This window comes from Leclercia sp. W6, from assembly GCF_003336345.1.
GTDB lineage: Bacteria > Pseudomonadota > Gammaproteobacteria > Enterobacterales > Enterobacteriaceae > Enterobacter.
In genome coordinates this window covers 4,005,656-4,118,276 of sequence record NZ_CP031104.1, presented here as the reverse complement: position 1 = coordinate 4,118,276, position 112,621 = coordinate 4,005,656, and the positions used below count along the sequence as shown (strand labels likewise).

General features: G+C 56.4%; 116 protein-coding genes (2 of these 116 cut by a window edge). 34 read left to right on the top strand and 82 right to left on the bottom strand.

Annotation, left to right across the window (positions count from 1 at the left end):
* The 18 genes from rplR to rpsJ all read right to left on the bottom strand — a co-directional run.
* Positions 1-48 carry the start of a 50S ribosomal protein L18 gene (gene rplR / locus DVA43_RS20155; RefSeq protein WP_039076817.1) on the bottom strand. 306 nt of this gene lie to the left of the window's left edge, so only the first 48 of its 354 coding nucleotides appear in the window; it begins with the start codon at positions 46-48; its stop codon lies beyond the left edge, outside the window.
* Between the two features lie 9 nt (positions 49-57).
* On the bottom strand, positions 58-591 hold the full coding sequence (rplF, locus tag DVA43_RS20150) for a 50S ribosomal protein L6 (protein ID WP_103177266.1): 534 nt from the start codon (positions 589-591) through the stop codon (positions 58-60).
* Positions 592-603: 12 nt separating this feature from the next.
* Positions 604-996 carry a 30S ribosomal protein S8 gene (gene rpsH, locus DVA43_RS20145; protein ID WP_003031127.1) on the bottom strand — a complete coding sequence of 131 codons (393 nt, stop codon included), beginning with the start codon at positions 994-996 and terminating at the stop codon, positions 604-606.
* Positions 997-1,029: 33 nt separating this feature from the next.
* Positions 1,030-1,335, bottom strand: a complete 306-nt coding sequence (rpsN, locus tag DVA43_RS20140; protein ID WP_042396030.1) for a 30S ribosomal protein S14 — start codon at positions 1,333-1,335, stop codon at positions 1,030-1,032.
* A 14-nt stretch (positions 1,336-1,349) separates the two neighbouring features.
* Positions 1,350-1,889 carry a 50S ribosomal protein L5 gene (gene rplE, locus DVA43_RS20135; protein WP_007702494.1) on the bottom strand — a complete coding sequence of 180 codons (540 nt, stop codon included), beginning with the start codon at positions 1,887-1,889 and terminating at the stop codon, positions 1,350-1,352.
* A 14-nt stretch (positions 1,890-1,903) separates the two neighbouring features.
* On the bottom strand, positions 1,904-2,218 hold the full coding sequence (gene rplX, locus DVA43_RS20130) for a 50S ribosomal protein L24 (RefSeq protein WP_000729185.1): 315 nt from the start codon (positions 2,216-2,218) through the stop codon (positions 1,904-1,906).
* Positions 2,219-2,228: 10 nt separating this feature from the next.
* Complete coding sequence (gene rplN / locus DVA43_RS20125) at positions 2,229-2,600, bottom strand: 50S ribosomal protein L14 (RefSeq protein WP_002919748.1); 372 nt, start codon at positions 2,598-2,600, stop codon at positions 2,229-2,231.
* Between the two features lie 165 nt (positions 2,601-2,765).
* Entirely contained in the window at positions 2,766-3,020 is a 255-nt protein-coding gene (gene rpsQ / locus DVA43_RS20120; RefSeq protein ID WP_008457160.1) for a 30S ribosomal protein S17, read from the bottom strand.
* Entirely contained in the window at positions 3,020-3,211 is a 192-nt protein-coding gene (gene rpmC, locus DVA43_RS20115) for a 50S ribosomal protein L29 (RefSeq protein ID WP_032614707.1), read from the bottom strand. Before rpmC ends, rpsQ begins: the two co-directional genes overlap by 1 nt.
* The gene (gene rplP, locus DVA43_RS20110) at positions 3,211-3,621 is read right to left on the bottom strand and encodes a 50S ribosomal protein L16 (protein WP_002919759.1); all 411 of its coding nucleotides are present in this window, start codon (positions 3,619-3,621) and stop codon (positions 3,211-3,213) included. The genes rpmC and rplP overlap by 1 nt, the downstream gene beginning before the upstream one ends.
* A 12-nt stretch (positions 3,622-3,633) precedes the next feature.
* Positions 3,634-4,335: a 30S ribosomal protein S3 gene (gene rpsC / locus DVA43_RS20105; protein WP_000529945.1), complete on the bottom strand. Its 702-nt coding sequence runs from the start codon at positions 4,333-4,335 to the stop codon at positions 3,634-3,636.
* Between the two features lie 17 nt (positions 4,336-4,352).
* A complete protein-coding gene (gene rplV / locus DVA43_RS20100; RefSeq protein WP_002919773.1) occupies positions 4,353-4,685 on the bottom strand; it encodes a 50S ribosomal protein L22 in 333 nt (110 codons plus the stop codon).
* A 14-nt stretch (positions 4,686-4,699) separates the two neighbouring features.
* Positions 4,700-4,978, bottom strand: coding sequence for a 30S ribosomal protein S19 (gene rpsS, locus DVA43_RS20095; protein WP_001138115.1), 279 nt, complete (start codon positions 4,976-4,978; stop codon positions 4,700-4,702).
* Between the two features lie 16 nt (positions 4,979-4,994).
* On the bottom strand, positions 4,995-5,816 hold the full coding sequence (rplB, locus tag DVA43_RS20090) for a 50S ribosomal protein L2 (RefSeq protein WP_000301859.1): 822 nt from the start codon (positions 5,814-5,816) through the stop codon (positions 4,995-4,997).
* Positions 5,817-5,833: 17 nt separating this feature from the next.
* Entirely contained in the window at positions 5,834-6,136 is a 303-nt protein-coding gene (rplW, locus tag DVA43_RS20085; RefSeq protein WP_000617546.1) for a 50S ribosomal protein L23, read from the bottom strand.
* Complete coding sequence (gene rplD, locus DVA43_RS20080) at positions 6,133-6,738, bottom strand: 50S ribosomal protein L4 (RefSeq protein WP_003031119.1); 606 nt, start codon at positions 6,736-6,738, stop codon at positions 6,133-6,135. Before rplD ends, rplW begins: the two co-directional genes overlap by 4 nt.
* A 10-nt stretch (positions 6,739-6,748) precedes the next feature.
* Positions 6,749-7,378 (bottom strand): 50S ribosomal protein L3, encoded by a 630-nt coding sequence (rplC, locus tag DVA43_RS20075; protein WP_006817279.1) that lies wholly within the window; start codon positions 7,376-7,378, stop codon positions 6,749-6,751.
* Positions 7,379-7,410: 32 nt separating this feature from the next.
* Complete coding sequence (gene rpsJ / locus DVA43_RS20070; RefSeq protein WP_001181005.1) at positions 7,411-7,722, bottom strand: 30S ribosomal protein S10; 312 nt, start codon at positions 7,720-7,722, stop codon at positions 7,411-7,413.
* A gap of 388 nt (positions 7,723-8,110) precedes the next feature.
* On the opposite strand from rpsJ, the gene DVA43_RS20065 reads away from it, so the two are divergent.
* A complete protein-coding gene (locus tag DVA43_RS20065; RefSeq protein WP_114317176.1) occupies positions 8,111-8,584 on the top strand; it encodes an A24 family peptidase in 474 nt (157 codons plus the stop codon).
* Here the strand turns inward: DVA43_RS20065 and bfr are convergent.
* The 11 genes from bfr to fkpA form a co-directional block, all read right to left on the bottom strand.
* On the bottom strand, positions 8,568-9,044 hold the full coding sequence (gene bfr, locus DVA43_RS20060) for a bacterioferritin (RefSeq protein ID WP_114316546.1): 477 nt from the start codon (positions 9,042-9,044) through the stop codon (positions 8,568-8,570). The genes DVA43_RS20065 and bfr overlap by 17 nt on opposite strands.
* A 71-nt stretch (positions 9,045-9,115) precedes the next feature.
* Entirely contained in the window at positions 9,116-9,310 is a 195-nt protein-coding gene (gene bfd / locus DVA43_RS20055) for a bacterioferritin-associated ferredoxin (RefSeq protein ID WP_059180778.1), read from the bottom strand.
* Between the two features lie 176 nt (positions 9,311-9,486).
* Positions 9,487-10,671 carry an elongation factor Tu gene (gene tuf, locus DVA43_RS20050; protein WP_114316183.1) on the bottom strand — a complete coding sequence of 395 codons (1,185 nt, stop codon included), beginning with the start codon at positions 10,669-10,671 and terminating at the stop codon, positions 9,487-9,489.
* Between the two features lie 67 nt (positions 10,672-10,738).
* A complete protein-coding gene (gene fusA / locus DVA43_RS20045; RefSeq protein WP_103824850.1) occupies positions 10,739-12,853 on the bottom strand; it encodes an elongation factor G in 2,115 nt (704 codons plus the stop codon).
* 96 nt (positions 12,854-12,949) lie between these two features.
* On the bottom strand, positions 12,950-13,420 hold the full coding sequence (rpsG, locus tag DVA43_RS20040; protein WP_004106370.1) for a 30S ribosomal protein S7: 471 nt from the start codon (positions 13,418-13,420) through the stop codon (positions 12,950-12,952).
* Between the two features lie 96 nt (positions 13,421-13,516).
* Positions 13,517-13,891, bottom strand: a complete 375-nt coding sequence (rpsL, locus tag DVA43_RS20035) for a 30S ribosomal protein S12 (protein WP_003023654.1) — start codon at positions 13,889-13,891, stop codon at positions 13,517-13,519.
* Positions 13,892-14,015: 124 nt separating this feature from the next.
* The gene (gene tusB, locus DVA43_RS20030; RefSeq protein ID WP_103177270.1) at positions 14,016-14,303 is read right to left on the bottom strand and encodes a sulfurtransferase complex subunit TusB; all 288 of its coding nucleotides are present in this window, start codon (positions 14,301-14,303) and stop codon (positions 14,016-14,018) included.
* 7 nt (positions 14,304-14,310) lie between these two features.
* Positions 14,311-14,670, bottom strand: a complete 360-nt coding sequence (gene tusC / locus DVA43_RS20025) for a sulfurtransferase complex subunit TusC (protein WP_103177271.1) — start codon at positions 14,668-14,670, stop codon at positions 14,311-14,313.
* Positions 14,670-15,056, bottom strand: coding sequence for a sulfurtransferase complex subunit TusD (tusD, locus tag DVA43_RS20020; RefSeq protein ID WP_103177272.1), 387 nt, complete (start codon positions 15,054-15,056; stop codon positions 14,670-14,672). Before tusD ends, tusC begins: the two co-directional genes overlap by 1 nt.
* On the bottom strand, positions 15,056-15,778 hold the full coding sequence (locus DVA43_RS20015) for a transcriptional regulator (protein ID WP_103824847.1): 723 nt from the start codon (positions 15,776-15,778) through the stop codon (positions 15,056-15,058). Before DVA43_RS20015 ends, tusD begins: the two co-directional genes overlap by 1 nt.
* Before the next feature lie 164 nt (positions 15,779-15,942).
* Positions 15,943-16,761 (bottom strand): FKBP-type peptidyl-prolyl cis-trans isomerase, encoded by an 819-nt coding sequence (gene fkpA, locus DVA43_RS20010; protein ID WP_103824846.1) that lies wholly within the window; start codon positions 16,759-16,761, stop codon positions 15,943-15,945.
* 236 nt (positions 16,762-16,997) lie between these two features.
* Here fkpA and DVA43_RS20005 point away from each other — a divergent pair, with 236 nt between their 5' ends.
* Positions 16,998-17,216: a protein SlyX gene (locus DVA43_RS20005; RefSeq protein ID WP_103177275.1), complete on the top strand. Its 219-nt coding sequence runs from the start codon at positions 16,998-17,000 to the stop codon at positions 17,214-17,216.
* Between the two features lie 52 nt (positions 17,217-17,268).
* On the opposite strand, the gene slyD is transcribed toward DVA43_RS20005, so the two are convergent.
* The 4 genes from slyD to kefG form a co-directional block, all read right to left on the bottom strand.
* Positions 17,269-17,856, bottom strand: coding sequence for a peptidylprolyl isomerase (gene slyD / locus DVA43_RS20000; RefSeq protein WP_103177276.1), 588 nt, complete (start codon positions 17,854-17,856; stop codon positions 17,269-17,271).
* Between the two features lie 94 nt (positions 17,857-17,950).
* The gene (locus DVA43_RS19995; RefSeq protein WP_103177277.1) at positions 17,951-18,151 is read right to left on the bottom strand and encodes a YheV family putative zinc ribbon protein; all 201 of its coding nucleotides are present in this window, start codon (positions 18,149-18,151) and stop codon (positions 17,951-17,953) included.
* 11 nt (positions 18,152-18,162) lie between these two features.
* Positions 18,163-19,968 (bottom strand): glutathione-regulated potassium-efflux system protein KefB, encoded by a 1,806-nt coding sequence (kefB, locus tag DVA43_RS19990; protein ID WP_114316545.1) that lies wholly within the window; start codon positions 19,966-19,968, stop codon positions 18,163-18,165.
* On the bottom strand, positions 19,968-20,522 hold the full coding sequence (kefG, locus tag DVA43_RS19985; RefSeq protein ID WP_103824844.1) for a glutathione-regulated potassium-efflux system ancillary protein KefG: 555 nt from the start codon (positions 20,520-20,522) through the stop codon (positions 19,968-19,970). The genes kefB and kefG overlap by 1 nt, the downstream gene beginning before the upstream one ends.
* A 121-nt stretch (positions 20,523-20,643) precedes the next feature.
* Here kefG and DVA43_RS19980 point away from each other — a divergent pair, with 121 nt between their 5' ends.
* On the top strand, positions 20,644-22,548 hold the full coding sequence (locus tag DVA43_RS19980) for an ABC transporter ATP-binding protein (protein ID WP_103824843.1): 1,905 nt from the start codon (positions 20,644-20,646) through the stop codon (positions 22,546-22,548).
* Positions 22,549-22,561: 13 nt separating this feature from the next.
* Positions 22,562-23,500: a LysR family transcriptional regulator gene (locus DVA43_RS19975; protein WP_114316544.1), complete on the top strand. Its 939-nt coding sequence runs from the start codon at positions 22,562-22,564 to the stop codon at positions 23,498-23,500.
* Here DVA43_RS19975 and mdcH read toward each other — a convergent pair.
* From mdcH to mdcA, 8 genes are all read right to left on the bottom strand, one after another.
* Positions 23,490-24,389, bottom strand: coding sequence for a malonate decarboxylase subunit epsilon (mdcH, locus tag DVA43_RS19970; protein WP_114316543.1), 900 nt, complete (start codon positions 24,387-24,389; stop codon positions 23,490-23,492). The genes DVA43_RS19975 and mdcH overlap by 11 nt on opposite strands.
* Positions 24,386-25,006 (bottom strand): malonate decarboxylase holo-ACP synthase, encoded by a 621-nt coding sequence (locus tag DVA43_RS19965; RefSeq protein ID WP_114316542.1) that lies wholly within the window; start codon positions 25,004-25,006, stop codon positions 24,386-24,388. The genes mdcH and DVA43_RS19965 overlap by 4 nt, the downstream gene beginning before the upstream one ends.
* A 2-nt stretch (positions 25,007-25,008) precedes the next feature.
* Positions 25,009-25,968, bottom strand: a complete 960-nt coding sequence (locus tag DVA43_RS19960) for an AEC family transporter (RefSeq protein WP_114316541.1) — start codon at positions 25,966-25,968, stop codon at positions 25,009-25,011.
* A gap of 128 nt (positions 25,969-26,096) precedes the next feature.
* Positions 26,097-26,897 (bottom strand): biotin-independent malonate decarboxylase subunit gamma, encoded by an 801-nt coding sequence (gene mdcE / locus DVA43_RS19955; protein WP_114317175.1) that lies wholly within the window; start codon positions 26,895-26,897, stop codon positions 26,097-26,099.
* Positions 26,897-27,730 (bottom strand): biotin-independent malonate decarboxylase subunit beta, encoded by an 834-nt coding sequence (locus tag DVA43_RS19950; protein WP_114316540.1) that lies wholly within the window; start codon positions 27,728-27,730, stop codon positions 26,897-26,899. The genes mdcE and DVA43_RS19950 overlap by 1 nt, the downstream gene beginning before the upstream one ends.
* The gene (gene mdcC / locus DVA43_RS19945; RefSeq protein WP_103824837.1) at positions 27,723-28,022 is read right to left on the bottom strand and encodes a malonate decarboxylase acyl carrier protein; all 300 of its coding nucleotides are present in this window, start codon (positions 28,020-28,022) and stop codon (positions 27,723-27,725) included. Before mdcC ends, DVA43_RS19950 begins: the two co-directional genes overlap by 8 nt.
* 9 nt (positions 28,023-28,031) lie before the next feature.
* A complete protein-coding gene (locus DVA43_RS19940) occupies positions 28,032-28,889 on the bottom strand; it encodes a triphosphoribosyl-dephospho-CoA synthase (RefSeq protein WP_114316539.1) in 858 nt (285 codons plus the stop codon).
* Positions 28,889-30,544 (bottom strand): malonate decarboxylase subunit alpha, encoded by a 1,656-nt coding sequence (mdcA, locus tag DVA43_RS19935; RefSeq protein ID WP_114316538.1) that lies wholly within the window; start codon positions 30,542-30,544, stop codon positions 28,889-28,891. The genes DVA43_RS19940 and mdcA overlap by 1 nt, the downstream gene beginning before the upstream one ends.
* Positions 30,545-30,831: 287 nt before the next feature.
* Here mdcA and DVA43_RS19930 point away from each other — a divergent pair, with 287 nt between their 5' ends.
* From DVA43_RS19930 to DVA43_RS19920, 3 genes are read left to right on the top strand one after another with little or no spacing between them, the layout of a single operon-like run.
* Entirely contained in the window at positions 30,832-31,848 is a 1,017-nt protein-coding gene (locus DVA43_RS19930) for a hydrolase (protein ID WP_103824834.1), read from the top strand.
* Between the two features lie 2 nt (positions 31,849-31,850).
* A complete protein-coding gene (locus tag DVA43_RS19925) occupies positions 31,851-32,069 on the top strand; it encodes a YheU family protein (RefSeq protein ID WP_103824833.1) in 219 nt (72 codons plus the stop codon).
* A gap of 30 nt (positions 32,070-32,099) precedes the next feature.
* Entirely contained in the window at positions 32,100-32,969 is an 870-nt protein-coding gene (locus tag DVA43_RS19920; protein ID WP_103824832.1) for a phosphoribulokinase, read from the top strand.
* Positions 32,970-33,059: 90 nt separating this feature from the next.
* Here the strand turns inward: DVA43_RS19920 and DVA43_RS19915 are convergent, their stop codons facing one another.
* The gene (locus DVA43_RS19915; protein ID WP_103824831.1) at positions 33,060-33,464 is read right to left on the bottom strand and encodes an OsmC family protein; all 405 of its coding nucleotides are present in this window, start codon (positions 33,462-33,464) and stop codon (positions 33,060-33,062) included.
* A 309-nt stretch (positions 33,465-33,773) separates the two neighbouring features.
* On the opposite strand from DVA43_RS19915, the gene crp reads away from it, so the two are divergent.
* Positions 33,774-34,406, top strand: a complete 633-nt coding sequence (gene crp / locus DVA43_RS19910) for a cAMP-activated global transcriptional regulator CRP (protein ID WP_000242758.1) — start codon at positions 33,774-33,776, stop codon at positions 34,404-34,406.
* Between the two features lie 57 nt (positions 34,407-34,463).
* On the top strand, positions 34,464-36,551 hold the full coding sequence (locus DVA43_RS19905) for a YccS/YhfK family putative transporter (protein WP_114316537.1): 2,088 nt from the start codon (positions 34,464-34,466) through the stop codon (positions 36,549-36,551).
* 79 nt (positions 36,552-36,630) lie between these two features.
* Here DVA43_RS19905 and DVA43_RS19900 read toward each other — a convergent pair whose 3' ends face one another.
* From DVA43_RS19900 to ppiA, 5 genes are all read right to left on the bottom strand, one after another.
* Positions 36,631-37,851, bottom strand: a complete 1,221-nt coding sequence (locus DVA43_RS19900; protein WP_114316536.1) for an aspartate aminotransferase family protein — start codon at positions 37,849-37,851, stop codon at positions 36,631-36,633.
* Between the two features lie 87 nt (positions 37,852-37,938).
* On the bottom strand, positions 37,939-38,502 hold the full coding sequence (pabA, locus tag DVA43_RS19895) for an aminodeoxychorismate synthase component 2 (RefSeq protein WP_114316535.1): 564 nt from the start codon (positions 38,500-38,502) through the stop codon (positions 37,939-37,941).
* A 30-nt stretch (positions 38,503-38,532) separates the two neighbouring features.
* On the bottom strand, positions 38,533-39,135 hold the full coding sequence (locus DVA43_RS19890; protein ID WP_114316534.1) for a putative adenosine monophosphate-protein transferase Fic: 603 nt from the start codon (positions 39,133-39,135) through the stop codon (positions 38,533-38,535).
* On the bottom strand, positions 39,125-39,292 hold the full coding sequence (locus DVA43_RS19885; RefSeq protein WP_103177289.1) for a YhfG family protein: 168 nt from the start codon (positions 39,290-39,292) through the stop codon (positions 39,125-39,127). Before DVA43_RS19885 ends, DVA43_RS19890 begins: the two co-directional genes overlap by 11 nt.
* A gap of 108 nt (positions 39,293-39,400) precedes the next feature.
* Entirely contained in the window at positions 39,401-39,973 is a 573-nt protein-coding gene (gene ppiA, locus DVA43_RS19880) for a peptidylprolyl isomerase A (protein ID WP_103824826.1), read from the bottom strand.
* Between the two features lie 278 nt (positions 39,974-40,251).
* Here ppiA and tsgA point away from each other — a divergent pair, with 278 nt between their 5' ends.
* Positions 40,252-41,436, top strand: a complete 1,185-nt coding sequence (tsgA, locus tag DVA43_RS19875) for an MFS transporter TsgA (RefSeq protein ID WP_114316533.1) — start codon at positions 40,252-40,254, stop codon at positions 41,434-41,436.
* A gap of 3 nt (positions 41,437-41,439) precedes the next feature.
* Here tsgA and DVA43_RS19870 read toward each other — a convergent pair whose 3' ends face one another.
* A complete protein-coding gene (locus DVA43_RS19870) occupies positions 41,440-42,756 on the bottom strand; it encodes a cytosine deaminase (protein WP_114316532.1) in 1,317 nt (438 codons plus the stop codon).
* A 240-nt stretch (positions 42,757-42,996) separates the two neighbouring features.
* Here DVA43_RS19870 and nirB point away from each other — a divergent pair, with 240 nt between their 5' ends.
* The 5 genes from nirB to DVA43_RS19845 all read left to right on the top strand — a co-directional run bounded on the left by nirB (position 42,997) and on the right by DVA43_RS19845 (position 48,522).
* On the top strand, positions 42,997-45,540 hold the full coding sequence (nirB, locus tag DVA43_RS19865; RefSeq protein ID WP_114316531.1) for a nitrite reductase large subunit NirB: 2,544 nt from the start codon (positions 42,997-42,999) through the stop codon (positions 45,538-45,540).
* Positions 45,537-45,863, top strand: a complete 327-nt coding sequence (gene nirD, locus DVA43_RS19860) for a nitrite reductase small subunit NirD (protein WP_114316530.1) — start codon at positions 45,537-45,539, stop codon at positions 45,861-45,863. The genes nirB and nirD overlap by 4 nt, the downstream gene beginning before the upstream one ends.
* Before the next feature lie 159 nt (positions 45,864-46,022).
* On the top strand, positions 46,023-46,832 hold the full coding sequence (gene nirC, locus DVA43_RS19855) for a nitrite transporter NirC (RefSeq protein WP_114317174.1): 810 nt from the start codon (positions 46,023-46,025) through the stop codon (positions 46,830-46,832).
* Between the two features lie 11 nt (positions 46,833-46,843).
* Complete coding sequence (gene cysG, locus DVA43_RS19850) at positions 46,844-48,217, top strand: siroheme synthase CysG (protein WP_114316529.1); 1,374 nt, start codon at positions 46,844-46,846, stop codon at positions 48,215-48,217.
* Positions 48,218-48,351: 134 nt separating this feature from the next.
* The gene (locus tag DVA43_RS19845; RefSeq protein WP_032614785.1) at positions 48,352-48,522 is read left to right on the top strand and encodes a YhfL family protein; all 171 of its coding nucleotides are present in this window, start codon (positions 48,352-48,354) and stop codon (positions 48,520-48,522) included.
* A 92-nt stretch (positions 48,523-48,614) separates the two neighbouring features.
* Here the strand turns inward: DVA43_RS19845 and trpS are convergent, their stop codons facing one another.
* The 12 genes from trpS to DVA43_RS19780 form a co-directional block, all read right to left on the bottom strand.
* Positions 48,615-49,619 carry a tryptophan--tRNA ligase gene (gene trpS / locus DVA43_RS19840; protein WP_114316528.1) on the bottom strand — a complete coding sequence of 335 codons (1,005 nt, stop codon included), beginning with the start codon at positions 49,617-49,619 and terminating at the stop codon, positions 48,615-48,617.
* Positions 49,612-50,373, bottom strand: a complete 762-nt coding sequence (gph, locus tag DVA43_RS19835) for a phosphoglycolate phosphatase (RefSeq protein WP_114316527.1) — start codon at positions 50,371-50,373, stop codon at positions 49,612-49,614. Before gph ends, trpS begins: the two co-directional genes overlap by 8 nt.
* A complete protein-coding gene (gene rpe / locus DVA43_RS19830) occupies positions 50,366-51,043 on the bottom strand; it encodes a ribulose-phosphate 3-epimerase (RefSeq protein WP_114316526.1) in 678 nt (225 codons plus the stop codon). The genes gph and rpe overlap by 8 nt, the downstream gene beginning before the upstream one ends.
* A gap of 41 nt (positions 51,044-51,084) precedes the next feature.
* Complete coding sequence (dam, locus tag DVA43_RS19825; protein ID WP_114316525.1) at positions 51,085-51,897, bottom strand: adenine-specific DNA-methyltransferase; 813 nt, start codon at positions 51,895-51,897, stop codon at positions 51,085-51,087.
* 67 nt (positions 51,898-51,964) lie between these two features.
* Positions 51,965-53,233 carry a cell division protein DamX gene (damX, locus tag DVA43_RS19820; protein ID WP_114316524.1) on the bottom strand — a complete coding sequence of 423 codons (1,269 nt, stop codon included), beginning with the start codon at positions 53,231-53,233 and terminating at the stop codon, positions 51,965-51,967.
* Positions 53,234-53,325: 92 nt separating this feature from the next.
* Complete coding sequence (gene aroB, locus DVA43_RS19815) at positions 53,326-54,414, bottom strand: 3-dehydroquinate synthase (RefSeq protein ID WP_103177302.1); 1,089 nt, start codon at positions 54,412-54,414, stop codon at positions 53,326-53,328.
* A 58-nt stretch (positions 54,415-54,472) separates the two neighbouring features.
* Complete coding sequence (gene aroK / locus DVA43_RS19810; protein ID WP_003861630.1) at positions 54,473-54,994, bottom strand: shikimate kinase AroK; 522 nt, start codon at positions 54,992-54,994, stop codon at positions 54,473-54,475.
* A gap of 296 nt (positions 54,995-55,290) precedes the next feature.
* On the bottom strand, positions 55,291-56,526 hold the full coding sequence (gene hofQ, locus DVA43_RS19800; protein WP_114316523.1) for a DNA uptake porin HofQ: 1,236 nt from the start codon (positions 56,524-56,526) through the stop codon (positions 55,291-55,293).
* Positions 56,441-56,836: a HofP DNA utilization family protein gene (locus DVA43_RS19795; RefSeq protein ID WP_114316522.1), complete on the bottom strand. Its 396-nt coding sequence runs from the start codon at positions 56,834-56,836 to the stop codon at positions 56,441-56,443. Before DVA43_RS19795 ends, hofQ begins: the two co-directional genes overlap by 86 nt.
* Positions 56,826-57,287 carry a HofO gene (locus DVA43_RS19790; protein ID WP_114316521.1) on the bottom strand — a complete coding sequence of 154 codons (462 nt, stop codon included), beginning with the start codon at positions 57,285-57,287 and terminating at the stop codon, positions 56,826-56,828. The genes DVA43_RS19795 and DVA43_RS19790 overlap by 11 nt, the downstream gene beginning before the upstream one ends.
* Positions 57,271-57,810 carry a PilN domain-containing protein gene (locus DVA43_RS19785; protein WP_114316520.1) on the bottom strand — a complete coding sequence of 180 codons (540 nt, stop codon included), beginning with the start codon at positions 57,808-57,810 and terminating at the stop codon, positions 57,271-57,273. Before DVA43_RS19785 ends, DVA43_RS19790 begins: the two co-directional genes overlap by 17 nt.
* Positions 57,807-58,595: a DNA utilization protein HofM gene (locus DVA43_RS19780; RefSeq protein ID WP_114316519.1), complete on the bottom strand. Its 789-nt coding sequence runs from the start codon at positions 58,593-58,595 to the stop codon at positions 57,807-57,809. Before DVA43_RS19780 ends, DVA43_RS19785 begins: the two co-directional genes overlap by 4 nt.
* Before the next feature lie 120 nt (positions 58,596-58,715).
* Here DVA43_RS19780 and mrcA point away from each other — a divergent pair, with 120 nt between their 5' ends.
* On the top strand, positions 58,716-61,268 hold the full coding sequence (mrcA, locus tag DVA43_RS19775) for a peptidoglycan glycosyltransferase/peptidoglycan DD-transpeptidase MrcA (RefSeq protein WP_103824811.1): 2,553 nt from the start codon (positions 58,716-58,718) through the stop codon (positions 61,266-61,268).
* A 39-nt stretch (positions 61,269-61,307) separates the two neighbouring features.
* Here the strand turns inward: mrcA and nudE are convergent, their stop codons facing one another.
* Positions 61,308-61,868 (bottom strand): ADP compounds hydrolase NudE, encoded by a 561-nt coding sequence (gene nudE, locus DVA43_RS19770; protein WP_039031517.1) that lies wholly within the window; start codon positions 61,866-61,868, stop codon positions 61,308-61,310.
* 322 nt (positions 61,869-62,190) lie between these two features.
* Between nudE and DVA43_RS19760 the strand changes: the two genes are divergently transcribed.
* From DVA43_RS19760 to pckA, 5 genes are all read left to right on the top strand, one after another.
* A complete protein-coding gene (locus DVA43_RS19760; RefSeq protein ID WP_114316518.1) occupies positions 62,191-64,326 on the top strand; it encodes an intracellular growth attenuator family protein in 2,136 nt (711 codons plus the stop codon).
* Positions 64,327-64,389: 63 nt separating this feature from the next.
* Positions 64,390-65,073, top strand: a complete 684-nt coding sequence (gene yrfG / locus DVA43_RS19755) for a GMP/IMP nucleotidase (protein ID WP_114316517.1) — start codon at positions 64,390-64,392, stop codon at positions 65,071-65,073.
* Positions 65,070-65,471: a ribosome-associated heat shock protein Hsp15 gene (hslR, locus tag DVA43_RS19750; RefSeq protein ID WP_103824808.1), complete on the top strand. Its 402-nt coding sequence runs from the start codon at positions 65,070-65,072 to the stop codon at positions 65,469-65,471. The genes yrfG and hslR overlap by 4 nt, the downstream gene beginning before the upstream one ends.
* 23 nt (positions 65,472-65,494) lie before the next feature.
* Positions 65,495-66,373: an Hsp33 family molecular chaperone HslO gene (hslO, locus tag DVA43_RS19745; protein WP_103824807.1), complete on the top strand. Its 879-nt coding sequence runs from the start codon at positions 65,495-65,497 to the stop codon at positions 66,371-66,373.
* 375 nt (positions 66,374-66,748) lie between these two features.
* Positions 66,749-68,368 carry a phosphoenolpyruvate carboxykinase (ATP) gene (gene pckA, locus DVA43_RS19740; RefSeq protein WP_114316516.1) on the top strand — a complete coding sequence of 540 codons (1,620 nt, stop codon included), beginning with the start codon at positions 66,749-66,751 and terminating at the stop codon, positions 68,366-68,368.
* Between the two features lie 88 nt (positions 68,369-68,456).
* Here pckA and envZ read toward each other — a convergent pair whose 3' ends face one another.
* Complete coding sequence (envZ, locus tag DVA43_RS19730; protein ID WP_103824805.1) at positions 68,457-69,803, bottom strand: two-component system sensor histidine kinase EnvZ; 1,347 nt, start codon at positions 69,801-69,803, stop codon at positions 68,457-68,459.
* Positions 69,800-70,519, bottom strand: coding sequence for a two-component system response regulator OmpR (ompR, locus tag DVA43_RS19725; protein ID WP_001157751.1), 720 nt, complete (start codon positions 70,517-70,519; stop codon positions 69,800-69,802). The genes envZ and ompR overlap by 4 nt, the downstream gene beginning before the upstream one ends.
* 226 nt (positions 70,520-70,745) lie before the next feature.
* Here ompR and greB point away from each other — a divergent pair, with 226 nt between their 5' ends.
* The 5 genes from greB to feoC all read left to right on the top strand — a co-directional run bounded on the left by greB (position 70,746) and on the right by feoC (position 76,709).
* On the top strand, positions 70,746-71,219 hold the full coding sequence (greB, locus tag DVA43_RS19720) for a transcription elongation factor GreB (protein WP_103177315.1): 474 nt from the start codon (positions 70,746-70,748) through the stop codon (positions 71,217-71,219).
* Positions 71,220-71,305: 86 nt separating this feature from the next.
* Entirely contained in the window at positions 71,306-73,627 is a 2,322-nt protein-coding gene (locus DVA43_RS19715) for a Tex family protein (protein ID WP_114316515.1), read from the top strand.
* Between the two features lie 260 nt (positions 73,628-73,887).
* A complete protein-coding gene (gene feoA, locus DVA43_RS19710) occupies positions 73,888-74,115 on the top strand; it encodes a ferrous iron transporter A (protein ID WP_114316514.1) in 228 nt (75 codons plus the stop codon).
* A 30-nt stretch (positions 74,116-74,145) separates the two neighbouring features.
* Complete coding sequence (gene feoB, locus DVA43_RS19705) at positions 74,146-76,464, top strand: Fe(2+) transporter permease subunit FeoB (protein WP_114316513.1); 2,319 nt, start codon at positions 74,146-74,148, stop codon at positions 76,462-76,464.
* Positions 76,465-76,472: 8 nt separating this feature from the next.
* Positions 76,473-76,709 carry a [Fe-S]-dependent transcriptional repressor FeoC gene (gene feoC, locus DVA43_RS19700; protein WP_103177319.1) on the top strand — a complete coding sequence of 79 codons (237 nt, stop codon included), beginning with the start codon at positions 76,473-76,475 and terminating at the stop codon, positions 76,707-76,709.
* A 40-nt stretch (positions 76,710-76,749) separates the two neighbouring features.
* Here the strand turns inward: feoC and DVA43_RS19695 are convergent, their stop codons facing one another.
* Both DVA43_RS19695 and bioH read right to left on the bottom strand, forming a co-directional pair.
* Positions 76,750-77,019: a YdgH/BhsA/McbA-like domain containing protein gene (locus tag DVA43_RS19695; protein ID WP_103177320.1), complete on the bottom strand. Its 270-nt coding sequence runs from the start codon at positions 77,017-77,019 to the stop codon at positions 76,750-76,752.
* 114 nt (positions 77,020-77,133) lie between these two features.
* Positions 77,134-77,907: a pimeloyl-ACP methyl ester esterase BioH gene (gene bioH, locus DVA43_RS19690; protein ID WP_114316512.1), complete on the bottom strand. Its 774-nt coding sequence runs from the start codon at positions 77,905-77,907 to the stop codon at positions 77,134-77,136.
* A 36-nt stretch (positions 77,908-77,943) separates the two neighbouring features.
* Between bioH and gntX the strand changes: the two genes are divergently transcribed.
* The 3 genes from gntX (at position 77,944) to gntT (ending at position 80,883) form a co-directional block, all read left to right on the top strand.
* Entirely contained in the window at positions 77,944-78,627 is a 684-nt protein-coding gene (gene gntX, locus DVA43_RS19685; RefSeq protein ID WP_114316511.1) for a DNA utilization protein GntX, read from the top strand.
* A gap of 58 nt (positions 78,628-78,685) precedes the next feature.
* Positions 78,686-79,261 carry a Fe-S biogenesis protein NfuA gene (nfuA, locus tag DVA43_RS19680; RefSeq protein ID WP_103824797.1) on the top strand — a complete coding sequence of 192 codons (576 nt, stop codon included), beginning with the start codon at positions 78,686-78,688 and terminating at the stop codon, positions 79,259-79,261.
* Positions 79,262-79,566: 305 nt separating this feature from the next.
* Entirely contained in the window at positions 79,567-80,883 is a 1,317-nt protein-coding gene (gntT, locus tag DVA43_RS19675) for a gluconate transporter (RefSeq protein WP_114316510.1), read from the top strand.
* 127 nt (positions 80,884-81,010) lie between these two features.
* Here the strand turns inward: gntT and malQ are convergent, their stop codons facing one another.
* Both malQ and malP read right to left on the bottom strand, forming a co-directional pair.
* Positions 81,011-83,095: a 4-alpha-glucanotransferase gene (gene malQ, locus DVA43_RS19670; RefSeq protein WP_114316509.1), complete on the bottom strand. Its 2,085-nt coding sequence runs from the start codon at positions 83,093-83,095 to the stop codon at positions 81,011-81,013.
* 9 nt (positions 83,096-83,104) lie between these two features.
* Positions 83,105-85,498 (bottom strand): maltodextrin phosphorylase, encoded by a 2,394-nt coding sequence (malP, locus tag DVA43_RS19665; protein ID WP_114316508.1) that lies wholly within the window; start codon positions 85,496-85,498, stop codon positions 83,105-83,107.
* A 585-nt stretch (positions 85,499-86,083) separates the two neighbouring features.
* Here malP and malT point away from each other — a divergent pair.
* Entirely contained in the window at positions 86,084-88,789 is a 2,706-nt protein-coding gene (malT, locus tag DVA43_RS19660) for an HTH-type transcriptional regulator MalT (protein ID WP_114316507.1), read from the top strand.
* 130 nt (positions 88,790-88,919) lie between these two features.
* Here the strand turns inward: malT and DVA43_RS19655 are convergent, their stop codons facing one another.
* The 3 genes from DVA43_RS19655 to glpE are packed head-to-tail and all read right to left on the bottom strand — an operon-like array spanning position 88,920 to position 90,901.
* Positions 88,920-89,678: a DeoR/GlpR family transcriptional regulator gene (locus DVA43_RS19655; protein ID WP_103177328.1), complete on the bottom strand. Its 759-nt coding sequence runs from the start codon at positions 89,676-89,678 to the stop codon at positions 88,920-88,922.
* 18 nt (positions 89,679-89,696) lie between these two features.
* Entirely contained in the window at positions 89,697-90,527 is an 831-nt protein-coding gene (gene glpG, locus DVA43_RS19650; protein ID WP_103824791.1) for a rhomboid family intramembrane serine protease GlpG, read from the bottom strand.
* A 44-nt stretch (positions 90,528-90,571) separates the two neighbouring features.
* Positions 90,572-90,901: a thiosulfate sulfurtransferase GlpE gene (gene glpE, locus DVA43_RS19645; protein ID WP_103177330.1), complete on the bottom strand. Its 330-nt coding sequence runs from the start codon at positions 90,899-90,901 to the stop codon at positions 90,572-90,574.
* Positions 90,902-91,107: 206 nt separating this feature from the next.
* Here glpE and glpD point away from each other — a divergent pair, with 206 nt between their 5' ends.
* Positions 91,108-92,616, top strand: a complete 1,509-nt coding sequence (glpD, locus tag DVA43_RS19640; RefSeq protein WP_114316506.1) for a glycerol-3-phosphate dehydrogenase — start codon at positions 91,108-91,110, stop codon at positions 92,614-92,616.
* 140 nt (positions 92,617-92,756) lie between these two features.
* On the opposite strand, the gene glgP is transcribed toward glpD, so the two are convergent.
* The 6 genes from glgP to asd form a co-directional block, all read right to left on the bottom strand.
* Positions 92,757-95,204, bottom strand: a complete 2,448-nt coding sequence (gene glgP, locus DVA43_RS19635) for a glycogen phosphorylase (protein ID WP_114316505.1) — start codon at positions 95,202-95,204, stop codon at positions 92,757-92,759.
* 19 nt (positions 95,205-95,223) lie between these two features.
* On the bottom strand, positions 95,224-96,657 hold the full coding sequence (glgA, locus tag DVA43_RS19630) for a glycogen synthase GlgA (protein WP_103177333.1): 1,434 nt from the start codon (positions 96,655-96,657) through the stop codon (positions 95,224-95,226).
* On the bottom strand, positions 96,657-97,952 hold the full coding sequence (gene glgC, locus DVA43_RS19625; RefSeq protein WP_103177334.1) for a glucose-1-phosphate adenylyltransferase: 1,296 nt from the start codon (positions 97,950-97,952) through the stop codon (positions 96,657-96,659). The genes glgA and glgC overlap by 1 nt, the downstream gene beginning before the upstream one ends.
* Positions 97,953-97,970: 18 nt before the next feature.
* Entirely contained in the window at positions 97,971-99,944 is a 1,974-nt protein-coding gene (glgX, locus tag DVA43_RS19620; RefSeq protein WP_114316504.1) for a glycogen debranching protein GlgX, read from the bottom strand.
* The gene (glgB, locus tag DVA43_RS19615; RefSeq protein ID WP_103824787.1) at positions 99,941-102,127 is read right to left on the bottom strand and encodes a 1,4-alpha-glucan branching enzyme; all 2,187 of its coding nucleotides are present in this window, start codon (positions 102,125-102,127) and stop codon (positions 99,941-99,943) included. The genes glgX and glgB overlap by 4 nt, the downstream gene beginning before the upstream one ends.
* Positions 102,128-102,377: 250 nt before the next feature.
* Positions 102,378-103,481 carry an aspartate-semialdehyde dehydrogenase gene (asd, locus tag DVA43_RS19610; protein WP_114316503.1) on the bottom strand — a complete coding sequence of 368 codons (1,104 nt, stop codon included), beginning with the start codon at positions 103,479-103,481 and terminating at the stop codon, positions 102,378-102,380.
* A gap of 177 nt (positions 103,482-103,658) precedes the next feature.
* Between asd and yhgN the strand changes: the two genes are divergently transcribed.
* Positions 103,659-104,252, top strand: coding sequence for an NAAT family transporter YhgN (gene yhgN / locus DVA43_RS19605; RefSeq protein ID WP_103177338.1), 594 nt, complete (start codon positions 103,659-103,661; stop codon positions 104,250-104,252).
* A 1,501-nt stretch (positions 104,253-105,753) separates the two neighbouring features.
* Here the strand turns inward: yhgN and gntU are convergent.
* From gntU to DVA43_RS19570, 5 genes are all read right to left on the bottom strand, one after another.
* Positions 105,754-107,094: a gluconate transporter gene (gntU, locus tag DVA43_RS19590; protein ID WP_114316502.1), complete on the bottom strand. Its 1,341-nt coding sequence runs from the start codon at positions 107,092-107,094 to the stop codon at positions 105,754-105,756.
* A 3-nt stretch (positions 107,095-107,097) separates the two neighbouring features.
* Positions 107,098-107,625, bottom strand: coding sequence for a gluconokinase (gene gntK / locus DVA43_RS19585; RefSeq protein WP_103824781.1), 528 nt, complete (start codon positions 107,623-107,625; stop codon positions 107,098-107,100).
* 126 nt (positions 107,626-107,751) lie between these two features.
* Positions 107,752-108,747 carry a gluconate operon transcriptional repressor GntR gene (gene gntR / locus DVA43_RS19580; RefSeq protein ID WP_103177342.1) on the bottom strand — a complete coding sequence of 332 codons (996 nt, stop codon included), beginning with the start codon at positions 108,745-108,747 and terminating at the stop codon, positions 107,752-107,754.
* 90 nt (positions 108,748-108,837) lie between these two features.
* Positions 108,838-109,533 (bottom strand): pirin family protein, encoded by a 696-nt coding sequence (locus DVA43_RS19575; RefSeq protein WP_103824780.1) that lies wholly within the window; start codon positions 109,531-109,533, stop codon positions 108,838-108,840.
* 123 nt (positions 109,534-109,656) lie between these two features.
* Positions 109,657-110,694, bottom strand: a complete 1,038-nt coding sequence (locus DVA43_RS19570) for an oxidoreductase (RefSeq protein WP_114316501.1) — start codon at positions 110,692-110,694, stop codon at positions 109,657-109,659.
* Between the two features lie 225 nt (positions 110,695-110,919).
* Between DVA43_RS19570 and DVA43_RS19565 the strand changes: the two genes are divergently transcribed.
* Positions 110,920-111,567, top strand: a complete 648-nt coding sequence (locus DVA43_RS19565; RefSeq protein ID WP_114316500.1) for a polymer-forming cytoskeletal protein — start codon at positions 110,920-110,922, stop codon at positions 111,565-111,567.
* 217 nt (positions 111,568-111,784) lie between these two features.
* Complete coding sequence (yhhY, locus tag DVA43_RS19560; protein WP_114316499.1) at positions 111,785-112,273, top strand: N-acetyltransferase; 489 nt, start codon at positions 111,785-111,787, stop codon at positions 112,271-112,273.
* An 82-nt stretch (positions 112,274-112,355) separates the two neighbouring features.
* Here yhhY and ggt read toward each other — a convergent pair whose 3' ends face one another.
* On the bottom strand, positions 112,356-112,621 hold the 3' end of the coding sequence (gene ggt / locus DVA43_RS19555; RefSeq protein WP_168194445.1) for a gamma-glutamyltransferase. The gene runs 1,480 nt beyond the window's last position; the window shows 266 of its 1,746 coding nt (coding positions 1,481-1,746); the start codon falls outside the window, past its right edge — the gene reads right to left on this strand; its stop codon occupies positions 112,356-112,358.

Here is a 112,621-nt window from a genome sequence, read left to right as displayed (position 1 = left end):
GCGGCGTGCGCGGGTCGCACGACGGATACGAGCAGATTTCTTATCCATAGTGTTACCTTACTTCTTCTTAGCCTCTTTGGTACGCACGACTTCGTCGGCGTAACGAACACCCTTGCCTTTGTAAGGCTCAGGACGACGGTAGGCGCGCAGATCTGCTGCAACCTGACCGATCAGCTGTTTATCAGCGCCTTTCAGCACGATTTCAGTCTGAGACGGACATTCTGCAGTAATACCTGCTGGCAGCGCGTGTTCAACAGGGTGAGAGAAGCCCAGAGCCAGGCTTACTGCGTTCCCTTTGATCGCTGCACGATAACCTACACCAACCAGCTGCAGCTTCTTAGTGAAGCCTTCGGTAACACCGATAACCATTGAGTTCAGCAGGGCACGCGCGGTACCAGCCTGAGCCCAGCCATCAACGTAACCAGTACGTGGGCCGAAAGTCAGAGCGTTATCTGCATGAGTAACTTCAACAGCATCGTTGAGAGTACGAGTCAGCTCGCCGTTTTTACCTTTGATCGTAATAACCTGACCGTTGATTTTTACATCAACGCCGGCAGGAACAACGACCGGTGCTTTAGCAACACGAGACATTTTTTCCTCCGATTAGGCTACGTAGCAGATAATTTCGCCACCAAGACCAGCCTGGCGCGCTGCACGATCAGTCATAACACCTTTAGAGGTAGAAACAACTGCGATACCCATGCCGGCCATAACTTTTGGCAGCTCATCTTTACGTTTGTAGATGCGCAGACCTGGGCGGCTGACACGCTGAATGCTTTCTACAACAGCCTTGCCCTGGAAATACTTAAGAGTAAGTTCCAGTTCAGGCTTGGTGTCGCCTTCAACTTTAAAATCTTCGATAAAACCTTCTTCCTTCAGCACGTTGGCGATTGCCACTTTCAGCTTGGAGGAAGGCATGGTGACCGCAGCTTTGTTCGCGGCCTGACCGTTACGGATACGGGTCAGCATATCCGCGATCGGATCTTGCATGCTCATCTGTCTTTACTCCCGTGATTCAATTGGTGACAATTACCAGCTAGCCTTTTTCAGACCCGGGATTTCACCGCGCATTGCGGCTTCACGGACCTTGATACGGCTCAACCCGAACTTCCGCAGGAAAGCGTGCGGACGACCAGTTTGACGGCAGCGGTTACGCTGACGAGACGGGCTGGAATCACGCGGCAGAGTCTGCAGCTTGAGAACTGCATTCCAACGATCTTCGTCGGAAGCGTTCACATCAGAAATGATCGCTTTCAGTTCAGCGCGTTTAGCGAAGAATTTATCAGCTAAAGCTACGCGCTTTACTTCGCGTGCTTTCATTGATTGCTTAGCCATTCAGTAACCCTACCTTACTTGCGGAACGGGAAGTCAAAGGCAGCCAGCAGAGCACGGCCTTCTTCGTCAGATTTCGCAGTAGTGGTAATGGTAATATCCAAACCACGCACGCGGTCGACTTTATCGTAGTCGATTTCTGGGAAGATGATCTGCTCACGGACACCCATGCTGTAGTTACCACGACCGTCGAAAGACTTAGCGGACAAGCCACGGAAGTCACGGATACGAGGTACAGCAATAGTGATCAGGCGCTCAAAGAACTCCCACATGCGTTCGCCACGCAGAGTTACTTTACAGCCGATCGGATAGCCCTGACGGATTTTGAAGCCTGCAACAGATTTGCGTGCTTTGGTGATCAACGGTTTTTGACCGGAGATAGCTGCCAGGTCAGCTGCTGCGTTATCCAGCAGTTTCTTGTCAGCGATCGCTTCACCAACACCCATGTTCAGGGTGATCTTCTCGACCCGAGGGACTTGCATGACAGAATTGTAGTTAAACTCAGTCATGAGCTTATTAACTACTTCGTCTTTGTAGTAATCATGCAGTTTCGCCATCGTACTACTCCAAATTACTTGATAGTTTCGCTGTTAGACTTGAAGAAACGGACTTTTTTGCCGTCTTCGAATCTAAAGCCTACACGGTCAGCCTTGCCGGTTGCCGCATTGAAGATTGCAACGTTAGAAACCTGAATAGCAGCTTCTTTTTCAACGATGCCACCTGGCTGGTTCAGGGCCGGAACCGGCTTCTGATGTTTCTTAACCAGGTTGATACCTTCAACAATGACCTTGCCGGAAGACAGTACATTTTTTACTTTACCGCGTTTACCTTTATCTTTACCGGTTAACACGATAACTTCGTCATCACGACGGATTTTCGCTGCCATGATTCGCTCCTTAGAGTACTTCTGGTGCCAGAGAGATAATTTTCATGAACTTCTCAGTACGAAGTTCACGAGTTACCGGCCCAAAGATACGCGTGCCGATAGGCTGCTCGCTGTTATTGTTTAAAATAACGCATGCATTACCATCGAAGCGAATGACAGAACCGTCAGGGCGACGAACACCCTTCTTGGTGCGCACCACTACCGCTTTCAGCACATCACCTTTCTTGACCTTACCACGTGGAATTGCTTCTTTGATGGTGATCTTGATGATGTCGCCTACGCCTGCGTAGCGACGGTGCGAGCCACCCAGAACCTTGATACACATTACGCGACGTGCACCGGAGTTGTCGGCGACGTTCAGCATAGTCTGTTCTTGGATCATTTTAGTGCTCCGCTAATGTCAACTACTACCTGAGACTCTAAAATCAGAGCCGTTAAAAAGCCCCATATCGAGGGCGCGGCATTATAACACCGCTTCTGCAATATGGGTAGAAAAAATAAACGGCTCATCGCTGAGCCGTTTATTCGTATCGAGAAGGCTACTCTATTACAGAACCGCTTTCTCTACAACGCGAACCAGCGTCCAGGACTTAGTCTTGGACAGTGGACGGCATTCGCGGATTTCTACCACGTCACCGATACCACATTCGTTGTTCTCGTCATGTACGTGCAGTTTGGTCGTACGCTTGATGAATTTACCGTAGATCGGGTGTTTCACAACGCGCTCGATAGCAACAACGATGGATTTCTCCATTTTGTCGCTAACAACACGACCTTGCAGAGTACGGATTTTATCGGTCATTACGCACCCGCCTTCTGAGTCAGTAAAGTCTTAACGCGTGCAACATCACGACGCACTTGCTTCAGCAGGTGAGTCTGTTGCAGCTGGCCACTTGCAGCCTGCATACGCAGGTTGAACTGCTCACGCAGCAGGTTCAGCAGCTCAGCGTTCAGCTCTTCTACGCTTTTTTCACGCAGCTCATTTGCTTTCATTACATCACCGTCTTAGTTACAAAGGTGGTTTTGATAGGCAGTTTCGCTGCTGCCAGGCCGAAGGCTTCACGGGCCAGCTCTTCCGGAACACCGTCCATTTCATACAGGACTTTGCCCGGTTGGATCAAGGCAACCCAGTACTCCACGTTACCTTTACCTTTACCCATACGAACTTCCAGCGGCTTCTCGGTAATTGGTTTGTCCGGGAATACACGGATCCAAATTTTACCTTGACGCTTAACTGCACGGGTCATAGCACGACGTGCTGCTTCGATCTGACGTGCAGTCAGACGACCACGGCCAACAGCTTTCAGACCGAAAGTGCCGAAGCTAACATCCGTACCCTGCGCCAGACCACGGTTGCGGCCTTTGTGCACTTTACGGAATTTTGTACGCTTTGGTTGTAACATCAGCGACGCTCCTTATTTACGGCCTTTACGCTGCTGCTTTTTAGGTTGAGCAGCCGGTTTTTCCGGTTGTTCAACAGCAGCCATACCACCCAGGATCTCACCTTTGAAGATCCATACCTTAACGCCGATTACACCGTAAGTGGTGTGCGCTTCAGAGGTGTTGTAGTCGATGTCAGCACGCAGAGTGTGCAGCGGTACGCGACCTTCGCGGTACCATTCGGTACGTGCGATTTCCGCGCCGCCCAGACGGCCGCTAACTTCAACTTTGATACCTTTAGCGCCCAGACGCATTGCGTTCTGTACAGCACGCTTCATAGCACGACGGAACATAACACGACGTTCCAGCTGAGAAGTGATGCTGTCAGCAACCAGTTTTGCGTCCAGTTCAGGCTTACGAACTTCAGCGATATTGATCTGTGCAGGAACGCCAGCGATATCCGCTACGACCTTGCGCAGTTTTTCTACGTCTTCGCCTTTCTTACCGATAACGATGCCAGGACGAGCAGTGTGAATGGTTACACGGATGCTCTTAGCCGGACGCTCGATTACGATACGAGATACGGACGCTTTAGCCAGTTCCTTAGTCAGGTACTGACGTACTTTAAAATCGCTGTCCAGGTTGTCAGCGAATTCTTTGGTGTTCGCAAACCAGGTTGAGTTCCATGGTTTTACAATACCCAGGCGAATACCATTAGGATGTACTTTCTGACCCATTGCTAGTCTCCAGAGTCTCAGCGATCGGACACAACCACAGTAATGTGGCTGGTGCGCTTCAGGATGCGATCTGCACGACCTTTCGCACGCGGCATAATGCGCTTCATGCTCGGGCCTTCGTCTACGAAAATTTTCGCAACTTTCAGATCGTCAATGTCAGCGCCATCGTTGTGTTCAGCGTTAGCAATGGCAGATTCCAGAACTTTCTTGACCAGTACAGCCGCTTTCTTATTGGTGTAGGTCAGAATATCCAGGGCCTGCGACACTTTCTTACCGCGAATCAGGTCAGCAACAAGGCGAACCTTCTGAGCAGAAGAACGAGCATGGCGATGTTGAGCTAAAGTTTCCATCTCTTCCTCCTACCTTATTTCTTCTTCGCTTTTTTATCAGCAGCGTGGCCGCGATAAGTACGAGTCGGTGCGAATTCACCCAGTTTGTGACCGACCATTTCATCGGAAACGAATACTGGAACGTGCTGACGACCATTATGGACAGCGATGGTCAAACCGATCATGTTAGGAAAGATCGTTGAACGACGGGACCAAGTGCGCAGGGGCTTCTTGTCTCCGCTTTCCACCGCTTTCTCTACCTTCTTCAGCAAGTGCAGGTCAATAAAAGGACCTTTCTTGAGAGAACGTGGCATGGCTTATCCTCTAATATTATTTGCTACGGCGACGTACGATAAATTTATCAGTACGCTTGTTGCTGCGGGTCTTCTTACCTTTGGTCTGAACGCCCCACGGAGTTACCGGGTGCTTACCAAAGTTACGACCTTCACCACCACCATGTGGGTGGTCGACTGGGTTCATCGCAGTACCGCGAACGGTAGGACGAACACCACGCCAGCGTGCAGCACCTGCTTTACCCAGAACGCGCAGCATATGCTCAGCATTGCCAACTTCGCCCAGGGTAGCGCGGCAGTCTGCTTCGACTTTACGCATTTCACCAGAACGCAGACGCAGGGTGACATAAGCACCATCACGCGCAACGATCTGAACGTAAGTACCAGCGGAACGTGCCAGCTGACCGCCTTTACCTGGTTTCATTTCTACGTTATGAACGGTAGAACCAACCGGGATATTGCGCATCGGCAGGGTGTTACCTGCTTTGATTGCAGCATCAACGCCAGACTGAATCTGGTCGCCAGCTTTCAGGCCTTTAGGGGCCAGGATGTAACGGCGTTCGCCATCTTTGTACAGAACCAGCGCGATGTTCGCGGAACGGTTCGGATCGTACTCAAGACGCTCAACAACTGCTGGGATACCGTCTTTGTTGCGTTTAAAGTCAACAATACGATAAGCCTGCTTGTGGCCACCACCGATGTGACGAGTGGTGATACGGCCATTGTTGTTACGACCACCGGATTTGCTGTTCTTTTCCAGCAACGGAGCAAAAGGCTTGCCCTTGTGCAGCTCAGGGTTAACCACTTTAACAACGTGGCGACGACCCGGAGATGTCGGTTTACATTTAACAACTGCCATTGTATTACTCCTCCGACTTACTCAGCGCCGCCAACGAAGTCCAGATTCTGGCCTTCTTTAAGGGTGACGTAAGCTTTTTTCCAGTCGCTACGACGACCGATACGCTGTCCGTGACGTTTAACTTTCCCTTTAACTACCAGGGTGTTAACGACTTCGACTTCGACTTCAAACAGTTTCTGCACAGCAGCTTTGATTTCTGCTTTGGTCGCGTCTTTAGCAACTTTGAGAACGATGGTGTTAGTTTTTTCCATCGCAGTAGACGCTTTTTCAGAAACGTGCGGTGCGCGCAGCACCTTCAGCAGACGTTCTTCACGAATCATGCCAGCATCTCCTCAACTTGCTTAACAGCATCAGCAGTCATTACGACTTTGTCGAAGGCGATCAGGCTAACCGGGTCGATACCAGTCGCATCGCGTACGTCAACCTTGTGCAGGTTACGTGCGGCCAGGAACAGGTTCTCGTCCAGCTCACCGGTGATGATCAGCACATCTTCCAGAGCCATGTCTTTCAGTTTCTGTGCCAGCAGCTTAGTTTTAGGCGCTTCTACAGAGAAAGATTCGACAACGATCAGACGATCCTGACGTACCAGCTCGGACAGGATGCTTTTCAGCGCGCCGCGGTACATCTTTTTATTAACTTTTTGACTGTGGTCCTGCGGGCGAGCAGCGAAGGTCACGCCACCGGAACGCCAGATCGGGCTCTTGATAGAACCTGAACGCGCACGGCCAGTACCTTTCTGGCGCCACGGCTTTTTGCCGGAACCAGTTACTTCAGCACGAGTCTTCTGAGCACGAGTACCCTGACGAGCACCAGCTGCATAAGCAACAACAACCTGGTGAACCAGCGCTTCGTTGAAATCACGACCGAAGGTAGTTTCGGAAACAGTCAGCGCGCTCTGCGCGTCTTTCAATACTAATTCCATTGCTATCCCCTTACGCCTTCACAGCTGGTTTAACGATCAGGTCGCTACCGGTTGCACCCGGGACCGCACCTTTAACCAGCAGCAGGTTGCGCTCAGCGTCAACACGTACTACGTCCAGGCTCTGAACGGTTACACGTTCGTTACCCAGCTGACCTGCCATTTTCTTGCCTTTGAACACTTTGCCCGGAGTCTGGTTCTGACCGATAGAACCCGGAACGCGGTGAGACAAGGAGTTACCGTGAGTAGCGTCCTGGGTACGGAAGTTCCAGCGCTTAACGGTACCAGCAAAACCTTTACCTTTAGAGGTACCGGTTACGTCAACTTTTTTAACTTCAGCAAACAGTTCAACGCTAATGTCCTGACCTACGGTGAACTCTTCGCCTTCAGCCAGGCGGAATTCCCACAGACCACGGCCAGCTTCTACGCCAGCTTTAGCGAAGTGACCCGCTTCTGGCTTGGTTACACGGTTAGCTTTTTTAGCACCAGTGGTAACCTGAATAGCGCGGTAGCCATCGTTAGCCAGATCTTTAACCTGAGTAACGCGGTTTGCTTCAACTTCGATTACGGTTACTGGGATAGAAACGCCATCTTCAGTGAAGATGCGGGTCATACCCACTTTTTTACCGACTAAACCAATCATTGTATCAACCTCTCAATCGCTCGATGACCTGATTAACCCAGGCTGATCTGCACGTCTACACCGGCAGCCAGATCCAGACGCATCAGAGCATCAACGGTTTTCTCAGTTGGCTCAACGATGTCAACCAGACGCTTGTGAGTGCGGATCTCGTACTGATCACGCGCGTCTTTGTTAACGTGCGGGGAGATCAGAACGGTAAAGCGCTCTTTGCGGGTCGGCAGCGGGATCGGACCACGGACTTGCGCACCAGTGCGCTTAGCAGTCTCGACGATTTCCGCGGTTGATTGATCGATCAGACGATGATCAAACGCTTTAAGGCGGATACGGATTCTTTGGTTCTGCATGAGACCAGAGCTCCAATTATTTTATAAACGAAAATGATCACTACTCAGACCCATTACGATTGATGGGAGAGTGTAACCGTTCTTACGTAGCTCCCCGATTGGGAGCATTGTTAGGCAACTGAAAAAGATTGCTGCCCGGGGTTCAGATTGAACCAGCTGTCAATTACGACAAGCCCGCGCATTATACGTAAATCTGGGCAGGACGCAAGCCCAGTTTAGAAAATAGACGGCAGAGCTCAATTTTGCGTGTCCCCTCGTAAATACGATGCAATCGTACATTCTCGTGATAACAGGCAGGAAGGCGTCTCGCAGCGTTTTAGTTTGCCGTTTGTTTCACCTTTGGGGGGCATGGAATATGGAGGCAAACATTCTATTGAGGTTTACGCCAATGCTTACTCTCCTCCCCTTCTTGCTTGCCTACCTGGGATTAACAGCACTGTTAGTTCGCGAGGATATCCGCTCACATCTGCTTCCGGACCGATATCTCTGCCCGCTACTATGGGTTGGTCTGCTTTATCACCTCTGTCTTCAACCCGAGCGGCTGCCTGCCGCCGTCGCAGGGGCGATAGCGGGGTACACAGGATTCGCGATTATTTATTGGGGTTACAGGCTGCTACGTAAGCGTGAAGGGCTGGGCTACGGTGACGTAAAGTATCTGGGTGCGCTGGGCGCATGGCATGGATGGTGCGTACTTCCTGTGCTGGCATTATCAGCAGCTTTGCTGGCTACGCTTTATCTTCTCATCCTGGCGATGTGTAAACCCGGGGAACAGATATTAAAAAACCCACTGCCATTTGGACCTTTCATGGCGGCAGCGGGTTTAATGATGAGTGGGCAAAGCCTGATCAGCTTTCCACTTTAATTTGCGACTGGAGGTAATTTTGCAGCCCAATTTTACTGATAAGATCCAGTTCTGTTTCCAGCCAGTCGATGTGCCCTTCTTCATCGGCCAGAATCTCAATCATCATATCGCGGCTGACGTAGTCATGAATGCTGTCTGCATAAGCGATAGCTTCACGTAGATCTTTCGCCCCTTCGAGCTCCAGCGTCAGATCCGAACGCAATATCTCTTCGACATCTTCGCCGATACCCAGCTTGCCGAGATCCTGCAGGTTGGGGATACCCTCGAGGAACAGAATACGCTCGATGTACTTATCAGCGTGCTTCATCTCATCGATGGACTCATGGTATTCAATATCGTTGAGGCGAGTCAGACCCCAGTTTTTGAACATTCTCGCATGGAGAAAGTATTGGTTGATTGCGACAAGCTCATTTCCCAATAATTTATTGAGATAACTTATGATTTTGATATCACCTTTCATTATAGTCCCTCCGCTTCCACTCATTGAAGCGTAGATGGGGCTACAGGGATGTCAAAAGAAAAGTATGAGCCTCAGGCAATCTCTTTGTATTCCGGGATCTGCATCAATTCGTCCTGCATAATCTCGCGGGCAGCGCGAACGCACTTACCGCATTGATTTCCAACCGGAACAAACTTACGCAGCTGCTGAAAAGATTGGGGATGAAACTGGCGAACGGCCTGACGAATTTTTTTATCACTCACACCGTTACATAAACAAACGTACATAACCACTCCCGTTCAAAATATGTGCAAAGTGTAAGTGAGAATAATTATGATTACAATAGCACAAGCATGAAGATGCGGGGCGGGAGCGAACAAAAAATACGAAAATTTGTGACAGCCATAAACGCTGAAAACAAAAAAGGACGCCGAAGCGTCCTTTTTAATTCAGGGATAATTAATTAGCCCAGAACTTTAGCAACAACACCCGCGCCAACGGTACGGCCGCCTTCGCGGATTGCGAAACGCAGACCATCGTCCATTGCGATTGGGTGGATCAGGGTAACAACCATTTTGATGTTGTCGCCTGGCATTACCATCTCAACGCCTTCTGGCAGTTCGATGGTACCGGTCACGTCAGTAGTACGGAAGTAGAACTGTGGACGGTAGCCTTTGAAGAACGGAGTATGACGGCCGCCTTCGTCTTTGGACAGGATGTACACTTCAGATTCGAACTTGGTGTGTGGCTTGATTGAGCCTGGCTTCGCCAGAACCTGACCACGTTCGATTTCTTCACGCTTGATACCACGCAGCAGAACACCAACGTTCTCACCAGCACGGCCTTCGTCCAGCAGTTTGCGGAACATTTCAACGCCAGTACAGGTAGACTTAGCAGTCTCTTTGATACCAACGATTTCAACTTCTTCACCAACTTTGATGATACCGCGCTCTACACGACCGGTAACAACGGTACCACGACCGGAGATGGAGAATACGTCTTCGATTGGCAGCAGGAACGGCTTGTCGATAGCACGCTCTGGTTCCGGGATGTAAGAATCCAGGTAGCCAGCCAGTTCGATGATTTTCTCTTCCCACTCAGCTTCGCCTTCCAGCGCTTTCAGAGCAGAACCACGAACGATTGGGGTATCGTCGCCTGGGAAGTCGTACTGGGACAGAAGTTCACGAACTTCCATTTCTACCAGTTCCAGCAGCTCTTCGTCATCAACCATGTCGCATTTGTTCAGGAACACGATGATGAAAGGAACGCCTACCTGACGACCCAGCAGGATGTGCTCACGGGTCTGAGGCATCGGGCCGTCAGTCGCAGCAACAACCAGGATCGCGCCGTCCATCTGCGCAGCACCGGTGATCATGTTTTTAACATAGTCGGCGTGGCCTGGGCAGTCTACGTGTGCGTAGTGGCGAGTCGGGGTGTCGTATTCAACGTGAGAAGTGTTGATGGTGATACCACGAGCTTTTTCTTCTGGTGCGTTATCGATCTGGTCGAATGCACGAGCAGAACCACCGTAGGTTTTAGCCAGAACGGTAGTGATTGCAGCGGTCAGGGTAGTTTTACCGTGGTCAACGTGGCCGATAGTACCAACGTTGACGTGCGGTTTTGTACGTTCAAATTTTTCTTTAGACACGGCTATATTCCTTACTATAGTGCCCCCTCACCGAGGGGGCACGGGACTTAGATTTTAACCCTACGGCTTATTTACCACGGGCTTCAATTACGGCCTGAGCAACGTTGTTCGGCGCATCATCATACTTCAGGAACTCCATGGAGTAAGAAGCACGACCTTTGGTCAGAGAACGCAGCTGAGTTGCATATCCGAACATTTCAGACAGCGGAACTTCAGCGTGGATCACAACGCCAGTAACGTTAGTTTCCTGACCACGCAGCATACCACGACGACGGCTCAAGTCACCGATGACGTCACCGGTGTTCTCTTCAGGCGTTTCTACTTCAACCTTCATGATTGGCTCAAGCAGAACTGGTTTCGCTTTCTTAAAGCCTTCTTTAAAGGCGATAGAAGCAGCCAGTTTAAACGCCAGTTCAGAGGAGTCAACGTCATGGTAAGAACCGAAGTGCAGACGAATACCCATGTCTACTACCGGGTAACCAGCCAGCGGACCAGACTTCAGCTGCTCCTGGATGCCTTTATCAACGGCAGGGATGTATTCGCCAGGAATTACACCACCTTTGATGTCGTTGATGAACTCGTAACCTTTCGGGTTAGAGCCCGGCTCCAGTGGGTACATGTCGATCACAACGTGACCGTACTGACCACGACCACCAGACTGCTTAGCGTGTTTACCTTCAACATCGGTAACTTTCTGGCGAATTGCTTCGCGGTAAGCAACCTGAGGTTTACCCACGTTAGCTTCAACGTTGAATTCACGCTTCATACGGTCAACGATGATGTCCAGGTGCAGTTCACCCATACCAGCGATGATGGTCTGGTTAGATTCTTCATCAGTCCATACGCGGAATGATGGGTCTTCTTTAGCCAGACGGCCCAGAGCCAGACCCATTTTTTCCTGGTCAGCTTTGGTTTTTGGTTCAACGGCGATAGAGATTACTGGCTCTGGGAACTCCATGCGCTCCAGAATGATTGGGTGATCTGGGTTACACAGGGTATCACCAGTAGTCACGTCTTTCAGACCGATAGCAGCAGCGATGTCACCCGCGCGAACTTCTTTGATCTCTTCACGTTTGTTCGCGTGCATCTGTACGATACGACCGAAACGCTCACGTGCAGCTTTCACGGAGTTCAGGATGGTGTCACCGGAGTTAACCACACCAGAGTACACGCGGAAGAACGTCAGGTTACCCACGAACGGGTCGGTAGCGATTTTGAACGCCAGAGCAGCAAACGGCTCGTCATCACTTGCGTGACGCTCAGCCGGCGTGTCTTTACCGTCGTCCAGGATACCGTTGATCGCAGGAACGTCTACCGGGGATGGCAGGTAGTCAACTACCGCATCCAGCATCGCCTGAACACCTTTGTTCTTGAACGCAGAACCACAGGTTACCAGGATGATTTCGTTGTTCAGAACACGCTGACGCAGAGCTTTTTTGATCTCTTCTTCAGACAGTTCTTCACCACCCAGGTATTTCTCCATCAGGTCTTCTGAAGCTTCTGCAGCGGACTCGATCAGGTTCTGGTGCCATTCGTCAGCCAGGTCCTGCATGTCAGCCGGAATATCTTCATAAGTGAAGGTTACGCCTGCGTCTTCTTCATTCCAGTTGATGGCTTTCATTTTCACCAGGTCAACAACACCGGTGAAACCTTCTTCAGCACCAATCGCCAGCTGCAGCGGAACAGGGTTCGCGCCCAGACGGGTTTTGATCTGACCAACAACTTTCAGGAAGTTCGCACCCATACGGTCCATTTTGTTAACGAACGCAATGCGTGGAACTTTATATTTGTTTGCCTGACGCCATACGGTTTCAGACTGTGGCTGAACACCACCAACTGCGCAGTAAACCATTACCGCACCATCAAGAACACGCATGGAACGTTCTACTTCGATGGTGAAGTCAACGTGGCCCGGGGTGTCGATGATGTTTACGCGGTGTGGTTCATACTGCTTAGCCATACCAGACCAGAATGCAGTAGTCGCTGCGGAGGTGATGGTAATACCACGCTCCTGCTCCTGCTCCATCCAGTCCATGGTTGCGGCGCCGTCATGAACTTCACCGATTTTATGGTTTACACCGGTGTAGAACAGAATACGTTCGGTGGTAGTGGTTTTACCGGCGTCGATGTGCGCACTGATACCGATGTTACGGTAGCGTGCGATGGGTGTTGTACGAGCCATTTGATTCCTCGTTTATCTTTTTAGGCGTTCAGTTAAGTAACCCAAAGCGGGCTGCTTCGCTGAAGCGCCCGCCTGGTGACTAATACTCCGAAGGGATTACCAACGGTAGTGTGCGAACGCCTTGTTGGCTTCTGCCATACGGTGAACGTCTTCACGTTTCTTAACTGCAGTACCTTTGTTGTCTGCAGCGTCAGAAAGTTCGTTCGCCAGACGCAGAGCCATGGATTTATCACCGCGTTTACGAGCAGCTTCAACGATCCAACGCATTGCCAGAGCATTACGACGGACCGGACGGACTTCAACTGGTACCTGATAAGTAGAACCACCAACGCGGCGAGACTTAACTTCTACAGTCGGGCGTACGTTGTCGAGAGCTACTTCGAAAGCTTCCAGTTCATTTTTACCAGAACGCTGAGCCAGGGTCTCCAGCGCGCTGTATACGATTGCTTCTGCAGTAGATTTTTTACCATCTACCATCAGGATATTTACAAATTTTGCCAGCAGTTCTGATCCGAATTTCGGATCTGGAAGAATTTTACGCTGACCAATGACGCGACGACGTGGCATGGGAATACTCCGTTGTTAATTCAGGATTGTCCAAAACTCTAAGAGTTTAGTGTGACATTAAGATAAATCAGTTTGGCCTTACTTAACGGAGAACCATTAAGCCTTAGGACGTTTCACGCCGTATTTGGAGCGAGATTGCTTACGGTCTTTAACGCCGGAGCAGTCAAGCGCACCACGAACGGTGTGGTAACGAACACCCGGAAGGTCTTTTACACGACCGCCACGGATCAGGATCACGGAGTGTTCCTGCAGGTTGTGACCTTCACCACCGATGTAGGAAGTCACTTCAAAACCGTTAGTCAAACGCACACGGCATACTTTACGCAGTGCGGAGTTTGGTTTTTTAGGAGTGGTAGTATATACACGAGTACATACGCCACGTTTCTGCGGGCAGGCTTCCAGCGCAGGCACGTTGCTTTTTGCAACTTTGCGTGCACGTGGTTTGCGTACCAGCTGGTTAACTGTTGCCATTAAATAGCTCCTGGTTTTAGCTTTTGCTTCGTAAACACGTAATAAAACGCCCTCATACAATATGAGGACGCGAAATTTTAGGGCTACGTCGAAAAGGTGTCAAGAATTATACAGCGATCTCAGATCACCAGTTCATTTGGCCGGTGTGCTGGATGGCCAGATTGACGAAATCAGTATAGCTAACCACGTCAATCTTGGTTGAAATTTGACCAATAAGGCCGCGAGCCTCGATATCATCTTTTAGCGCTGAGACAGAGATGGGGGCATTACAGAGAATATCAACAAAGCGGCTGCCTTCTACTGCCGCCAGAACGCCATCCTGGATCAGCAGCACAGTATCACCCTCACGCAGCATGCTTAACAGGCTTTCGATGTCGCAGTGCCAGGGGGAACGGCTCAGGGTATGGAGCATGCGCGCCTCAGAATGTCAGGATTGTGTCGTAGTGGGAAAGCTGTTCCCGCAGTAATGCCGGTGCAAGTACGGTCGCGTCCAGAATAAAGGGGGTATTCTCTTTCAGGCCGCGGGCCTGCAGTGAAGCTGCACAGACATAGAACGTCTCGATGTCATACAACGGCAGGACTTTAAAGGTCGAGATGTAATCCCGCGCCAGCACCGCCTGCGGCTGCTGACCGGCAAGCAGCTGGAATACGCCGTCTCCGATAAAGAATACCCCGATCTCTTCCGTCAGCGCAGAAGTGGCCAGTAACGCATCCAGCCCTTCCCTTCCGGCGGCGCTGCCATGTGGGGCAGAATGAAATACAAACGCAACGCGGTTCATCAGAATTGCACCATACGATCGCAGGTTAAGGCAGCCTGTGCCAGCGCCCCAAGACCGCTAAGGGAGAAGCCCTCGTTAAGATTCGCGGCAGGCAAGCCGAGACGTTGCGCTTCATTCGCATCGCTTACCCCCCGACGCAAAGCCGCCGCCACGCAGATATGCAAGGCAACGCCATGCTCTTGGTTCAGCGACTGCCAGGCCCGGACCAGATCGAACTCGTCTGATGCCGGAGAGGTCAGCTGGTTCGCGTTATACACCCCTTCCCGATAAAAAAAGACGCTGACCAGCTCATGGCCGGCCGCCAGCAGTGCACGGGCAAACTGCAACGCGCTGCTGGCCTGCTGTGTACCGTATGCCGGGCCTGTCACCATTAATGCAAAACGCATTACTTCTCTTGCCCCAGAAAATCGCCGCTTTTGAACTGACGGATGTAGAGATAGACCGTGTGCTTGGAGATATTAAGGCGATCGGCCACCTGGTTAATGGCGTCTTTAATATCAAAAATGCCTTTTTCGTAGAGGTTAAGCACGATCTGACGATTCTTGGCATTGTTGGAGACGTTGCGATCGGCATTAACTTCTTCAATGGTGAATTCCAGCGTCTGGGTCACGAGGTCTTCAACGGAAGAGGCAAAGTTTACGGAGGAGCCGACATCCGGTGTTTCTGGCGGAATGAAGGTGTTCATGATCTGGGAGAACGGCACATCAAGGTTCATGTTGATGCACAGCAAACCAATCACACGATGATCGCGGTTGCGGATCGCGATGGTGACGGACTTCATGAGAACACCGCTCTTCGCGCGGGTGAAATAACATTTGGAGACGCTGCTGTCCGCGCCGGTCATGTCGTGCAGCATACGCAGTGCAAGGTCAGTGATTGGCGAGCCGATTTTACGGCCAGTATGCTCACCATTGGCGATACGGATGGCAGAACATTTCAGATCTTGCAGGGAGTGCAAAACGATTTCGCAGTGGGACCCAATGAGCATCGCTAACCCGTCCACTACCGCTTCGTAGGATTTCAGAATATCGAAATCGGTCTGATCGAAAGGACGTTGATCCAGCAAATCAAGTTCGCTGGTTTCGTTGGTTAAAAGCGACCTGGTCATGAAAAAAACACTCCTTTTCAGGAGCCTGTCGGTAGGTTTTCAGGGCAGGCTCATTATTTACACGGGCAATTAAGTTAATACAGCGTAGGTAGCGCTTCCAGTGTTAATTATATCTACACCCCAATAAAAAAACCGCCGCTTCTGAGGCGGCGGTTTTAACCGGTTTACTTCTTGGTGGCTTCTGCCGGCGCTTCCGGCTTCGCGTCTGGCTTAGCATCCGCTTTCGGCGCTGGCTTGATGTCCAGCAGCTCTACGTCGAATACCAGCGTGGAGTTAGCCGGGATACCCGGGACGCCCGTTTTGCCATAAGCCAGCTCCGGTGGGATGACCAGCTTGATTTTACCGCCTTTCTTGATGTTCTTCAGGCCTTCAGTCCAGCCAGGGATAACACCATCCAGACGGAAGGAGAGTGGCTCACCGCGGGTGTAAGAGTTATCGAACTCTTTACCGTCGGTCAGCGTACCTTTGTAGTTCACAACGACGGTATCGCTGTCTTTCGGTGCCTCGCCAGTCCCTTCTTTCTCTACTTTGTAGACCAGGCCAGTAGGAGAGGTTTTTGCGCCTTTCTCTTTAGCGAAAGCCTCACGGTAGGTTTTGCCTTTCGTTTCGTTCTCAGCCGCGTCTTTCTCCATCTTCTCCTGCGCTGCGCCTTTCACGCGCGCTTCGAAAGCCTGCAGAGTTTGCTCGATTTCCTGGTCAGACAGTTTGCTCTTGTCTGCAAACGCATCCTGAACGCCTGCGATCAGCTGAGCCTGGTCCAGTTTGATGCCCAGTTTTTCTTGCTCTTTCAGAGAGTTTTCCATGTAACGGCCCAGAGATGCGCCCAGCGCGTAGGCTGATTTCTGGTCGTCATTTTTGAACGCTGCATTGCTGTCAGCAGTCGCAGCAGGTTTCGCAGCGGTATCAGCAGCGAAAGTCAGCGGCGCATGCAAAGCGACAGCCATTGTGGTCGCCAGCAGCGTTACTTTAAACAGTGATTTCATCCATTTCTCCAGGGCCGGGGACTCTCACCCCGTATTAAGCGTAAATGAGTAGCGTACTATAAAACGTTGAGGAACAAATCTACAGGTAGACACCCCTGATTAGCACCACATTTCAGACTATTTTTGTTTAAATTAGTTTCGCAGCAAGGGGATGTTTACTGCGCGCAAGGATAATCTCAGGTAAAATTCGCCGCCGCCAGCCCCGGACGGGTTTAACGAAACAAACGAGGTGAATCATGCAGAATAGAGAGATGGAAGCACGTCTGGCTGAGCTTGAAAGCCGCCTGGCTTTTCAGGAGATCACCATCGATGAGCTGAATCAGACCGTCACCGCCCACGAACTGGAGATGGCAAAGCTGCGGGATCTGATGCGTCTGTTAACTGAAAAAGTAAAAGCCTCCCAGGCATCGCACATCGCGTCGCAGTCGGAAGAGACGCCGCCGCCCCATTATTAAGACGTAAAAAAAGCGGGAATATCCCGCTTTTTTGTGCCTTAAGGCGTAACGCTTAGTGGCAACCGCAGCCGCCGTTACCGCCGCAACCGCCTTTACCGTGCTCGTGACCATGGTCGTGATCGTGGCCGTGACCACCGCAGCAGCCATCGTGACCGTGATCGTGGTCATGACCGTGCGCACCATGAACGTGGCCGTGAGCCAGCTCTTCTTCAGTGGCTTCGCGGATCGCAACCACTTCAACGTTGAACTTCAGGTTCTGGCCAGCCAGCATGTGGTTGCCGTCAACCACAACGTGGTCGTCTTCAACTTCCGTAATTTCTACTGGAACCGGACCCTGGTCAGTTTCAGCCAGGAAACGCATGCCAACCTGCAGCTCATCAACGCCCATGAAGACGTCTTTAGGAACACGCTGAACCAGGTTTTCATCGTACTGACCGTAAGCGTCGTTTGCGCCTACAGCAACGTCAAATTTGTCACCAACTTCATGACCGTCCAGCGCGTTTTCCAGGCCGGAGATCAGGGAACCGTGACCGTGCAGGTAGTCCAGCGGCGCACTCACCGGAGACTCATCAACCAACACACCGTCTTCTGTACGTACCTGATAGGCCAGGCTGACCACCAGGTCTTTTGCTACTTTCATGATATCTCCTGAGCGTGGGAAAATTGCTGGCGCAGATTGTAGCCGAATTCTGCACCCGTGTACCCTTTAGCTTAAAAAAACTCGGGACATATCGCTAGTCCGGATGAAAAATGCCGATCACTTGTTCTTCTTTGCGAACGTGATCGCGCACTTCTTTATCGGCTTCCCGCATCTGGTGACCGCACTTAACACACTCAACAATATCAATATTGTTCTCACGCCACATGGCCAGTGAATCCTGAGCCTGGCAGGCCGGGCATTTCGCGCCGGCGATAAAACGTTTACGTACCGCCATTCTTTACCTCGTTATTCATATTCATCCCAGCCGTCCGGCTGCCGACGCTCCTGCTGCATCTCACGCTGGAAGATCTCTTCCAGCTCGCGACGCGCCTCCCGTACGCGGGAAATCTGCACCGTATCGGTGTGAACCGGCATCAACTCGCGCAGCATGCGCATATCAAGACGACGGAAATGTAACTGTGCGCGCTGGGCCTGATGAGGATGCATACCCAGCGTCACTAATGCTTTACGCCCCAGCTCCAGCGCACTGGAGAAGGTCTCGCGGGTAAAATACTTTACCCCTGCCTGAAGCAGCTCATGTGCCTCAACACGCCCTCGCGCCCGGGCCAGGATGTGCAGATGGGGAAAATGCTGCTGGCAGATCTCCACCAGCTTCAGGGTGTCTTCCGGATCATTACAGGTGATAACAATCGACTCCGCCGCCTCTGCGCCTGCGGAGCGCAGTAGTTCGACCTGTGTGGCATCGCCGTAATAGACCTTATAACCGTACTTGCGCATCAGGTTTACCGCGCTGATGTCGCGCTCAAGCACCGTCACGCGCATTTTATTTGCCATCAGCAGACGCCCGATCACCTGCCCAAACCGCCCGAAGCCCACCACTATCACCTGCGGTTTATCGTCCTCCACAAAGGGCGCTTCATGCTCATCTTCCAGGGCATTCATCCGGCGAGACAGCTGCTTATCGATAAGTTTCATGAGCAGCGGCGTGGTCATCATCGACAGCGTCACGGTCACTAACAGCAGCGCCATCTGGTCATCCTGAAACAATCTCTGGGACGATGCTGTGGAGAAGAGCACAAAAGCGAATTCGCCCCCCTGGCTCAGCACCCCGGCAAGCTGCGCCTTTTCCGCCTGACGCAGGCCGTAAACCCGCGCCAGCCCATACAGCACCGCCATTTTAACCGTGACCAGCACGGCAACGCTCATCACCACCCACAGGATATGGGTGTAGAGCACGCCGAGATTGAGCGCCATGCCGACAGAGATAAAGAACAGCCCTAACAGCAGCCCCTTAAAGGGATCGATGGCAATTTCCAGTTCATGCCGGTACTCACTCTCCGCCAGCAGCACACCCGCGATAAACGTACCGAGCGCCATCGACAGACCCAGCGCATCCATAAACAGGGCCGATCCCAGCACCAGCAGCAGCGTCGCGGCGGTAAACACCTCGCGTACGCCGGAGGCGGCAATAAACCGGAACACCGGGCGGAGCAGATAGCGCCCTCCCACCAGCATGCCGGCAAAGGCCAGCACCTTCATGCCGATCTTCATCCAGTCGAAATGTTCCTCGCCCGATCCTGCCAGCAGTGGAACCAGGGCCAGCGCGGGGATCACCGCCAGATCCTGAAACAAAAGGATCGAGAAGCCCAGCTGTCCCGCTTCGTTGCGGTTCATGCCCTTATCGCGCATCAGCTGTAACGCCATTGCCGTAGAGGACATCGCCAGACCAATCCCGCCAACCACCGCAGCCTGCCATGAGAAGTGGGTGAGCATCAGGAGTCCGCCGAGGATCACCGCGCTGCACAACACCTGCGCGGCACCTACGCCAAAGATCGAGCGCCGTAGTTGCCAGAGCTTCGTCGGGTTGAGCTCAAGGCCGATAATAAACATCAGAAAGACGACGCCCAGCTCCGAGAAGTGCAGGATTTCGTCCACATCGCTGATGAATCCCAGCCCCCACGGGCCGATGGCGATGCCCGCCAGCAGATAGCCGAGCACCGCGCCAATCCCCAGACGCGAAGCCAACGGCACCGCCACCACGGCGGCGAACAGGAACAACACGCCTGCGAGTAAAAGATCTGAGCCTTCCATCAGTGACCTCCTGTCAGATTTGGCGCCGCCAGCCACTCACCGTACGCGCGGGCATGGCTGGTCAGCTCATCCTGATGCTGCCGACGAGCCCAGTAGATAATGATCGGACTCAGCCAGTGCATGCGGCACATGGCCGCCGTCAGCTCGAACGGGCGTAAGATCTCGTTCATCGAGTAGCGGTTAAGCCCATCGTGGCGATACGCGCTCTCCGGCTCGCCGGTGGTAATGACGCTCCGCCAGGACTTTCCCGCCAGCTGGTTTCCTCCCACGCCACTGGCAAATCCACGGCTCAGCACGCGGTCCAGCCACTCTTTCAGCAGTGCCGGGCAGCTGTAGGTGTAAAGCGGATGCTGGAACACGATGACGTCGTGCTGGCGCAGCAGCTCCTGCTCATAGGGAATATCGATAAAAAAATCGGGGTAGTGCGCGTAAAGATCGTGCACTGTCACATTACTTAGCTGTAATGCCGGTTGTAGCAAAACCCGGTTAGCGACCGAGTCCTGAGACTCCGGATGGGCATACAGCAGCAGCACTTTGGCTGTCTGGGACATCATTCCTCTCCCGGGTCGTCATCACTGTTGTTTTGGGCTACCATGGCACACCCACGCGGCGCGTGGCGGCACATTTAACCTGATTATAATGACAACTTAACATAGTCGGAACATACGGCGCTCTATGATTGTTTTCTCCTCATTACAAATTCGTCGCGGCGTACGTGTCCTGCTGGACAACGCTACAGCCACCATTAACCCGGGCCAGAAAGTCGGTCTGGTGGGCAAAAACGGCTGCGGTAAATCCACGTTACTGTCATTGCTGAAAAACGAAATCAGTGCCGACGGGGGTAATTTTACCTACCCCGGCAACTGGCAGCTGGCCTGGGTAAACCAGGAGACGCCAGCCCTGAGCGTACCGGCGATGGATTATGTTATCGACGGCGATCGGGAATACCGCAAGCTGGAAGCGGAGCTGCATGCCGCCAACGAACGCAACGACGGCCATGCGATTGCCACCGTGCACGGCAAACTCGACGCCATTGATGCCTGGACTATTCGCTCCCGCGCCGCCAGCCTGTTGCACGGCCTGGGGTTCAGTAACGAGCAACTGGAACGCCCGGTCAGCGACTTCTCCGGTGGCTGGCGCATGCGCCTTAACCTGGCCCAGGCGCTGATCTGCCGCTCTGACCTGCTGCTGCTCGATGAACCGACTAACCACCTCGACCTTGATGCCGTCATCTGGCTGGAGAAGTGGCTGAAGAGCTATCAGGGCACGCTGATCCTGATCTCCCACGATCGTGACTTCCTTGACCCGGTGGTGGACAAAATTATTCATATCGAACAGGAAACGATGTTCGAGTACACCGGCAACTATAGCTCGTTTGAGCGCCAGCGCGCGGTACGTCTCTCCCAGCAGCAGGCGATGTACGAAAGCCAGCAGCAGCGCGTGGCGCACCTGCAGAGCTTTGTCGATCGCTTCAAGGCGAAGGCCTCCAAAGCCAAACAGGCCCAGAGCCGCATTAAGATGCTGGAACGCATGGAGATGATCGCCCCGGCGCACGTCGACAACCCGTTCCACTTTAGCTTCCGTGCGCCGGAAAGCCTGCCCAACCCACTGCTGAAAATGGAAAAAGTCAGCGCGGGCTATGGCGAGCGCATCATCCTGGATTCCATCAAACTCAACCTGGTGCCGGGTTCCCGTATCGGTCTGCTCGGGCGTAATGGCGCCGGTAAATCGACGCTGATTAAGCTGCTGGCGGGCGAGCTTGCGCCGGTACGTGGCGATATTGGTCTGGCGAAGGGCATTAAGCTGGGCTATTTCGCCCAGCATCAGCTGGAGTTTTTACGCGCGGACGAATCGCCGCTGCAGCACCTGGCGCGTCTGGCCCCGCAGGAGATGGAGCAGAAGCTGCGGGATTATCTGGGCGGCTTCGGCTTCCAGGGCGATAAAGTGACCGAGAATACTGAGCGCTTCTCCGGCGGCGAAAAAGCGCGCCTGGTGCTGGCGTTGATCGTCTGGCAGCGCCCGAATCTGCTGCTGCTCGATGAACCGACTAACCATCTGGATCTCGACATGCGCCAGGCGCTGACCGAAGCGCTGATTGAGTTCGAAGGCGCGCTGGTTGTCGTTTCGCACGATCGTCACCTGATCCGCTCCACCACCGACGATCTCTACCTGGTGCACGACAGTAAAGTAGAGCCTTTCGACGGCGATCTGGAAGATTACCAGCAGTGGCTGACGGACGTGCAGAAGCAGGAAAACCAGCCGGAAGAGGCAGCGAAAGAGAACGCCAACAGCGCCCAGGCGCGTAAAGACCAGAAGCGCCGTGAAGCAGAGCTGCGCACCCAGACCCAGCCGCTGCGTAAAGAGATTACCCGTCTGGAAAAAGAGATGGAGAAGCTCAACGCCACGCTTGCCACCGTGGAAGAGAAGCTGGGTGACAGCGGCCTGTATGACCAGACGCGTAAAGCCGAGCTCACCGAGTGCCTGCAGGTGCAGGCCAAAACCAAATCCAGCCTTGAGGAGTGCGAAATGGCCTGGCTGGAGGCGCAGGAACAGCTCGAAGAGATGCTCCAGAGCGACTAACCCGGGAGGGGCGATGATACCTGACCTGACCAGCGAAATTACATTCCGCAAACTGAGCATCTTCATGACATTCATGGAGACGGGCAATATCGCCCGTGCCGCTGAGGTGCTGAACCTCAGCGGGGTCAGCGTCCATCGTGCCCTGCACACCCTGGAAGAGAACGTCCGCTGCCCGCTGTTTACGCATAAAGGCCGTAATCTGATCGCCCTGCCTGCCGCCTGGACGCTGCTTGAGTATTGTCAGGAGGTGATGCAGGTGATGGAGCGCGGGCTGGAAGAGGCGCGTAAAACGGCCGGCGTCGGCCAGGGCCGTCTGCGGGTGGGGACGCTCTACTCTCTGACGCTTGAGACCGTTCCGCAGCTCATTATGGGCATGAAATTGCGCCGTCCGGATCTGGAGATGGATCTCACCATGGGATCCAACGACACCCTGCTGCATCTGCTGGATGAAGGCGCGCTCGATGCCATTCTCATCTCCATCTCGGAGAGTGAGATTGACCGCAACAACCTCGAAGTGCTGCCCCTGTTCCACGATGACATCTTTCTGGCCGCCCCCGCTTCGGCGCAGCTCAATACCAACGCGCTGGCGGACTTACGCGACTACAAAGACCAGAAGTTCGTCGCCCTGGCAGAGGGCTTCGCCACCTATGCCGGTTTCCAGGAAGCGTTTCATATTGCTGGTTTTGAGCCGGAAATCGTCACCCGGGTCAATGATATTTTTTCAATGCTGAGTCTGGTGCAGGCGGGTGTCGGCTTTACGCTGATGCCGGGCAGGATGAAAAAAGTGTACGAAAACTCGGTGCAGCTGTTAAAGCTGGCCCAGCCGTATCAAATGCAGCAGTTAATCGCCATCGTCTTTGCCCGCAACCGCGAGCAGGATCCGAGCCTGCGGGCGCTGGCGGCGGAAGGCCGCATGTACGCCCGCCGCCTTGAGCAGAACGCTACGCCTTAAGACGCCGGGCGAGATGCACCGCGACATCCATGCCGCTCCTTTCCAGAGAGACCGACTCCCCTTCCCAGGCTGCCTGACGCGTCAGGCAGGTGAGCACGCCGCCGGGAGGCATCTCTATCGCCAGCCGCGCTTCGCGTTCGTTAGCGGCAATCACCGCCTCCTGCCAGCGCACCGTCCGGGCCATGTTCATCGCCAGATCGTCGGCAATTTTTTCCGGCTGCCAGAGTACGCGTCCGGTGCTGCCGCTAAGGTAGGCGCAGCGGGGACGAGAGAGCGTGACCCGGCTAAAGGCCTCGACCAGTTTTTGCGCCGGCTCGGCCAGCAGTTCGCAGTGCGACGGGACACTCACCGCCAGACGACGGGCTTTGTTGGCCCCTTTCGCCAGCGCGCGCGCCGCCACTTCTGCCATCCCCTCGTCGGTTCCCGCAATCACAATCTGCGTCTCCGCGTTCAGGTTGGCAACGTAGGTGCCGGTGCCTTCCATCAGGGTTTCTACCTGCGCAAGGGTTAACCCCATAATGGCCGTCAGGCCGTAGCCGTGTGGATAAGCCTGCTCCATCAGATCGCCACGCAGGGCCACCAGCGTCAGGGCATCAGCAAAATCGAGCGCCCCGGAGAGCACTGCCGCAGGATACGCGCCGATAGAGAGGCCGCTGACGATATCCGGCGCCACGCCGCGACGCGCCAGTTCACGCGCCCAGGCGACACCAGCGATCAGCAGCGAGAGCTGTACCGCGCGGGTATGCTCTAGCGCCGCCGGGGAGTCCAGCGCATCCACTTCACTGGCGCCCAGCACTTCACGCGCCTGCGCCAGCTCGGTTCCCGGCAGGTTTTGCAGCATACCGGGATGCTGCGTCCCCTGCCCCGGAAAGGTAAACAGGATCTTCATTGTTCCTCCCATGCCCAGGGGTTCGCCGTCAGGCGCGGCCCCCGGTCGGTTTTCAGCAACGTTTTTCCATCACGTAGCCATTCGTTGAGCGCAAAGCCGCCCAGCGGCGTCTCAACCTGGGTATCGGCCCGGCAGAGCGCCCCCTCAAGCTGTGACTGCCAGCTGAGTAAATCCGTGCGGGAAAGCGGCTGCGGGGCGCGGATCAGCAGATCGAGATCGCTTGCGGCGTGGATCACCGCAATACCGGTCGCCAGCGCATAGCCGGTGCTGCCGGTAATGCCCCACGTCCAGGGCCAGGAGATGCGGGAAAGCTGTACGGCCACCTGAACCGGCGGCTGGGTGATAAACGGCGAGCGCAGCAGACTTTCTTCTGCGCTCAGCTGTTCGGGGGAGACCACGCGGGCAATCTGGTGAGGGTTAACCCAGCCCGCCGCGCGCTGATCGCGCTTAAGGCCGCGTACCCCGACCGGAATACGCCCGCTACCCTCAACATCACGCCGCACTACCACCGGCAACCCGGTATGCCAGGCTGCATCCACCCAGGGCTCCTGGATATCCTCCAGCGCATCCCGTGTGGTAAGCCAGATTAAGTCGTGCGGGCGTAATGTTGTGGTCATGATTACATTCCTGAAGTCAGCGAGATAAACAGCGGCAGCGACAGGATACACAGGACAGAGCTTAACAGCAGCACCGCTTCTGCATCCGGCGACTGCACGCCAAAGCGGTTACCAAACACCACGCCGAAGAAACCGGCGGACAGGGCAATCATCAGGATAGCGGTGATAGCCACAGAACCGTGCAGACCGAAGAGTAAAACGATACCCCACGCAATGGCTGGTTGAATCAGCAGCTTGGCGATCGTCGCGCTAATGACCATCGTGTTGATCTGCAGCTTACGGGCCGACAGGATCACCCCGGTCAGGAACAGCGCCGTAGCGGTCGCGGAGAGCCCCAGCGGTTTAATCGCTGCCAGAACCAGTTCCGGCATTTTGATACCAATGGCAGAGAGAATGACCCCCAGCAGCGGGCCCATCACGATAGGTTTCTTAATGGAGCGCCACATCAGCACCGGCAGCATGGAGAGCGTTGAACCGGAGTTATTGCCTTCGGCGCGCGCTTTCTCACGCTCAAGGATCAACAGACAGAACGGCGTCATCAGTACGGAGCCGCAGGCAATGGAGACCGCTACCGAGAGTGAGGTCGCCGGGCTTTCACCCAACACGCTGCCCAGAATCGGCAGGCCCAGCGCCGCATAGTTCGGCAGCGCCACGGTCAGCGTCAGCACGGCGGCATCCTGCGGGGACTTTTTAAAGACTTTCGTGGCGAGGAAGTAGATGGCCGCATAGGTGATCCACATCGCCAGGGTCAGAACCAGGATCAGCGGCGACTGGGCAATGATACCTGTCCAGGAGGTTTGCACCGTGGCGCTGAACAGCGCGGCGGGCAGCGCAAAATCCATCACGAAGATATTAAGCAGAGAGACATTTTTGTTGTCCACCATTTTGGCTTTACCGGCCCAGAAGCCGAGCAGCATGATGACAAAAATGGGGGCAAGGGCATGAACAATCACATAAGTCATAAATCACCTGTAAAAAAGAAGTTTAAGCACTGACGCGATGGTTATTATTTTCAGGATGCAGGTTCCCACGCGGGCGCAACGGGTGCGCCCACGGGGCGTGCATCTGGCAGGTCTTTTATTTTTGGGTATTACCAGCTGGCTCGCATACGTTCGCGTACAAGAGCGGAGCTATGGCGATTGTCGGCACCCAGACGGCTTTTCAGCGTCGGATCCCGGCGAGCGTCATCAATGGCCTGTTGCAACGTGGTTTTCACCAGCGCCAGATCGATGGATGAAGGTGCGTCCGGATTGCTGATATCCAGCAGGTTCTCCAGCAGCCCCAGGGTAGCGTAGTTACTGACGTCATACGCCATCGGCGGAATGGTCGCCGCCAGTTTTTCAAGCGCCTCAACGGTACGCAGCGTGATGCGGGCGGCAGACTCTTTGCCCATCGCGTGGATCAGTACGCCCTTGTCGTTGAAGGCGATCAGCCGGTTGGCCTGATAGCCGTGGGCCAGAAACGCCCCGGACATCGCTTTCCCGACGATCAGACCAATCACCGGATGGCCCGCCAGACGTGCGTTAGCATAGGCTGCAGCAGCACCGGCCAGCGCCTGGTGAATACCAAAGCCCTCTTCACGGCGGCCATAGGCCTGGCTCGGCACATCAATCACCGCCACAATCGGGCGCTTAACCGCTTTGTCAGCATCGATAGCTATGGTTTCACTCACCACTTTGGCCAGGGTCCAGCCTTCCAGCAGACCGACCTCGCCTTTCGCCGCACGCGGGTAGTGGTTGTTTGCATCCGGCACTACCGCGACAAAGCGTACCGCTTCGCCATTCAGCTCGCCGTCCGCCGCCTGAACCGACGGGCAGAGCCCTTCCAGACGACGGGCGTTCGGCGCAAGGGTTTCCAGCCAGAGTTCACCACGGCTAATTGAAGTACTCATCATTTCACCTCCCGGGCAAAGAGCGCGTGAATCTGTTCAGTATCCGCCTGTTTGCGGGTGTCGAAGTGACTCAGGCGTTCGAGATACCAGTCATAATTGTCGGTGCGGTGTTTTGCCGGCACGCCTTTCGCAATCGCGTCGTTCATCGCCGCTTTCACCGCGTTCACGCCGTCGCCCACCAGGGCATCCACCAGCCCGCTTTGATAGCGGATTTCGCCCCCGGTCATGCTCCAGATAAACGGACGGTCGCGGGAGTCATACTCTTCAATGCTCGCTTCCTGCTCGATAACCTGCGGGCCGTTCAGGCCGAGACGCGCTTCGCGGGTCACAATCAGATAGCTGCACAGCGCTGCGGCAATGGACATCCCGCCGAAGCAACCAACGGTACCGGCGACAATGCCGATGACCGGGGTATAGCGACGCAGATCGACGATGGCCGCGTGGATATCGGCAATCGCCGCCAGGCCAAGATTAGCCTCCTGCAGACGTACGCCGCCGGTTTCGAGGCTCAGTACCGCCTGGGTGGGAATGCCGTTACGGTTATCTTCCGCCGCCAGCTCCAGCGCGGCCGCCATTTTGGCGCCGGAGACTTCGCCCATACTGCCGCCCTGGAACGCGCCTTCTATCGCCACGACCACGGCGGGTTTACCGTTGATGGTGCCTTTTGCCACCACCATGCCGTCATCGGCCTGCGGCACAATGCCCTGCGGCCCCAGCCACGGAGAGATAATCCCTTCAAACGGATCCAGCAGTTCGCGGTAGCTGCCCTCGTCGAGCAGCGCCTGCGCACGCTGGCGCGCTTTCAATTCAATAAAGCTGCTGTCATCACGCATGGCTCACCCCCTCAAAGACCTGTTCGATACGAATGCGCGCCACGCCCGGCGTTGCGCCAAAGTCGTGAATGGTTAGCTTGCCAGCCGGCAGGCTGCTGACGGTTTGCAGTCTGTTAAACAGCGCGTCCCAGCGGCCACGGCTGTTATCGACGGAGGTGGTGATCTCGACTGTTAATGTCTGGCCCTGGTCGGCGGTAAATAACACCTCCATATCCCCGGAGCCCACAACGCCTGCCAGCGCTTTGCCGTTCAGGGCACGGCTGGCGGGCAGTGTTAATGTGATTTTTTCCATAACATCCTCTTAATTCGCTAAATAAGGCGTCTCTATGCGGTCAAGGAACAGCGTGGCGGCCAGCAGGTCGGCCGCGCCGCCCGGTGAGGCATTGAGCAAGAGCATCTGTTTGTCTAATAACGCGAGCGCACGTTGCCCCTCAGGCTGTGCGGTGCCGCCGGCGGCTAATACCGCCCGGGCCCCGTGCTGCATGGCGTCTAACCCCTCCATTCCGGCGCGGGAAAGCACGCAGGTATCGGTTAATGAGGTCATGATCGCCATCAGCGCATCGAGCCGGGCATGGGCTTCGCTACTGCCGTTAAGACGGCTCAGGCGAAGCTGCGGCAACGCCCGCTGCATAATGTGCGGAAACGCCTGCTGCGCCTCTTCGCGCGCGCCCGGCACCCGATAACGGTGGGTGGCGCGCAGCCCTTTGCTGAACACTTTCGGCGCGGCGTCATCCGGCAATTTCGCCAGCTGCGCGGCGGTGTCGGCAACCGACTGCGCTGTTGCGCTGCCGCCATGCATCGCCACGGCGCTGACTAACAATCCCAGCGCCCAGATAGCGCCACGGTGGGTATTCACCCCGCCGGTGGCAGCCATCATCTGCTGCTCGCCTTCGCGCCCCAGCCGACCCACGGTCTGCCGTAGCGCGATATCGGCCGGACGCTGCCAGCTTTGCAGCGCCAGCGCCTGAAACGTAGGGGTCAGGCTGTGCGCCGAGCGCTCCATCAGCGCGAGCGAGAGATCGTGGTGCGCGCCGTTCCCCCGACTGTCCACCAGACCGGGTTTCGGGCTAAGTCGCGCTTCGTCAATCAGACACTGCGTGGCGGTTCGCGCCAGCCATTCGGCACCGCCTTCAACCTGGATCCGGGGCAGAAGTTTCATTACCAGCTCCGGAATTTCGCAGGTGGGTTGTAGAGACCGCCGGACCATTCAACCAGGTCAGAGACGCTGCCCGCCGCCAGCAGCGAGCGGGTGGCGTCGGTGCGGCGAATGCCCATATCTTCCGGGTAGAGCACTTTGCCGCTCTGGCGCAGCTCGGCGACGCGTTTAGCGTCCACACCCAGGCCGATATCGGTGATACCTGCGACCGCAGCGACCATGGCGCGACGCTCTTCCAGATCTTTCGCCCGGTAGAGGTAAGCAATCCCCTCTTCCGTCAGCACGTGGGTGACGTCATCGCCGTAGATCATGACCGGTGCCAGCGGCATACCGGAGGCTTTCGCCACATCAACCGCATCGAGTTTTTCGACGAAGGTCGGCTTCACGCCCGCCTGGAAGGTTTCGACCATCTGCACGACCAGTTTCTTACCGCGCTGCATCGGGTCGGGCTCGGTGATCATGTTCAGCCAGGCCGGGGTGGCATGACGACGACCGTGCGGGTCATGGCCCATGTTAGGCGCGCCGCCGAAGCCGGAAAGACGGCCGCGGGTCACGGTAGAGGAGTTGGCGTAACCATCCACCTGCAGGGTTGAGCCGATAAACATATCGACCGCGTACTGGCCTGCCAGCTGACAGAAGGCGCGGTTAGAGCGCATGGAGCCATCGGCACCGGTAAAGAAGATATCCGGACGGGCACGAATGTACTCTTCCATCCCCAGCTCACCGCCGAAGCAGTGCACGCTCTCCACCCAGCCGCTCTCAATCGCCGGGATCAGCGTCGGATGCGGGTTCAGGGTCCAGTGTTTACAGATTTTGCCTTTGAGTCCGAGCTGTTCGCCGTAGGTAGGCAGCAGCAGCTCAATCGCCGCGGTGTTGAAGCCAATCCCGTGGTTCAGGGACTGCACCTGGTGTTCCGCATAAATGCCCTTGATGGCCATCATCGCCATCAGGATATGTTCCTGTTTGATCAGGCGCGGGTCGCGGGTGAAGAGCGGTTCAATGAAGAACGGCTTGTCGGCGACGACCACGAAATCAATCCAGGAGCCGGGGATATCCACGCGCGGCAGGTCACACTCGTCGTCCACCAGTTCGTTCACCTGGGCGATGACGATGCCGTCGTGGAAGGCAGCAGCTTCTACCAGCGCCGGGGTGTCCTCGGTGCTGGCACCGGTATAGAGGTTACCTTTACGGTCCGCTTTAAACCCGGCAATCAGCGCCACGTTCGGCGACAGATCGACATAGAGGCGGGAGTAGAGTTCGATGTAGGTATGGATCGCACCGATCTCCAGCTGGCCATCCTCCAGCAGCTGCGAAATACGCAGGCTCTGGGTACCGGAGAAGGAGAAGTCGAGCTTGCGGGCGATGCCTTTTTCAAAGATATCCAGGTGTTCGCTGCGGCCCACGCTCGGCATAATCATATGCAGATCGTGAACGACCTGAGGGTTCACCTCGGCCAGCGAGCGGGAAAGGAAATCCGCCTGCTTCTGGTTATTGCCTTCCAGTACGACTTTGTCGCCTGGGGCGATCAGTTTTTCCAGCATAGCGACGAGGTCGCCTGTTGGCAGTACCTTGCCCTGCACCGGGACGGAAGCCAGGCGGCGCGCTTTTTCAGTGCGACGCGTATTCCAGTTCCGGGCTGGCGTTTGCCCTGATAACATTGTTAACCTCCTGATTCAGCACATCTTTAGATTTGCTTAACGTTGAGTTAAGTCTGCACCCTGGTGATAAAGGCATCAATTAAGCCTGGAACAGAATCGTTAGCCTGAGAGTAATAAAGAAGGCAATTAATTGTGATCGGGATCATTTGACGTTGTTAAACAACAGGCTACGGGCCAAAAAAGGGCGCTGTGAGGAGAGGCGTTCGCGCAATCGCGTGGCTTTTTATAAACAGGAGCCGATTCGGAAGGTATAGTGAACGATTGAGAAGAATTAACATCACACCGTTATGACGCAGACAATCCCATCTGAATTTAACTTTACGCCCGACGAGAGCGCGACCTTTGTCCCTATGCGGGGCCTGTCGAACCGCCATCTGCAAACCATGCTGCCGCGTCTCATCCGCCGTAAAGTGCTTTTTACTCCCGTCTGGCAGCGACTCGACCTGCCGGATGATGACTTTGTGGATCTGGCATGGAGTGAAGATCCCTCTAAGGCACAGCACAAACCCCGGCTGGTGGTCTTTCATGGTCTGGAGGGCAGCCTGCACAGCCCCTATGCTCACGGCCTGATTCAGGCGGCAAAAGCGCGCGGCTGGCTGGGCGTGGTGATGCATTTCAGAGGCTGTAGCGGCGAACCCAATCGCCAGAAACGCATCTATCACTCCGGCGAAACAGAAGATGGCACCTGGTTCCTGCGCTGGCTGGCGGAGACTCACGGCCCGGCCCCCACCGCTGCGGTGGGCTATTCGCTGGGGGGAAACATGCTCGCCTGCCTGCTGGCGAAAGAGGGGGACACGATCCCGCTGGATGCCGCCGTCATCGTCTCTGCCCCGTTTATGCTGGAACAGTGCAGCTATCATATGGATAAGGGCTTTTCGCGCGTGTATCAGCGCTACCTGCTTAACCTGCTGAAAGGCAACGCCTCACGTAAACTGAAGGCCTATCCGGGCTCGCTGCCGATAAACCTCGAGCAGCTCAAGCGCATGCGGCGCATTCGTGAATTTGACGATCTGATCACCGCGAAAATTCACGGTTTTGCCGATGCGATTGACTACTATCGTCAGTGCAGCGCCATGCCATTGCTGAATCAAATCACCCGGCCTACGCTGATCATTCATGCGAAAGACGATCCGTTTATGGATCATCATTCGATTCCGGCGCCGGAACATTTACCGGCAAACGTACAGTATCAGCTGACCGAACATGGCGGACACGTGGGCTTTATCAGCGGAACGCTGCGCCGACCACAGATGTGGCTGGAGACACGTATCCCGGACTGGCTGACCCCCTATCTGGAAAAATAAACATGATTATTCCCTGGCAAGATCTGGCTCCCGAAACGCTGGATAATCTGATTGAAAGTTTTGTGTTACGCGAAGGCACCGATTATGGTGAAGAGGAACGTTCGCTTGAGCAGAAGGTCGCTGACGTCAGGCGCCAGCTGCAAAGCGGTGAGGTGCTGGTCGTATGGTCCGAGCTGCACGAAACCGTCAACATCATGCCTCGCAATCAATTTCGCGGTTAACCGCGACATCTTTCCACTCAGGGAGTTGCTATGTCCGCCAGACATCCGGTTATCGCCGTCACAGGATCGAGTGGTGCGGGTACCACCACCACCAGCCTCGCCTTTCGTAAGATCTTCTCGCAACTGCATCTGCGTGCCGCGGAAGTGGAAGGCGACAGCTTTCACCGCTACACCCGCCCTGAGATGGATATGGCCATCCGCAAGGCCCGTGATTTAGGCAAACATATCAGCTACTTTGGCCCCGATGCTAACGACTTTGGCCTGCTGGAGCAGACCTTTGCAGAGTACGGTCGAAGCGGCACTGGCCAGTCGCGCAAATACCTGCATACCTATGACGAGGCGGTACCCTGGAACCAGGTTCCGGGCACTTTCACTCCCTGGCAGCCGCTGCCAGAACCCACGGATGTGCTGTTTTATGAAGGTCTGCACGGCGGGGTCGTTACGCCGCACCATGACGTGGCGCGCCATGTCGATCTGCTGGTGGGCGTCGTACCCATTGTAAACCTGGAGTGGATCCAGAAGCTGACGCGGGATACCAGCGAGCGCGGCCATTCCCGCGAGGCGGTGATGGATTCGGTGGTTCGCTCCATGGAGGATTACATCAACTTCCTGACGCCGCAGTTTTCCCGCACCCATATTAACTTCCAGCGCGTCCCGACCGTGGACACCTCTAACCCCTTTGCCGCTAAAGGCATCCCGTCGCTGGATGAGAGCTTTGTGGTGATCCATTTCCGCAATCTGGACAATATCGATTACCCCTGGCTGCTGGCGATGCTGCAGGGTTCGTTTATTTCACACATCAATACGCTGGTGGTGCCGGGCGGGAAGATGGGGCTGGCGATGGAGTTAATCATGACGCCGCTGGTGCAGCGGTTAATGGAAGGGAAGAAGATCGATTGAGGCGTGTTGCCCGGTGGCGCTACGCTTACCGGGCCTACAAGGTTCTGTAGGCCGGGCAAACGAAGTGCCGCCCGGCGTTTGATCCAGGACTTACGCCTCGATCACTTCATACGAATGGGTAATATTGACCGCTTTCTCCAGCATCAGCGCCACGGAGCAGTACTTCTCCGCAGAGAGATCCACCGCGCGGGATACCGCAGCATCTTTCAGCGCTTTGCCGGTCACCACGAAATGCAGGTTGATATGGGTGAAGAGACGCGGCGCTTCATCCCGACGCTCTGAGGTCAGTTTCACTTCGCAGTCGGTCACATCGTGACGCCCTTTTTGCAGAATCGATACCACGTCGATAGCGCTGCATCCTCCCGCCGCCATCAGAACCACTTCCATCGGGCTGGGTGCTTTATCACCGGAGTTGCCATCCATCAGAATCTGGTGCCCCGACGCGGACTCACCGAGAAACGTTAAACCTTCAACCCATTTCACACGTGCTTGCATTTTAACTCACTCCAGGATTGCATTTTTCTTGTCAGATTACGCGCCAGTAACAATTCTGGCAACGGAAGTCGACCTGCATCAAGCTGAAGCGAGACACCAGGAGACACGCGGCAAAAGCTATGCTAAAACAGTCGAGATGCTACAGTAATACATTGACGTTGCACATGTATGCAGAGGACATCACACATTACAGGCTGCTAATCAGTGTGACAGCCAGACCCCAGGCAGGGGAAAGAATACGATTGCAACCCCAGAGTACAGGTACAGAGCCAGACTCTGGAGCCAGCTTATAACAGAGGATAACAGCGCATGGTGCTTGGCAAACCGCAAACAGACCCGACTCTCGAATGGTTCTTGTCTCATTGCCACATTCATAAGTACCCATCGAAGAGCACGCTGATTCACCAGGGTGAAAAAGCGGAAACGTTGTATTACATCGTCAAAGGCTCAGTGGCAGTGCTGATCAAAGATGAAGAAGGCAAAGAGATGATCCTCTCTTACCTGAATCAGGGAGACTTTATCGGTGAACTGGGCCTGTTTGAAGAAGGTCAGGAGCGTAGCGCCTGGGTCCGTGCGAAAACCGCGTGTGAAGTGGCTGAGATCTCTTATAAAAAGTTCCGCCAGCTGATCCAGGTTAACCCGGATATCCTGATGCGCCTCTCTTCGCAGATGGCTCGCCGTCTGCAGGTTACTTCCGAGAAAGTGGGCAACCTCGCCTTCCTGGACGTAACGGGCCGTATCGCTCAGACGCTGCTGAACCTGGCGAAACAGCCAGACGCCATGACCCACCCGGACGGTATGCAAATTAAAATTACCCGTCAGGAAATTGGTCAGATCGTCGGTTGCTCCCGTGAGACAGTGGGCCGTATTTTGAAAATGCTGGAAGATCAGAATCTGATTTCCGCCCACGGTAAAACCATCGTGGTTTACGGAACACGTTAATTCCGCTCAGACGGCGTGGCATCGCACGATGACACGCCGTTTTTGTCTCTCTCACCCATGTGGCGCAGGCTCATTTACCACCCGGAAGTTAACTACGCACTGCGGCAAACCCTGGTGCTGTGTCTCCCTGTGGCTGTGGGTTTAGTTCTCGGTTACCTGCAATACGGCCTTCTGTTTTCTCTCGTTCCCGCCTGCTGCAACATTGCGGGTCTCGACACGCCCCATAAACGCTTTTTTAAACGCCTGATGATTGGCGGCTGCTTGTTTGCCGGCTGTAGTCTTGCCGTGCAATTGCTGCTGGCGCGCGATATTCCGCTGCCCCTCATTCTGACTGCCCTGGCGATGACGTTAGGGGTCACGGCGGAGATCAGCGCTCTGCACGCCCGCCTGCTGCCCGCCTCGCTGATTGCGGCCATCTTTACCCTCAGTCTGGCGGGAAATATGCCGATCTGGGCGCCGCTGCTGATCTACGCCCTGGGGACACTCTGGTACGGTCTGTTTAACTGGTTCTGGTTCTGGCTGTGGCGGGAGCAGCCGCTGCGTGAATCCCTGAGCGTGCTCTACCGCCAGCTGGCCGATTACTGCGAAGCGAAATACACCCTGCTGACCCAGCATACCGACCCGGAAAAATCACTGCCGCCGCTGCTGGCACGCCAGCAGAAGGTGGTGGACCTGATTAGTCAGTGCTACCAGCAGCTGCATATGCTGGCGGCAAACAGGAATCATGAATACAAACGTCTGCTGCGTACCTTCCAGGTGGGGCTGGATCTGCAGGAGCATATCTCCGTCAGCCTGCATCATCCGCAGGAGGTGCAAAAGCTGGTGGAGCGCAGTCACGCCGAAGCGGTGATCCGCTGGAACGCACAGACCGTCGCCGCCCGGCTACGGGTGTTGGCTGACGACATTCTCTATCATCGCTACCCCACCCGTTTCACTATGGACAAGCAGCTCGGCGCGCTGGAGAAAATCGCCCGCCAGCATCCGGATAACCCGGTGGGCCAGTTCTGCGCCTGGCACTTCAGCCGTATTGCCCGTGTGCTCCGCACTCAGCGCCCGCTCTACCCCCGCGACCTGATGGCAGACAAGCAGAAACGCCTGCCGCTGATCCCCGCCCTGAGAAGCTATCTGTCGCTGAAGTCTGCCGCCCTGCGCAATGCGGCCCGTATCAGCGTGATGCTGAGTATCGCCAGCCTGATGGGGATGGCGCTGCACCTGCCTAAGCCTTACTGGATCTTAATGACCGTGCTGCTGGTGACGCAAAACGGCTACAGCGCCACGCGGGTGCGCATCCTCCACCGGGCGGGCGGCACGATGGCGGGGCTGATTATTGCGGGGATCACCCTGCACTTACACGTCCCGGAAGGCTATACCCTGGCGGGGATGCTGCTGGTGACGCTGGTAAGCTACCTGATCATTCGCAAGAGCTACGGCTGGGCGACCGTGGGCTTTACGCTGACCGCGGTGTACAGCCTGCAACTGATTACGCTCAACGGTGAGCAGTTTATTATCGCCCGGTTGGCCGATACGCTGATTGGCTGCCTGATTGCCTTTGGCGGCATGGTCTGGCTGTGGCCGCAGTGGCAGAGCGGATTGCTGCGGCAGAACGCTCACGACGCGCTGGAGGCCGATCAGGAAGCCATCCGCCTGATCCTCAGCGACGATCCGCAACCCACGCCGCTGGCCTGGCAGCGCATGAAGGTCAATCAGGCGCACAATGCGCTGTTCAACTCCCTCAACCAGGCGATGCAGGAGCCAGGCTTCAATTCGGCATATCTGGCGGATATGAAACTCTGGGTGACGCACAGCCAGTTTATCGTGGAGCATATCAACGCAATGACGACCCTGGCGCGGGAGCATACGATGCTGACGCCAGACCTGGCGCAGCGTTATTTGCAGTCGTGTGAAATCGCCCTCCAGCGCTGTCAGCAGCGTCTGGAGTATGACGAGCCGGGTGAGAGTGGGGACAGCAATATTCTGGAAGCGCCAGAGACCCTGACGCAAGGCCCCATGAGCACGCTGGAACAACATCTGCAGCGCACCCTGGGGCATTTGAACACCATGCACACCATTTCGTCGGTGGCGTGGCGCCAGCGTCCGCATCATGGCATCTGGTTGATACGGCGACTGAAGCGGAGGCCGTACTAGCATTTGCCCGGCGGCGCTACGCTTGCACGGGCCTACGGACTTGTAGGCCGGGTAAGCGCAGCGCCACCCGGCATCTCACTTATCCCTGAATCACCCGCTTCACCGCCTGCGCAAAGCGGGTCATCCCCTCTTCGATATCCGCGCTTTCCACCAGCAGCGATGGCGCAAAGCGCATCACGTCCGGCCCGGCGTTGAGCACCATCGCCCCTTCACTGGCGGCGGCGTAGAGGAAATCGCGCGCCCGGCCTTTGTATTGCGGCTTCAGTTCGGCGCCAATCAACAGCCCCATGCCACGGATATCGCTGAAGACATCGTACTGCGCATCGATCTGCTGAAGATGCTTCACAAACTGCTCGCGCTTTGTATTGACGCCGCTCAGCACGTCCGGGGTATTGATGATATCGAACGCCGCCCCGGCAACCGCGCACGCCAGCGGGTTGCCGCCGTAGGTCGAGCCGTGAGAGCCCACGTGGAATGCCGAGGCGATATCCTGGGTGGTGAGAACCGCGCTCACCGGGAAGCCGCCGCCGAGCGCTTTAGCGCTGGTCAGGATGTCCGGCGTCACGCCATAGTGCATGTAGGCAAACAGATCCCCGGTACGGCCCATGCCGCTCTGCACTTCGTCAAAGACCAGCAGGGCCTGGTGCTGATCGCACAGATCGCGCAGCCCCTGCAGGAATTCTGGCGTTGCCGCCATCACGCCGCCTTCACCCTGGATCGGCTCAACTACCACCGCGCAGGTGTGATCGTCCATCACCGCTTTTACCGCATGCAGATCGTTAAACGGCACGTGGATGATGTCGGCCGGTTTCGGGCCAAAACCATCGGAATATTTTGGCTGACCGCCCACGGTTACGGTAAACAGCGAACGGCCATGAAACGCATTGTGGAAGGCGATAATTTTGGTTTTAAACGGGCTGTGGCGGGTGGAGGCGTAATAGCGGGCCAGCTTAAAAGCGGTTTCGTTGGCTTCGGTGCCGGAGTTCATAAACAGCACACGCTCGGCAAAGGTGGCGTCGATGATTTTGCGGCCCAGGCGCAGCGCCGGTTCGTTGGTGAAAACGTTGCTGGTGTGCCACAGGGTTTCGCCCTGAGTTTTGAGCGCCTCGACCAGCGCCGGGTGGCAGTGACCTAACGCCGTCACCGCAATGCCGCCCGCAAAATCAATGTACTCTTTGCCCTGTTGATCCCAGACGCGACTGCCTTTCCCCTTCACCGGGATAAACTCAGCCGGTGCATAAATTGGCAGTATCACTTCATCGAATGTTGCGCGCGTAATTGCAGATTGTTCAGTTGCCATGTAACCCCACCCTTTTTTAAGCAAAAAGCAGAAGTGAAAATATAATCACGAAATATGCTTAAAAAATCACTTCATGGCAACTAAAAATCAACGATTGAGGAAATTAGCCAGCAGCTGGTGGCCCTGTTCGCTGAGAATGCTTTCAGGGTGGAACTGCACCCCTTCCAAATCCCATTCACGGTGACGGATACCCATGATCTCCTGCGTTTCGCTCCAGGCGGTCACCTCAAAGCAGTCGGGTAAGGTGGGCGGATCGATGATAAGGGAGTGATAGCGGGTGACGGTAAGGGGGTTATTAAGACCGCAGAACACCCCGGCGCCGTTGTGCGTCACCGGGGAGGTTTTGCCGTGCATCACTTTCGCCGCCCGCACAATGGTGGCACCAAAGACCTGGGCGATGGCCTGATGCCCGAGGCAGACGCCCAGAATCGGCACTTTACCGGCATAGCGCTGGATCACCGCCAGCGAGATGCCGGACTCATCCGGGGTGCAGGGGCCGGGGGAGATAACGATTTTTTGCGGATTGAGCGCAGCGACATCCTCCAGAGAGAGTGCGTCGTTGCGCCGGACCACCACCTCCGCCCCCAGCTCGCAAAAATACTGGTAGAGGTTCCAGGTGAAGGAATCGTAGTTATCAATCAGCAGAATCATGGCGGCTCCTGAAAAAATGGCCGCCCTATTCTACTCAGTTTCCCCGGCTTCGCTTACCACTTTACTGAAGATTGCGTTCAACGCGCTCAGATCCCCCATCGCACCGCTCTGGTTGGCCTGCGCCCACTCTTCCGGGTCTATACCGCGCCAGTCAAGCTGATAGCCCGCATGGATCGCCAGCTGCTCAAAGAAGATGCGCTGAACAATACCGTTGCCGATGCGGAACGGATGCAGGACGTTGATCTCGCAATAGTAGTGGCTGAGGCGGTTAATGAAGTCCTCTCTTTCCAGCCCGACGAGATAGCCCTCCTCCTCCAGATCCTGCATCAGGGCGTTGCCCTCTTTTTCGATGTAGGCGAAGTGGCAGAAGCGGGTATCGCCCTGGTAAATATCCATCTCGCGAATATCACCCGCCCAGTCGAAGATATCCTGATAGATATGCTGATGAATGGCGCACAGATGCGGCAGGCCGCGCAGCAATGGCCCCAGCCCCAGGGTTGCCGCTCGCAGCGCGGTGAATTCATACGCCGCCTGCGCCAGACGCTCCGCCTGGCGGATGCCCAGCCGATTACGCATGACATTCAGGCCGGGATAGAGATAGGGATCGCGATCGTTGCCGTATTTATCGCTCATACTGCCTCCTGAGCTCCTCAAGACGCAGTTCTGCCTCGTCGGCATTGAGCGTGACTAATGGACTATCGACGCCTTCAAGACGGCGACTGGCCTGAAAATTCGCGTTTCGCTGTTGTTCCCAAAGACGGGATTTTTGCTTATCAGTGAGTTTTTTCACCTTTTTCCTCCCTGCTTGTGCCCGTGTTGCCACAAGTATAAGCAGCAAACTGCGGTTTCGCAGGGAGGTAAAGGTAACGCGGGCAAAACTAGCCCGCGCCATTACGCATTAAGGCAGGACTTTCGCAGAGAGGATAACTATCGGTTTTGACGGCACATTCTGGTAAGGACCGACGTCGTGCGTCTGTACCTGAGAAATTTTATCGGCCACATCCATGCCTTTCACAACTTTACCAAACACCGCATAGCCAAAATCACGCTGGCCATGGTCGAGGAAGGCGTTATCCGCCACGTTGAGGAAGAACTGACTGGTTGCGCTGTCTTTATCGGCGGTACGGGCCATGGAGATGGTGCCGCGGGTGTTACGCAGGCCGTTATCCGCTTCGTTCTTGATTGGCGGGTTTGGCTGCTTCTGCTGCATCTGCTCGTTGAAGCCGCCGCCCTGCACCATAAAGCCTGGGATCACACGGTGGAACGTGGTGCCGTTATAAAAGCCGCTGTTGACATAATCGAGGAAGTTTTTCACAGAAACGGGAGCTTTCTGGCTGTTCAGTTCCAGCTCAATGTTGCCGGCAGAGGTGGTCAACAGAACGTGCGGGTCTCCTTTCGCTGCCAGCGCAGCAGGAGAGAGGGCTGAAAGAGCGAGTACAGCCGCGACAGCCGCCAGGGTTGATTTGAGCATGAGAATTCCTTAACAAAGCGCAGTAAAGAAAGCGAATGGCTTGATTCTAAAGAGCAGTATGAACGTAGGCCAGCCCTTTACCTAATTTTACCTATTTGAAACAGATGTAACCGCCCGGCAAAGTCATGCCAGCGACCTTAACGTGATTAATATCACCCTTTTTTATGCAATGAATGATTAATTTGTCCTAAAATATTTAATTAGATCACATTCACGATTAAAATCTGGCCGCTCGCAGCGCCGTCAATGCGCTTTACACTTCTATTCACAGGCCAGTCATGACTAACAGCAATCGTATCAAGCTCACATGGATCAGCTTCTTCTCCTACGCCCTCACCGGTGCGTTGGTAATTGTCACCGGGATGGTGATGGGAAATATCGCAGACTATTTCAACCTGCCCGTTTCCAGCATGAGTAACACCTTCACCTTTCTTAACGCCGGGATCCTGATCTCCATTTTTCTCAATGCCTGGCTGATGGAAATCGTCCCGCTGAAAACGCAGCTGCGTTTTGGCTTTGTGTTGATGGTCCTTGCCGTGGCGGGTCTGATGCTCAGCCACAGCATCGCATTGTTCTCCGCCGCCATGTTTGTGCTGGGTCTGGTCAGCGGCATCACCATGTCCATCGGGACATTCCTCATCACCCACATGTATGAAGGCCGCCAGCGCGGCGCGCGACTGCTCTTCACCGACTCCTTCTTCAGCATGGCAGGGATGATCTTCCCGATTGTGGCCGCCGCGCTGCTGGCCCGCAGCATTGAGTGGTACTGGGTCTACGCCTGCATTGGTCTGGTCTATGTGGCGATCTTTATTCTGACCTTCGGCTGTGACTTCCCGGTTTTGGGCAAAAAAGCGCAGACCACCAGCGAGCCGGTGGTAAAAGAAAAATGGGGGATTGGCGTCCTGTTCCTCTCTGTCGCCGCCCTCTGCTACATCCTGGGCCAGTTGGGCTTTATCTCCTGGGTACCGGAGTATGCCAAAGGTCTGGGGATGAGCCTGAACGATGCCGGTAAGCTGGTGAGTGACTTCTGGATGTCGTACATGTTCGGCATGTGGGCGTTCAGCTTTATCCTGCGCTTCTTTGACCTGCAGCGGATCCTTACCGTGCTGGCGGGCGTCGCCACCGTGCTGATGTACCTCTTTATCAACGGCTCCCCGGAGCAGATGCCGTGGTTTATCCTGACGCTCGGCTTCTTCTCCAGCGCCATTTACACCTCGATCATCACTCTGGGCTCCCTGCAGACCAAAGTGGCCTCGCCGAAGCTGGTTAACTTCGTGCTGACCTGCGGCACCATCGGCACTATGCTGACCTTCGTGGTGACCGGCCCGATTGTAGCGCACAAGGGCCCGCTGGCAGCATTACACACCGCCAATGGTCTTTATGCCGTGGTATTTGTGATGTGCCTGGTGCTGGGCTTCGTCACCCGCCACCGCCAGCATAACGCGGCGGCAGCGACGCACTAATCCTTATGCCCCTTTGCGCTCAGTGAAGGGGCTGTTTTTGGTAAAGCATACCTCTTCCCCACCGCTGTCCATCTGCACCCAGGTCTGGGCTAACTGCGTGGCGGCAATGACCCTGCCCTGACGAATCGACCAGCGCACCGGCACCTGGCAACGCACCGCCTCAAAGCCACTTTCCGCGGGCAGAATCACCAGATTCGCCGGATTCCCCGTCTCAATACCGTAATCGCTCAGCCCAAACGTTCTGGCGCTGTTATGGGTGATCAGGTTAAGTCCGCTATCGATTTGCTGATACCCCATCATCTGACAGACATGCAGCCCCATATGCAGAACCTGCAACATATTGCCGGTGCCCAGCGGATACCACGGATCAAATACGTCGTCATGACCGAAGCAGACGTTGACGTCCGCCTCAAGCAGCTCCTTCACGCGGGTAATGCCGCGCCGCTTCGGATAATCATCAAAGCGCCCCTGGAGATGGATATTCACCAGCGGATTGGCCACAAAGTTAATCCCGGAGAGCTTCAGCAGGCGGAACAGCCGCGAAGTGTAAGCCCCGTTGTAAGAGTGCATGGCGGTGGTGTGGCTGGCAGTGACGCGCGGGCCGATCCCGGCCTCATACGCCAGCGTCGCCACCGTTTCGACAAACCGTGACTGTTCATCGTCGATCTCATCGCAGTGAATATCCAGCGGCCGGTCGTACTTCTTCGCCAGTTCAAAGGCGATATGCAGGGACTGCACGCCATACTCCCGGGTGAATTCGAAGTGCGGGATGGCGCCCACCACATCCGCCCCCAGCTTTAAGGCCTCTTCCAGCAGCGCCGCGCCATTCGGGTAAGAGAGAATCCCTTCCTGCGGGAAGGCCACAATCTGCAGCGTCACCCACGGGGCGACCTCCTGCTTCACCTCCAGCATCGCTTTCAGGGCGGTCAGCGTCGGGTCGGAGACATCCACATGGGTGCGCACAAACTGGATGCCGTTGGCGATCTGCCACTTCAGGGTTTTCCAGGCCCGGGCTTTAACATCCTCATGGCTGAGTAGCGCCTTACGCTCTGCCCAACGCTCTATGCCTTCAAACAGCGTCCCGGACTGGTTCCAGTTCGGCTCACCTGCGGTCTGGGTGGTATCCAGGTGGATATGCGGTTCGATAAAAGGCGGGATGGCTAACCCTCCGCGGGCATTCAACACTTCATAGCTCTCATCCTGCTTTTCGCCCGTCGGGGTGATTTCGCCAAAACGACCGTTCTCAATAGCCAGTTGCCAAAAGCCGTCACGGCCAGGTAAACGGACGTTCTGAATAAGCCAAAGCGGTGCTGTAGACATCATATTCTCCCTAAGATGGGGGCTGAAATTCAGGAGTAGCTGAAATTAAAAATTAGCCTCCTGATTTGTACACATAATCATCGATTATGAAAAGCCTGCGATTTCCACGACTTATAAAAAACCTGACAAATCAGTCATCTACCCACTAAGGAGTAGTTGAAGGCGTATTTGATTTGCATCAATAAGCGCCGTTGCTGAATCGTTAAGGTAGGCAGTAATAGAAAAGAAATCGAGGCAAAAATGAGCAAAGTCAGACTCGCTATTATCGGTAACGGCATGGTCGGTCACCGCTTTATTGAGGATCTTCTCGATAAAGCCGATGCCGCCCAGTTCGACATTACCGTGTTCTGTGAAGAACCCCGTAAGGCGTACGACCGCGTGCACCTCTCCTCCTATTTCTCTCACCACACCGCCGAGGAGCTCTCTCTGGTGCGCGAAGGTTTTTACGAGAAACATGGCGTGAAGGTGCTGGTGGGCGAGCGCGCTATCACCATCAACCGTCAGGAAAAAGTGATTCATTCCAGTGCGGGACGCACGGTTTTTTACGACAAGCTGATCATGGCGACTGGCTCCTATCCTTGGATCCCGCCGATCAAAGGCTCGGAAACCCAGGACTGCTTCGTCTATCGCACCATTGAAGATCTCAACGCTATCGAATCCTGCGCCCGTCGCAGTAAACGTGGCGCGGTGGTCGGCGGCGGCCTGCTCGGCCTCGAAGCCGCTGGCGCACTGAAGAACTTAGGCGTTGAAACTCACGTCATCGAATTTGCCCCGATGCTGATGGCAGAGCAGCTTGACCACATGGGTGGCGAGCAGCTCAAACGCAAAATTGAGAGCATGGGTGTGAAAGTTCACACCAGCAAAAATACCAAAGAGATCGTGCAGGAAGGTACCGAGGCGCGTAAAACCATGCGCTTCGCCGACGGTAGCGAGCTGGAAGTCGACTTTATTGTCTTCTCTACCGGTATTCGTCCGCGCGACAAGCTGGCCACCCAGTGCGGCCTGGCGGTTGCCCAGCGTGGCGGCATCATGATCAACTCTACCTGCCAGACCTCCGATCCGGATATCTACGCCATCGGCGAGTGCGCCAGCTGGGAAAACCACGTCTACGGTCTGGTCGCCCCTGGCTACAAAATGGCGCAGGTGGCCGTTGACCATATCCTCGGCAATGAAAACGCCTTCGAAGGCGCGGACATGAGCGCCAAGCTGAAACTGCTGGGCGTGGACGTAGGCGGTATCGGCGATGCGCATGGCCGTACGCCAAACTCCCGCAGCTACGTCTATCTCGACGAAAGCAAAGAGGTCTATAAACGTCTTATCGTCAGCGAAGATAACAAAACCTTGCTCGGCGCGGTGCTGGTGGGCGACACCAGCGATTTCGGCAACCTGCTGCAGCTGGTGCTGAACGCTATCGAACTGCCGGAGAACCCGGACGCGCTGATCCTGCCTGCTCATGCGGCCAGCGGCAAACCTTCTATCGGTGTCGATAAGCTGCCCGACAGCGCGCAGATTTGCTCCTGCTTCGATGTCACCAAAGGCATGCTGATTTCTGCCATCAACAAAGGCTGCCACACCGTGGCGGCGCTGAAAGCGGAAACCAAAGCCGGCACCGGCTGCGGCGGCTGTATCCCACTGGTGACCCAGGTGCTCAACGCCGAGCTGGCGAAACAGGGTATCGAAGTGAACAACAACCTGTGCGAGCACTTCGCTTACTCTCGCCAGGAGCTGTACCACCTGATCCGCGTGGAAGGCATTAAATCTTTCGACGAGCTGCTGCAAAAACATGGCCAGGGTTACGGCTGTGAAGTGTGTAAACCGACCGTCGGCTCTCTGCTGGCCTCCTGCTGGAATGAGTATGTGCTCAAACCACAGCACACGCCGCTGCAGGACACTAACGACAACTTCCTGGCGAACATCCAGAAAGACGGTACCTACTCGGTGATCCCACGCTCTGCCGGCGGCGAAATCACCCCGGAAGGGCTGGTGGCGGTGGGCCGCATCGCCCGCGAATTTAACCTCTACACCAAAATCACCGGCTCCCAGCGTATCGGCCTGTTTGGTGCGCAGAAAGATGACCTGCCGGAAATCTGGCGTCAGCTGATAGAAGCGGGCTTCGAAACCGGTCACGCCTATGCCAAAGCGCTGCGTATGGCGAAAACCTGCGTCGGCAGCACCTGGTGCCGTTACGGCGTGGGCGACAGCGTCGGCTTCGGCGTCGAGCTGGAAAACCGCTACAAAGGCATTCGCACCCCGCACAAAATGAAGTTCGGCGTCTCTGGCTGTACCCGTGAATGTGCCGAAGCGCAGGGTAAAGATGTGGGTATCATCGCCACTGAGAAAGGCTGGAACCTGTACGTCTGCGGTAACGGCGGGATGAAACCACGCCATGCAGATCTGCTGGCGGCGGATATCGACCGTGAAACGCTGATCAAATACCTCGACCGCTTCATGATGTTCTACATCCGTACCGCGGACAAACTGACCCGTACCGCGCCGTGGCTGGATAACCTGGAAGGCGGCATCGACTACCTGAAGTCCGTCATCATCGACGACAAGCTCGGCCTGAACGCGACGCTGGAAGAAGAGATGGCTCGCCTGCGCGACGCCGTGATTTGCGAATGGACTGAAACTGTCAACACCCCGTCGGCGCAGGTTCGCTTCAAACACTTTATCAACAGCAACCAGCGCGATCCGAGCGTGCAGGTCGTGCCTGAGCGCGAGCAACATCGCCCGGCAACGCCATATGAACGTATTCCGGTCACGCTGGTGGAGGAAAACGTATGAGCCAGTGGGTCAATATCTGCAATATCGACGAGATCCTGCCTGCCACCGGCGTGTGCGCGCTGTTAGGTCATGAGCAGGTTGCCATTTTCCGTCCGCGTTACGACGAACAGGTTTTTGCCATCAGCAATATCGACCCGTTCTTTGAGGCCAGCGTGCTTTCCCGTGGGATTATCGCTGAGCATCAGGGCGAGCTGTGGGTTGCCAGCCCGCTGAAAAAGCAGCGTTTCCGCCTGAGCGACGGCCACTGTATGGAAGACGAAACCCGCTCCGTGAAGCACTATGACGTTCGCGTGAAGGACGGCAAGGTGCAGCTGCGAGGCTGATTGAAACGGGGGCGCAACGCCCCCGCTATTTGTTTTGATTTTGATTTTGTAGGCCCGGCAAGCGCAGCGCCGCCGGGCAGTTGCCGGATGGCGGAGCAGGCTCCTTATCCGGCCTACAACGTATTTATTTTTTCTTTCATTACTATTCTGGATAATCAAATGTTTACAGACACCATTAATAAGTGTGCGGCTAACGCTGCCCGAATTGCACGCCTCAGTAAAAACAGTCCTCTCGGCTTCTGGATCAGCTCCGCCATGGCGGGCGCCTATGTCGGCCTGGGGATCATTTTAATTTTCACTCTTGGTAACCTCGTCGACCCATCTGTGCGTCCGCTGGTGATGGGCGCCACCTTCGGGATCGCGTTAACCCTGGTTATTATTGCTGGCTCTGAACTGTTCACCGGTCACACCATGTTCCTGACGCTCGGCGTAAAAGCCGGCACCATCACTCAGGGCCAGATGTGGGGCATTCTGCCGCAGACCTGGCTCGGTAACCTGGTGGGCTCGGTGTTTGTCGCGCTGCTGTATAGCTGGGGCGGTGGAAGCCTGCTGCCGGTCGATACCAGCCTCGTGCACACCGTCGCGCTGGCAAAAACTACCGCCCCGGCGATGGTGCTCTTCTTTAAAGGCGCGCTCTGTAACTGGCTGGTTTGCCTGGCTATCTGGATGGCAATCCGTACTGAAGGCGCCGCGAAGTTCATCGCAATCTGGTGGTGTCTGCTGGCCTTTATCGCCTCTGGCTACGAACACTCCATCGCCAACATGACGCTGTTTGCCCTCTCCTGGTTCGGTCACCACAGCGAAGCGTACACCCTGTCAGGTATTGGCCATAACCTGTTGTGGGTAACGCTTGGCAATACCCTTTCCGGGGTTGTATTTATGGGTTGGGGTTACTGGTATGCTACCCCTAAAGCGGAGCGTCCGACTCCTGCAACCATCGCAACCGTTCAGGCGAAAGCCAACCAGTAAGAGGTAATGTCGTGGATCACCTGCCAATATTCTGTCAATTACGAAATCGTAACTGCCTGCTTGTAGGTGGTGGCGATGTGGCTGAACGCAAAGCCCGCCTGCTGTTAGACGCAGGTGCCCGACTTACCGTCAATGCCCTCGACTTCGCCCCGCAATTCACCGTGTGGGCGCAGGAAGGGATGCTCACCCTCGTGGAGGGTGAGTTCAACGAAACGCTGCTCGATACCTGCTGGCTGACCATCGCCGCCACCGACGACGATGCGGTTAACCAGCGCGTCAGCGACGCCTGTGAAGTTCGCCGAATCTTCTGCAACGTGGTGGATGCGCCGAAAGAGGCGAGCTTTATCATGCCGTCGATTATCGACCGCTCGCCGCTGATGGTCGCCGTCTCCTCCGGCGGCACCTCGCCGGTGCTTGCGCGCCTGCTACGCGAAAAGCTGGAGGCCATTCTGCCGCAGCATTTAGGCCAGGTGGCCCACTATGCGGGGCAGCTGCGAAGCCGTGTGAAAAAGCAGTTTGCCACCGTGGGCGAACGCCGTCGTTTCTGGGAAAAATTCTTTGTGAACGACCGGCTGGCGCAGTCGCTGGCGAATCAGGATCACAAGGCCGTGGATGAAACCACCGAGCAACTGATCAATGCCCCGCTCGATCACCGGGGCGAAGTGGTGCTGGTGGGTGCCGGTCCGGGTGATGCCGGCCTGTTAACCCTGAAAGGGCTACAGCAGATCCAGCAGGCGGATATCGTGGTCTATGACCGCCTGGTCTCTGACGACATTATGAACCTGGTGCGCCGGGATGCCGATCGGGTGTTTGTCGGCAAGCGCGCCGGTTATCACTGCGTTCCGCAGGAAGAGATTAACCAGATCCTGCTGCGTGAAGCTCAGAAGGGTAAACGCGTGGTGCGGCTGAAAGGCGGTGATCCCTTTATCTTCGGGCGCGGCGGCGAGGAGCTGGAGACGCTGTGCGAAGCGGGCATTCCCTTCTCGGTGGTGCCGGGCATTACCGCTGCCTCCGGCTGCTCCGCCTATTCCGGCATTCCGCTGACCCATCGCGATTACGCCCAGAGCGTGCGTCTGGTGACCGGCCACCTGAAAACCGGCAGTGAACTGGACTGGCACAATCTGGCCGCAGAGAAACAAACTCTGGTCTTCTATATGGGGCTGAACCAGGCGGCGACGATACAGGCGAAACTGCTGGAACATGGCATGGATGCGGAAATGCCGGTTGCGCTGGTGGAAAACGGCACATCGATTAAACAGCGCGTGGTCAGCGGCGTGTTAACCCAACTGGGCGAGCTGGCGCAGCAGGTTGAAAGCCCGGCGCTGATCGTGGTGGGTCGCGTGGTGGCGCTGCGTGACAAACTCAACTGGTTTTCAAACCACTAGGTCAGGCTGAACATATTCCCCGCTAAATGAGTAGTCCTGTAATGGACTACTCCTCTCCTGACGCTGCCGATAACATACCTTCCGCGAAAGCACATTTTCTATATATTCCCTCAAGTTACAGACAAGGAAGCGTTATGTTCAAACTGGCAAAGATTGCCCTGGTTGCAGGCATCTTAACAACCCTGACGGCGTGCACTGGCCACGTGCAAAACACTAAAAATAACTGCAGCTACGATTACCTGCTCCACCCGGCGATCTCTATTTCCAAGATCATCGGTGGCTGCGGCCCGGCAGCAAATCAGTAATCGTTTCGCAGGCAATAAAAAAACCGGGAAATTCCCGGTTTTTTTATTTCCCGTAGGCCGGGTAAGGCGAAGCCGCCACCCGGCAAACAAGCTTAAGGCTTCGCCACAAATCCAATCGCTTCGTAGACCGCTTTCAGCGTTTCAGAGGCACGTGCGCTGGCTTTCTCGGCGCCTTCTTTCATCACCTTCTGCAGGAAGGCTTCGTCATTGCGGAACTGGTGATAACGCGTCTGTAGCTCAGTCAGCATACCAGAGACCGCATCCGCCACTTCACCTTTCAGATGGCCGTACATTTTGCCTTCGAAGTGCTGCTCCAGCTCCGGAATGGTGCGGCCCGTTACGCCAGAGAGGATATCCAGCAAGTTAGAGACGCCCGCTTTGTTCTGCACGTCGTAACGCACCACAGGCGGCTCATCTGAGTCAGTAACCGCACGTTTGAGCTTTTTAACCACCGATTTCGGATCTTCCAGCAGACCGATAACGTTATTGCGGTTATCGTCCGACTTGGACATCTTTTTAGTCGGCTCCAACAGGGACATCACGCGGGCACCGGACTTCGGAATAAACGGCTCCGGTACTTTGAAGACATCACCATACAGCGCGTTAAAGCGCTGGGCGATATCACGACTCAGCTCCAGATGCTGCTTCTGATCTTCACCCACCGGCACCTGGTTGGTCTGGTACAGCAGAATGTCAGCGGCCATCAGCACCGGGTAATCAAACAGACCGGCGTTGATGTTTTCAGAATAGCGGGCCGATTTGTCCTTGAACTGGGTCATGCGGCTCAGTTCGCCAAAATAGGTGTAGCAGTTCAGGGCCCAGCCCAGCTGCGCATGCTCCGGCACGTGCGACTGAACGAAAATGGTGCTTTTCTGCGGGTCGATACCGCAGGCCAGATACAGCGCCAGCGTATCCAGCGTGGCCTTACGCAGTTTCTCAGGATCCTGACGCGCGGTGATAGCGTGCAGATCCACGATGCAGTAAATGCAATCGTACTCATCCTGCATGCTGACCCACTGACGCAGCGCACCCATATAGTTGCCAATGGTCAGTTCACCTGAGGGCTGTGCGCCACTAAATACGATGGGCTTAGTCATTTTTCAATTCCTGATTTTCACTGTGCGAAAGCCCGAGAACGGGCAACAAATCTTTGAAGTGGTCGAAGACAAAATCCGGCTCACTCAGCGTAATGGATTCACCATAGTTATAACCATAGGTCAGGCCAACGGAAGGGCAGCCTGCGGCCCTGGCAGCCAGAATATCATTACGCGAATCCCCCACAAAGAGTAGCGCTTCAGGCGTTAAGGATAATTTTCCTGCCACCAGTAGCAGCGGTTCGGGATGCGGCTTCTTGTTCTGCACATCGTCGCCGCCGACAATAACCGAGAAATAGTGGGCGATATCGAGCGCTTCCAGCAGTGGGGCAACGAACGCCGTCGGCTTGTTGGTCACCAGCGCCAGCGGCAGACCCTGAGCATGCAGCGCGCTCAGCGTAGCGGCCACATCCGGGAACAGGAAGCTGCCCTCTTCCACCGTCTCTTCATAAAAACGGTTAAACAGCTTACGCAGGATACGCACCTGCTCTTCCTGGGGGATGTCTGCATCATCGACACTCGGTTTGCCCTGCGCCGCACGTTGAACAGCACGCTCCTGACGCGCCCAGGTCAGCGCGCGCTCCATCAGCACGTCGGCCCCGTTACCGATCCACGTTACCACACGTTCTTCGCCCGCCACCGGCAGCTCCAGCGCGTACAGCGCCTGATCGACCGCCGCGGTTAAACCCGGTGCGCTGTCCACCAGCGTACCGTCGAGGTCAAATGCAACACCCCGAATTGCCTGCAAATTATCCATGACTTACCTTCGCCAGTTCACTGCGCATTTCATCAATGACTTTTTTGTAGTCCGGCTGATCGAAAATAGCCGAACCCGCGACAAACATATCTGCCCCCGCCGCCGCGATTTCGCCGATATTGCTGACCTTCACGCCGCCATCCACTTCGAGACGGATATCAAAGCCAGACTCGTCGATACGGCGACGCACCTCCCGCAGTTTATCCAGCGTTTGCGGAATGAAAGACTGCCCGCCAAAGCCCGGATTAACGGACATCAGCAGGATCACGTCCAGCTTGTCCATGACGTAATCCAGGTAGCTCAGCGGTGTGGCCGGATTGAAGACCAGGCCCGCCTTACAGCCGTGCTCTTTGATCAGCTGTAGCGTACGGTCAACGTGTTCGGAGGCTTCAGGATGGAAGGTGATGATGCTGGCACCTGCGGCGGCAAAATCTGGCACGATGCGATCGACCGGTTTCACCATCAGGTGCACGTCAATAGGTGCGGTAACGCCATAATTGCGCAGCGCCTTCAGGACCATCGGGCCGATGGTCAGGTTAGGCACGTAGTGGTTATCCATAACGTCGAAATGAACGACATCCGCACCGGCAGCCAGTGCTTTCGCGGTGTCTTCGCCCAGCCGGGCAAAATCAGCCGAAAGAATTGAGGGTGCAATCAAATACTGTTTCATCCGCATCTCCTTGAACTTTGTTTAACGGCGGGCGAAACGGCTCAGGGCAGATAGAGAGCCAGCAGTTCGTCCACCTTTTTACGTGTGCCGCCGTTGCTGCTGATGCTGCGCCGGACTTTGACCTGAAAATGCTTCGCGGCCTTGTACCATTCGCGCGTATCGGGCGTATCGTGATTCGAAATTAACACCGGGATACTTTTGCTGACCAGCTTTTCCGCCATCCCCGCCAGATGCGCCTGCTCGGCAGGACTAAAGCTGTTGGTGTGATAAGCGGTAAAGTTCGCCGTAGCAGACAGAGGTGCGTACGGTGGATCACAGTAAACCACCGAATTGGCGTCAGCAAGGTTCATGCACTCTTCATACGAGAGGCAATGGAACTCCGCATTCTGCGCTTTTTCAGCAAAGTGATACAGCTCGGCCTGAGGAAAATAGGGGCGCTTGTAGCGTCCAAACGGCACGTTAAATTCACCACGCAGGTTATACCGGCACAGGCCGTTGTAGCCGTGGCGATTAAGATAGAGGAACAGCAGCGCACGGCGGAACTTATCCTGGCACTGATTAAACTCAGCGCGATGCTGATAGTAAACGTCCGGGGTGTTGTTCTCTGGCGTAAAGAGCTTGCGCGCCTCATCGACGTACTCATCGGTACGCTCTTTTACGATTTCGTAAAGACTGATCAGGTCGCTGTTGATATCCGCAAGGATGTAGCGGGTGTAGTTGGTATTGAGAAATACCGAGCCCGCACCAACAAAGGGTTCGACAAGACACTCGCCGTCTGGCAGGTGTTTTTGAATATCATCGAGCAGGGGGTATTTCCCCCCTGCCCATTTCAAAAAAGCGCGATTTTTTTTCATGCTGACTAACTGATTACACCTTCTCCGGCTGTGGAGAAAGCTCCGACAGCATCCTGCGCTTCACAGATTACTTCAAATCGGACTGAACCTGACGGATCGGCTTCGCCCACGGATTTTTCGCCTGAACGTCGGCTGGCAGTGTGGCAACCGCACGTTTTGCTTCGTCTTTCGATGAGTACACACCGCTTACCAGCACATACCATGGCTGACCGTTACGGGTGGTCTCGTAGACAACAAAGTTTTTCAGGTTCGATTTTTTCGCCCAGCCGTTGAGGTTGTCATAGCTGGAAGAGCTGCTCAGCTGCAACGTGTAGTTGGTGGACGGCGCAGACTTCAGTGAACTCACGTTCCCTGTCGATTTACCGGTGCTGGCAGAAGCCGCCGGGGCGCTCGCCGCTGGCGTCGATGCTGTTGCGGTCGGCGCTGGCGTTGCTTTCGGTGCCGTCGCAGTTGTCGCAGGCGCTTTCGCCGGGGCGCTGGTTGCCGTTTCAGTGTGCTTCGGCTGCGCGGCTGCTTTTGGCGCTTCTGCTTTCGCAACAGGCTGCGGCTTCGCTTCACGCTTCGGCTCAATCACCGCCTGCTTACGCTCCTGATGCTGCACAGGTTTAGTCTGACGTGGCGCAGATTCTGCGGCCGCCGTCTGCTGTTGCCCGTTAGCACCACGGATTGGCGCCACGGTTGCAGGCTCGGTCGGCAGGGTGGAGTTCACCGCCACGTTGTTAACCTGCTGCTCGCTCTGTGGCTGCGTCAGGGCGTTATTCAGATCGCCCTGAACCTCAACGCGCTGCTGGCCTTCAGGCGTAGCCGGAGACTGGCCCTGAGTCGGCGTGGAGGCAACAGGCGGCAGAGAGATCTCCTGCTGCGTATTCTCCGCGGAGGTGGCGCCTGGCGCTGGCTGCGAGCCATTTGCCTGGTCGGCAGCGCTGCCGGAAAGATCGATACTCTTCTCGCCAGAAGCAGTTTGTTCAGCAGGCGAGGTGGACGGGGCTTTCAGTGCGGAGCCGACGCCGATAATCAGCAGCAGCAGGACCAGCACACCCAGGCCCATCATAATATACTGGCGGGAAGCGGGCTTCGCCGCAGCGGCCTTACGCTTGCGCGGGCGACGCTGTACGGGCGCTTCGTCCATTGAATCATCTTCGGACTCATAATCCTCTTCTTCACGCTCGTCGCGGGCGGCGCGGCCACGCGAAGGACGAGGATCGTCATTGTCCAGATCGACCTCATCAAAGTTGATTTGCGGCTCGTTATCACGTTCTGAAGATTGGCGAGTACGACCAGTACGACGATCGCTGGGATCGGGTTTCAGCTCGTCTTCTGGTTTGAATTCATCCATTTAACACCCCACTAAAAGGCTTATGCCTACGACTTTGCACATCACCTGAAGCAAAATGGCTACGTATTACCGCAGCCGGACCTTTCTAATAGTTACGCTTGCTGGCAATCAGCAATAGCGCCAAGAACGACATCGTGCGGCACACCGCCACGAACTTCACTCTTTCCGATTGCAAGCGGGAGTACCAGACGCATCTCGCCTGCTAATACTTTTTTATCACGCATCATGTGCGGCAAGTAGGCCTGCGCTGACATTTCGCGCGGCCCCGTCACCGGTAACCCGGCACGCTCAAGCAACGTGATAATGCGTTGTGTATCCGCCTTGCTGAACTGACCCAGGCGCTCCGAGGTGCGAGCGGCCATCACCATCCCTGCCGCCACGGCCTCGCCATGCAGCCAGTTACCGTAGCCCATTTCGGCTTCGATAGCATGCCCGTAGGTGTGCCCCAGATTCAGTAAAGCACGTAAGCCTGTTTCGCGCTCGTCTGCGGCAACCACTTCTGCTTTCAGCTCACAACAACGGCGAATACAGTACGCCATCGCCTGACCATCCAGGCGCAATAAGGCGTCCATATTCTCTTCAAGCCAGCTAAAGAACTCGCCATCGAGAATAATGCCGTACTTGATCACTTCCGCCAGGCCAGATGCCAGCTCGCGCTTAGGCAGCGTTTGCAGACAGTCGAGATCCACCACCACCGACGCGGGCTGATAGAACGCGCCAATCATGTTTTTGCCAAGCGGATGGTTTACGGCGGTTTTGCCGCCAACAGAAGAGTCAACCTGCGACAACAGCGTGGTCGGGATCTGAATAAAACGAACGCCACGCTGATAGCTTGCCGCCGCAAACCCCGTCAGATCGCCAACAACACCGCCGCCTAATGCCAGCAGTGTTGTGTCGCGACCGTGTGGTTTTTGCAGTAATGCGGTGAAGACGGTATCAAGTACCGTCAGGCTTTTATACTGCTCGCCATCAGGCAGAATCACACTGTCGACCTTCACGCCAGCCTGTTCAAGCAGCTGACGTACGCGGTCGAGATAAAGCGGAGCCAGCGTCTCATTGGTGACCAGCATTGCCTGATCACCCGCTTTCAGTGGTAAGAAGGAAGCTGGGTCGTTAAACAAACCAGCCGCGATAGTGATAGGGTAACTCCGTTCACCGAGAGTGACTGTAATCCTCTCCATAGCGCGACATCCACCTTAAATACTTTTTACCCGCAGGCGAGTATATATAAAGCCAGAATCAGTTGCTTTCCAGCATATGAATAATCTGGTTTGCGACCACTTTAGCGCTCTGATCGTCTGTGCGAATGGTAACGTCAGCAATCTCTTCGTACAGGGGATTGCGTTCATCAGCCAGCGCTTCCAGAACTTCACGTGGAGGCGTCTCAACCTGCAGCAACGGGCGTTTTTTATCACGCTGCGTACGCGCCAGTTGTTTTTCGATGGTCGTTTCGAGATAGACCACGACACCGCGGGCGGAGAGACGGTTGCGAGTTTCGCGAGATTTTACAGAGCCGCCGCCGGTAGCCAGCACAATGCCCTGTTTTTCCGTAAGTTCATTGATAACTTTTTCTTCTCGGTCACGGAAACCCTCTTCGCCTTCTACATCGAAGACCCAGCCCACATCAGCTCCGGTTCGTTTCTCAATCTCTTGATCAGAATCGTAAAATTCCATATTGAGTTGTTGAGCTAACTGGCGCCCAATAGTGCTTTTGCCGGCACCCATAGGCCCAACCAGAAAGATATTGCGTTTCTCTGCCATTTTTTCGGTACTACTAAGACTATTCGTTAATGGTAAACCCGCTTCGCCGACACCTGGCGTAACAGGACATGAACTGAAACCTCATATGCGATAGAGCGAGAGTCAGACTAAAAATTATCTCAATACTCCAGCTTGTTTGGCAACAGAATAAATCACCCTGCTTGCCGCTTAAGTTGTTAAGGTGTGAGATTGAGTAGGCTGATTCTCAAATCGGTACTCCTTGTATGCTAATTAATGCCCCACGTCAAACATCTGCAACAAACAGAATGCAAAATCACGTGGGGCGTTGCCGCATATCAGGAGGTCGTAACCAGACGAGGGGTGATAAAAACCACTAATTCCCGGCGCTCGTTGTCTTTACCCTGATGGCGAAAAAACTGCCCCAGGATGGGGATACGGCTCAAGCCTGGCACATTTTCACTCCCGCTTTTATGTCTCTGAGAAAAAATTCCGCCTAAGGCCAGCGTTTCACCACTTTTGACCTCTACCTGGGTTTCGATCTCCTGTTTGTCTATCGTCATGGTTTCACTGTCGGCCTGCTTTAGCACCTGGCCCGGGCTGTTCTCGCTGATGCGCAGCTTCAGGCGTACGCGTCCATTGGCCAGAACCACCGGGGTCACCTCCATGCCCAGCACCACCTCTTTAAATTCCACCGACGTCGCGCCGCTCTCTCCGCTGGAGACCTGGTAGGGAATTTCACTCCCCTGTTTAATGCTGGCAGGCTGCATGTGCGACGCCAGCAGACGCGGGCTGGCGATAATATCCACCTGCTGTTTTTGTTCCAGGGCGGAAAGCTCAATGTCCAGCAACCGGCCATTAATCCGGCCGATAGTGAAACCCACCTGCGTAGTGGCGTTGGTCACCGCAAGATCGCTGTTGAGTATCGTCAGCTCTCCGGGCTTACCAGGCTGCTGCGCCTGCGCCAGGCTCCACTTCACGCCCAGCTCCCGCAGGCTTTTTTCACTCATGCTGACAATGTGTGCCGCCAACTCGACCTGGGCTACCGGCAGATCCATCTGCTCCACCCAGTGCTGTAACGCATCCAGCGCAGCCCGACTGTCGCGCACCAGCAGACGGTTAGTGCGTTTGTCCACCGCAAGGCTGCCTTTTGGGCTGAGGAGCTTTTCGGCAGCCTGCCTAAGATCGCCCGCATCCGCATAGGAGAGAGAAAAACTGCGCGCCTCCAGCGGCACACTGAGCTGACGCTTAGCGCGCTCCGCCTCTTTTCTGGCCTGCTGTTGCTGTTGCCAGGCGGCGCTGTGGATATAAAAGATGCCCTCCTGCTGGCGCATCACCAGCCCGGCGCTGGTCACCACCGTCTGTATCGCCTGTAACCAGGGCACCTTTTGCAGACGCAAAGAGACATTGCCGCTCACGTCTGGTGCAATAATCATATTGCGGTTCTCCTGCTCCGCCAGGGCCTGCAGAAGCTGGGCGACCGGCACATCATCCACGACCAGATTCACGGCCAACGGTTCCGCTGCCAGCGTCTGGCCGCCGATCAGCAGTAATGCCACCATCCCTCTTTTCATCCTGTTTCGTTCCTTGTCGTTGCCATCGCCATAACGGCGGTTCACACGCCTCAGACGTGTCGATGACCAACTCCTTTTCATTCAGCACCCTTACCCGCCAGCCCTGGGGCAGCGTGTCGCCGCGACGCACCCGCAACCAGCGGGACTTTTCATCCCTGACGATGCCTACCGGCACCGCGCCGGAGACCAGCCCGGCATAACGCCACTGGCTCAGGGCTGCGTTGGGGCAGCGTGACACCGGAGCCTGAAACGGATCGCGCATGCCGAGAAGAAGCGGCAGCAGAAGCAGTACGCCACGGCTAACCCGCATTCTGGCGCTCCAGTTGCAGGGTGAGGCGCAGCTTTTGCTGTTCTGGCTGGAGCGTAAAACGCGCCACCGCCACATCGCGTTGGGCGAGAGTGGCAAACAGCCCGGGTATCTGCCCCCATACCGCCTCGACCACCAGTTCGCCTCCCGCATTGACGGGCTGCCAGCGCACCATGTATAGCTCACCGGTATCGAACTCCAGCGGTGAAAAGGGGCGCAACGCCACGGACGATGGCGCCTCCTCAACGGGCGAGAGCTTACGCACCGCGGTCCATAAGCGGCCGTTGATCGCCGCGTCACGCGCGTGCTGAGCCTGGTGCGTGGCGAGCTGTTGCTGCTGCATGCGTAGCTGCCCCCCGAGCACACAGAGCAGCATCAGCCCTGAGCTGAGGCCCCAGAACAGCCAGCGCCAGCGCGGGGACAACGCGTACCAGAGGTCAGGAGGGATCCGCATCAGCCTCCTCCTTGCGGGTCAGCGCCCAGCTAAATTGCCAGCGCCCCTGTGCGTCCTGGCGCATCTCGCCGGGCGTGGTAGGGGTAAACCCCGGCAGCTGGCGTAGCGCCGTCTCCAGCGCCGCAAGCGCCGGTAACGTGGCGGCGTATCCACTCAGGGAGAGCGTGGAGTGCTGGAAACGAAGCTGCGCCAGCCATGCCTGCTCCGGCAGGGCGCGGGCCAGGGCGATGAGGATCGTCTGCCAGGCCTCCGTCTGCGCTTTTTTTTGCGCCCAAATCTGCTGTTGCTGGCGCTGAACAATACGCGCCGTCCACTGCTTTTGCCGCTGCGCCAGCGCCTGCCTCAGCGCCACATCGCTGGCCTGTCGCTGCGCGAAAACCTGCGCCTGCAGCGGGGCGTCGGCCCGCCGGGCGGTCCAGAGCCCCAGCGTTACCAGCAGCGAGCCGGTGAACAGCAAGCCCCAGAAGCGCAGGCAGTGGCGTTTTTGTTGCTGACGCCACGGCAGCAGGTTGGCCGCGCTCATCGCGCATAGCCTTCCGTCGCCAGCGCTAACGCCAGTGCGACGCTAAAATCCGCGCCATTTTCAGGCAGCGGCGGTTGCCGGTGGGACAACACGTTCCAGGGGTCGAAATTGCGCATATCGCAGCAGGCGATCTCCTCAACCCCTAGCGCCAGCAGGGCTGCAAGGCTTTCAATATCGGGCGCCTCCGCCAGCCCACGCCTGCCCCACTGGTGACGCATCGCCCATAGCCATTGATCCCGATCGCGCCAGGCAACGCACTGGGCAGGCGCGTGTACAAAAGGCAGAAAATGGGCCAGCGCCCCGGCATCGGGTGTGATCGCAGTCAGCCGCAGACGCAACACCCGGGCCAGATCTAGCAGCGTGGCGATCTCTTTATTTTGTGCCGCGGTAACCTGATACCCCTGGCTGAACGTATCTTCCGCATAATCAAAACGCAGGGCATCGGATGCCATCTCCAGCTCGCGGCTCAAGGCCGCGCCAATCCAGGCCGTCTCTTCGCTGTCGCGCAGGGTTATCGCCGGGCGCGGAAAGGTGCGTTGCAGGGTGCGTGCGGCCGGAAAGGCGAGAAGTACCTGATGCTGATAAGGCAGCCATTGCCGCCACTCGCGCAGCGCTGCAGCCAGTTGTTCGGGCTGAAGAATTTGCCCGTCGCGGATAATGCCCTCCGCCAGGGGGAGCTGCCACCAGCGGCGCAGCCCCCAGCCCGACTTTCTGCGTACCAGCGCGACGGCCAGTACCTTATCCTGTTGAATATGAACGCCTGTTCGCCATGTTTTAAATACCATGTTTCACGATCTCCTTATCGTCCGGGGGGATAACGGCTATATCAATGCTACAGGCTTGCCTTTATACTACCGCGCGATTGTTTAGAAACTGCCCAGTTCAAACTAAATGGGAAATCTCCAGTGAAGTTCGTAAAGTATTTATTGATCCTTGCAGTCTGTTGCATTCTGCTTGGAGCAGGCTCGATTTTTGGTTTGTACAAATATATTGAGCCGCAACTGCCTGATGTCGCTACGCTTCGTGACGTACGCCTTCAGATCCCGATGCAGGTTTATAGCGCCGATGGCGAGCTGATTGCCCAGTACGGCGAAAAGCGGCGTATCCCGCTGACGCTGAATCAAATTCCGCCAGTAATGGTGAAAGCCTTTATTGCCACAGAAGATAGCCGCTTTTATGAGCACCACGGCGTCGACCCGGTGGGGATTTTCCGTGCCGCCAGCGTGGCGCTCTTCTCCGGCCATGCTTCGCAGGGGGCGAGTACCATCACCCAGCAGTTGGCGCGTAACTTCTTCCTGAGCCCTGAAAAAACGCTGATGCGTAAGATTAAGGAAGTGTTCCTGGCGATCCGCATTGAGCAGCTGCTGAATAAAGATGAGATCCTTGAGCTTTACCTCAACAAGATCTATCTCGGTTACCGCGCCTATGGCGTGGGTGCGGCGGCGCAGGTCTATTTCGGTAAATCCATCGAACAGCTGACCCTGAGTGAAATGGCGACCATCGCCGGTCTGCCGAAGGCGCCTTCCACCTTCAACCCGCTCTACTCGCTGGATCGCGCTACCGCACGTCGCAACGTGGTGCTGTCGCGTATGCTGAGCGAGGGCTATATCAGCCAGACGCAGTACGATCAGGCGCGCAGTGAGGTGATTGATGCCAACTATCACGCGCCGGAAATTGCCTTCTCCGCCCCCTATCTCAGCGAGATGGTTCGCCAGGAGATGGTCTCCCGCTACGGCGAACAGGCCTACGAGGATGGTTACCGCGTCTACACTACTATCAGCCGCAACATCCAGCAGGGCGCGCAGCAGGCGGTGCGTAACAACGTCATAGATTACGATATGCGCCACGGCTACCGCGGCCCGTCAAACGTGCTGTGGAAGGTGGGTGAATCCGCCTGGAGCAGTAAAAAAATCACCGACACCCTGAAGCCGCTTCCGGGCTATGGGCCCTTCGTGGCGGCGGTGGTGACCCAGGCCAATCCGCAGGAAGCCACGGCGATGCTCGCCGACGGCACTTCTGTGTCGCTGCGGATGGAAGGGGTACGCTGGGCACGTCCGTATCGCTCTGATACACAGCAGGGCGCGACGCCACGCAAAGTGACCGACGTCGTACAGGTGGGCCAGCAAATCTGGGTGCGCCAGGTTAACGACGCCTGGTGGCTGGGGCAGATCCCGGACGTTAACTCGGCGCTGGTCTCTATCGACCCGCATAACGGTGCGGTCCTGGCGCTGGTGGGCGGCTTCGACTTCAATCAGAGCAAGTTTAACCGTGCCACTCAGGCGCTGCGTCAGGTCGGTTCCAATATCAAACCGTTCCTCTACACCGCAGCAATGGACAAGGGTCTGACCCTCGCCAGTATTCTCAATGACGTGCCGATCTCCCGCTGGGATGCCGGGGCCGGTTCCGACTGGCGGCCAAAAAACTCGCCGGCAGAGTACGCCGGTCCGATCCGTCTGCGTCAGGGACTGGGGCAGTCGAAGAACGTGGTGATGGTGCGCGCCATGCGTGCCATGGGCGTCGATTATGCGGCGGAGTATCTGCAGCGCTTCGGCTTCCCGGCGCAGAATATCGTGCATACCGAGTCGCTGGCGCTGGGCTCCGCGTCGTTTACCCCGCTACAGGTGGCCCGCGGTTATGCGGTGATGGCCAACGGCGGCTTCCTGGTCGATCCGTTCTTCATCAGCAAAATCGAGAACGATCAGGGCGGCGTACTGTTTGAGGCCAAGCCGAAGATCGCCTGCGCCGAGTGTGATATTCCCGTCATCTATGGCGATACGCCTAAGTCAGACGCGCTGAACAACCAGGACATGGAAGATGTCGCCATTTCACAGGAGCGGCAAAATGCGGCGGTGCCGATGCCACAGCTCCAGCAGGCGAACCAGGCGCTGGTCGCCCAGACTGGCGCTCAGGAGTACGCCCCGCACGTGATTAACACTCCGCTGGCGTTCCTGATCAAGAGCGCGCTGAACAGCAACATCTTTGGTGAACCGGGCTGGCAGGGTACAGGCTGGCGTGCCGGTCGTGATTTGCAGCGCAAGGATATTGGCGGCAAAACCGGCACCACCAACAGCTCCAAAGATGCCTGGTTCTCGGGTTATGGCCCGGGTGCGGTCACCTCGGTGTGGATCGGCTTTGACGATCACCGTCGTGATTTAGGGCGTACCACGGCCTCCGGGGCGATTAAAGATCAGATCTCCGGTTACGAGGGCGGAGCCAAAAGCGCGCAGCCCGCGTGGGATGCCTTTATGAAGATCGTTCTTGATGGCGTACCGGAAGAACCACTTACGCCACCGCCGGGCATCGTAACGGTCAATATCGATCGCTACAGCGGTCAGCTCGCTAACGGTGGTAACAGTCGTGAGGAGTATTTCATCGAAGGTACGCAGCCAACGCATCAGGTGGTGCATGAGGTGGGTACAACGTTGATAGATAACGGCGAAACGCAAGAGCTCTTCTGATATGTCTCCCCCCTTCCCGGTGGAGGGGGGAATTTTCCGCTATAGTCTTCCCTGCCCTTTCAGCCACTCCCGCACCAGAAACAGTGCGCTTACGTTCCGGGCTTCGTTAAAATCGGGCTCTTCCAGCAGATCCATCAGATGCGCCAGCGGCCAGCGTACCTGCGGCAGCGGCTCAGGTTCATCACCTTCCAGCGATTCAGGATAGAGATCTTCCGCCAGCACGATATTCATTTTGCTGGAGAAATAGGAGGGGGCCATGCTGAGCTTTTTCAGGAAAGTAAGCTCCTTCGCACCAAAGCCCACCTCTTCTTTCAGTTCACGGTTGGCGGCTTCATAAACCGACTCGCCGGGATCGATAAGTCCCTTGGAGAAGCCCAGCTCGTAAGATTCCGTTCCCACCGCGTATTCACGGATCAGGATCAGATGCTCGTCGACAATAGGCACAATCATGACGGCTTCGCGTGTGGAGGGACGCATACGCTCGTAGACGCGGCGCACGCCGTTACTGAACTCCAGATCCACGCTCTCAACGTTAAACAGCCGCGATTTGGCGACAGTCTCAACATTCAGGATGGTGGGCTTTTGTAAGGGTTTGCTCATTTTGACGGGTCTTTGCTGGGTGAACAGACCTCATTGTGCGATATGCCGCACGGTTTCGGCAATGTCCTTCGCGGTTTATTTACATTTATGCAACTTAATCAGATTCATTACGCATTTCAACACAAAAGTCAATAGGTTGAAATTATTCCAGGAATTTGCTGATATTCCGCCACGGTTGCCTTTGCTATCATCAGCGAACACTGGGATGCGCTTCAAATTGCTCAAGTTCAACGCCTTACATGCCGATAGCCAACCACAGACACGCATTCACTGTTAAAGGTGCTACTGACTACACCTGTAAGAAAAGTAAGATGGGGAAAGCATGAGCACCATTTTAATAATTATCGCTGCTATGCTGGCCTGCGCATTAATTGCAGGGTGGTGGTTCAGACGTCGATCGCAGCGTCGATATCGCCTGCCTTATCTCAACGCCTTTACCGGGGCGAGCACACGCAAACTCACCGCAGAAGAACGTAGCGCGATTGAGCAATATCTCGAGTCGTTTAACCGCATCCAGCAAATGCCTGCAACAGGCGCCAGCGCGGCTCCGGTCTCGTTAAGCCTGAATGCCGAGAGCAATACCGTGCTCTGCCTGACGCGCTCCATTACCCGCTATGGCATTACCACAGACGATCCCAATAAATGGCGCTACTACCTCGACTCCGTCGAAGTGCATCTGCCGCCGTTCTGGGAGCAATACATCAATGATGAAAACAGCGTTGAGCTGATCCACACCGACGCTATCCCGCTGGTGATTGCCCTGAACGGCCACTCCATCGCCGAGTATGTCCAGGAAGCGCCGCATCTGGCGCTGGAACACGTCAGCTCAACCCAGGCGTCGATTCGTGGCGAAGAGACAGAGCAGATCGAACTGCTGAATATTCGTCAGGAGACCCACGAAGAGTATGCCCTCAGCCGCCCGGATGGCATTCGTGAAGCGCTGCTGATTGTCGCCGCCTTCCTGCTGTTCTTCTTCTGCCTGCTGAGTCCGGATGTGTTTGTCCCCTGGCTTGCCGGTGGCGGCGTGCTGCTGCTGGCGGCGGGTTTATGGGGATTATTTGCCCCGCCAGCGAAAAACGCGCTGCGTGAGATCCACTGCCTGCGCGGGACGCCAAAGCGCTGGGGTCTCTTTGGCGAGAACGATCAGGATCACGTCAACAACATCTCGATGGGCATCATTGACCTGATCTACCCGCGCCACTGGCAGCCGTGGCTGGCCCAGGATTTAGGGCAAAAGACCGATGTTGATATCTATCTGGACAGGCATGTGGTGCGCCAGGGACGTTATTTATCCCTGCATGACGAGGTGAAAAACTTCCCGCTGCAGCACTGGTTGCGCAGCACGGTGATTGCCGGTGGCGCCGGGCTGGTGCTGGCAATGCTGATTTTCCTCGTACCGCTGGATATGCCGATCAAATTTACCCTGTCGTGGATCAAAGGCGCCCAGACCATCGAGGCTACCAGCGTTGGGGAACTTGAAAACGCCGGGGTGCGCGTCGGCGATACGCTGAATCTGAAGGGAACGGGGATGTGTAATATCCACGCGCCGGGCAACTGGAACGCCCGTCAGAGCTCGCCTTTTGCCCCCTTTGACTGCTCGCAGCTGATCTGGAATGACGCAGCCCCGCTGCCGCTGCCGGAATCAGACATTGTTAACAAAGCCACGGCGCTGACCCAGGCCCTGAGCCGCCAGCTCCATCCTCAACCGGAAGATGTTACGCGCGTCAGCCCGGCGTTACGCTCCGCCATTCAGAAATCGGGCATGATTCTGCTGGATGATTTTGGCGATATCGTACTGAAGACCCAGGAGCTGTGCGCGGAGGCGGATGAGTGCGTCAGGCTGAAGAATGCACTGGTGAACCTCGGCAACAGCAAAGACTGGGAAGCGCTGGTGAAACGTGCCACGACTGGTCGTCTTGATGGTGTTAACGTCCTGCTGCGTCCGGTGAGCGCCGAGTCGCTGGAAAACCTGGTCGCCACCTCTACCGCGCCATTCGTTATGCGCGAAACCTCACGTGCCGCGCAGGCGCTTAACAGCCCGGCTCCCGGCGGCTTTGTGATCGTCAGCGATGAAGGCAGCGATCTGGTCGATCAGCCCTACCCGCCGGTGGCGCTGTATGACTACCCGGCGCAGGAGCAGTGGGGCGAGTTTCAGCGACTAGCGCAGATGCTGATGCACACGCCGTTCAGCGCCGAAGGAATTGTGACGAGCATCTTTACCGATGCCAATGGCACCCGCCATATCGAGCTGCACCGCATACCAGACAGCGCCGTTTTATGGCGTTACATTGCCACCTCGCTGCTGATGCTGGCGATGGTGGTGTGCATTATCTGGAACGGCGTGATGGCGTTACGCCGCTACCAGCGCTCGCGTACCCGCCTGGCGGAGATCCAGCAGTACTACGAAAATTGCCTCAATCCGAAGCTTGTTCCTACCCCTGAGAGCCTGATCGGATAACCTCTGTGCGCGACCAGATATGCTACCCTGTCGCGCACGTTTTTTCTGGCTGGAGTATTCCCCATGCATCTTGATATCGCCTGGCAGGAGGTTGATACCGTCCTGCTGGATATGGACGGCACGTTGCTGGACCTCGCGTTTGATAACTACTTCTGGCAAACACTGGTACCGGAAACCTACGGCGAGCAGCAAGGGATCACCCCGCTGGAGGCGCAGGAATTCATACGCCAGCAATATACCGCCGTACAACATACGCTAAACTGGTACTGTCTGGACTACTGGAGCGAACGTCTTGGTCTGGATATTTGTGCCATGACCACCGCTCAGGGCCCGCGCGCCGTTTTGCGTGAAGATACCGTCCCCTTTCTGGACGCGCTCAAAGCCAGCGGCAAGCGGCGCATTTTGCTGACCAACGCACACCCGCATAATCTGGCGGTGAAGCTGGAACATACCGGACTGGGTTCACACCTTGATTTATTACTTTCCACCCACACATTTGGTTATCCGAAAGAGGATCAGCGTTTGTGGCAGGCGGTGGCAGAAGAGACCGGCCTGCAGCCAGAAAGAACGTTGTTCATTGATGACAGCGAACCCATTCTGGATGCGGCGGCAAAATTTGGCATTCGTTATTGCCTTGGCGTGACCAATCCTGATTCTGGCCTGGCTGAAAAAAGCTATCTGCGACATCCGGGGCTGAACGACTACCGCCGGATGATCCCCTCACTCACCGTGAAGGAGAAGCTATGAAAGAGAAACCCTCCGAAGGAGTAAGACTGGATAAATGGTTATGGGCTGCCCGCTTTTACAAAACGCGCGCCCTCGCCCGCGAAATGATTGAAGGCGGCAAGGTGCATTACAACGGGCAGCGCAGCAAACCGAGCAAGCTCGTGGAGCTGAACGCCACCCTGACTCTGCGTCAGGGCAACGATGAACGAACGGTGATCGTGAAAAACATCACCGAACAACGTCGCCCGGCAGTGGAAGCCAGCACCCTGTACGAAGAGACGGCAGAAAGCGTGGAGAAACGCGAAAAGATGGCGCAGGCGCGAAAGCTGAATGCCCTGACCATGCCGCATCCCGACAGACGCCCTGACAAGAAAGAACGTCGCGATCTGATTAAATTTAAAAATGGCGAGAATGAGTGATTCTTGCTGAACGAGAGATGACTATGGCCCAACACGACCAATTACACCGCTATCTGTTTGAACAATTTGCCGTTCGCGGCGAGCTGGTTACCGTATCCGAAACCTGGAAACAGATCCTGGAAAACCACAACTACCCGCTGCCGGTGAAAACCGTGCTGGGCGAGCTGCTGGTCGCGACCAGCCTGCTGACTGCGACCCTGAAATTTGCCGGTGACATCACCGTGCAACTGCAGGGTGATGGCCCGATGAGCCTGGCGGTAATCAACGGCAACAACCAGCAGCAGATGCGCGGCGTGGCGCGCGTACAGGGCGAGATCCCTGAAAACGCAGACCTGAAAACGCTGGTGGGCAATGGCTACCTGGTGATCACCATCTCTCCGGAAGAGGGCGAGCGCTATCAGGGGGTCGTCGGTCTGGAAGGCGACACGCTGGCAGCCTGCCTGGAAGACTACTTCCTGCGCTCCGAACAGCTGCCGACGCGTCTGTTCATCCGTACCGGCGAAGTCGACGGCCAGCCGTGTGCCGGCGGGATGCTGCTGCAGGTGCTGCCAGCCCAGAACGCGCAGGCAGATGATTTCGATCACCTGGCCACCCTGACCGAAACCATCAAAGCCGAAGAGCTGTTCACCTTACCGGCGAACGAAGTGCTGTGGCGTCTGTATCACGAAGAAGAGGTGACGCTCTACGATCCGCAGGATGTTGAGTTCAAGTGCACCTGTTCCCGTGAACGCTGCGCGGGCGCCCTGAAAACACTGCCGGATGAGGAGATTGACAGCATCCTGGCAGAAGATGGCGAAATCGACATGAACTGCGACTACTGCGGTTCTCACTACGTCTTTAACGCAATGGACATTGCTGAGATCCGCAACAACGCTTCCCCGGCCGATCCGCAGCTGCACTAAGTCCTGCCGTTAACTGCCCTCTTAAGGGGGCAGTTAACCTTACCCCCTCCCCTACTCATTAATTTCATTCACTATTTACCCCAATCTGCTGAATCGTTATCAGTAATGTAAGTCTTTCGTAATTTTCTTTCATGTATGCGCTTACATTCACATTCTCGCAGTTTAATTTATCGCTCATTAACCTTTTAGGAACATTTTCCCCAACCGAAAAGTGATTCCTGCCATAATCTGCACCGCAAAGTGACAGGAGTCACAGCGTTTTCCGTCATAAAGGGTTTTTGTCCAGATACGCAAATCTATGAGCCCGGTCGCGGTTAACATTCGAAGAAAACCCCTACAATTTCAGGCAGTATAAATTGGCTAAGGAGCAGTGATATGCGTGTTAATGGTTTAACCCCGCAAGATCTCAAGGCTTATGGTATCAACGACGCTCGCGATATCGTCTATAACCCTGATTACGAGACGCTTTATCAGGAAGAGCTCAATCCAGCACTCGAAGGATACGAGCGCGGTATATTGACGACGACCGGCGCTATCGCTGTCGACACCGGTATCTTTACCGGCCGTTCGCCGAAAGATAAGTACATTGTTCGTGACGACACCACCCGCGACACCCTGTGGTGGGCCGATCACGGCAAAGGGAAGAACGACAACAAAGCGATCTCCCCTGAAATCTGGCAGCATCTGAAATCCCTCGTCACCCAACAACTTTCCGGTAAACGTCTGTTCATCATCGACGCTTACTGCGGTGCCAACGCCGATACCCGTCTTTCCGTTCGTTTTATCACTGAAGTCGCCTGGCAGGCCCATTTCGTGAAGAACATGTTCATTCGCCCGACCGAAGAAGAGTTACAGAGCTTCGAGCCTGACTTTGTGGTGATGAACGGTGCGAAATGCACTAACCCGCAATGGAAAGAGCAGGGACTGAACTCGGAAAACTTTGTCGCCTTTAACCTGACGGAGCGTATCCAGCTTATCGGCGGCACCTGGTACGGCGGCGAAATGAAGAAAGGGATGTTCTCGGTGATGAACTACCTGCTGCCGTTAAAAGGCATTGCCTCCATGCACTGCTCGGCGAACGTGGGCGAGAAAGGCGACGTGGCGGTCTTCTTTGGCCTCTCCGGCACCGGTAAAACCACCCTCTCCACCGATCCGAAACGCCGCCTGATTGGCGATGACGAGCACGGCTGGGATGACGACGGCGTGTTTAACTTCGAAGGCGGTTGCTACGCCAAAACCATTCGTCTGTCAGCTGAGGCGGAGCCGGATATCTTCCAGGCGATCCGTCGTGATGCGCTGCTGGAGAACGTGACGGTACGCGCTGATGGCACGGTCGATTTTGACGATGCGTCAAAAACGGAAAACACCCGCGTCAGCTACCCGATCTACCACATCGACAATATCGTTAAGCCGGTTTCAAAAGCGGGCCACGCGACCAAGGTGATCTTCCTCACCGCCGACGCGTTTGGTGTGCTGCCGCCGGTTTCACGCCTTACCGCCAGCCAGACGCAGTATCACTTCCTCTCCGGGTTTACCGCCAAGCTGGCCGGTACCGAACGGGGTGTGACTGAGCCGACGCCAACCTTCTCCGCCTGCTTCGGCGCAGCCTTCCTGTCGCTGCACCCGACGCAGTACGCCGAAGTGCTGGTGAAACGCATGCAGGCCTCTGGCGCCCAGGCGTATCTGGTCAACACCGGCTGGAACGGCACTGGCAAACGTATCTCCATCAAAGATACCCGCGCCATTATCGACGCCATTCTGAATGGTTCGCTGGATGATGCGGAAACCTTCACCCTGCCGATGTTCGATCTGGCAATCCCGACCGAACTGCCGGGCGTGGATACGCATATCCTTGACCCGCGTAACACCTACGGATCCCCTGAACAGTGGCGTGAGAAAGCAGAAACGCTGGCGAAGCTCTTTATTGAGAACTTCGAGAAGTATACCGATACCCCGGCGGGTGAAGCGCTGGTGAGTGCAGGGCCTAAGCTGTAGAGACTGTGCCGGGTGGCGCTGCGCTTACCCGGCCTACAACACCCCAGAATGTAGGCCGGGTAAGGCGAAGCCGCCACCCGGCATTTTTTTAACTCTCTTTCACCTGCCCGCGCGGAAACGGAACCGGCAGCCAGGCGCGGATACTCAATCCACCCCGTTCGCTGGTGCCAATCTCCAGCAGACCGTTATGGTTATCCACAATACGCTGCACAATCGCCAGACCTAAACCGGTACCGCTGGTGCTGCGCGCGCTGTCGCCGCGCACAAACGGCTGGAACAGATGTTTACGCTGCTCCGGTTTGATCCCCGGGCCGTCATCTTCCACCTGGAACCAGGCGCGACTCAGCTCGGAGCCGCTGCTGACCTTGATCCAGCCGTTGCCGTAACGGGCGGCATTGACCACCATATTCGCAACGGCGCGCTTAATGGAGAGCGGGTGCATCCGTACGGTGATATCGCCCGGCTGCAGATCGGTTTCGATCTCACGCTCGTAGCCGCTTTCGGCCGCCACCACTTCACCCAGCACCGCGTTCAGATCCGCCATCTCCATCGGCATCTCCTGCCCGGTGCGCAGGTAGTCAATGAACTGCTCGATAATGGCGTTGCACTCTTCGATGTCCTTGTTGATGGACTCCGCGAGGTAGCCATCTTCCTCGCCCATCATTTCGGTCGCCAGACGAATACGCGTTAACGGGGTGCGCAGGTCATGGCTGACGCCAGCCATCAGCAGGGTACGGTCATCCGCCAGTTGTTTCACCCCCGCCGCCATATGGTTGAACGCGCGGGTAACGGAACGCACTTCCGACGCGCCATATTCGCGCAGCGGAGGCGGAATAATCCCTTTACCGACCTGGAGCGCCGCATGCTCCAGGTCGACCAGCGGTCGGTTCTGGATGCGGATAAACAGCCACGCCCCGCCTATCGCCAGCAGCATGATCGCCAGGGTGTAGCGGAACAGCGGCGAGAAGTCGCCCTGATGGATTTCGGTGAGGGGCACGCGCACCCAGATATTGGGTGAGAGCCAGGTTTTCAGCCAGACCACCGGCGAGCTTTTGTTGACCTCAACGCGCACTTCCGTTGGGCCGCCCAGCTGCTGCGCCATCTGCTGGCTTAAAAATTCATAGTGTTGTGCCCAACGCAGGCCTGCGTCTTCCGCCGCTTCGTTAGAGTAGAGCGATATCCCCAGCTCACGGTAGATTTCACGGCGAAACGCAGGGGGAACCACCAGCTGCGTGCCATCTTCCAGCTGCAGTTTATCGGTCATCAGCATACGCACTTCGTAGGCCAGGACCTTATTAAACTGCTGGAGGCTCGGTAGGATCGCAAAGTTCAGCACCACCAGATAAGTCGTCACCAGGCTGACAAACAGCAGGGTGACGATCAGTAACAGGGTGCGGGCAAACGAGCTTCGCGGCGAAAAACGCATTCGCCTCATGCTTTAGAGCCGTCCGGGACAAACACGTAGCCCAGACCCCAGACGGTCTGGATATAGCGCGGATGCGCCGGATCCTCTTCCACCATGCGGCGCAGGCGGGAGATCTGTACGTCGATAGAACGCTCCATCGCGGAGTATTCTCGGCCACGGGCCAGGTTCATCAGCTTATCGCGAGACAGCGGCTCGCGCGGGTGGCTGACCAGCGCTTTCAGGACCGCGAACTCACCGCTGGTGAGCGGCATCGGCTCATCTTCGCGGAACATCTCGCGGGTGCCGAGATTCAGCTTGAACTTACCGAAGGCGATCACCGCCTCTTCCTGCGACGGTGCGCCAGGCAGTTCGTTCGCCTGACGGCGCAGTACGGCACGGATACGCGCCAGCAGCTCACGCGGGTTAAACGGTTTTGGAATGTAGTCGTCGGCGCCAATTTCCAGACCCACGATACGGTCAACCTCTTCCCCTTTCGCCGTCACCATAATGATCGGCATTGGGTTGCTTTGGCTGCGCAGACGACGGCAGATAGAGAGGCCATCTTCGCCCGGCAGCATCAGATCCAGCACCATCAGGTGGAAGGATTCACGGGTCAGCAGGCGATCCATCTGTTCGGCGTTAGCCACGCTACGAACCTGGAAGCCCTGCTCGGTCAGATAACGCTCAAGGAGCGCACGCAGGCGCATGTCGTCATCCACCACCAGAATCTTATAATTCTCTTGCATTGTCAGTACTCCCAAAGGTTCGGATAATCTTGAACAGCGTATTCTAAAAAAGTGCGCGTCCACGACCAGCTAATTCTGGTATAAATTCTAGTCGAAATTGTTACAAAGCATATTTAACAGCAGCTTATATGTACATTCCATCACATAACTCATTATTAATCCTCTCTGTTAAGATAAGTGATACGTAATGTGCGCAAGGTAAGCAACCTCGTCGTAAGGCAAAAGAATGAAAACGCCCCTGATCACCCGCGAAGGGTATGAAAATCTGAAGAAAGAGCTGGACACCCTGTGGCGGGAAGAGCGCCCGGAGGTGACGAAAAAAGTGACCTGGGCGGCAAGTCTCGGCGACCGCAGTGAGAATGCCGACTACCAGTACAACAAAAAGCGGCTGCGCGAAATCGACCGCCGGGTGCGTTATCTGACCAAATGCCTCGAGAACCTGAAAATCGTCGACTATTCCCCGCAGCAGGAGGGCAAGGTCTTCTTCGGCGCATGGGTGGAAATTGAGAACGACGATGGCGATCTCAAGCGCTTTCGTATCGTCGGCTACGATGAAATTTTTGGTCGTAAGGATTACATCTCCATCGATTCTCCAATGGCCCGCGCGCTGCTGAAAAAAGAGGTAGGCGATCTGGCTATCGTCCAGACCCCGGCGGGAGAAGCCAGCTGGTATGTAAATGAAATCGAGTACGTAAAATAGTCCTGGAGCGCCCTCCGCGACTGGCATTTTGCTGTGCCAGTCCGTATAACTATCCCCTGATTTTTGACCCACAAGATGAAATAGCCATGATGAAAGATTCGCTCTGCCGCATTATTGCGGGTGAACTTCAGGCAAGGGCTGAACAGGTAGAAGCTGCCGTTCGCCTGCTTGATGAAGGGAACACCGTGCCGTTTATTGCACGTTATCGTAAGGAAGTCACCGGCGGTCTGGATGATACGCAGCTGCGTAACCTGGAGACCCGCCTTGGCTATCTCCGTGAGCTGGAAGAGAGGCGCCAGGCGATTCTGAAATCCATTGGCGAACAGGGCAAGCTGACCAGCGATCTGGAAAAAGCCATTAATGGCACCCTGAGCAAAACCGAGCTGGAAGACCTCTATCTTCCCTATAAACCTAAGCGCCGTACCCGCGGGCAGATTGCCATCGAAGCAGGCCTGGAGCCGCTGGCCGATCTGCTGTGGAATGAGCCCTCGCACGAACCGGAAACCGAAGCCGCGAAATTTATCGATGCCGATAAAGGCGTGGCCGACACCAAAGCCGCCCTTGATGGCGCACGCTACATCCTGATGGAGCGCTTCGCCGAAGACGCTGCCCTGCTGGCAAAAGTGCGTGATTACCTGTGGAAGAACGCCCATATCGTCTCCACTGTGGTCAGCGGCAAAGAGGAAGAAGGGGCGAAATTCCGCGACTACTTCGATCACCATGAACCGATTTCAACCGTGCCTTCTCACCGTGCGCTGGCGATGTTCCGCGGTCGCAACGAGGGCATTTTGCAGCTCTCCCTGAACGCCGACCCGCAGTTCGATGAGCCGCCGAAAGAGAGCCACGGCGAGCAGATCATCACCGATCATCTCGGTCTGCGCCTGAACAACGCCCCGGCAGACAGCTGGCGCAAAGGGGTGGTGAGCTGGACCTGGCGTATCAAGGTGCTGATGCATCTCGAAACCGAACTGATGGGCACCGTGCGCGAACGCGCCGAGGACGAAGCGATTAACGTCTTTGCCCGTAACCTGCACGACCTGCTGATGGCTGCCCCTGCCGGCCTGCGCGCCACCATGGGTCTCGATCCGGGTCTGCGTACCGGCGTAAAGGTCGCCGTGGTGGATGGCACCGGCAAGCTGGTGGCCACCGATACCATTTATCCGCATACCGGTCAGGCGGCAAAAGCGGCGACGGTGGTTGCGGCGCTGTGCGAAAAGCACAACGTCGAGCTGGTGGCGATCGGCAACGGCACCGCCTCCCGCGAAACCGAGCGTTTCTTCCTCGATCTGCAAAAGCAGTTCCCGAAAGTGACCGCCCAGAAGGTGATTGTCAGCGAAGCGGGTGCATCCGTGTACTCGGCCTCCGAGCTGGCGGCACAGGAGTTCCCGGATCTCGATGTTTCCCTGCGTGGGGCGGTCTCTATCGCCCGCCGCCTGCAGGATCCGCTGGCGGAGCTGGTGAAGATCGACCCGAAATCCATCGGCGTGGGCCAGTACCAGCATGACGTCAGTCAGACCCAGCTGGCGCGTAAGCTGGACGCGGTGGTAGAAGACTGCGTGAACGCCGTGGGCGTTGACCTGAACACTGCCTCCGTTCCCCTGCTGACCCGCGTGGCGGGCTTAACCCGTATGATGGCGCAGAACATCGTCGCCTGGCGTGATGAGAACGGTCAGTTCCAGAACCGACAGCAGCTGCTGAAGGTAAGTCGTCTGGGGCCAAAAGCGTTCGAACAGTGCGCAGGCTTCCTGCGTATTAACCACGGCGACAACCCGCTGGACGCCTCTACCGTTCACCCGGAAGCCTACCCGGTGGTCGAGCGCATTCTGGCCGCTACCCAGCAGGCGCTGAAGACGCTGATGGGCAACAGCAGCGAGCTGCGTAACCTGAAAGCCGTTGACTTCACCGACGAGAAATTCGGTGTGCCGACCGTGACCGACATCATCAAAGAGCTGGAAAAACCTGGCCGCGACCCGCGTCCGGAGTTCAAAACCGCGCAGTTTGCGGAAGGCGTCGAGACGATGAACGACCTGCTACCGGGCATGGTGCTGGAAGGCGCAGTCACCAACGTCACCAACTTTGGCGCGTTTGTGGACATTGGCGTGCATCAGGACGGCCTGGTGCATATCTCCTCCCTGGCCGACAAGTTCGTGGAAAATCCACATACCGTGGTGAAAGCTGGCGACATCGTGAAGGTAAAAGTGCTGGAAGTGGATCTGCAGCGCAAGCGTATCGCCCTCACCATGCGTCTGGACGAGCAGCCTGGCGAAACCAATGCCCGTCGTGGCGGCGGTAACAGCGAGGCACGTCAGCAGCGTCCGGCGGCGAAACCGCGCGGGCGTGAAGCACAGCCATCCGGCAACAGCGCGATGATGGATGCGCTGGCGGCGGCGATGGGTAAAAAGCGTTAATTGTTGTGCCCTCTCCTCTTTGGGGAGAGGGTTTATTATTTGTTATTTTTATTTTCATTAAGCAGCAAATATAAAACTCCTCATCAGCACTTTATTAACAAATAATCCACCCGCCTCCGCCGTAAATATTGAGCAAGGTCAACCAGGCTGCAAATTAATAGTGCCATGCACATTCCGTCACATATTTAATATTGATGATAGAAACCATTCTCATTACCATTGTGCCTGTTGATTATTTAACCTCTCGTTAAGTAGGCACTATGCAATTCACTCCAGACAGCGCGTGGAAGATCAACGGCTTCACCCGCGAAATCAGCCCGGCCTATCGCCAGAAGCTGCTCTCTTTAGGGCTACTTCCCGGCTCCGCATTCCACGTTGTGCGCGTGGCTCCGCTGGGCGATCCGGTACATATCGAAACCCGACGGGTGAATCTGGTTCTGCGTAAGAAAGATCTCGCATTAATAGAAGTTGAAGCTCTGTCTCAATAAAACGCCAGCTCTCGTAGCGAGTCTGAAAAAATGAAAAAATTAACCATTGGCTTAATTGGCAATCCCAATTCCGGCAAGACAACGTTATTTAACCAGCTTACCGGCGCTCGTCAGCGCGTCGGTAACTGGGCGGGCGTCACGGTCGAGCGTAAAGAGGGTCAGTTTACGACCATCGACAATCAGGTCACCCTCGTCGATCTGCCCGGCACCTACTCGTTAACCACTATCTCCTCCCAAACCTCGCTCGATGAGCAGATCGCCTGCCACTATATTTTAAGCGGCGACGCCGACCTGCTGATCAACGTGGTGGATGCCTCGAACCTCGAGCGAAACCTCTACCTGACGCTGCAACTGCTGGAGCTGGGTATTCCCTGCGTGGTGGCGCTGAACATGCTCGATATTGCGGAAAAACAGCAGATCCGCATCGACGTCGACGCCCTCTCCGCCCGTCTGGGTTGCCCGGTAGTGCCGCTGATCTCAACCCGCGCCCGCGGAATCGATGCCCTGAAGATCGCCATTGACCGCCACAGCCGTAACGCTGAGGTGGAGCTGGTGCACTACGCCCAGCCGCTGCTGCGTGAAGCCGGGATCCTCGCAAAAGCAATGGCGCACAGCATGCCGTTCAGGCTGCGCCACTGGCTCGGCCTGCAAATGCTGGAAGGCGATATCTACAGCCGCGCCTATGCCGGTGATGCCGCCCACCAGCTGGATGCCTCTCTGGCACGGTTGAATGACGAGCTGGACGACCCTGCCCTGCATATTGCCGATGCCCGCTATCAGAGCATTGCCGCCATTTGCGACGTGGTCAGCAATGCCCTCACCGCCGAGCCAAGCCGCTTTACCCGGGCGATGGACACGGTGATCCTCAACCGCTTCCTCGGTCTGCCGGTCTTCCTGCTGGTGATGTATGTGATGTTCCTGCTGGCCATCAACATTGGCGGCGCGCTGCAGCCGCTGTTTGACGTCGGCTCCGTCGCCATCTTTATTCACGGCATTCAGTGGCTGGGCTATACGCTGCATCTGCCGGAATGGCTGACTATCTTCCTCGCCCAGGGGCTGGGCGGCGGGATCAACACCGTCCTGCCGCTGGTGCCGCAGATCGGCATGATGTATCTGTTCCTCTCTTTCCTGGAAGACTCTGGCTACATGGCCCGCGCCGCCTTCGTGATGGATCGTCTGATGCAGGCCCTCGGCCTGCCGGGCAAATCGTTCGTGCCGCTGATTGTCGGCTTCGGCTGCAACGTGCCATCGGTAATGGGAGCGCGCACGCTGGATGCGCCGCGCGAACGGCTGATGACCATCATGATGGCGCCGTTTATGTCCTGCGGCGCACGTCTGGCGATCTTCGCGGTGTTTGCCGCCGCCTTCTTCGGTCAGGAGGGGGCCCTGGCGGTCTTCTCGCTCTACGTGCTGGGCATTGTAATGGCGATCCTCACCGGCCTGATGCTCAAGCACACCATCATGCGTGGTGAGGCGACCCCGTTCGTGATGGAGCTGCCGGTCTACCACGTTCCGCACCTGAAAAGCCTGCTGATCCAGACCTGGCAGCGGCTGAAGGGCTTTGTGCTGCGGGCGGGTAAAGTGATTGTGGTGGTCAGCATCTTCCTCAGCGCGCTCAACAGCTTCTCTCTGAACGGCAAGGCGGTAGACAACATTGACGACTCCGCCCTGGCCTCTGTCAGCCGCGTTATCACCCCGCTGTTCAAACCGATTGGCGTACACGAGGACAACTGGCAGGCTACCGTCGGGCTGTTCACCGGCGCAATGGCGAAAGAGGTGGTGGTGGGTACGCTGAACACCCTCTATACCGCCGAAAATATTCAGGAAGCCGCATTTAACCCGGCCGATTTTCACCTCGGCGACGAACTGGTTAGCGCCGTGGCTGAAACCTGGCAGAGCCTGAAAGAGACCTTCAGCCTGAGCGTTCTGGCGAACCCGATTGAAGCCAGCAAAGGCGACGGGGAGATGGCGAGCGGCGCCATGGGCGTGATGAGCGAGAAGTTTGGCAGCGCCTCGGCGGCCTACAGCTACCTGATCTTCGTTCTGCTTTACATTCCGTGCATCTCGGTCATGGGGGCCATCGCCCGCGAATCAAGCCGCGGATGGATGGGCTTTTCGGTGCTGTGGGGGCTGAACATCGCCTACTCGCTGGCGACGGTCTACTACCAGACGGTCAATTTCAATCAGCATCCGCAGTACAGCCTGGTCTGTATCCTGGCAGTGGTGCTGTTTAACGTGGTGGTGATCGGGCTGTTACGCCGGGCCCGCAGCCGTGTGGACGTTAATCTGCTGGCGAAAGGCAAAACCGCGGCGGCCTGCTGTGAAAGTCCGGTAAGCGACTGTCATTAGGAGGCGGCATGGCATCGTTAATTGAAGTACGTGATTTACTGGCGCTACAGGGAAGAATGGAGGCCACCCAGCTTAGCCAGATGCTGCATACACCGCAGGCGATGATCGAGGCCATGCTGCAACGTCTTGAGGCGATGGGCAAAGCGAAGCGGATTCAGGAAGATGCCGACGGCTGCTTAACCGGCAGCTGTAAAAGCTGCCCCGAAGGAAAAGCCTGCCTCAGGGAGTGGTGGGCGCTGCGTTAAGCGTGAATAAAGCCGGGCAAGTCTGCCCGGCTTTGTGCAATTATTTGTAGACTTCTGCGGTCGCGCGGATGTCTTTCGAATCTTTGTTGGCGCTGGTGACGACAAAGTATTTACCGCCCATCTCATCCGCTTTCTGTGAAAGCTCTTTTCGCGCATCCATTGGCGCGGTGGTGTCAGACGTAGAGATATGGCCAACTTTCGTCAAATTCATCTCTTTGACTTTGTCTTTCTGGATCTCTTCCGCCGCCATAACACCAAAAGAGAGTGATCCAATAACCAGAGAAGCAACAATACCTGTGACAAGTTTCATAGTCATGACTCCCAAAGATGATTGTAATTTTGATTATCGAACGCGGGATAACCGCAACGATATATTGAGTATTGTTGCGGTACGTCACTTTTTCCAGCTGAAATGAAAAAATAATCAGTTTAAACGATGACTTAAGGCGATCAACGCCGCGCAAAACTCGTCGGAGTGAGAGATGAAGGGCGCATGTGCCGCTTTGGCGATGATCAGGGCTTCGCTCTGCGGCCATTGCTCATCCAGCAGCGGCACAATCTTGCGCGGCACCAGCCCGTCCAGATAGCCATAAATTCGCAGATGCGGCAGCGAAAGCGACGCCAGCGGCGTGCGCAGATCGGCCGTTTTCAGGATCTCCAGCCCACCATTCAGCACCTCCACCTCCGGCATCGGCAATGACAGCACCGTGGTTTTCAACGTGCGGGCATCCTGGCGCGCCGTTTCTGTGCCCATGGTTTGCAGGGCAAGAAAACGCTCCACCGTCCGCTGGAAATCGTCGGTCAGCTGCTGCTGGAAACCGGCCAGCACCTCAGGTTTGATCCCCGGCCACTCCCCCTGGGCGCTAAAACAGGGGGAAGAGGCGACGGTCACCAGCGCCTGCACCCGTTCAGGATGCGTCAGGGCAATCTGGCTCGCCACCAGTCCGCCCAGGCTCCAGCCGAGCCAGATCGCCCGATCCGGGGCCTGAGCCAGCACCTGCTCCGCCATCTCCTCAAGCGTGATCGCGCCAAAATCACGGCTACGGCCAAAGCCCGGCAGATCCACCAGGTGCAGCGTAAAATGTGAGGCCAGTTCCTCACTGACGCAACGCCATACTTCGGCATTCAGCCCCCATCCGTGCAGCAGCACAAGATGACAATTTCCTGTCCCGACGGTCTGCCACCAAAGGTTGTTCATCGATTACTGTTCTCTTTTTTCACAAGGAGGTTGTCTATGCTAACAGTGCCCGGCTTGTGCTGGCTATGCCGGATGCCGCTGACCCTCGGTCATTGGGGAGTCTGTTCCGTATGTGAAAGGGGAATTGCCCCGCGGGGGAGCTGTTGTCCCCGGTGCGGTTTGCCGGCCATTCACCCTCACCTGCCCTGTGGGCGCTGCCTGCGTAAACCCCCGCCGTGGCAGGCGCTGGTGGCGGTGTGCGGTTACAGGCCGCCGGTAAGTCTGCTTGTCCATCAGCTAAAATTTTCCCGCCGCAGCCAGCTGGCCCAGCCGCTGGCGAGGCTGTTACTGTTGGCGCTGTTGCGGGCCAGGCGCAGCCACGGTTTACCGCGTGTCGATATGATGGTCAGCGTGCCGCTCTGGTCCCGGCGGCACTGGCGGCGCGGTTTTAACCAGAGTGACCTGCTCTGTCGCCCGCTGGCCCGCTGGTTAAACTGCCGCTATGTTCCCGACGCCCTTCGCCGCACCCGTGCGACCCCGGCCCAGCATCGGCTCAGCGCGCGACTGCGTAAACGCAACCTGCAGCACGCCTTTGCGCTTGAATTCCCGGTGGCAGGACGCCATATCGCTCTGGTGGATGATGTCGTGACAACAGGCGCTACCGTCGCAGAGCTCTCCCGCCTGCTTTTGCGAAGCGGCGCGGCGTCGGTTCAGGTATGGTGTCTGTGTCGAACCTTGTAGCGCCCTCAGGTTGGGCGTATTATACCCAGGTAATTTAGTCAACTATTAGGCCAATTCTATGATCCGTATTTCCGATGCTGCACAAGCGCACTTTGCCAAACTGCTGGCAAATCAGGAAGAAGGGACCCAGATCCGCGTATTCGTGATCAACCCGGGCACCCCGAATGCAGAATGCGGCGTCTCTTATTGCCCACCGGATGCTGTGGAAGCAACTGACACCGCCCTGAAATTTGAGCAGCTCACTGCCTATGTCGATGAGCTGAGCGCCCCGTATCTGGAAGATGCGGAAATTGATTTTGTCACCGACCAGCTGGGCTCGCAGTTAACCCTGAAAGCACCAAACGCCAAAATGCGTAAAGTGGGCGATGACGCTCCGCTGATGGAGCGCGTTGAGTATCTGCTGCAGTCCCAGATCAACCCGCAGCTGGCGGGTCACGGTGGTCGCGTCTCCCTGATGGAGATCACCGAAGACGGTCTGGCGATTCTGCAGTTTGGCGGCGGCTGTAACGGCTGTTCCATGGTCGACGTCACCCTGAAAGAGGGGATCGAGAAGCAGCTGCTGAACGAGTTCCCGGAGCTGAAAGGCGTGCGCGATCTTACCGAACACCAGCGCGGCGAACACTCCTACTACTAAGTTTTTTCCGCTCTTTTTGCCCGGAACCGGCGCTGGATCCGGGCAATAACCCTCTTTTCCTCTCCTGCCATAACATGACCTGTGTCTCATAATTCACATTTTGACCACCGGGGTGATTCTCAACCCACCGATGTTACCCGTATCATTCCCGTGGGCACTCACCTCCCCTTATAACAGCCGTCTAAACTTAAACGTCCGGATGGTATCAGCGTAAGTGCCATTACCACTCTGTTCCCAGTTGGGGCATTTGGAAATAGTCGTCAAACAACGACGTTACCCATAACAATTCAAAGGCCAGGTCAATCATGCCATTAGTTATTGTCGCTATCGGTGTTGTCTTATTACTGCTCTTGATGATCCGTTTCAAAATGAACGGTTTTATCGCTCTGGTTCTGGTGGCACTTGCTGTCGGCCTGATGCAGGGTATGCCGCTGGTAAAAGTTATCAGCTCCATTAAAGCTGGCGTGGGCGGTACGCTCGGTAGCCTCGCGCTGATCATGGGCTTCGGCGCCATGCTCGGTAAAATGCTGGCTGACTGCGGTGGCGCACAGCGCATCGCAACCACGCTGATTGCAAAATTTGGCAAAAACAACATTCAGTGGGCGGTGGTCTTAACCGGCTTTACCGTTGGTTTCGCGCTGTTCTATGAAGTGGGCTTCGTGCTGATGCTGCCGCTGGTGTTCACCATCGCCGCCTCTGCCAGCATCCCGCTGCTCTATGTCGGTGTGCCGATGGCTGCTGCATTGTCAGTGACACACGGCTTCCTGCCGCCACACCCGGGCCCGACCGCTATCGCCACTATCTTCCATGCGGACATGGGTAAAACCCTGCTGTTCGGTACCATCCTTGCGATCCCGACCGTTATCCTGGCAGGCCCGGTATTTGCCCGTTGCCTGAAAGGTATCGACAAGCCGATCCCGGAAGGGCTGTACAACGCGAAAACCTTTACTGAAGCCGAGATGCCAAGCTTTGCCGTCAGCGTCTGGACCTCTCTGGTACCGGTTGTGCTGATGGCCATGCGCGCCGTCTGTGAAATGGTGCTGCCGAAAGGCCATCCGGTTCTCGGCGTGGCTGAGTTCCTGGGCGACCCGGTAATGGCGACGCTGATCGCGGTTCTGATTGCGCTTTTCACCTTTGGTCTGAACCGTGGCCGCTCCATGGATCAGATTAACGACACCCTGGGCTCCTCAATCAAAATCATCGCCATGATGCTGCTGATCATCGGTGGTGGCGGTGCGTTCAAACAGGTTCTGGTGGATAGCGGCGTGGACAAGTACATCGCCTCTATGATGCATGAAACCAACATCTCCCCTATCCTGATGGCCTGGTCTATCGCCGCAGTCCTGCGTATCGCGCTGGGTTCTGCCACCGTAGCCGCTATCACTGCGGGCGGTATCGTGGCGCCACTGATTGCCACCACCGGCGTCAGCCCTGAGCTGATGGTTATCGCGGTCGGTTCCGGTAGCGTGATCTTCTCTCACGTCAACGATCCGGGCTTCTGGCTGTTCAAGGAGTACTTCAACCTGACCATCGGTGAGACCATCAAGTCCTGGTCAATGCTGGAAACCATCATCTCCGTCTGCGGCCTGATTGGGTGTCTGCTGCTGGGTATGGTTGTTTGATGTGACAGCGCCGGGTGGCGGCTGCGCCTTACCCGGCCTACAAAACCAGAGCATGCACATTCCGTAGGCCCGGATCGCTACGCGTCACCGGGCAATAAAAAACCCGCCATCCGGCGGGTTTTTTTTATCACTTCTTCGCAGCCGCTTTTCGCCGCTTATCGAGATCCTTAATCAGCTTATTCACCCCCTCGTCAGCAAACATCGCCTCAAGGGAGGTGGAGAGCTTGCGACGCCAGTTCTTGTACTGGTAGCTGGTGCCCGGAATGTTAACCGGCTCCGCCATACCCAGCCAGTCTTCCGGCTGCAACCCCAGCAGCGCACTGTTGCTGTCGGCAATGTAGCGCTGTAACCCACGGTTGAGCGTCGGGGTCATCGACATCAACGACGCCTTATGCCCGGTGCGTTTTGGCAGGCAGCCGTGCTCATGCAACGCATCCAGCAGCCCCTGCTTCGACAGCTCACGATCCTGATAAAGCCCGCGGAGCATCACTTCGTCAGGGTAGAGACCCAGCGTCTTGCCCAGGGTAAGGTCGCCGCTGTCCCACCAGCCACGAAGCGTAGGAAGGTCATGCGTCGTCGCGACTGCCATTGATTGTTCTGGATACGCCTCCGGCGCGCGGAAGTTCTTTTCAAGGTCGTTTTCAAAATAGAGCACCTTGTAGGAGTACACGCCGCTGTCACGCAGCTTGCTGACAATTTCTACCGGTACGGTACCGAGATCTTCGCCGATCACCATACAGTTATGGCGCTTACTCTCCAGCGCAAGAATCGAGAGCAGATCGTCCACCGGATAATGCACATAGGCGCCGTGGTCGGCGGTTTCGCCGTAGGGGATCCACCACAGACGCAACACCGACATTACGTGGTCGATACGCAGCGCGCCGCAGTTCTGCATGTTAGCACGCAGCAGCTCGATAAAGGGCTCATAGGCGCGAGCCGCAATCACATGCGGGTCCATCGGCGGCAGGCCCCAGTTCTGACCGAGCGGGCCAAGTATATCCGGGGGCGCGCCGACCGAGGCTTTCAGGCAGTAAAGCTCGCGATCGCACCAGGTCTCCGCCCCGCCTTCGGCCACGCCCACCGCCAGGTCACGGTAGAGACCAATCGGCATGTCGTAACCCTGGCTCTCCTGCCAGCAGGCTGCGAACTGGCTGTAGGCCAGCCACTGCAGCCAGAGGTAAAAATCGACCTCATCGGCATGTTCGTCGCAAAACGCTTTCACCGCCGGGGAGTCGACGGACTGATACTGCTCAGGCCAGACCGGCCAGCCCCAGCGCATTTCATCCTCTTTCACCTGATGCGCATGCAGCGCGTCGAACGCCGCCTGCCAGTAGAGGCTCTCCCCTTCACGGGCAACAAACGCCCGGAAGGCCGCCATCTGTTCGTCGTCACGCTGCGCAAAGCCTTTCCACGCCATACGCAGCGCGGCCATCTTCAGCGCGGTGACGGAAGCATAATCGACCCACTCGGCATCGCGGGCGCGTTGCAGCGACTGGCGGGTAGTCTCCATCTTCCACCAGGCCTGCGCCTCGTCGCTGTTGCGGAAATCCTCCACGGCGTTCACGTCGATATAAATCACGTTCAGCCAGCGACGGGATGACGGGCTGTACGGGCTGGCACTCTCCGGGTTGGCCGGATAGAGCGCATGGATCGGGTTGAGACCGATAAAGGCCCCGCCGCGCTTGCCAACATCTGCCAGCATCTTTTTCAGATCGCCGAAATCGCCGATCCCCCAGTTATTCTCCGAGCGCAGCGTGTAGAGCTGCACACAGGCACCCCACAGCTTTTTGCCCTCTTTCAGCGCCTGCGGCTCGTAGCAGCGTTTTGGCGCCACAATCACCCGGCAGTGCCAGCGCTGGCCGTCCTGGGTGAGCGTCAGCGTGTGGTAGCCCTCCGGCAGCTTTGCCGGAAGGTTGAGGTTTTTGCCGCCCGTGGCGTGGCCCTTGTGCTGATGCCCCTCTTCGGTGGTCAGCAGCCAGCTAAAGTCGCCGCTGCCTTCGATCGTCAGCGGCATCTTTTTCCCGGCGGTGTAGACCATCACGTTCGGGACGGGGGTAACCGCCGCTTTCGCGACGGGTTTGGCTTTATGCATGGCATCCAGCAAACGCCTCTTGGTTTCAGCACCAATAGACTGCGGTTTACCATGAGCATTGATGTAGCTGGGGCTGATGCCCGCCGCCAGTGCGGCATTATCGAGACGTTTACTTTCCATCGCGCTTCCTTAGCGTTTTGCCTGCCAGATGCGGGTCTGGTAGTCGCGGATTGAACGGTCAGAGCTGAACATGCCGCAGCGCGCGGTGTTCAGAATGCACGCCCGGGTCCAGGCTTCCTGGTCGCGATACAGAACATCGACCTGTTTCTGCGCCTCAACGTAGCCCGCAAAGTCCGCCATCAGCAGGTACGGGTCGCCGCCCTCTTTGCCGATGCTGTGCAGCATCTGGTCGAACGCGTGCTTGTCGCCGTCGCTGTATTTGCCGCTCTCCAGCTCTTTCAGTACCGCATCCAGCAGTTTGTCTTTTTTACGCCATTTCACCGGGTCGTAACCTTTGGCTTTAATGGCTTTCACCTCTTCTACAGTATGGCCGAAGATAAAGATGTTCTCGTCGCCCACCTGCTCGGCAATCTCAACGTTCGCCCCGTCCAGAGTACCCACAGTCAGCGCGCCGTTCAGAGCCAGCTTCATGTTACCGGTGCCGGAGGCCTCTTTACCGGCGGTAGAAATCTGCTCAGAAACGTCTGCCGCCGGGATTAACAGCTCAGCAGCCGAGACGCAGTAATCCGGCAGGAAGACCACCTTCAGCTTGTCGCCCACTTTCGGATCGTTGTTCACCGCGTCGGCCACTTTATTGATAGCGAAGATAATGTTTTTTGCCAGGTAGTAGCCCGGCGCCGCTTTCGCGCCAAACAGGAATACGCGCGGCACACGATCGGCCTGCGGGTTCTCGCGGATCTCTTTGTACAGCGCCAGAATGTGCAGCAGGTTCAGGTGCTGACGCTTGTACTCGTGCAGACGCTTAATCTGGATATCAAACAGCGCGTTCGGGTTGATCTCAATCCCGGTACGGGCTTTGACGTACGCCGCCAGGCGCACTTTGTTGTCCTGCTTGATGGTGCGGTAAGTCTCGCGGAATGCCGCATCGTCGGCATATTTCTCCAGGTTGATCAGCTGATCGAGATCGTTGGCCCACTCTTTATCCAGCGAAGAATCCAGCAGCGCGGAGAGTGCCGGGTTGCACTGCTTGATCCAGCGACGCGGGGTGATGCCGTTGGTCACGTTGTGGAACTTGTTCGGCCACAGCTGGTGATATTCCGGGAACAGATCTTTCACCACCAGGTCGGAGTGCAGCGCAGCCACGCCGTTTACCGCAAAACCGCTCACCACGCAGAGGTTAGCCATGCGCACCTGCTTGTCGAACACCACCGCCAGCTTCGCCCATACCGCTTTATCGCCCGGCCAGTTTTTCTCGACCTGCTTTTTGAAGCGGTTGTTGATTTCGTTGATGATCTGCATATGGCGAGGCAGCAGAGTTTTAATCAGCTTCTCGTCCCAGCACTCCAGCGCCTCTGGCATCAGGGTGTGGTTGGTGTAGGCGAAGGTCTTGCTGGTAATCGCCCAGGCGTCATCCCAGCTCAGCTGATGCTCGTCGATCAGCACGCGCAGCAGTTCCGGAATGGCAATGGTTGGGTGGGTGTCGTTCAGCTGGATCACTTCGTAATCTGCCAGCTCCGCCAGTTTGCGGCCCGCCAGGTGATGACGACGCAGAATGTCGGCCACGGAGCAGGCGCACTGGAAGTACTGCTGCATCAGGCGCAGCTTTTTGCCCGCCAGATGGTTGTCGTTCGGGTAGAGAACTTTGGTCAGCTTGTCGGCGTCGATCCCCTGCTGCTCGGCACGCAGGAAATCGCCGTCGTTGAATTTGGTCAGGTTGAACGGATGGGCATGGGTCGCCTGCCACAGACGCAGCGGCTGCGCCACGCCGTTACGGTAGCCCAGCACTGGCAGATCCCAGGCCTGGCCGGTGATGGTAAAGCCCGGCTCCCACTGATCCGCTTTGGTCACTTTACCGCCAATGCCCACCTGCACATCCAGCGCTTCGTTGTGGCGGAACCACGGGTAGCTGCCACGATGCCAGTCATCCGGGGCTTCCATCTGCTGGCCGTCGGCAAAGGACTGACGGAACAGGCCGTACTGATAGTTCAGACCATAGCCGATGGCGGACTGGCCTACCGTCGCCATGGAGTCCAGGAAACAGGCCGCCAGACGACCCAGACCACCGTTGCCGAGCGCCGGATCGATCTCCTCTTCCAGCAGGTCGGTCAGGTTAACGTTGTGCGCGTTCAGCACATCGCTCACCTCCTGATACCAGCCCAGGTTAAGCAGATTGTTGCCGGTCAGACGGCCAATCAGGAATTCCATTGAGATGTAGTTAACGTGGCGCTGATCTTTCGCCGGTTCTACTGCGGGCTGGGCGCTCAGTAACTCGGCGAGCGCTCCACTGACGGCCTGCCACCACTGGCGGGAGGTCATCTCTTCAGCGGCATGTAAACCAAAACGCTGCCACTGACGCGTCAGGGCAGCCTGGAATTGAGCTTTGTTGAAAGTAGGCTGTGACATAGGGAATCTGCATCCTGTAGAGAGAAAATAAAACGTTGGCGCTAGTGTGCCTGGCTACTTATGGCTCTTCCTCCTCCTGCCAGGGATTAGGCGGGGAGGAGTAGCGGGGATGAGCGATAAAGTGTGATCGCGGCCACTTTCCGCAGCCAGAGTGTGGGGCATTGCAGACGAGATTACCGGGAAGAGCGTCAAAAAATGAAACAGGTTTTCAGAAGGAATATATGAGCGCAGTAATAATTACTTACCTGAAATAATAACTGTAGGATTTTACTGCATCGCAGAGGGTTATTTTACCAGGGTAACCATCCCGAGACTTTATTAAGTTTTCACAGCCTTTACGATTCTATATTCCTTTTTATGCTTAACCTTCCGCATATGCGCCAAACCAGTATCCATGCGCTTTCGAGGCCCATCGGAAAAGTTCCCGCACCCCAGCATATATTTTTGTGACCGAGTGCAAATTAAGGGATATAAAACCCGGACATAACTTGCAATAAAGAGGTTTCTGACCGACCTTATATGCATTAATTACGAAGCGCAAAAAAAAATCAAAAATCTCGATTTCCACACAGTGAAGTGAAAACTATGTTGATTCCGTCAAAATTAAGTCGCCCGGTTCGTCTTGACCATACTGTGGTCCGCGAACGCTTGCTGGCGAAACTTTCCGGCGCGAACAATTTTCGACTGGCGCTGGTAACGAGCCCTGCCGGGTACGGCAAAACCACGCTCATTTCGCAGTGGGCATCCGGCAAGACCGATCTTGGCTGGTACTCCCTTGATGAGGGCGATAACCAGCAGGAGCGTTTCGCCAGTTATCTTATCGCCGCCATTCAGCAGGCGACCAACGGACACTGCGTCACCAGCGAAAGCATGGTGCAAAAGCGGCAGTACGCCAGCCTCTCTTCACTGTTTTCCCAACTCTTTATCGAGCTGGCCGAATGGCATCGCCCGCTCTATCTGGTCATTGACGATTATCATCTGATCACCAACCCGGTGATCCATGAGTCGATGCGCTTCTTCCTGCGCCATCAGCCGGAAAATCTGACCCTGGTGGTGCTGTCGCGCAACCTGCCGCAGCTGGGCATTGCCAACCTGCGCGTGCGCGATCAGCTGCTGGAAATCGGCAGCCAGCAGCTCTCCTTTACCCATCAGGAGGCGAAGCAGTTCTTTGACTGCCGCCTGAAATCCCCTATCGAGGTGGCGGAAAGCAGCCGCCTGTGCGACGACGTGGCTGGCTGGGCGACCGCCCTGCAGCTGATTGCCCTGTCGGCGCGGCATAATAACAGCCCGACGCAGCAGTCCGCCCGTCGCCTGTCGGGGATCAATGCCAGCCACCTCTCCGATTACCTGGTGGATGAGGTGCTCAACAGCGTCGATCAATCCACCCGTCAGTTCCTGCTGAAAAGCTCCCTGCTGCGCTCAATGAACGATGCGCTGATTGTGCGCGTCACCGGCGAAGACAACGGCCAGATGCGCCTGGAAGAGATTGAGCGTCAGGGGTTGTTCCTGCAGCGCATGGATGACTCCGGCGAATGGTTCAGCTACCACCCGCTGTTTGGCAGCTTCCTGCGCCAGCGCTGTCAGTGGGAGCTGGCAACCGAATTACCGGAAATCCACCGCGCCGCGGCAGAAAGCTGGATGGCGCAGGGCTTCCCGAGCGAGGCGATTCATCACGCGCTGGCGGCGGGCGATGCCCATATGCTGCGCGATATCCTGCTCAACCACGCCTGGAGCCTGTTTAATCACAGCGAGCTGGCCCTGCTGGAAGAGTCGCTGCGCGCCCTGCCGTGGGAGAGCCTGCTGGAAAACCCGCGCCTGGTGCTGCTGCAGGCCTGGCTGATGCAAAGCCAGCATCGCTACAGCGAAGTGAATACCCTGCTGGCCCGCGCCGAGCAGGAGATGAAAGGCGAGATGGATGCCGCCCTGCACGGCGAATTTAACGCCCTGCGCGCGCAGGTGGCGATCAATGACGGCGACCAGGAAGAGGCCCAGCGCCTGTCGATGGTCGCGCTGGAAGAGCTGCCCCTGGCGAACTTCTACAGCCGTATCGTTGCCACCTCGGTGCATGGGGAAGTGCTGCACTGTAAAGGCGATCTCACCCGCTCCCTGTCGCTGATGCAGCAGACCGAACAGATGGCGCGCCGTCACGATGTCTGGCACTACGCGCTGTGGAGCCTGATCCAGCAGAGCGAAATTTTGTTTGCCCAGGGCTTCCTGCAGGCCGCCTGGGAGACGCAGGAAAAAGCGTTCAATCTGATCCGCGATCAGCATCTGGAACAGCTGCCAATGCATGAGTTCCTGCTGCGCATTCGCGCCCAGCTTCTGTGGGCGTGGGCACGTCTGGACGAAGCCGAAAGCACCGCCCGTCTTGGGGTCAATGTGCTCTCCACCTATCAGCCGCAGCAGCAGTTGCAGTGTCTGGGCCTGCTGGTGCAGTGCTCGCTGGCGCGCGGCGATTTGGATAACGCCCGTAACCACCTCAACCGCCTGGAGAACCTGCTCGGCAACGGTCAGTATCACAGCGACTGGGTATCCAACGCCGATAAGGTGCGGGTGATCTACTGGCAGATGACTGGCGACAAGAAATCGGCGGCCAACTGGCTGCGCCAGACGCCGAAGCCGGCGTTCGCCAATAACCACTTCCTGCAGAGCCAGTGGCGCAACATTGCCCGGGCGCAGATCCTGTTAGGCGAATTTGAACCGGCAGAGATGGTACTGGAAGAGCTGAACGAAAATGCCCGCAGCCTGCGTCTGATGAGCGATCTCAACCGCAACTTGCTGCTGCAAAACCAGCTTTACTGGCAGTCAGGCCGTAAGAATGACGCCCAGCGCGTACTGCTGGAAGCGTTACAGCTGGCTAATCGCACCGGCTTTATCAGCCACTTTGTGATTGAAGGCGAGACCATGGCGCAGCAGCTGCGCCAGCTTATTCAGCTGAACACGCTGCCGGAGCTGGATCAGCACCGTGCCCAGCGCATTCTGCGCGAGATTAACCAGCATCATCGCCACAAGTTTGCCCACTTCGACGAGACCTTTGTGGAACGTCTGCTGAATCACCCGGAAGTGCCGGAGCTGATCCGCACCAGTCCGCTGACCCAGCGCGAATGGCAGGTTCTGGGGCTGATTTACTCAGGCTACAGCAACGAGCAGATTGCCGGTGAGCTGGCCGTGGCGGCGACGACCATCAAAACACATATCCGGAACCTGTATCAGAAGCTGGGCGTCGCGCATCGTCAGGACGCGGTGCAGCATGCACAGCAGCTGCTGAAGATGATGGGGTATGGGGTGTAATGCATTGCCCGGCGGCGCTGCGCTTGCGCGGGCCTATGGTTTTGTTGCCATTTATTGCCCGGCGGCGCTACGCTTGCCGGGCCTACGGTTTTGTAGGCCGGGTAAGGCGAAGCCGCCACCCGGCACAAACTCAGCACAGTTCTAACTGCAACTTATGATCGCGAATCACTTTTAACACCCCTTCCGGCGGCATCACATCCGTATAGACCGCATTCACCATACTGATGCTGCCCATGTTCACCATCGCGTTACGGCCAAACTTGGAGTGATCCACTACCAGCATGACATGGCGCGAGTTCTCAATGATCGCCCGCTTGGTGCGCACTTCGTGGTAGTCAAACTCCAGCAGCGAGCCGTCCGTATCGATACCGCTAATGCCGAGAATGCCAAAGTCGAGGCGGAACTGGGAGATAAAGTCGAGGGTCGCCTCGCCAATAATGCCGCCGTCACGGCTGCGCAGCTCGCCGCCCGCCAGAATGATGCGAAAGTCCTCTTTCTGCATCAGGGTGGTGGCGACGTTGAGGTTGTTGGTCACGATACGCAGATTTTCATGGCCGAGCAGGGCATGCGCCACCGCCTCCGGCGTGGTGCCGATGTCGATAAACAGCGTCGCGCCGTTGGGGATCTGACTGGCGACCTTACGGGCGATACGCTCCTTTTCCGAGGTCTGCGTCGCCTTGCGGTCGTGCCAGGGGGTGTTGACCGAACTGGAGGGCAGCGCCGCGCCGCCGTGGTGGCGCAGGATACGGTTCTGATCGGCCAGGTCGTTGAGGTCGCGGCGGATGGTCTGCGGGCTGACGGCAAACTGCTCCACCAGCTCTTCGGTACTGACGTATCCCTGCTTTTTCACCAGGTCAATAATGGCATCATGACGTTGTGTTTGTTTCATCGGAGTTCCCTGCCAGATTTATGTTCGTTTTCGCGCATTGAGCGTATCGGCAAACGCCATCGCCAGCCCGACCGCCAGCCCGGCGACGTGAGCACCGTTGGCAATCGCCATACCAAACAGATCAAACCATCCGGCAATAATCCAGATTAATGCAAAGGTCATCAACCCGCGCTGCAGGTAGATACCGCTCTCTGGATCGCGCTCGCCGCGCAGCCAGACATAGCCCATCAGCGCGTAGACCACGCCGGAAAGGCCGCCAAACCACGGGCCGCCGAACTTATGCTGGATAAAGCCGCTGAGCAGCGCGCTGATAAGGGTGAGCACGATGAGCTTGCCGCTGCCGAGCCGTTTCTCCACCGCCCCGCCGAGATACCACCACCACAGCAGGTTAAAGAGAATATGCAGGAACGAGAAGTGCATCAGCGCGTGGGTGAAGTAGCGCCAGAATTCGAACTCTAACGAGGCGTCATAGGGCCAGGCCAGCAGCAGCATGATCTGCTGATCGCCCACCACGCTCATCATAATGAAGACCAGAATGCAGGCCGCCATTAACCCCAGGGTAAACGGCCCCGCGCGTTCGCGCAGGGTCGCAAGGAAAGGAAAGCGCTGATAACGCAGGCCGCTACCGGTATGGCCGGACTGCCAGCTCGCCGCCAGATAGCGCGCATCGCCGGGATTTTCCAGAAAACGCGCCAGCTCCGCCTCAACCCGGGCAGCCTGGCTCTCATCCGCCAGCCAGACGTCGGTTTGCGTATGTTGTTGAATGGTAAGAATGACACCCTGCGTCGCCATGTAGTCGACAAACGCCTGGGCGACGCGCGGGTTGTTAAAAGAGGTGATCAGTAGCATCGGCGGCAGTCGCTTATTCCACACAAAAGGGGACAGTATATACCCTAAATGCCCGCGTGCTCGACTTCTGCCGGGAAATGACGATGCCAGGCATCGAAGCCGCCGTCCACGCTGTAAACCGAGTCATAGCCCTGTTGCAGCAGATATTGCGCCGCCCCCTTACTGCTGTTGCCGTGATAGCACATCACCATCACCGGGGTGTCGAAATCATTGTCACGCATAAACTCGGCGAGCGAGGCATTGGTCAGATGGAATGCGCCCGGGGTGTGGCCCATCGCAAAACTTTGCGGATCGCGAATATCCACCAGCACTGCGGTGCCCTGGTGCATCTTCTGATGGGCTTCTTCTACGTTAATACATTCAAATTGTTCCATGGTGCTCTCTATTGTCTGTTCACGTGCCGTGCGGCCTGGGACCGCACTATTTTAACGATTAGTGTACGTCGTGGCGGCGGGTAAACGCCATTATGTTAGCTCTATCACTCAAAAATGTTTTTTTGATGTTACTAAAATCCATTTCCTTTGCTAATATGAGCGATATCGAACATTTTTGAGCTTTAACGAAAGTGCGTGAGGATGCAATGGAAACTAAAGATCTGATTGTAATAGGTGGCGGTATCAACGGTGCAGGTATTGCGGCTGATGCGGCCGGGCGCGGGTTATCTGTCCTGATGCTGGAAGCGCAGGATCTCGCCTGTGCCACCTCCTCCGCCAGCTCCAAACTGATCCACGGTGGCCTGCGTTACCTGGAACACTATGAGTTCCGCCTGGTGAGTGAAGCGCTGGCGGAACGTGAAGTGCTGCTGAAAATGGCACCCCATATCGCCACGCCGATGCGTTTTCGTCTGCCGCACCGCCCGCATCTGCGCCCGGCATGGATGATCCGCATTGGTCTGTTTATGTACGACCACCTGGGTAAACGCACCAGCCTGCCCGCCTCTGCCGGAGTGCGTTTTGGCGCAGACTCGGTGCTGAAGCCTGAAATTGTGCGCGGATTCGAATATTCCGACTGCTGGGTGGACGATGCCCGCCTGGTACTGGCCAACGCGCAAATGGTTGAACGTAAAGGCGGTGAGGTGAAAACCCGCACCCGCGCGGTCTCGGCGCGCCGGGAAAACGGGCTGTGGATTGTCGAAGCGGAAGATATCGATACCGGCGAGCGTTTCAGCTGGCAGGCGCGTGGTCTGGTGAACGCCACCGGCCCGTGGGTGAAGCAGTTCTTTGACCAGGGGATGCAGCTGCCGTCGCCGTATGGCATTCGCTTGATCAAGGGCAGCCATATCGTAGTGCCGCGGGTGCATACCCAGAAGCAGGCCTATATTCTGCAAAACGAAGACAAGCGCATCGTGTTTGTGATCCCGTGGATGGATGAGTTCTCCATCATTGGCACCACCGACGTGGAGTACAAAGGCGATCCGAAGAACGTTGAGATTGATGAGAGCGAAGTCAGCTATCTGCTGGAGGTCTATAACGCGCACTTTAAAAAGACGCTGACGCGCGAGGATGTGGTCTGGAGCTACTCCGGGGTGCGTCCGCTGTGCGATGACGAATCCGATTCACCGCAGGCCATCACCCGCGACTACACGCTTGATATTCACGACGATCACGGCAAAGCGCCGCTGCTGTCGGTGTTTGGCGGCAAGCTCACCACCTACCGTAAGCTGGCGGAACATGCGATGGAAAAACTGGCCCCCTACTACCAGGGTATCGGCCCGGCATGGACCAAAGGCGCGGTACTGCCTGGCGGTGATATCGGCGGCAACCGCGATGACTACGCGGCAAAACTGCGCCGTCGCTATCCGTTTATCAGCGAATCCATGGCCCGCCACTTTGCCCGCACCTACGGCAGCAATAGCGAGCTGATCCTGAACGGGGCGAAGGATCTGACCGATCTGGGCGAACATTTTGGCCACGAGTTCTACGAGGCGGAGTTACGTTATTTAGCCGACCACGAGTGGGTACGCCGCGCAGACGATGCGCTCTGGCGTCGCACCAAAGAGGGGATGTGGCTCAATGCGGAGCAGCAGTCGCGCGTGGCGCTGTGGCTGGCGCAGCGTATGGGAAAGCGTGAGCTGTCGTTAGCATCATAAAAAAAGCCCGGTGGCGCTAACGCTTACCGGGCCTACAGGTTTCGTGCGGGCTTAGTACCCGGTGGCGCTGGCGCTTACCGGGCCTACAAAAGACACACGGATATAGGCCGGGTAAGGAGCAGCCGCCACCCGGCGTTTTTTTACAACCGCACCGGTTTGATATGCCAGATGTTCTCGGCATACTCCTGGATGGTGCGATCCGACGAGAAGTAGCCCATATTGGCGATGTTGTGCATCGCTTTGGTGGCCCACTCTTCCGGCTTGCGGTACAGCTCGTCCACCCGGTCCTGACAATCCACATAGCTGCGGTAGTCCGCCAGCACCTGGTAGTGGTCACCGAAGTTAATCAGCGAATCCACCAGATCGCGATAGCGGCCAGGCTCGTCCGGATTAAATACCCCGGTGCCGATCTGGGTCAGCACCTGACGCAGCTCTTCATCCTGCTCATAATAATCACGCGGCGAGTAGCCTTTAGCACGCAGCGCCTCCACCTCTTCCGTGGTGTTACCGAAGATAAAGATGTTCTCTTCACCCACGTGCTCCAGCATCTCAACATTGGCGCCATCCAGCGTGCCGATGGTCAGCGCGCCGTTGAGGGCAAACTTCATGTTACTGGTGCCAGAGGCTTCGGTGCCTGCAGTCGAGATCTGCTCCGAGAGATCGGCGGCCGGAATGATCAGCTGGGCCAGACTCACGCTGTAGTTCGGGATAAAGACGACCTTCAGCTTGTCGCCAATCTGCGGATCGTTATTGATCACCTTCGCCACGTCGTTGATCAGATGAATAATGTGCTTCGCCATGTAATAGGCCGACGCTGCTTTCCCGGCGAAGATGTTCACGCGTGGCACCCAGTCCGCATCCGGGTCGGCCTTGATGCGGTTGTAACGGGTGATCACGTGCAGCACGTTCATCAGCTGACGCTTGTACTCGTGGATACGTTTGATCTGCACGTCGAACAGCGCTTTCGGGTTAGCCACCACGTTCAGATGCAGCGCCATCCACACCGCCAGCCGCTTTTTATTCAGCAGTTTGGCATCACGCACCGCTTTATTCACCGTCGGGAAGTCAGCATGCTGCTCGAGCTCGCTCAGCTGGCTTAAATCGGTCCGCCAGGTGCGGCCAATGTTCTCGTCGAGCACATCAGAGAGCGGCTGGTTCGCCAGCGCCAGCCAGCGGCGTGGCGTCACCCCGTTGGTGACGTTGCAGAAACGCATCGGGAAGATTTTCGCAAAGTCTGCGAACAGCGACTGTACCATCAGGTTCGAGTGCAGCTCAGACACGCCATTGACCTTGTGGCTGATCACCACCGCCAGCCACGCCATGCGCACCCGGCGGCCATTGGATTCATCAATGATCGAAGTGCGGCTCAGCAGGCCGGTGTCGTGCGGATACTGCTCCTGCAACGTTCTCAGGAAGAAGTCGTTAATCTCGAAGATAATCTGCAGGTGACGCGGCAGGATTTTGCCGAGCATATCTACTGGCCAGGTTTCCAGCGCTTCGCTCATCAACGTATGGTTGGTGTAGGAGAAGACCTGGCAGGTCACCTCAAAAGCCTCGTCCCAGCTGAACTTGTGCTCGTCAATCAGCAAGCGCATCAGCTCAGGGATCGACAACACCGGGTGGGTGTCATTCAGGTGAATTGCGATCTTATCCGCCAGATTGGCGTAGGTTTTGTGCAGCTGGTAGTGACGGCTCAGGATATCCTGAATGGTCGCGGAGACTAGGAAGTACTCCTGACGCAGGCGCAGCTCGCGCCCGGAGTAGGTGGAATCATCCGGATAGAGCACACGGGAGACGTTCTCGGAGTGGTTTTTATCTTCCACCGCCGCGAAGTAGTCGCCCTGGTTGAACTTACCGAGGTTAATCTCGCTACTGGCCTGGGCGTTCCACAGGCGCAGCGTATTGGTGGCGTCAGTGTCGTAGCCGGGAATGATCTGATCGTAAGCCACAGCCAGGATCTCTTCGGTTTCGACCCAGCGGCTCTTCTTGCCTTCCTGCTGAATACGGCCACCGAAGCGGACTTTATAACGGGTATTGTGGCGCTTGAACTCCCACGGGTTGCCGTACTCCAGCCAGTAGTCCGGAGACTCTTTCTGCCGGCCATCGACAATGTTCTGTTTGAACATGCCGTAATCGTAGCGGATACCGTAGCCACGCCCTGGCAGGGCGAAGGTCGCCAGCGAATCGAGGAAGCAGGCTGCCAGACGGCCCAGACCACCGTTGCCGAGGCCAGGGTCGTTCTCTTCGTCAATCAGCTCTTCTAAATCTAACCCCATCTCTTCCAGCGCAGTTTTGACGTCGTCATAGATACCCAGCGACAACAGCGCGTTGGAAAGGGTGCGGCCAATCAAAAACTCCATCGACAGATAGTAAACCTGGCGAGTCTCCTGTGAGAGCTGGGCGCGGTTGGAGCGCAGCCAGCGCTCAACCAGCCGGTCACGCACCGCAAACAGGGTGGCGTTGAGCCATTCGTGTTTGTTGGCGATGACCGGGTCTTTGCCAATGGTGAACATCAGCTTGTAAGCAATGGAGTGCTTTAACGCCTCAATGCTTACCGTGGGAGACGCATAGGAAAAGGGTGCATTCATATCTCTGATTCCAGCATTGTTACATCAAGCGTTGATAAAGATCGCGGTAGGACTGCGCCGCAACTTGCCAGCTAAAATCCATGGCCATCGCCTGGCGTTGAACAAAACGCCATAAAGAAGGACGTGACCACAACACGAAAGCACGACGAATCGCGCGTAACAGCGACCAGGCATTACTGTCTTCAAAGACAAATCCGGTGGCGATCCCATCCGCCAGATTCTCCAGCGAGGTGTCGGATACGGTATCCGCCAGCCCGCCAGTACGCCGCACCAGTGGCAGCGTGCCGTACTTCAGACCATACAGCTGGGTTAAGCCGCAGGGCTCAAAACGGCTCGGCACCAGAATAACGTCTGCGCCCGCCATGATGCGGTGCGAAAACGCTTCGTGATAGCCAATCTGCACACCCACCTGTCCTGGATGTTCGGCGGCGGCGGCGAGGAAGCCCTCCTGCAGTACCGGATCGCCCGCACCCAGCAGCGCCAGCTGACCGCCCTGCTCCAGCAGGCCCGGCAGCGCCTCGAGCACCAGATCGAGTCCTTTCTGGCTGGTCAGACGGCTTACCACCGCAAACAGCGGCACCTTGTCGTTGACCTTCAGTCCCATGGCAACTTGCAGCTGACGTTTGTTCTCGGCCTTATCTTCCACGGAGTCGCGGTTATAGCGCGCCCCCAGCAGCAGATCGGTTTCCGGACTCCAGATTTTTTCATCCACGCCGTTGAGAATGCCCGATAGTCGGCCTTCGCGATGGCGCTGGCTGAGCAGCCCCTCCATCCCATAGCCAAACTGCGCTTCGGTGATCTCCCGCGCGTAGGTTGGACTGACGGCGGTAATGTGATCGGCGTAGTAAAGCCCGGCTTTGAGGAAGGAGATCTGCCCCTTAAACTCCAGCCCGTGCATATTAAAGAATGACCATGGCAAATCGATGTCATCCATATGTTTGGCGAAATACATGCCCTGGTACGCCAGGTTATGCACGGTAAAGACCGACTTCGCCGGATGGCCACGTGCCGCCAGATAGGCCGGCGCTAACCCGGCGTGCCAGTCGTGGGCATGCACCACGTCCGGACGCCAGAACGGATCCAGCCCACAGGCCATCTCCGCCCCTACCCAGCCGAGCAGCGCGAAACGCAGCACGTTATCGGTATAGGCAAACAGGTTAGTGTCGTGGTACGGACTCCCTGGGCGGTCATAAAGATGCGGCGCGTCAATCAGGTAGATACCCACGCCGTTGTAATGGCCAAACAGTAATGTGATGCGCCCGGCAAAGGTCTCGCGGCGGCTGACGATCTGCGCGTCAGGCACGCCGCGACGAATATCTGGAAAAGCGGGTAACAGCACGCGGGTATCAACCCCACCTGCAATTTGCGCCGCCGGTAACGCCCCTATCACATCCGCCAACCCGCCAGTTTTGAGCAACGGGAACATTTCAGAACAAACGTGTAAAACCTGCATCATCGCTCCTGTTTGATCTGCAGTTTACGCAGCATTTCCCGCGTAACCAGCACGATACCTTCTTCTGAGCGGTAGAAACGGCGCGCGTCCTCTTCCGCATTTTCTCCAATTACCATGCCTTCCGGAATGACGCAGGCACGGTCGATAACGCAACGACGCAGGCGGCACGAGCGGCCCACCCAGACGTCGGGTAACAGCACTGATGAATCAATATTGCAGAAGGAGTTCACCCGCACGCGCGGGAACAATACCGACTGCACCACCACCGAGCCGGAGATAATGCACCCGCCGGAAACCAACGAGTTCAGCGTCATGCCGTGGCTGCCCGAACGGTCCTGGACAAATTTCGCCGGCGGCAGAGACTCCATATGGGTGCGGATCGGCCAGTTATGGTCGTACATATCCAGTTCCGGCGTAACAGAGGCCAGATCGAGGTTAGCCTTCCAGTACGCTTCCAGGGTTCCTACATCGCGCCAGTACGGTTCTGAATTCGGATCGGACTGTACGCAGGAGAGCGGGAAAGGATGTGCATAGGCCATGCCAGATTTGGTGATTTTCGGGATGATGTCTTTGCCGAAGTCGTGGCTGGATTTTTCATCCTTGTCGTCCTCTTCCAGCAGCTGGTAAAGGTAATCTGCATCAAAGACATAGATACCCATGCTGGCAAGCGCTTTAGTGTCATCGCCCGGCATTGAAGGTGGATTCGCCGGTTTTTCCACGAAATCGATCACCTTGTCGTTTTCATCCACCGCCATGACGCCAAACGCCGTCGCCTCGGCAACGGGCACCGGCAAACAGGCTACGGTGCAGCGCGCCCCTTTTTCGACATGGTCGATAAGCATGCGCGAGTAGTCCTGCTTGTAGATATGGTCCCCGGCGAGGATCACCACGTACTCGGCGTTATAACGGCGAATGATATCGAGGTTCTGCGTGACCGCATCAGCGGTGCCACGGTACCAGTTTTCGCCATGGACGCGCTGCTGGGCAGGCAACAGGTCGACAAACTCGTTCATCTCCTCACTGAAGAACGACCAGCCGCGCTGAATATGCTGCACCAGAGTGTGTGATTGATACTGGGTAATGACACCAATACGGCGAATGCCTGAGTTGAGGCAATTGGACAGAGCAAAATCGATAATACGGAATTTACCGCCGAAGTGGACGGCGGGTTTGGCGCGCTTGATCGTTAAATCTTTTAATCGGGTACCGCGGCCGCCAGCAAGAATCAGGGCAACAGACTTCAATGGCAGCTGACGCGCCAACATTAGAGGGTCGTTCTTATCTAACCTAACCATGATCAACTCCTTTTATTATCATCTCTGGAATACACATACACCGTGCGCAGGCCCATGCCAGACAGTCATAACGACCGGATTATCCTCTCCGGCAAATGGGGGGATAGCCCGCCACTCCCCTTCAGGTAAAATAATTTCTGCGACCTCATCTGTGGCATTGAGGGTGATGAGCCAGCAATCCGAAAGCAGGATTTGCAGGCGCGGCACCCCGTTCTGCCACTCGTGCGCACCTAACGGTTGCGCCATTTTATTTAACCAGCGAACGTTGCCGTCGCCCTCTTCCCACCACCGATCCTCGGTGAGCGCCGGGATCTGCTTACGCAGATGGACCAACGCGGCAGTAAAGGCGACGAGTCCCTCGTTTGCCTGCTGCCAGTCAAGCCAGGTTAACGCGTTATCCTGGCAATAAGCATTGTTGTTGCCGCGCTGACTGTGGCCATGTTCATCGCCTGCCAGCAGCATCGGCGTACCCTGTGACAGTAAAAGCGTCGTCAGCAGCGCATGCACGCTGGCGCGGCGCCGCTCGATCACATCCAGATTGCCACTTAACCCTTCAATACCATGATTAAAACTGTGGTTATTGGAGGTGCCGTCACGGTTTTCTTCGCCGTTTGCTTCATTGTGTTTCTGATTGAAACAAACGCAGTCACGCAGGGTGAAACCGTCGTGCGCCGTCAACAGGTTGATCGACGCGGAAGGCAAACGCCCGTTGCGTTTAAATACATCGCTGGAAGCGGCGAAACGTCCGGCAAATGTTCCTAAAGAGAGATCGCGCGTCAGCCAGAAGCGGCGCGCCGCATCACGATAGTGATCGTTCCATTCCGCGAACGGCGGCGGGAAATTTCCCACCTGGTAGCCGCCCGGGCCGATATCCCAGGGCTCTGCAATCAGCTTCACACCTGAGAGCAGCGGGCAGTCTTTTATCGCCTCAAACAGCGGCGACTGCTGGCTGAATTCCGGCGTGCGTCCAATCACCGACGCAAGATCAAAACGAAAACCGTCGATATGGAAGGTTTCAACCCAGTACTTCAGGCAGGCATACGCATAGTCTGTCACTGCCGGATGGCTGAGATTGAGAGTGTTACCGCAACCGGTCCAGTTGTGATAATCACCATCCTCTCTTAACCAATAATAGCTAGGGTTATCAATTCCGCGCAGGGAGAACGTCGGCCCCTCAAGATCCAGCTCGGCGCTGTGGTTGAGGACGATATCCAGAATGACCTCGATACCCGCTTCGTGCAGCGCCTTCACCGCGTCACGAAACTCATCTCTTGCCCGGTCGGGATGCGAGGCATAGCGCGGCTCAAGGGCAAACATCGCCATCGGGTTATAGCCCCAGTAGTTACTGAGGCCGAGGCGTTGCAGGCGCGGCTCGCTGGCAAAATGGGCCACCGGTAATAACTCCAGGGTGGTGATACCGAGGTGCTTAAAATAAGCAATCATCACCGGGTGACTGAGCGCTTTGTAGGTGCCGCGGATATCTTCGGGAATATCAGGATGCAGCCAGGTCAGCCCCTTGACGTGGGCTTCATAGATGACCGTTTTGCCCCACGGTATATTGGGCGGGGCATCCTCTTCCCAGTCGTAATGATCGCTGACTACAACGCTTTTTGGCGCCACAGCCGCGCTGTCACGGTGATCCGGAGTATCTGTGCCGCTGTGCAGCAGGGGATCATCATTCAGCGTACCTTCGACCTGATACGCGCACGGGTCAAGCAGCAGTTTTGCCGGGTTAAAGCGCAGCCCCTTTGCGGGATCCCACGGGCCATAAACCCGAAAACCATAGCGCATGCCGGGGCGGGCATGTTCCAGATAGCCATGCCAGATATCGCCGCTGCGCGCCACCATATCGTACCGATGTTCAATGCCTTTGCCGTCAAACACGCAGAGTTCAACCCGATCCGCGTGGGCGGAAAAGAGAGTGAAATTCACCCCTTTTCCGTCATAGCATGCGCCGAGCGGAGCGGGTTTACCTGCGGCGAGTTGCGTCATTCCCCCTCCCGGACCAGCCAGATAGTGGCTAACGGCGGCAACGTAATGCTCAGGGATTGTGGGCGGCCATGGCTCTCTTGTTCATCGCTCTGTACCAGCCCCCCGTTACCCGCGTTGCTGCCGTGATAGTGCATGGAGTCGGTATTCAGCACTTCACGCCATTTGCCTGGCTGATTGATGCCGAAACGGTAGTGATGGCGCGTCACCGGGGTGAAGTTACTGGCGACGATAATTTCGTTACCCGCCTTGTCGCGACGGACAAAGATCAGCACCGAGCGCTCGTGGTCATCCACCACCAGCCACTCAAAGCCGTAATCATCAAAGTCGAGCTCGTGCAGGGCTTTGTGGTGACGGTAGGTATGGTTGAGGTCGCGCACCAGACGCTGAACGCCGTGGTGCCAGTTGTCGCCCCCTTCCAGCAGATGCCAGTCAAGACTGGTGTCGTGGTTCCATTCGCGTCCCTGGGCGAACTCGTTACCCATAAACAGCAGCTTTTTGCCCGGGAAGGCGAACATCCAGCCGTAGTAAGCGCGCAGGTTGGCAAATTTCTGCCACGCGTCTCCTGGCATACGGTCGAGGATCGATTTTTTGCCGTGTACCACTTCATCGTGGGAGAGCGGCAGGACAAAGTTCTCGGTGCTGTTATAGAGCATGCCGAAGGTCAGTTTGTCGTGATGATACTGACGATGCACCGGATCCAGCTTCATGTAATCCAGGGTGTCATGCATCCAGCCCAGGTTCCACTTGTACCAGAAGCCCAGCCCGCCCATTGACGGTGGACGGGAGACGCCCGGGAAGTCGGTGGACTCTTCAGCCATCGTTACCGCGCCTGGCGCCTGTTCGCCAAGAATGCGGTTGGTGCTGCGCAGAAACTCAATCGCTTCCAGGTTTTCACGTCCGCCGAACTCGTTCGGGATCCACTCGCCCTCTTTGCGGCTGTAGTCGCGGTAGATCATCGAGGCGACGGCGTCCACGCGCAGGGCATCAATGCCGAAACGCTCGATCCAGTAGAGGGCGTTGCCCACCAGGTAGTTGGTCACTTCCCGACGACCATAGTTATAGATCAGGGTATTCCAGTCCTGGTGATAGCCTTCCCGCGGGTCGCTGTGTTCATACAGGCTGGTGCCGTCAAATTGCGCGAGGCCAAAGTCATCGGACGGGAAGTGGCCCGGCACCCAGTCGAGGATCACGTTCAGTCCGGCAGCGTGCGCGGCGTTGATAAAATAGCGGAAGTCGTCGCGGGTGCCGAAACGGCGGGTCGGGGCATACATTCCGGTAGGCTGGTAGCCCCAGCTGCCGTCAAACGGATGCTCGTTAATGGGCAGCAGCTCCAGATGGGTAAAGCCCATCCACTTTACATAGGGGATCAGCTGGTCGGCCAGCTCCCGGTAGCTGAGCCAGAAGTTATTGTCGGTATGACGACGCCAGGAGCCAAGATGGACTTCATAAATAGAGATTGGCATATCGAACTGGTTCGCCCGAATACGCTCTTCGCTCTGGGCGACTTTATCCGGCAGGCCGCAAATGAGTGACGCCGTTTCCGGGCGCATCTGCGCTTCGAAGGCATAGGGGTCGGCTTTGATACGCAGATTACCCTGCGCATCGATCATCTCATATTTGTAGAGCTGGCCGTTCAGTGCGCCAGGGATGAAGAGTTCCCAGATGCCGGTTTCACGCCGCAGACGCATCGGATGGCGACGGCCATCCCAGTAGTTGAACTGCCCCACCACGGAGACACGCTGGGCATTTGGCGCCCAGACGGTAAAACGGGTGCCGGTGACGCCATCCATAGTGTCGGCATGAGCGCCAAGCGTCTCATAAGGACGCAGGTGCGTACCTTCAGACAGTAGCCAGGCATCCATCTCCTGCAACAGCGGACCAAAGCGATAGGGATCGTCGATCAGATTCTGTTGTCCATGCCAGATCACAGCGAGCTGGTAGCGGAAGAAGTTTTTACGGCGGGCCATCACGCCAGCGAAAAAGCCGCGTGAATCGAGACATTCGAGTTTCCCGACCTTGCGGCCGGTTTTAGGTTCAATCACCCACACTTCCGTTGCGTCAGGTAACAGTGCACGGACTTCCAGGCCGGCATCAGTGCGGTGCATGCCAAGTACAGAAAACGGATCCGCAAAGTGACCCGTAATAAGCGCATTAATCACGTCTCTATCAATACGAACGGACATGGTATTCATCCTGTTTTTTTAGTTGCCGCCCCTTTCGCGCGCCGGGTACGACCTTGATGTGACCTGAACGGAACCGCACATTGTGCATCCTCTCTGTTCCGTTCAACCTCCAGGCGGAATATGTGACATCCCGCATAAAGCATAGCCAACGCTTTATATGACTCCTGAAAAATTATGGACCATTTGGCGTTTACTCCATGTAGTACGCAAAAAAAGGGGTGATAAATCACCCCTTAGTATTAAGTATTTATTACGCCAGCTGGCGCAGCATCCTGCGCAGCGGTTCGGCGGCACCCCATAACAGCTGGTCGCCGACGGTAAAGGCGGAAAGGTACTCCGGCCCCATATTTAGTTTACGCAGACGGCCTACCGGGGTAGATAATGTGCCGGTGACCGCAGCTGGGGTCAGTTCACGCATGGTGATGTCGCGGTCGTTTGGCACCACTTTCGCCCACGCATTGTGTGATGCGAGCAGTTCTTCCACAGTCGGAATAGACACATCTTTTTTCAGTTTAATGGTGAATGCCTGGCTGTGGCAGCGCAGCGCGCCGATGCGCACGCACAGGCCATCAACCGGGATTACGGAAGCGGTGCGCAGGATTTTGTTGGTCTCTGCCTGGCCTTTCCACTCTTCGCGGGTCTGGCCGTTATCCAGCTGTTTGTCGATCCACGGGATCAGGCCACCGGCCAGCGGTACGCCGAAGTTATCCACCGGCAGCTCGCCGCTGCGGGTCAGCTGAGTCACTTTGCGTTCGATATCGAGAATAGCGGACGCCGGGTTTGCCAGCTCATCAGCAACACTGTAGTGCAGTTGGCCCATCTGGGTCAGCAGCTCGCGCATATGGCGCGCGCCGCCGCCGGAGGCCGCCTGGTAGGTCGCCACAGAGACCCACTCCACCAGATCCTGAGCAAACAGGCCGCCCAGCGACATCAGCATCAGGCTGACGGTGCAGTTGCCGCCCACGAAGGTCTTCACGCCCTTGTTCAGGCCGTCGGTAATGACATCCTGGTTAACCGGGTCAAGAATAATGATGGCGTCGTCTTTCATGCGCAGCGAAGAGGCCGCGTCAATCCAGTAGCCCTGCCAGCCGCTTTCACGAAGCTTTGGATAAATTTCGTTGGTATAATCGCCGCCCTGGCAGGTGACAATAATATCCAGCGCCTTCAACGCTTCCAGATCGTAAGCATCCTGCAACGTGCCTGTGGTACCCCCAAAGGACGGTGCAGCCTGGCCGAGCTGGGAAGTGGAGAAGAAGACCGGACGGATAGCGTCGAAATCGCGCTCTTCAACCATGCGTTGCATGAGTACAGAGCCGACCATACCGCGCCAGCCGATAAAACCAACGTTTTTCATAGCATTTTTTTCCTGCAGAGGGTGTGTGCTGTTTGTGCAAGCCAGTATTGAACTGGGATATGCTTCACATTACAAAATGCTGCCAAAGTCGCAAGCGAAATTAATCGATGATTGCCCGCCGATCAGAAAAAGAGCTAATCATCGGGGAAACCATACAAGTATCAGGGATAATGTACGATGAGTGAAATCATTTCCGCAGCTGTTTTATTGATCCTAATTATGGATCCACTCGGAAACCTGCCTATTTTCATGTCGGTGTTGAAGCACACCGAGCCGAAGCGTCGTCGGGCCATCATGATCCGCGAGCTGCTCATCGCTCTGCTGGTGATGTTTATCTTCCTGTTTGCCGGCGAGAAAATCCTCGCGTTCCTGAACTTACGCGCTGAAACGGTCTCCATTTCCGGCGGGATTATTCTGTTCCTGATTGCCATCAAAATGATTTTCCCGAGCACCGAAGGCAACAGCAGCGGCCTGCCGGCGGGTGAAGAGCCGTTTATTGTGCCGCTGGCGATCCCACTGGTCGCCGGGCCGACCATTCTGGCGACGCTGATGCTGCTGTCGCATCAGTATCCGAACCAGATGAGCCACCTGGTGATTGCCCTGCTGATTGCCTGGGGCGGAACGTTCATCATTCTGCTGCAGTCGTCGCTGTTTTTGCGCCTGCTGGGGGAGAAAGGGGTGAATGCGCTGGAGCGGCTAATGGGGCTGATCCTGGTGATGATGGCGACACAGATGTTCCTGGATGGGATTCGGGCGTGGATGAAGGGGTGAGGGGTTGGGTTTAGGTTTAAGGGAATATACTGGCACCAGCGGTAGTTCCGTTCACTTCATGTTCCTTGCTTCTCTGTTACACCCGCACCGGTGAACGTGCCAGGGTGGCTCAATCGCCACCACCCTGGCGACCCGGGCTACCGGCAAGAAAATCGCCGCTCCGCGGTGCCCTCAGCTTATTCCCTCCGGCTATCGGGTCGGGCATAGCCTGCATCCATGCAGGCTATGCCCTCTCGGCGCGTCCATGCGCCTCGCCCCGGCCTGCGGGAAACGCTTCGGCGATTTTCAGCCGGACCTGGGTGTCGCTGTAGCTTTTTTACTTTCCTGTAATTTGGACATCGCGTTAAGTAATGTAGGCCGGGTAAGCGCAAGCGCCACCCGGCGTTTTACCGGCTCGCATAACCAGAAATTAAATCTTCAGCGGCGAAAAGAGTCAGGTAAGCAAAACACCCGCAGCGCGCCCTGGTCCGGCTGAAAATCGCTGGGGCATTGACTGGAGGCGGAGTCGAGGGCAGAGATGCGCCGAAAGAGTGTGGTAAGGGGGACAGCGGCGAGCCCCTCTGACACGTTCACGGGTGACGTGGCATACAGAGCAGCATTGAACACCCCCGTTGCCACATGTTCACGCCGGGTGGCGGCTATGCCTTACCCGGCCTACATCCCAGCCCACATAATCCGAAATTAAATCTCCAGCGACGAAAAGAGTCAGGTAAGCAAAACACCCGCAGCGGCTCCCTGGTCCGGCTGAAAATCGCTGAGGCGTTGACTGGAGGCCGGGGCGAGGCGCAGGGACGCGCCGAGAGGGGGCGACCTACAGGGATGTAGGATCGCCTCCGACCCGACAGCCGCAAGTCATAAGCCGAAGGGACCGCAACGCGGCGATTTTCCTGGCCGGGAGCCGGGGTGGTCAGGGGGGCGGCGGCGAGCCCCCCTGACACGTTCACGGGTGACGTGGCATACAGAGCAGCATTGAACGCAAAGTGAACGGAACCACCGCCATTGCCACATGTTCACCGCCGGGTGGCGGCTACGCCTTACCCGGCCTACATCCCTGCCCACATAACCCGAAATTAAATCTCCAGCGACGAAAAGAGTCAGATAAGCAAAACACCCGCAGCGGCTCCCTGGTCCGGCTGAAAATCGCTGAGGCGTTGACTGGAGGCCGGGCGAGGCGCAGGGACGCGCCGAGAGGGGCGACCTACAGGGATGTAGGATCGCCCCCGACCCGATAGCCGCAAGTCATAAGCCGAAGGCACCGCGAAGCGGCGATTTTCCTGACCGGGAGCCGGGGTGGTCAGGGGGGCGGCGGCGAGCCCCCCTGACACGTTCACGGGTGACGTGGCATACAGAGAAGCATTAAACGTAAGGTGAACGGAACCACTCCCGTTGCCGCATGTTCACGCCGGGTGGCGGCTATGCCTTACCCGGCCTACGTTTCCTGCACACACAAAAAAGCCGGGTGGCGGCTACGCCTTACCCGGCCTACGGTTTACGGTAGCTGCTAGCTCAACAACGTAAACGCAATCATCCCGACAATCGCCCCGGTCGTCCCGAGGATGGTTTCCATCATCGTCCAGGTCTTCAGCGTCTGCGCTTCCGTCGCCCCGGTAAATTTACCGAACAGCCAGAACCCCGCGTCGTTCACATGAGAGACCACAATAGATCCCCCCGCGATACAGATAGAGAGCGCCGCCATCTGCGCGCCGGAGTAGTTCAGGTGTTCAATCACCGGCATTACCAACCCGACGGCGGTTAAACAGGCCACGGTCGCAGAGCCCTGGATGATACGCACCGCCGCAGCCAGCACGAAGCAGGTCACCGCAATCGGTAGCCCCATACCGGTGAGCGCGCCGCCTAACGCCGGACCAACGCCAGAATCCACCAGCACCTGCTTGAACACCCCGCCCGCACCGATCACCAGCAGAATAATACCCGCCGGTTGCAGCGCTGCACCGCAGATCTCCATCACGCGGTCTTTCGCCATGCCCTGGCGCATCGCCAGACCATAGATCGCCACCAGACAGGCCACCAGGATTGCCGTGAACGGGTGACCGATAAACTCAAACCACTCGTAGGCACTCGATCCCTCCGGCACAAAGCGCGCGGCGATGGTTTTGAGCCCGACCAGCACCAGCGGCAGCAGGATCAGGGCGAGGCTAAAGCCGAAGGAGGGCATTTTGTTTTCGCCCAGATGCGGCTCGGTGATGTCGTCAGGAATGTGCAACTCAACGTAACGGCTGATGAAGTTGCCCCACAGCGGACCGGCAATGAGCATGCCCGGGATTGCCGCGCACAGGCCGATGAGGATCATCCAGCCAAAGTCAGCATGCATCTGCGAGGCCAGCAGCATCGGCGCGGGGCCAGGCAGCAGGAACGCTGCGGCAGCGGCGACACCGGCAAACAGCGGAATAACAAGCTTCACAAGGTTGGTGCCGGTGTGGCGCGCCATCGAAAACGCCACGCTAATCAGCAGCACTACCGCCACTTCAAAAAACAGCGGCAGGGCGCAGATCAGACCGGCCAGACCGATGGCGTAATGCGCCCGGCTGTGACCGAAGGATTTCAGCATCTTGACGGCGATCTGATCGACCGCGCCGGTTTCATGCAGGATTTTGCCAAACATCGCGCCAAGCGCGACCACAATCGCCAGGAAGCCCAGCGTGCCTCCCATCCCTTTTTCCATGGTCGCAGCGATTTTGTCGAGCGGCATGCCGGAAAAGAGACCTGCACCAATAGATACCACCATCAAAGCCACGAAGGCGTGCATACGGGCCTTCATAACCAAAAACAGCAGTAGCAGCACGGAGCCTACTGCTGTTAAAACAAGCGTTAACGTACTCAAAACTTACTGCCTTTTGTTGATGACCTCAATGGTGCTTGCAACAACACCGTCCAGCGGCTGATCGATATCCACAACCAGTACATCGCTTTCATCCGCGCCCGGCTCTTGCAGGGTTTCAAACTGCGTCACCAGCATCTGGGTCTTAAAGAAGTGCCCTTTGCGCGCTTTCAGACGGGTTTCAATCACGTCGAAATCGCCCTTCAGGTAGATAAAGGAGAGGTTAGCGTTACCTTCGCGCAGCTGGTCGCGGTAGCTCTTTTTCAGCGCAGAGCAGACGATCAGCGAGACTTTGTTGGTGCGCTGCATGGCAAACGCCGCATCGTTCAGGGCCTGCAGCCACGGTTTACGATCGTCGTCGTTCAGCGGCTCACCTGAGGCCATTTTGTTGATGTTGCTACGCGGATGGAGAAAATCACCATCAAGAAACGCAGCATGGATTTGATGTGCCACTTCGCTGGCAACGGCGGACTTACCGCTACCGGAAACGCCCATCAGGACATAAACGTGGTGATCTGGATTTGTGGTGCTCAAAGTATGTCCCTCAGTCGATTGTTACGGGTAACAGTTATCGGTAACATTGTCCTGCCGGGGCTGACGAGAAGCAATATCCAAACGTGCGCGAAGTGAATAAGTGTGAGCTAGTTCAAACTTGTCACGCTAAATAGATCCACCTGGTGACAGAGTGAAACCTAAATCTAACATTTTAGGCGACACCGCTTCACCACGAATGCGCGCCAGCAGGCGTTCCGCACCGATACGACCCATGCGTTCACGCGGCGTCAGGACGCTCGCCAGACGCGGCTCCATGACCTGGCCGATGTCGTGACCGTGGAAACCGGCAATCGCCATATCCTGCGGGATTTTCAGGCCCAGACGCTGGCATTCAAAAGCGGCGCCCACCGCGAGGTCATCGTTGGTACAGAAGATGCCATCAAGCTGCGGATATTCACGACGCGCCTGACGCATCAACTCAATGCCGGAGGTGTAGGAAGAGGACTGCTCTACCATCACACTGTAGGGCGTTAAGTTCGCGTCGAGCATCGCCTGCTCGTACCCCTTCTGTTTGATGATAGTACGTTCGTCCAGACGTGCGCCAAGATAGGCGACATGACGATGGCCGCGGGCAATGATCGCCGCCGTCATCTGCCGGGCCGCTTCGAAGTTATCGAACCCAACGGCGATATCCAGGCACGGCGACTGGCTGTCCATCAGCTCCACCACCGGAATACCCGCCACTTCGATCATCTTCAGCGTGCGTGGGGTGTGGGTGCGTTCGGTGAGGATCAGGCCGTCAATGTTCCAGGAAAGCATAGATTCCAGACGCTCCTCTTCCAGCTCCGGCTTGTAGCCGTAGTGGGCGAGCATGGTCTGATAGCCAAAGGCGTCGGTGACGCTTTCGATGCCGCGAAGCACTTCGGCGAAGACCTGGTTGGTTAAGGAGGGAAGCAGGACGCCCACCGCACGGCTGGTCGCATTGGAGAGAATATCGGGAGCACGGTTGGGGATATAACCCAGTTCATCGAGAGCAGCCGCAATCTTGCCACGTAATGCCACGGAAACCTGTTCCGGGTTACGTAAAAAACGGCTGACCGTCATTTTGGTAACACCGACGCGATCGGCGACATCCTGAAGTACGGGGCGTTTCTTTTTCATCGTCCTGAGAAATCATGAGTGAGAGATTTTCTCAGTTTATCACGGACAAAGCGCAACCTTCCCCGTTTAAAGGGAAGGTTGCGTAATTATTTAGACCGGCGGCAGGTCGAACAGCAGGATTTCAGCGGCGCTGTCAGCATGGACAGAGATCGCCTGCTCATCCCAGATGGCCAGACCATCGCTGGTAGTCGCTTTGGTGCCGTTGATGGTCACATCGCCTTTCACCACCTGGATCCACACTTTGCGGTTGGCGGCAATCTGATGCACAGACTGCTCGTCTTTCGCCAGCGCCCAGCGGTAAAGCTCCATATCCTGATGCACTTTCAGCGAGCCGTCACGGGCATCCGGTGACAGTACCAGCTGTTTACCCTGCTGCGCGTCGAAGCGGCGTTGCTCGTAGCGCGGGGTGATGCCTTTCGCTTCCGGAATGATCCAGATCTGGTACAGACGCAGACGGTCGGTTTTGCTTGGGTTGTATTCGGAGTGACGTACCCCGGTACCCGCACTCATAATCTGGAACTCACCCGCCGGCACCTGCTCTTTATTACCCATGCTGTCCTGGTGCTCCACCGCCCCTTCCAGCACGTAAGTCAGGATTTCCATATCTTTGTGCGGGTGGGTACCGAAGCCCTGGCCTGCGTCAATCACGTCATCGTTAATCACGCGCAGTGCCGAGAAGCCCATAAAATTCGGGTCGTAATAATCGGCGAACGAGAAGCTGTGCCATGAGTCCAGCCAGCCATGATTTGCGTGTCCACGGTCGTTTGCTTTGCGTAAGAAAATCATTGTTTTTACCCTCAGTTCGTTTCGATGGAGTAAGTGTGGACGCAATCGACCTGGGATCATAGAGGGTGAAAATTGACTCCTCTGTTCAAAATATCTGAACAAGCACAGAGGAGTCATTCAGGCTTATCGGGCAAGGGTTATCGTGGCAGGTGATGCCTGTTCAAAGGCGCGTTCAAGGATTTCCAAGTTGGTCATCACTTCAATTTCCTTGACGTAATTTGGCGCGCCGCAAGTGAGGGTCTGGTACAGCGCATCATAGACCTGACCATAGTCGCCGGTGCCCGGTTTGATCTCCTCTTTCATCGTCACGCCCGCGTCGTTAACGTACTCCAGCACGCCCACGGAATCGTCCGCCGCAAACCCTGGATCACCCGGCATGATATTGGCCTTCAGGCTGGTCTCCTGCTGGTCAATACCGTACTTGATAAACGAGCCTTTGGTGCCGTGAACGATAAATTTCGGGTAGTCGATCTTCACCAGATGGCTGGTTTTGACAATCGCTTTCAGGTCGCCGTAGAACAGCTGTGCTTCAAAGGTATCGTCCGGGTTGGCTTTATTACGCAGGCTGCGGATGTCATAGGCCACGTGATCCGGACGACCGAACAGGCTGATTATCTGGTCCATGGTATGGACGCCAAGGCCATAGAACGAACCATCCTGCGGCAGGCCGGGTTTGGTCTCCGCCACCGGACGGTAGTAATCGAAGTGGCTTTCGATTTCGACAATCTCGCCCAGCTTGCCGCTCTCGATGGCCTGCTTCGCGGTAAGGAAGCAGGTGTCAAAGCGACGGTTCTGATACGGCGTGACGGTCAGCCCTTTGCTGCGCGCCAGCTCGAACAGCGTTTTCGCCTCGGCCATCGTCGGAGTAAATGGCTTCTCCACCAGCACGTTTTTACCCGCTTCCAGCGCGCGTTTCGCGTACTCAAAATGGCTGTCGGCATGGGTACAGACGATCACCAGCTTCACTTCGGGATCGTTCAATACCTCGTCGAGATCGCTGGTGAAGTGAATATGGGAGTACTGTGGAGACTGCTCTTCCGGTTTCGGGTGGCGGCGGAAGATATGCGCCACATGCCAGCTGGCTTTACGGGTAAGTACATAGGGAAGGTGGTAGCGGGTGGTGCTTTTGCCAAATCCAATAAATGCGCAGTGTAGTGTCATGATGTTGTTCCTGGCTAAGGTCTCTGCCTTCAACCATAGCGCAACCTGCTGGCGAATTTAACCCCATCAATCTTTTAGGCTTATTCCGGCGGGAAAACCGTGCCGTGAATATATTGCTATATCGAATCCGAAAATAACGGGCATAACCTTGACCCTGCCTCTGAATCCCAGGATAAGAAGGCAGACAAATTAACATGCTCGCGAAAGGAGTCGCGCTCATTTTCTATGGACAGAAAATACCTCGCGTTAAATAGCGCACTTCTCTTCTGGCTGCTCGCCCTGGTCGCCTGGTGCTTCAATGCCCCCTCCCTGACGTGGCTGTTCGCGGCATTAACCCTAATGGCCTTTGGTCTCCCTCTTCTATTTAATCAGGTTAACCTCATGTTTAAGAAACAAAAAAAAACCGAAACTGACAAGCAAGAAATTCTCCCTCCGGCACCGATCATTGAAAAAGAACCCACCGCGGTGGAGAAGCATGGCACCACCGTGATCGCCAGCGATGTGCATTTTGAAGGCAATATCGTTTCCGGCGGGCACGTCTATGTTCACGGCAAGCTGAACGGCAATATCGACTCTAAAGAGAGCCTGATAAAAATCATGCGTGGGGGCTATGTAGAGGGAAACATCACCTGCCGGGAGCTGATCGTGGACGGTAAGGTCATCGGTCAGTGCAGCAGCGAGGCCATTGAAATCTGCGAAAATGGCCAGATTACCGGCACCCTGCTCTACCGGACCCTGGCGATCAAAAAAGGCGGCGTCTTTTCCGGCCAGGCGGAGGTCTTACCGGCTGTCGCGGAGAAGAACAACGTGGTGGGCATGATAAAAGAGAACCCGGCTGATATGCCGGATCGCCTGCATTCGCAAAAGCTGTAAACAAAAAAAAGCCAGCGAGACGCTGGCTAAAATAATACTGGAAGCAATGTGAGCAATGTCGTGCTTTCAGGTTTCCGTCGCGGACTCCCTGAACGCAAGACAATAATAATCATTCTCATTCGCACTTGTCTACTGATTTTTTGCAAAAAATGCTTGTTGACTCACATTTCAAACTGACGGATGTTGGAAAGGAACCTAACTGACTGAGGAAGAAGGAATGAGTGAGATAGTGATACGCCACGTTGAAGCCGCCGATGCCGAAGCTTTACGCCTGCTTAATACCCATCCGGGGGTGTATCACCAGACACTACAACTTCCTCATCCGTCGATGGAGATGTGGCAGGAACGGGTAATGAAAAAGCCGGGCAGACGCCATCTGGTGGCCTGCCTGAACGGTAACGTTGTCGGTCATCTGGCGCTGGACGTGATGGAAAACCCCCGACGCAGCCACGTGGCGACCTTTGGTATCAGCGTCTCTGCCGACGTGCAGGGTCGCGGCGCGGGCAGCGCGTTGATGCGGGAGATGATCAACCTGTGCGACAACTGGCTGCGCATCGAACGTATTGAGCTGACGGTGTTTGCCGACAACGCGCCTGCCATTGCCCTGTACCGCAAGTACGGATTTGTGGTGGAAGGCACCGGGAAGCGATTCGCCCTGCGTGACGGCGAATTTGTCGATGCGCTCTATATGGCGCGGGTTAAGTGAGTATTGCCCGGTGGCGCTACGCTTACCGGGCCTACGGAACCTTGTAGGCCGGGTAAGGCGGAGCCGCCACCCGGCAAACCGTTTAATACCCGGCCGTCAAATCCCCTGGCGAGCGCGGATCCGATGCCCCGTACAGTGCGCCGTCCGGCCCGACCATAATGCTCTGGGTGCTACCCATCGCCTCTTTCACCGCCACTTTTTGTCCGCGCTGCTCCAGCAGTTTCAGCGTATCCGGGCTGAAGCCCTTCTCCACCCGCAGCTCATCCGGCAGCCACTGGTGATGGAAGCGCGGGGCGTTGGTCGCCTCGGCCACGTTCATCCCGAAATCGATGCTGTTGACTACCATCT

What these genes read in the sequence shown, in the direction of transcription:
- rplF (WP_103177266.1), bottom strand. Translation starts at nt 591, where the DNA reads ATGTCTCGTGTTGCTAAAGCACCGGTCGTTGTTCCTGCCGGCGTTGAT.
- rpsH (WP_003031127.1), bottom strand. Translation starts at nt 996, where the DNA reads ATGAGCATGCAAGATCCGATCGCGGATATGCTGACCCGTATCCGTAAC.
- rpsN (WP_042396030.1), bottom strand. Translation starts at nt 1,335, where the DNA reads ATGGCTAAGCAATCAATGAAAGCACGCGAAGTAAAGCGCGTAGCTTTA.
- rplE (WP_007702494.1), bottom strand. Translation starts at nt 1,889, where the DNA reads ATGGCGAAACTGCATGATTACTACAAAGACGAAGTAGTTAATAAGCTC.
- rplX (WP_000729185.1), bottom strand. Translation starts at nt 2,218, where the DNA reads ATGGCAGCGAAAATCCGTCGTGATGACGAAGTTATCGTGTTAACCGGT.
- rplN (WP_002919748.1), bottom strand. Translation starts at nt 2,600, where the DNA reads ATGATCCAAGAACAGACTATGCTGAACGTCGCCGACAACTCCGGTGCA.
- rpsQ (WP_008457160.1), bottom strand. Translation starts at nt 3,020, where the DNA reads ATGACCGATAAAATCCGTACTCTGCAAGGTCGTGTTGTTAGCGACAAA.
- rpmC (WP_032614707.1), bottom strand. Translation starts at nt 3,211, where the DNA reads ATGAAAGCAAATGAGCTGCGTGAAAAAAGCGTAGAAGAGCTGAACGCT.
- rplP (WP_002919759.1), bottom strand. Translation starts at nt 3,621, where the DNA reads ATGTTACAACCAAAGCGTACAAAATTCCGTAAAGTGCACAAAGGCCGC.
- rpsC (WP_000529945.1), bottom strand. Translation starts at nt 4,335, where the DNA reads ATGGGTCAGAAAGTACATCCTAATGGTATTCGCCTGGGTATTGTAAAA.
- rplV (WP_002919773.1), bottom strand. Translation starts at nt 4,685, where the DNA reads ATGGAAACTTTAGCTCAACATCGCCATGCTCGTTCTTCTGCTCAGAAG.
- rpsS (WP_001138115.1), bottom strand. Translation starts at nt 4,978, where the DNA reads ATGCCACGTTCTCTCAAGAAAGGTCCTTTTATTGACCTGCACTTGCTG.
- rplB (WP_000301859.1), bottom strand. Translation starts at nt 5,816, where the DNA reads ATGGCAGTTGTTAAATGTAAACCGACATCTCCGGGTCGTCGCCACGTT.
- rplW (WP_000617546.1), bottom strand. Translation starts at nt 6,136, where the DNA reads ATGATTCGTGAAGAACGTCTGCTGAAGGTGCTGCGCGCACCGCACGTT.
- rplD (WP_003031119.1), bottom strand. Translation starts at nt 6,738, where the DNA reads ATGGAATTAGTATTGAAAGACGCGCAGAGCGCGCTGACTGTTTCCGAA.
- rplC (WP_006817279.1), bottom strand. Translation starts at nt 7,378, where the DNA reads ATGATTGGTTTAGTCGGTAAAAAAGTGGGTATGACCCGCATCTTCACT.
- rpsJ (WP_001181005.1), bottom strand. Translation starts at nt 7,722, where the DNA reads ATGCAGAACCAAAGAATCCGTATCCGCCTTAAAGCGTTTGATCATCGT.
- DVA43_RS20065 (WP_114317176.1), top strand. Translation starts at nt 8,111, where the DNA reads ATGCTTACTCTCCTCCCCTTCTTGCTTGCCTACCTGGGATTAACAGCA.
- bfr (WP_114316546.1), bottom strand. Translation starts at nt 9,044, where the DNA reads ATGAAAGGTGATATCAAAATCATAAGTTATCTCAATAAATTATTGGGA.
- bfd (WP_059180778.1), bottom strand. Translation starts at nt 9,310, where the DNA reads ATGTACGTTTGTTTATGTAACGGTGTGAGTGATAAAAAAATTCGTCAG.
- fusA (WP_103824850.1), bottom strand. Translation starts at nt 12,853, where the DNA reads ATGGCTCGTACAACACCCATCGCACGCTACCGTAACATCGGTATCAGT.
- rpsG (WP_004106370.1), bottom strand. Translation starts at nt 13,420, where the DNA reads ATGCCACGTCGTCGCGTCATTGGTCAGCGTAAAATTCTTCCAGATCCG.
- rpsL (WP_003023654.1), bottom strand. Translation starts at nt 13,891, where the DNA reads ATGGCAACAGTTAACCAGCTGGTACGCAAACCACGTGCACGCAAAGTT.
- tusB (WP_103177270.1), bottom strand. Translation starts at nt 14,303, where the DNA reads ATGCTCCATACCCTGAGCCGTTCCCCCTGGCACTGCGACATCGAAAGC.
- tusC (WP_103177271.1), bottom strand. Translation starts at nt 14,670, where the DNA reads ATGAACCGCGTTGCGTTTGTATTTCATTCTGCCCCACATGGCAGCGCC.
- tusD (WP_103177272.1), bottom strand. Translation starts at nt 15,056, where the DNA reads ATGCGTTTTGCATTAATGGTGACAGGCCCGGCATACGGTACACAGCAG.
- DVA43_RS20015 (WP_103824847.1), bottom strand. Translation starts at nt 15,778, where the DNA reads ATGACCAGGTCGCTTTTAACCAACGAAACCAGCGAACTTGATTTGCTG.
- fkpA (WP_103824846.1), bottom strand. Translation starts at nt 16,761, where the DNA reads ATGAAATCACTGTTTAAAGTAACGCTGCTGGCGACCACAATGGCTGTC.
- DVA43_RS20005 (WP_103177275.1), top strand. Translation starts at nt 16,998, where the DNA reads ATGCAGAATAGAGAGATGGAAGCACGTCTGGCTGAGCTTGAAAGCCGC.
- slyD (WP_103177276.1), bottom strand. Translation starts at nt 17,856, where the DNA reads ATGAAAGTAGCAAAAGACCTGGTGGTCAGCCTGGCCTATCAGGTACGT.
- DVA43_RS19995 (WP_103177277.1), bottom strand. Translation starts at nt 18,151, where the DNA reads ATGGCGGTACGTAAACGTTTTATCGCCGGCGCGAAATGCCCGGCCTGC.
- kefB (WP_114316545.1), bottom strand. Translation starts at nt 19,968, where the DNA reads ATGGAAGGCTCAGATCTTTTACTCGCAGGCGTGTTGTTCCTGTTCGCC.
- kefG (WP_103824844.1), bottom strand. Translation starts at nt 20,522, where the DNA reads ATGATGTCCCAGACAGCCAAAGTGCTGCTGCTGTATGCCCATCCGGAG.
- DVA43_RS19980 (WP_103824843.1), top strand. Translation starts at nt 20,644, where the DNA reads ATGATTGTTTTCTCCTCATTACAAATTCGTCGCGGCGTACGTGTCCTG.
- DVA43_RS19975 (WP_114316544.1), top strand. Translation starts at nt 22,562, where the DNA reads ATGATACCTGACCTGACCAGCGAAATTACATTCCGCAAACTGAGCATC.
- mdcH (WP_114316543.1), bottom strand. Translation starts at nt 24,389, where the DNA reads ATGAAGATCCTGTTTACCTTTCCGGGGCAGGGGACGCAGCATCCCGGT.
- DVA43_RS19965 (WP_114316542.1), bottom strand. Translation starts at nt 25,006, where the DNA reads ATGACCACAACATTACGCCCGCACGACTTAATCTGGCTTACCACACGG.
- DVA43_RS19960 (WP_114316541.1), bottom strand. Translation starts at nt 25,968, where the DNA reads ATGACTTATGTGATTGTTCATGCCCTTGCCCCCATTTTTGTCATCATG.
- mdcE (WP_114317175.1), bottom strand. Translation starts at nt 26,897, where the DNA reads ATGAGTACTTCAATTAGCCGTGGTGAACTCTGGCTGGAAACCCTTGCG.
- DVA43_RS19950 (WP_114316540.1), bottom strand. Translation starts at nt 27,730, where the DNA reads ATGCGTGATGACAGCAGCTTTATTGAATTGAAAGCGCGCCAGCGTGCG.
- mdcC (WP_103824837.1), bottom strand. Translation starts at nt 28,022, where the DNA reads ATGGAAAAAATCACATTAACACTGCCCGCCAGCCGTGCCCTGAACGGC.
- DVA43_RS19940 (WP_114316539.1), bottom strand. Translation starts at nt 28,889, where the DNA reads ATGAAACTTCTGCCCCGGATCCAGGTTGAAGGCGGTGCCGAATGGCTG.
- mdcA (WP_114316538.1), bottom strand. Translation starts at nt 30,544, where the DNA reads ATGTTATCAGGGCAAACGCCAGCCCGGAACTGGAATACGCGTCGCACT.
- DVA43_RS19930 (WP_103824834.1), top strand. Translation starts at nt 30,832, where the DNA reads ATGACGCAGACAATCCCATCTGAATTTAACTTTACGCCCGACGAGAGC.
- DVA43_RS19925 (WP_103824833.1), top strand. Translation starts at nt 31,851, where the DNA reads ATGATTATTCCCTGGCAAGATCTGGCTCCCGAAACGCTGGATAATCTG.
- DVA43_RS19920 (WP_103824832.1), top strand. Translation starts at nt 32,100, where the DNA reads ATGTCCGCCAGACATCCGGTTATCGCCGTCACAGGATCGAGTGGTGCG.
- DVA43_RS19915 (WP_103824831.1), bottom strand. Translation starts at nt 33,464, where the DNA reads ATGCAAGCACGTGTGAAATGGGTTGAAGGTTTAACGTTTCTCGGTGAG.
- crp (WP_000242758.1), top strand. Translation starts at nt 33,774, where the DNA reads ATGGTGCTTGGCAAACCGCAAACAGACCCGACTCTCGAATGGTTCTTG.
- DVA43_RS19905 (WP_114316537.1), top strand. Translation starts at nt 34,464, where the DNA reads ATGTGGCGCAGGCTCATTTACCACCCGGAAGTTAACTACGCACTGCGG.
- DVA43_RS19900 (WP_114316536.1), bottom strand. Translation starts at nt 37,851, where the DNA reads ATGGCAACTGAACAATCTGCAATTACGCGCGCAACATTCGATGAAGTG.
- pabA (WP_114316535.1), bottom strand. Translation starts at nt 38,502, where the DNA reads ATGATTCTGCTGATTGATAACTACGATTCCTTCACCTGGAACCTCTAC.
- DVA43_RS19890 (WP_114316534.1), bottom strand. Translation starts at nt 39,135, where the DNA reads ATGAGCGATAAATACGGCAACGATCGCGATCCCTATCTCTATCCCGGC.
- ppiA (WP_103824826.1), bottom strand. Translation starts at nt 39,973, where the DNA reads ATGCTCAAATCAACCCTGGCGGCTGTCGCGGCTGTACTCGCTCTTTCA.
- tsgA (WP_114316533.1), top strand. Translation starts at nt 40,252, where the DNA reads ATGACTAACAGCAATCGTATCAAGCTCACATGGATCAGCTTCTTCTCC.
- DVA43_RS19870 (WP_114316532.1), bottom strand. Translation starts at nt 42,756, where the DNA reads ATGTCTACAGCACCGCTTTGGCTTATTCAGAACGTCCGTTTACCTGGC.
- nirB (WP_114316531.1), top strand. Translation starts at nt 42,997, where the DNA reads ATGAGCAAAGTCAGACTCGCTATTATCGGTAACGGCATGGTCGGTCAC.
- nirD (WP_114316530.1), top strand. Translation starts at nt 45,537, where the DNA reads ATGAGCCAGTGGGTCAATATCTGCAATATCGACGAGATCCTGCCTGCC.
- nirC (WP_114317174.1), top strand. Translation starts at nt 46,023, where the DNA reads ATGTTTACAGACACCATTAATAAGTGTGCGGCTAACGCTGCCCGAATT.
- DVA43_RS19845 (WP_032614785.1), top strand. Translation starts at nt 48,352, where the DNA reads ATGTTCAAACTGGCAAAGATTGCCCTGGTTGCAGGCATCTTAACAACC.
- trpS (WP_114316528.1), bottom strand. Translation starts at nt 49,619, where the DNA reads ATGACTAAGCCCATCGTATTTAGTGGCGCACAGCCCTCAGGTGAACTG.
- gph (WP_114316527.1), bottom strand. Translation starts at nt 50,373, where the DNA reads ATGGATAATTTGCAGGCAATTCGGGGTGTTGCATTTGACCTCGACGGT.
- rpe (WP_114316526.1), bottom strand. Translation starts at nt 51,043, where the DNA reads ATGAAACAGTATTTGATTGCACCCTCAATTCTTTCGGCTGATTTTGCC.
- dam (WP_114316525.1), bottom strand. Translation starts at nt 51,897, where the DNA reads ATGAAAAAAAATCGCGCTTTTTTGAAATGGGCAGGGGGGAAATACCCC.
- damX (WP_114316524.1), bottom strand. Translation starts at nt 53,233, where the DNA reads ATGGATGAATTCAAACCAGAAGACGAGCTGAAACCCGATCCCAGCGAT.
- aroB (WP_103177302.1), bottom strand. Translation starts at nt 54,414, where the DNA reads ATGGAGAGGATTACAGTCACTCTCGGTGAACGGAGTTACCCTATCACT.
- aroK (WP_003861630.1), bottom strand. Translation starts at nt 54,994, where the DNA reads ATGGCAGAGAAACGCAATATCTTTCTGGTTGGGCCTATGGGTGCCGGC.
- hofQ (WP_114316523.1), bottom strand. Translation starts at nt 56,526, where the DNA reads ATGAAAAGAGGGATGGTGGCATTACTGCTGATCGGCGGCCAGACGCTG.
- DVA43_RS19795 (WP_114316522.1), bottom strand. Translation starts at nt 56,836, where the DNA reads ATGCGGGTTAGCCGTGGCGTACTGCTTCTGCTGCCGCTTCTTCTCGGC.
- DVA43_RS19790 (WP_114316521.1), bottom strand. Translation starts at nt 57,287, where the DNA reads ATGCGGATCCCTCCTGACCTCTGGTACGCGTTGTCCCCGCGCTGGCGC.
- DVA43_RS19785 (WP_114316520.1), bottom strand. Translation starts at nt 57,810, where the DNA reads ATGAGCGCGGCCAACCTGCTGCCGTGGCGTCAGCAACAAAAACGCCAC.
- DVA43_RS19780 (WP_114316519.1), bottom strand. Translation starts at nt 58,595, where the DNA reads ATGGTATTTAAAACATGGCGAACAGGCGTTCATATTCAACAGGATAAG.
- nudE (WP_039031517.1), bottom strand. Translation starts at nt 61,868, where the DNA reads ATGAGCAAACCCTTACAAAAGCCCACCATCCTGAATGTTGAGACTGTC.
- DVA43_RS19760 (WP_114316518.1), top strand. Translation starts at nt 62,191, where the DNA reads ATGAGCACCATTTTAATAATTATCGCTGCTATGCTGGCCTGCGCATTA.
- yrfG (WP_114316517.1), top strand. Translation starts at nt 64,390, where the DNA reads ATGCATCTTGATATCGCCTGGCAGGAGGTTGATACCGTCCTGCTGGAT.
- hslR (WP_103824808.1), top strand. Translation starts at nt 65,070, where the DNA reads ATGAAAGAGAAACCCTCCGAAGGAGTAAGACTGGATAAATGGTTATGG.
- hslO (WP_103824807.1), top strand. Translation starts at nt 65,495, where the DNA reads ATGGCCCAACACGACCAATTACACCGCTATCTGTTTGAACAATTTGCC.
- pckA (WP_114316516.1), top strand. Translation starts at nt 66,749, where the DNA reads ATGCGTGTTAATGGTTTAACCCCGCAAGATCTCAAGGCTTATGGTATC.
- envZ (WP_103824805.1), bottom strand. Translation starts at nt 69,803, where the DNA reads ATGAGGCGAATGCGTTTTTCGCCGCGAAGCTCGTTTGCCCGCACCCTG.
- ompR (WP_001157751.1), bottom strand. Translation starts at nt 70,519, where the DNA reads ATGCAAGAGAATTATAAGATTCTGGTGGTGGATGACGACATGCGCCTG.
- greB (WP_103177315.1), top strand. Translation starts at nt 70,746, where the DNA reads ATGAAAACGCCCCTGATCACCCGCGAAGGGTATGAAAATCTGAAGAAA.
- DVA43_RS19715 (WP_114316515.1), top strand. Translation starts at nt 71,306, where the DNA reads ATGATGAAAGATTCGCTCTGCCGCATTATTGCGGGTGAACTTCAGGCA.
- feoA (WP_114316514.1), top strand. Translation starts at nt 73,888, where the DNA reads ATGCAATTCACTCCAGACAGCGCGTGGAAGATCAACGGCTTCACCCGC.
- feoB (WP_114316513.1), top strand. Translation starts at nt 74,146, where the DNA reads ATGAAAAAATTAACCATTGGCTTAATTGGCAATCCCAATTCCGGCAAG.
- feoC (WP_103177319.1), top strand. Translation starts at nt 76,473, where the DNA reads ATGGCATCGTTAATTGAAGTACGTGATTTACTGGCGCTACAGGGAAGA.
- DVA43_RS19695 (WP_103177320.1), bottom strand. Translation starts at nt 77,019, where the DNA reads ATGAAACTTGTCACAGGTATTGTTGCTTCTCTGGTTATTGGATCACTC.
- bioH (WP_114316512.1), bottom strand. Translation starts at nt 77,907, where the DNA reads ATGAACAACCTTTGGTGGCAGACCGTCGGGACAGGAAATTGTCATCTT.
- gntX (WP_114316511.1), top strand. Translation starts at nt 77,944, where the DNA reads ATGCTAACAGTGCCCGGCTTGTGCTGGCTATGCCGGATGCCGCTGACC.
- nfuA (WP_103824797.1), top strand. Translation starts at nt 78,686, where the DNA reads ATGATCCGTATTTCCGATGCTGCACAAGCGCACTTTGCCAAACTGCTG.
- gntT (WP_114316510.1), top strand. Translation starts at nt 79,567, where the DNA reads ATGCCATTAGTTATTGTCGCTATCGGTGTTGTCTTATTACTGCTCTTG.
- malQ (WP_114316509.1), bottom strand. Translation starts at nt 83,095, where the DNA reads ATGGAAAGTAAACGTCTCGATAATGCCGCACTGGCGGCGGGCATCAGC.
- malP (WP_114316508.1), bottom strand. Translation starts at nt 85,498, where the DNA reads ATGTCACAGCCTACTTTCAACAAAGCTCAATTCCAGGCTGCCCTGACG.
- malT (WP_114316507.1), top strand. Translation starts at nt 86,084, where the DNA reads ATGTTGATTCCGTCAAAATTAAGTCGCCCGGTTCGTCTTGACCATACT.
- DVA43_RS19655 (WP_103177328.1), bottom strand. Translation starts at nt 89,678, where the DNA reads ATGAAACAAACACAACGTCATGATGCCATTATTGACCTGGTGAAAAAG.
- glpG (WP_103824791.1), bottom strand. Translation starts at nt 90,527, where the DNA reads ATGCTACTGATCACCTCTTTTAACAACCCGCGCGTCGCCCAGGCGTTT.
- glpE (WP_103177330.1), bottom strand. Translation starts at nt 90,901, where the DNA reads ATGGAACAATTTGAATGTATTAACGTAGAAGAAGCCCATCAGAAGATG.
- glpD (WP_114316506.1), top strand. Translation starts at nt 91,108, where the DNA reads ATGGAAACTAAAGATCTGATTGTAATAGGTGGCGGTATCAACGGTGCA.
- glgP (WP_114316505.1), bottom strand. Translation starts at nt 95,204, where the DNA reads ATGAATGCACCCTTTTCCTATGCGTCTCCCACGGTAAGCATTGAGGCG.
- glgA (WP_103177333.1), bottom strand. Translation starts at nt 96,657, where the DNA reads ATGCAGGTTTTACACGTTTGTTCTGAAATGTTCCCGTTGCTCAAAACT.
- glgC (WP_103177334.1), bottom strand. Translation starts at nt 97,952, where the DNA reads ATGGTTAGGTTAGATAAGAACGACCCTCTAATGTTGGCGCGTCAGCTG.
- glgX (WP_114316504.1), bottom strand. Translation starts at nt 99,944, where the DNA reads ATGACGCAACTCGCCGCAGGTAAACCCGCTCCGCTCGGCGCATGCTAT.
- glgB (WP_103824787.1), bottom strand. Translation starts at nt 102,127, where the DNA reads ATGTCCGTTCGTATTGATAGAGACGTGATTAATGCGCTTATTACGGGT.
- asd (WP_114316503.1), bottom strand. Translation starts at nt 103,481, where the DNA reads ATGAAAAACGTTGGTTTTATCGGCTGGCGCGGTATGGTCGGCTCTGTA.
- yhgN (WP_103177338.1), top strand. Translation starts at nt 103,659, where the DNA reads ATGAGTGAAATCATTTCCGCAGCTGTTTTATTGATCCTAATTATGGAT.
- gntR (WP_103177342.1), bottom strand. Translation starts at nt 108,747, where the DNA reads ATGAAAAAGAAACGCCCCGTACTTCAGGATGTCGCCGATCGCGTCGGT.
- DVA43_RS19575 (WP_103824780.1), bottom strand. Translation starts at nt 109,533, where the DNA reads ATGATTTTCTTACGCAAAGCAAACGACCGTGGACACGCAAATCATGGC.
- DVA43_RS19570 (WP_114316501.1), bottom strand. Translation starts at nt 110,694, where the DNA reads ATGACACTACACTGCGCATTTATTGGATTTGGCAAAAGCACCACCCGC.
- DVA43_RS19565 (WP_114316500.1), top strand. Translation starts at nt 110,920, where the DNA reads ATGGACAGAAAATACCTCGCGTTAAATAGCGCACTTCTCTTCTGGCTG.
- yhhY (WP_114316499.1), top strand. Translation starts at nt 111,785, where the DNA reads ATGAGTGAGATAGTGATACGCCACGTTGAAGCCGCCGATGCCGAAGCT.